The sequence below is a fragment of the Paenibacillus auburnensis genome, from assembly GCF_927798115.1.
Lineage (GTDB): Bacteria > Bacillota > Bacilli > Paenibacillales > Paenibacillaceae > Paenibacillus_AQ > Paenibacillus_AQ auburnensis.
On sequence record NZ_CAKMMG010000001.1, the window covers coordinates 1,499,461 to 1,614,803 of the forward strand.

Annotated in this window: 111 protein-coding genes (1 of these 111 running past the window's edge); 28 read left to right on the forward strand and 83 right to left on the reverse strand. The window is 50.3% G+C overall.

The features are described 5' to 3' along the window. Positions 1 to 137: 137 nt before the first annotated feature. The 4 genes from L6H70_RS06935 to L6H70_RS06950 form a co-directional block, all read right to left on the reverse strand. On the reverse strand, positions 138 to 497 hold the full coding sequence (locus tag L6H70_RS06935) for a GIY-YIG nuclease family protein (protein WP_236331289.1): 360 nt from the start codon (positions 495 to 497) through the stop codon (positions 138 to 140). A gap of 25 nt (positions 498 to 522) precedes the next feature. After that, positions 523 to 1,002, reverse strand: a complete 480-nt coding sequence (locus L6H70_RS06940; RefSeq protein ID WP_206100689.1) for a DUF6530 family protein — start codon at positions 1,000 to 1,002, stop codon at positions 523 to 525. Between the two features lie 180 nt (positions 1,003 to 1,182). Then, the gene (locus tag L6H70_RS06945; RefSeq protein ID WP_236331291.1) at positions 1,183 to 1,995 is read right to left on the reverse strand and encodes an ABC transporter permease; all 813 of its coding nucleotides are present in this window, start codon (positions 1,993 to 1,995) and stop codon (positions 1,183 to 1,185) included. After that, complete coding sequence (locus L6H70_RS06950; RefSeq protein ID WP_236331293.1) at positions 1,979 to 3,016, reverse strand: ATP-binding cassette domain-containing protein; 1,038 nt, start codon at positions 3,014 to 3,016, stop codon at positions 1,979 to 1,981. The genes L6H70_RS06945 and L6H70_RS06950 overlap by 17 nt, the downstream gene beginning before the upstream one ends. A 259-nt stretch (positions 3,017 to 3,275) precedes the next feature. Between L6H70_RS06950 and L6H70_RS06955 the strand changes: the two genes are divergently transcribed. Together L6H70_RS06955 and L6H70_RS06960 are read left to right on the forward strand one after the other, a co-directional pair. Beyond that, positions 3,276 to 3,740, forward strand: coding sequence for a MarR family transcriptional regulator (locus tag L6H70_RS06955; RefSeq protein WP_236331296.1), 465 nt, complete (start codon positions 3,276 to 3,278; stop codon positions 3,738 to 3,740). 7 nt (positions 3,741 to 3,747) lie between these two features. Then, positions 3,748 to 4,584, forward strand: coding sequence for a DUF6544 family protein (locus L6H70_RS06960; RefSeq protein WP_236331298.1), 837 nt, complete (start codon positions 3,748 to 3,750; stop codon positions 4,582 to 4,584). Positions 4,585 to 4,591: 7 nt separating this feature from the next. Here L6H70_RS06960 and L6H70_RS06965 read toward each other — a convergent pair whose 3' ends face one another. Continuing rightward, on the reverse strand, positions 4,592 to 5,149 hold the full coding sequence (locus L6H70_RS06965; RefSeq protein ID WP_236331300.1) for a GNAT family N-acetyltransferase: 558 nt from the start codon (positions 5,147 to 5,149) through the stop codon (positions 4,592 to 4,594). Positions 5,150 to 5,302: 153 nt separating this feature from the next. On the opposite strand from L6H70_RS06965, the gene L6H70_RS06970 reads away from it, so the two are divergent. Both L6H70_RS06970 and L6H70_RS06975 read left to right on the forward strand, forming a co-directional pair. Beyond that, positions 5,303 to 5,884: a LysE family translocator gene (locus L6H70_RS06970; protein ID WP_236331302.1), complete on the forward strand. Its 582-nt coding sequence runs from the start codon at positions 5,303 to 5,305 to the stop codon at positions 5,882 to 5,884. A gap of 18 nt (positions 5,885 to 5,902) precedes the next feature. After that, a complete protein-coding gene (locus L6H70_RS06975) occupies positions 5,903 to 6,676 on the forward strand; it encodes a helix-turn-helix transcriptional regulator (RefSeq protein WP_236331304.1) in 774 nt (257 codons plus the stop codon). Positions 6,677 to 6,749: 73 nt separating this feature from the next. Here the strand turns inward: L6H70_RS06975 and L6H70_RS06980 are convergent, their stop codons facing one another. Then, positions 6,750 to 7,625 (reverse strand): AraC family transcriptional regulator, encoded by an 876-nt coding sequence (locus tag L6H70_RS06980; RefSeq protein WP_236331306.1) that lies wholly within the window; start codon positions 7,623 to 7,625, stop codon positions 6,750 to 6,752. Between the two features lie 88 nt (positions 7,626 to 7,713). Then, a complete protein-coding gene (locus L6H70_RS06985) occupies positions 7,714 to 8,265 on the reverse strand; it encodes a hypothetical protein (RefSeq protein ID WP_236331308.1) in 552 nt (183 codons plus the stop codon). A 199-nt stretch (positions 8,266 to 8,464) separates the two neighbouring features. Between L6H70_RS06985 and L6H70_RS06990 the strand changes: the two genes are divergently transcribed. After that, positions 8,465 to 8,740: a DUF2087 domain-containing protein gene (locus L6H70_RS06990; RefSeq protein WP_236331310.1), complete on the forward strand. Its 276-nt coding sequence runs from the start codon at positions 8,465 to 8,467 to the stop codon at positions 8,738 to 8,740. Positions 8,741 to 8,834: 94 nt separating this feature from the next. Here the strand turns inward: L6H70_RS06990 and L6H70_RS06995 are convergent, their stop codons facing one another. Further along, positions 8,835 to 9,611, reverse strand: coding sequence for an SDR family NAD(P)-dependent oxidoreductase (locus tag L6H70_RS06995; RefSeq protein ID WP_236331312.1), 777 nt, complete (start codon positions 9,609 to 9,611; stop codon positions 8,835 to 8,837). A gap of 238 nt (positions 9,612 to 9,849) precedes the next feature. Here L6H70_RS06995 and L6H70_RS07000 point away from each other — a divergent pair, with 238 nt between their 5' ends. Further along, entirely contained in the window at positions 9,850 to 10,659 is an 810-nt protein-coding gene (locus L6H70_RS07000) for a lipase family protein (protein WP_236331314.1), read from the forward strand. Between the two features lie 7 nt (positions 10,660 to 10,666). Here L6H70_RS07000 and L6H70_RS07005 read toward each other — a convergent pair whose 3' ends face one another. From L6H70_RS07005 to L6H70_RS07015, 3 genes are all read right to left on the reverse strand, one after another. Next, a complete protein-coding gene (locus L6H70_RS07005; protein WP_236331316.1) occupies positions 10,667 to 11,275 on the reverse strand; it encodes a histidine phosphatase family protein in 609 nt (202 codons plus the stop codon). Positions 11,276 to 11,423: 148 nt separating this feature from the next. Continuing rightward, positions 11,424 to 13,364, reverse strand: a complete 1,941-nt coding sequence (locus L6H70_RS07010) for an ABC transporter permease (RefSeq protein WP_236331318.1) — start codon at positions 13,362 to 13,364, stop codon at positions 11,424 to 11,426. Continuing rightward, on the reverse strand, positions 13,361 to 14,116 hold the full coding sequence (locus L6H70_RS07015; protein ID WP_236331320.1) for an ABC transporter ATP-binding protein: 756 nt from the start codon (positions 14,114 to 14,116) through the stop codon (positions 13,361 to 13,363). Before L6H70_RS07015 ends, L6H70_RS07010 begins: the two co-directional genes overlap by 4 nt. A gap of 286 nt (positions 14,117 to 14,402) precedes the next feature. Here L6H70_RS07015 and L6H70_RS07020 point away from each other — a divergent pair, with 286 nt between their 5' ends. Further along, complete coding sequence (locus tag L6H70_RS07020; RefSeq protein WP_236331321.1) at positions 14,403 to 15,338, forward strand: amidohydrolase family protein; 936 nt, start codon at positions 14,403 to 14,405, stop codon at positions 15,336 to 15,338. A 9-nt stretch (positions 15,339 to 15,347) separates the two neighbouring features. On the opposite strand, the gene L6H70_RS07025 is transcribed toward L6H70_RS07020, so the two are convergent. From L6H70_RS07025 to L6H70_RS07040, 4 genes are all read right to left on the reverse strand, one after another. After that, positions 15,348 to 16,352, reverse strand: a complete 1,005-nt coding sequence (locus L6H70_RS07025) for a sensor histidine kinase (protein ID WP_236331323.1) — start codon at positions 16,350 to 16,352, stop codon at positions 15,348 to 15,350. Further along, the gene (locus tag L6H70_RS07030; protein ID WP_236331325.1) at positions 16,349 to 17,038 is read right to left on the reverse strand and encodes a response regulator transcription factor; all 690 of its coding nucleotides are present in this window, start codon (positions 17,036 to 17,038) and stop codon (positions 16,349 to 16,351) included. The genes L6H70_RS07025 and L6H70_RS07030 overlap by 4 nt, the downstream gene beginning before the upstream one ends. 119 nt (positions 17,039 to 17,157) lie before the next feature. Then, positions 17,158 to 17,829, reverse strand: coding sequence for an HAD family hydrolase (locus L6H70_RS07035; protein ID WP_236331327.1), 672 nt, complete (start codon positions 17,827 to 17,829; stop codon positions 17,158 to 17,160). 26 nt (positions 17,830 to 17,855) lie between these two features. After that, positions 17,856 to 18,236 (reverse strand): hypothetical protein, encoded by a 381-nt coding sequence (locus tag L6H70_RS07040; protein ID WP_236331330.1) that lies wholly within the window; start codon positions 18,234 to 18,236, stop codon positions 17,856 to 17,858. A gap of 232 nt (positions 18,237 to 18,468) precedes the next feature. Here L6H70_RS07040 and L6H70_RS07045 point away from each other — a divergent pair, with 232 nt between their 5' ends. Further along, a complete protein-coding gene (locus tag L6H70_RS07045; RefSeq protein ID WP_236331332.1) occupies positions 18,469 to 19,320 on the forward strand; it encodes an AraC family ligand binding domain-containing protein in 852 nt (283 codons plus the stop codon). Beyond that, on the forward strand, positions 19,317 to 20,243 hold the full coding sequence (locus L6H70_RS07050) for a DMT family transporter (protein ID WP_236331334.1): 927 nt from the start codon (positions 19,317 to 19,319) through the stop codon (positions 20,241 to 20,243). The genes L6H70_RS07045 and L6H70_RS07050 overlap by 4 nt, the downstream gene beginning before the upstream one ends. On the opposite strand, the gene L6H70_RS07055 is transcribed toward L6H70_RS07050, so the two are convergent. From L6H70_RS07055 to L6H70_RS07075, 5 genes are all read right to left on the reverse strand, one after another. Beyond that, positions 20,240 to 20,497, reverse strand: coding sequence for a hypothetical protein (locus tag L6H70_RS07055; RefSeq protein WP_236331336.1), 258 nt, complete (start codon positions 20,495 to 20,497; stop codon positions 20,240 to 20,242). The two genes, L6H70_RS07050 and L6H70_RS07055, sit on opposite strands and share 4 nt — an antisense overlap. Further along, positions 20,497 to 20,916 carry a YhfM domain-containing protein gene (locus L6H70_RS07060; protein ID WP_236331337.1) on the reverse strand — a complete coding sequence of 140 codons (420 nt, stop codon included), beginning with the start codon at positions 20,914 to 20,916 and terminating at the stop codon, positions 20,497 to 20,499. The genes L6H70_RS07055 and L6H70_RS07060 overlap by 1 nt, the downstream gene beginning before the upstream one ends. A gap of 146 nt (positions 20,917 to 21,062) precedes the next feature. Beyond that, complete coding sequence (locus L6H70_RS07065) at positions 21,063 to 21,626, reverse strand: polymer-forming cytoskeletal protein (protein ID WP_236331339.1); 564 nt, start codon at positions 21,624 to 21,626, stop codon at positions 21,063 to 21,065. Between the two features lie 176 nt (positions 21,627 to 21,802). Then, a complete protein-coding gene (locus L6H70_RS07070; RefSeq protein ID WP_236331341.1) occupies positions 21,803 to 22,426 on the reverse strand; it encodes a class I SAM-dependent methyltransferase in 624 nt (207 codons plus the stop codon). A gap of 139 nt (positions 22,427 to 22,565) precedes the next feature. Further along, the gene (locus tag L6H70_RS07075) at positions 22,566 to 23,273 is read right to left on the reverse strand and encodes a hypothetical protein (RefSeq protein WP_236331343.1); all 708 of its coding nucleotides are present in this window, start codon (positions 23,271 to 23,273) and stop codon (positions 22,566 to 22,568) included. Positions 23,274 to 23,414: 141 nt separating this feature from the next. On the opposite strand from L6H70_RS07075, the gene L6H70_RS07080 reads away from it, so the two are divergent. Continuing rightward, positions 23,415 to 24,368 carry a serine hydrolase domain-containing protein gene (locus tag L6H70_RS07080; protein ID WP_236331345.1) on the forward strand — a complete coding sequence of 318 codons (954 nt, stop codon included), beginning with the start codon at positions 23,415 to 23,417 and terminating at the stop codon, positions 24,366 to 24,368. A 685-nt stretch (positions 24,369 to 25,053) separates the two neighbouring features. On the opposite strand, the gene L6H70_RS07085 is transcribed toward L6H70_RS07080, so the two are convergent. The 3 genes from L6H70_RS07085 to L6H70_RS07095 are packed head-to-tail and all read right to left on the reverse strand — an operon-like array spanning position 25,054 to position 27,563. After that, entirely contained in the window at positions 25,054 to 25,830 is a 777-nt protein-coding gene (locus L6H70_RS07085) for a CPBP family intramembrane glutamic endopeptidase (protein WP_236331347.1), read from the reverse strand. Beyond that, positions 25,830 to 26,381 (reverse strand): hypothetical protein, encoded by a 552-nt coding sequence (locus L6H70_RS07090; protein WP_236331350.1) that lies wholly within the window; start codon positions 26,379 to 26,381, stop codon positions 25,830 to 25,832. Before L6H70_RS07090 ends, L6H70_RS07085 begins: the two co-directional genes overlap by 1 nt. 57 nt (positions 26,382 to 26,438) lie before the next feature. Further along, positions 26,439 to 27,563, reverse strand: coding sequence for a copper amine oxidase N-terminal domain-containing protein (locus tag L6H70_RS07095; protein ID WP_236331352.1), 1,125 nt, complete (start codon positions 27,561 to 27,563; stop codon positions 26,439 to 26,441). Between the two features lie 254 nt (positions 27,564 to 27,817). Here L6H70_RS07095 and L6H70_RS07100 point away from each other — a divergent pair, with 254 nt between their 5' ends. Further along, positions 27,818 to 28,150, forward strand: a complete 333-nt coding sequence (locus L6H70_RS07100; RefSeq protein WP_236331354.1) for a hypothetical protein — start codon at positions 27,818 to 27,820, stop codon at positions 28,148 to 28,150. 98 nt (positions 28,151 to 28,248) lie between these two features. Here the strand turns inward: L6H70_RS07100 and L6H70_RS07105 are convergent, their stop codons facing one another. From L6H70_RS07105 to L6H70_RS07130, 6 genes are all read right to left on the reverse strand, one after another. After that, complete coding sequence (locus L6H70_RS07105) at positions 28,249 to 28,431, reverse strand: hypothetical protein (RefSeq protein ID WP_236333272.1); 183 nt, start codon at positions 28,429 to 28,431, stop codon at positions 28,249 to 28,251. 52 nt (positions 28,432 to 28,483) lie between these two features. Continuing rightward, a complete protein-coding gene (locus L6H70_RS07110; RefSeq protein ID WP_236331357.1) occupies positions 28,484 to 29,290 on the reverse strand; it encodes an alpha/beta hydrolase in 807 nt (268 codons plus the stop codon). Further along, positions 29,287 to 29,529, reverse strand: coding sequence for an ABC transporter substrate-binding protein (locus L6H70_RS07115; RefSeq protein ID WP_236331359.1), 243 nt, complete (start codon positions 29,527 to 29,529; stop codon positions 29,287 to 29,289). The genes L6H70_RS07110 and L6H70_RS07115 overlap by 4 nt, the downstream gene beginning before the upstream one ends. 143 nt (positions 29,530 to 29,672) lie before the next feature. After that, on the reverse strand, positions 29,673 to 30,233 hold the full coding sequence (locus L6H70_RS07120; RefSeq protein WP_236331361.1) for a hypothetical protein: 561 nt from the start codon (positions 30,231 to 30,233) through the stop codon (positions 29,673 to 29,675). A gap of 24 nt (positions 30,234 to 30,257) precedes the next feature. Next, positions 30,258 to 31,127: a GNAT family N-acetyltransferase gene (locus L6H70_RS07125; RefSeq protein WP_236331362.1), complete on the reverse strand. Its 870-nt coding sequence runs from the start codon at positions 31,125 to 31,127 to the stop codon at positions 30,258 to 30,260. Further along, positions 31,093 to 32,046 carry an MBL fold metallo-hydrolase gene (locus L6H70_RS07130; RefSeq protein ID WP_236331364.1) on the reverse strand — a complete coding sequence of 318 codons (954 nt, stop codon included), beginning with the start codon at positions 32,044 to 32,046 and terminating at the stop codon, positions 31,093 to 31,095. The genes L6H70_RS07125 and L6H70_RS07130 overlap by 35 nt, the downstream gene beginning before the upstream one ends. Positions 32,047 to 32,295: 249 nt before the next feature. Here L6H70_RS07130 and L6H70_RS07135 point away from each other — a divergent pair, with 249 nt between their 5' ends. Next, positions 32,296 to 33,333 carry an asparaginase gene (locus tag L6H70_RS07135; protein WP_236331366.1) on the forward strand — a complete coding sequence of 346 codons (1,038 nt, stop codon included), beginning with the start codon at positions 32,296 to 32,298 and terminating at the stop codon, positions 33,331 to 33,333. Between the two features lie 114 nt (positions 33,334 to 33,447). Here the strand turns inward: L6H70_RS07135 and L6H70_RS07140 are convergent, their stop codons facing one another. From L6H70_RS07140 to L6H70_RS07185, 10 genes are all read right to left on the reverse strand, one after another. Beyond that, positions 33,448 to 34,557 (reverse strand): GerAB/ArcD/ProY family transporter, encoded by a 1,110-nt coding sequence (locus tag L6H70_RS07140; RefSeq protein ID WP_236331368.1) that lies wholly within the window; start codon positions 34,555 to 34,557, stop codon positions 33,448 to 33,450. A gap of 27 nt (positions 34,558 to 34,584) precedes the next feature. Next, a complete protein-coding gene (locus L6H70_RS07145; protein ID WP_236331370.1) occupies positions 34,585 to 35,763 on the reverse strand; it encodes a Ger(x)C family spore germination protein in 1,179 nt (392 codons plus the stop codon). Positions 35,764 to 35,772: 9 nt separating this feature from the next. Continuing rightward, positions 35,773 to 37,290 (reverse strand): spore germination protein, encoded by a 1,518-nt coding sequence (locus tag L6H70_RS07150; protein WP_236331372.1) that lies wholly within the window; start codon positions 37,288 to 37,290, stop codon positions 35,773 to 35,775. A gap of 305 nt (positions 37,291 to 37,595) precedes the next feature. After that, positions 37,596 to 39,302: a GMC family oxidoreductase N-terminal domain-containing protein gene (locus L6H70_RS07155; RefSeq protein ID WP_236333184.1), complete on the reverse strand. Its 1,707-nt coding sequence runs from the start codon at positions 39,300 to 39,302 to the stop codon at positions 37,596 to 37,598. Between the two features lie 10 nt (positions 39,303 to 39,312). Continuing rightward, positions 39,313 to 39,972: a hypothetical protein gene (locus L6H70_RS07160; protein ID WP_236331374.1), complete on the reverse strand. Its 660-nt coding sequence runs from the start codon at positions 39,970 to 39,972 to the stop codon at positions 39,313 to 39,315. Positions 39,973 to 40,132: 160 nt separating this feature from the next. Next, a complete protein-coding gene (locus L6H70_RS07165) occupies positions 40,133 to 41,563 on the reverse strand; it encodes an amino acid permease (RefSeq protein WP_236331375.1) in 1,431 nt (476 codons plus the stop codon). A 187-nt stretch (positions 41,564 to 41,750) separates the two neighbouring features. Then, positions 41,751 to 47,174, reverse strand: a complete 5,424-nt coding sequence (locus L6H70_RS07170; protein WP_236331378.1) for a diguanylate cyclase — start codon at positions 47,172 to 47,174, stop codon at positions 41,751 to 41,753. 13 nt (positions 47,175 to 47,187) lie between these two features. Further along, positions 47,188 to 48,354: a small-conductance mechanosensitive channel gene (locus L6H70_RS07175; protein ID WP_236331380.1), complete on the reverse strand. Its 1,167-nt coding sequence runs from the start codon at positions 48,352 to 48,354 to the stop codon at positions 47,188 to 47,190. 213 nt (positions 48,355 to 48,567) lie between these two features. Further along, a complete protein-coding gene (locus L6H70_RS07180) occupies positions 48,568 to 49,041 on the reverse strand; it encodes a heme-degrading domain-containing protein (RefSeq protein ID WP_236331382.1) in 474 nt (157 codons plus the stop codon). A gap of 31 nt (positions 49,042 to 49,072) precedes the next feature. Beyond that, positions 49,073 to 50,170, reverse strand: coding sequence for a winged helix DNA-binding domain-containing protein (locus tag L6H70_RS07185; RefSeq protein ID WP_236331384.1), 1,098 nt, complete (start codon positions 50,168 to 50,170; stop codon positions 49,073 to 49,075). 170 nt (positions 50,171 to 50,340) lie between these two features. On the opposite strand from L6H70_RS07185, the gene L6H70_RS07190 reads away from it, so the two are divergent. Continuing rightward, entirely contained in the window at positions 50,341 to 51,225 is an 885-nt protein-coding gene (locus tag L6H70_RS07190; RefSeq protein ID WP_236331386.1) for a sugar phosphate isomerase/epimerase, read from the forward strand. Between the two features lie 25 nt (positions 51,226 to 51,250). On the opposite strand, the gene L6H70_RS07195 is transcribed toward L6H70_RS07190, so the two are convergent. Next, positions 51,251 to 52,075: a hypothetical protein gene (locus L6H70_RS07195; RefSeq protein ID WP_236331387.1), complete on the reverse strand. Its 825-nt coding sequence runs from the start codon at positions 52,073 to 52,075 to the stop codon at positions 51,251 to 51,253. A gap of 136 nt (positions 52,076 to 52,211) precedes the next feature. Here L6H70_RS07195 and L6H70_RS07200 point away from each other — a divergent pair, with 136 nt between their 5' ends. After that, on the forward strand, positions 52,212 to 52,640 hold the full coding sequence (locus L6H70_RS07200) for a VOC family protein (protein WP_236331389.1): 429 nt from the start codon (positions 52,212 to 52,214) through the stop codon (positions 52,638 to 52,640). A gap of 193 nt (positions 52,641 to 52,833) precedes the next feature. Further along, positions 52,834 to 53,238 carry a CBS domain-containing protein gene (locus L6H70_RS07205; protein ID WP_236331391.1) on the forward strand — a complete coding sequence of 135 codons (405 nt, stop codon included), beginning with the start codon at positions 52,834 to 52,836 and terminating at the stop codon, positions 53,236 to 53,238. 65 nt (positions 53,239 to 53,303) lie between these two features. On the opposite strand, the gene map is transcribed toward L6H70_RS07205, so the two are convergent. Then, positions 53,304 to 54,050: a type I methionyl aminopeptidase gene (map, locus tag L6H70_RS07210; RefSeq protein ID WP_236331393.1), complete on the reverse strand. Its 747-nt coding sequence runs from the start codon at positions 54,048 to 54,050 to the stop codon at positions 53,304 to 53,306. A gap of 296 nt (positions 54,051 to 54,346) precedes the next feature. Here map and L6H70_RS07215 point away from each other — a divergent pair, with 296 nt between their 5' ends. Then, complete coding sequence (locus L6H70_RS07215) at positions 54,347 to 55,306, forward strand: glycosyltransferase family protein (RefSeq protein WP_236331395.1); 960 nt, start codon at positions 54,347 to 54,349, stop codon at positions 55,304 to 55,306. A gap of 58 nt (positions 55,307 to 55,364) precedes the next feature. Further along, positions 55,365 to 56,438 (forward strand): glycosyltransferase WbsX family protein, encoded by a 1,074-nt coding sequence (locus L6H70_RS07220; RefSeq protein WP_236331397.1) that lies wholly within the window; start codon positions 55,365 to 55,367, stop codon positions 56,436 to 56,438. 6 nt (positions 56,439 to 56,444) lie between these two features. Here L6H70_RS07220 and L6H70_RS07225 read toward each other — a convergent pair whose 3' ends face one another. The 4 genes from L6H70_RS07225 to lspA all read right to left on the reverse strand — a co-directional run bounded on the left by L6H70_RS07225 (position 56,445) and on the right by lspA (position 61,369). Beyond that, positions 56,445 to 56,852: a hypothetical protein gene (locus L6H70_RS07225; RefSeq protein ID WP_236333186.1), complete on the reverse strand. Its 408-nt coding sequence runs from the start codon at positions 56,850 to 56,852 to the stop codon at positions 56,445 to 56,447. 143 nt (positions 56,853 to 56,995) lie between these two features. After that, positions 56,996 to 58,720 (reverse strand): assimilatory sulfite reductase (NADPH) hemoprotein subunit, encoded by a 1,725-nt coding sequence (gene cysI, locus L6H70_RS07230; RefSeq protein WP_236331399.1) that lies wholly within the window; start codon positions 58,718 to 58,720, stop codon positions 56,996 to 56,998. Positions 58,721 to 58,755: 35 nt separating this feature from the next. Beyond that, positions 58,756 to 60,615, reverse strand: a complete 1,860-nt coding sequence (locus L6H70_RS07235) for an assimilatory sulfite reductase (NADPH) flavoprotein subunit (protein ID WP_236333188.1) — start codon at positions 60,613 to 60,615, stop codon at positions 58,756 to 58,758. 277 nt (positions 60,616 to 60,892) lie between these two features. After that, a complete protein-coding gene (gene lspA / locus L6H70_RS07240) occupies positions 60,893 to 61,369 on the reverse strand; it encodes a signal peptidase II (RefSeq protein ID WP_236331401.1) in 477 nt (158 codons plus the stop codon). Positions 61,370 to 61,570: 201 nt separating this feature from the next. Here lspA and L6H70_RS07245 point away from each other — a divergent pair, with 201 nt between their 5' ends. Beyond that, a complete protein-coding gene (locus L6H70_RS07245; protein ID WP_236331403.1) occupies positions 61,571 to 62,254 on the forward strand; it encodes a DUF421 domain-containing protein in 684 nt (227 codons plus the stop codon). A 102-nt stretch (positions 62,255 to 62,356) separates the two neighbouring features. Here L6H70_RS07245 and L6H70_RS07250 read toward each other — a convergent pair whose 3' ends face one another. From L6H70_RS07250 to L6H70_RS07270, 5 genes are all read right to left on the reverse strand, one after another. Then, positions 62,357 to 63,331, reverse strand: coding sequence for an aldo/keto reductase (locus L6H70_RS07250; RefSeq protein ID WP_236331405.1), 975 nt, complete (start codon positions 63,329 to 63,331; stop codon positions 62,357 to 62,359). A 203-nt stretch (positions 63,332 to 63,534) separates the two neighbouring features. Further along, on the reverse strand, positions 63,535 to 65,010 hold the full coding sequence (locus tag L6H70_RS07255) for a protein adenylyltransferase SelO (RefSeq protein WP_236331407.1): 1,476 nt from the start codon (positions 65,008 to 65,010) through the stop codon (positions 63,535 to 63,537). Positions 65,011 to 65,228: 218 nt separating this feature from the next. Next, positions 65,229 to 68,474 (reverse strand): ATP-binding protein, encoded by a 3,246-nt coding sequence (locus L6H70_RS07260; RefSeq protein ID WP_236331409.1) that lies wholly within the window; start codon positions 68,472 to 68,474, stop codon positions 65,229 to 65,231. 1 nt (position 68,475) lies between these two features. After that, entirely contained in the window at positions 68,476 to 68,856 is a 381-nt protein-coding gene (locus L6H70_RS07265; protein ID WP_236331412.1) for a response regulator, read from the reverse strand. A gap of 40 nt (positions 68,857 to 68,896) precedes the next feature. After that, a complete protein-coding gene (locus L6H70_RS07270; protein WP_236331414.1) occupies positions 68,897 to 70,531 on the reverse strand; it encodes a GGDEF domain-containing response regulator in 1,635 nt (544 codons plus the stop codon). Positions 70,532 to 70,751: 220 nt separating this feature from the next. Between L6H70_RS07270 and L6H70_RS07275 the strand changes: the two genes are divergently transcribed. Beyond that, complete coding sequence (locus tag L6H70_RS07275; protein ID WP_054941253.1) at positions 70,752 to 71,021, forward strand: ACT domain-containing protein; 270 nt, start codon at positions 70,752 to 70,754, stop codon at positions 71,019 to 71,021. A gap of 24 nt (positions 71,022 to 71,045) precedes the next feature. Beyond that, the gene (locus L6H70_RS07280; RefSeq protein WP_253074185.1) at positions 71,046 to 72,401 is read left to right on the forward strand and encodes a PFL family protein; all 1,356 of its coding nucleotides are present in this window, start codon (positions 71,046 to 71,048) and stop codon (positions 72,399 to 72,401) included. A gap of 65 nt (positions 72,402 to 72,466) precedes the next feature. Here L6H70_RS07280 and L6H70_RS07285 read toward each other — a convergent pair whose 3' ends face one another. The 3 genes from L6H70_RS07285 to L6H70_RS07295 form a co-directional block, all read right to left on the reverse strand. After that, complete coding sequence (locus L6H70_RS07285) at positions 72,467 to 73,405, reverse strand: sigma-70 family RNA polymerase sigma factor (protein WP_236331418.1); 939 nt, start codon at positions 73,403 to 73,405, stop codon at positions 72,467 to 72,469. A gap of 24 nt (positions 73,406 to 73,429) precedes the next feature. Further along, positions 73,430 to 73,876 (reverse strand): carboxymuconolactone decarboxylase family protein, encoded by a 447-nt coding sequence (locus L6H70_RS07290; protein ID WP_236331420.1) that lies wholly within the window; start codon positions 73,874 to 73,876, stop codon positions 73,430 to 73,432. Between the two features lie 92 nt (positions 73,877 to 73,968). Next, positions 73,969 to 75,423, reverse strand: a complete 1,455-nt coding sequence (locus tag L6H70_RS07295; protein WP_236331422.1) for an MFS transporter — start codon at positions 75,421 to 75,423, stop codon at positions 73,969 to 73,971. 158 nt (positions 75,424 to 75,581) lie between these two features. Between L6H70_RS07295 and L6H70_RS07300 the strand changes: the two genes are divergently transcribed. Further along, complete coding sequence (locus L6H70_RS07300) at positions 75,582 to 76,007, forward strand: MarR family winged helix-turn-helix transcriptional regulator (RefSeq protein ID WP_054941258.1); 426 nt, start codon at positions 75,582 to 75,584, stop codon at positions 76,005 to 76,007. Positions 76,008 to 76,118: 111 nt separating this feature from the next. On the opposite strand, the gene L6H70_RS07305 is transcribed toward L6H70_RS07300, so the two are convergent. Further along, positions 76,119 to 76,763 carry a DUF1796 family putative cysteine peptidase gene (locus L6H70_RS07305; RefSeq protein ID WP_236331424.1) on the reverse strand — a complete coding sequence of 215 codons (645 nt, stop codon included), beginning with the start codon at positions 76,761 to 76,763 and terminating at the stop codon, positions 76,119 to 76,121. A 177-nt stretch (positions 76,764 to 76,940) separates the two neighbouring features. Here L6H70_RS07305 and L6H70_RS07310 point away from each other — a divergent pair, with 177 nt between their 5' ends. Continuing rightward, a complete protein-coding gene (locus tag L6H70_RS07310) occupies positions 76,941 to 77,447 on the forward strand; it encodes a YbaK/EbsC family protein (protein WP_236331426.1) in 507 nt (168 codons plus the stop codon). Further along, positions 77,444 to 78,679: an MFS transporter gene (locus tag L6H70_RS07315; protein WP_236331428.1), complete on the forward strand. Its 1,236-nt coding sequence runs from the start codon at positions 77,444 to 77,446 to the stop codon at positions 78,677 to 78,679. Before L6H70_RS07310 ends, L6H70_RS07315 begins: the two co-directional genes overlap by 4 nt. 96 nt (positions 78,680 to 78,775) lie before the next feature. On the opposite strand, the gene L6H70_RS07320 is transcribed toward L6H70_RS07315, so the two are convergent. The 19 genes from L6H70_RS07320 to L6H70_RS07410 all read right to left on the reverse strand — a co-directional run bounded on the left by L6H70_RS07320 (position 78,776) and on the right by L6H70_RS07410 (position 100,716). Next, positions 78,776 to 80,449 (reverse strand): extracellular solute-binding protein, encoded by a 1,674-nt coding sequence (locus tag L6H70_RS07320; RefSeq protein ID WP_236331430.1) that lies wholly within the window; start codon positions 80,447 to 80,449, stop codon positions 78,776 to 78,778. Next, positions 80,449 to 81,852: a response regulator transcription factor gene (locus tag L6H70_RS07325; RefSeq protein WP_236331432.1), complete on the reverse strand. Its 1,404-nt coding sequence runs from the start codon at positions 81,850 to 81,852 to the stop codon at positions 80,449 to 80,451. The genes L6H70_RS07320 and L6H70_RS07325 overlap by 1 nt, the downstream gene beginning before the upstream one ends. Beyond that, complete coding sequence (locus L6H70_RS07330) at positions 81,845 to 83,593, reverse strand: sensor histidine kinase (protein ID WP_236331434.1); 1,749 nt, start codon at positions 83,591 to 83,593, stop codon at positions 81,845 to 81,847. Before L6H70_RS07330 ends, L6H70_RS07325 begins: the two co-directional genes overlap by 8 nt. Before the next feature lie 134 nt (positions 83,594 to 83,727). Continuing rightward, positions 83,728 to 85,563 carry a type 2 periplasmic-binding domain-containing protein gene (locus L6H70_RS07335; RefSeq protein WP_236331436.1) on the reverse strand — a complete coding sequence of 612 codons (1,836 nt, stop codon included), beginning with the start codon at positions 85,561 to 85,563 and terminating at the stop codon, positions 83,728 to 83,730. A gap of 163 nt (positions 85,564 to 85,726) precedes the next feature. Continuing rightward, entirely contained in the window at positions 85,727 to 86,620 is an 894-nt protein-coding gene (locus tag L6H70_RS07340) for a carbohydrate ABC transporter permease (protein ID WP_236331438.1), read from the reverse strand. A 13-nt stretch (positions 86,621 to 86,633) separates the two neighbouring features. Continuing rightward, the gene (locus L6H70_RS07345; protein WP_236331440.1) at positions 86,634 to 87,593 is read right to left on the reverse strand and encodes an ABC transporter permease; all 960 of its coding nucleotides are present in this window, start codon (positions 87,591 to 87,593) and stop codon (positions 86,634 to 86,636) included. Between the two features lie 198 nt (positions 87,594 to 87,791). Further along, complete coding sequence (locus tag L6H70_RS07350; RefSeq protein WP_236331442.1) at positions 87,792 to 88,676, reverse strand: SMP-30/gluconolactonase/LRE family protein; 885 nt, start codon at positions 88,674 to 88,676, stop codon at positions 87,792 to 87,794. A gap of 96 nt (positions 88,677 to 88,772) precedes the next feature. Next, positions 88,773 to 90,311: an MFS transporter gene (locus L6H70_RS07355; protein ID WP_236331444.1), complete on the reverse strand. Its 1,539-nt coding sequence runs from the start codon at positions 90,309 to 90,311 to the stop codon at positions 88,773 to 88,775. Between the two features lie 52 nt (positions 90,312 to 90,363). Then, complete coding sequence (locus tag L6H70_RS07360; protein ID WP_236331447.1) at positions 90,364 to 90,741, reverse strand: cupin domain-containing protein; 378 nt, start codon at positions 90,739 to 90,741, stop codon at positions 90,364 to 90,366. Positions 90,742 to 90,793: 52 nt separating this feature from the next. Continuing rightward, a complete protein-coding gene (locus L6H70_RS07365) occupies positions 90,794 to 91,468 on the reverse strand; it encodes a hypothetical protein (protein WP_236331449.1) in 675 nt (224 codons plus the stop codon). Continuing rightward, the gene (locus L6H70_RS07370; protein WP_236331450.1) at positions 91,461 to 92,147 is read right to left on the reverse strand and encodes a hypothetical protein; all 687 of its coding nucleotides are present in this window, start codon (positions 92,145 to 92,147) and stop codon (positions 91,461 to 91,463) included. The genes L6H70_RS07365 and L6H70_RS07370 overlap by 8 nt, the downstream gene beginning before the upstream one ends. Positions 92,148 to 92,181: 34 nt before the next feature. Beyond that, complete coding sequence (locus L6H70_RS07375; protein WP_236331452.1) at positions 92,182 to 92,817, reverse strand: YhbD family protein; 636 nt, start codon at positions 92,815 to 92,817, stop codon at positions 92,182 to 92,184. A 283-nt stretch (positions 92,818 to 93,100) separates the two neighbouring features. Next, a complete protein-coding gene (locus L6H70_RS07380) occupies positions 93,101 to 93,724 on the reverse strand; it encodes a 50S ribosomal protein L25 (RefSeq protein WP_236331454.1) in 624 nt (207 codons plus the stop codon). Between the two features lie 169 nt (positions 93,725 to 93,893). Then, a complete protein-coding gene (locus L6H70_RS07385) occupies positions 93,894 to 94,859 on the reverse strand; it encodes an ABC transporter ATP-binding protein (protein ID WP_236331456.1) in 966 nt (321 codons plus the stop codon). Next, positions 94,852 to 95,835 (reverse strand): ABC transporter ATP-binding protein, encoded by a 984-nt coding sequence (locus tag L6H70_RS07390; RefSeq protein WP_236331458.1) that lies wholly within the window; start codon positions 95,833 to 95,835, stop codon positions 94,852 to 94,854. Before L6H70_RS07390 ends, L6H70_RS07385 begins: the two co-directional genes overlap by 8 nt. A gap of 13 nt (positions 95,836 to 95,848) precedes the next feature. Further along, on the reverse strand, positions 95,849 to 96,772 hold the full coding sequence (gene opp4C, locus L6H70_RS07395; RefSeq protein ID WP_236331460.1) for an oligopeptide ABC transporter permease: 924 nt from the start codon (positions 96,770 to 96,772) through the stop codon (positions 95,849 to 95,851). Positions 96,773 to 96,788: 16 nt separating this feature from the next. Beyond that, positions 96,789 to 97,742, reverse strand: coding sequence for an ABC transporter permease (locus L6H70_RS07400; RefSeq protein WP_236331461.1), 954 nt, complete (start codon positions 97,740 to 97,742; stop codon positions 96,789 to 96,791). 61 nt (positions 97,743 to 97,803) lie between these two features. Next, the gene (locus L6H70_RS07405; protein ID WP_236331463.1) at positions 97,804 to 99,567 is read right to left on the reverse strand and encodes an ABC transporter substrate-binding protein; all 1,764 of its coding nucleotides are present in this window, start codon (positions 99,565 to 99,567) and stop codon (positions 97,804 to 97,806) included. Positions 99,568 to 99,813: 246 nt separating this feature from the next. Beyond that, the gene (locus L6H70_RS07410; protein ID WP_236331465.1) at positions 99,814 to 100,716 is read right to left on the reverse strand and encodes an ArsR/SmtB family transcription factor; all 903 of its coding nucleotides are present in this window, start codon (positions 100,714 to 100,716) and stop codon (positions 99,814 to 99,816) included. Between the two features lie 211 nt (positions 100,717 to 100,927). On the opposite strand from L6H70_RS07410, the gene L6H70_RS07415 reads away from it, so the two are divergent. From L6H70_RS07415 to L6H70_RS07425, 3 genes are all read left to right on the forward strand, one after another. Continuing rightward, the gene (locus L6H70_RS07415) at positions 100,928 to 101,221 is read left to right on the forward strand and encodes a GNAT family N-acetyltransferase (protein ID WP_236331467.1); all 294 of its coding nucleotides are present in this window, start codon (positions 100,928 to 100,930) and stop codon (positions 101,219 to 101,221) included. Positions 101,222 to 101,287: 66 nt separating this feature from the next. Then, positions 101,288 to 102,139 carry a GNAT family N-acetyltransferase gene (locus L6H70_RS07420; protein ID WP_236331469.1) on the forward strand — a complete coding sequence of 284 codons (852 nt, stop codon included), beginning with the start codon at positions 101,288 to 101,290 and terminating at the stop codon, positions 102,137 to 102,139. A gap of 225 nt (positions 102,140 to 102,364) precedes the next feature. Beyond that, on the forward strand, positions 102,365 to 103,435 hold the full coding sequence (locus L6H70_RS07425; RefSeq protein ID WP_236331471.1) for an SDR family oxidoreductase: 1,071 nt from the start codon (positions 102,365 to 102,367) through the stop codon (positions 103,433 to 103,435). Between the two features lie 48 nt (positions 103,436 to 103,483). Here L6H70_RS07425 and L6H70_RS07430 read toward each other — a convergent pair whose 3' ends face one another. The 5 genes from L6H70_RS07430 to L6H70_RS07450 all read right to left on the reverse strand — a co-directional run bounded on the left by L6H70_RS07430 (position 103,484) and on the right by L6H70_RS07450 (position 106,693). After that, positions 103,484 to 103,867: a winged helix-turn-helix transcriptional regulator gene (locus tag L6H70_RS07430; RefSeq protein ID WP_236331473.1), complete on the reverse strand. Its 384-nt coding sequence runs from the start codon at positions 103,865 to 103,867 to the stop codon at positions 103,484 to 103,486. Between the two features lie 67 nt (positions 103,868 to 103,934). Next, positions 103,935 to 104,693: a hypothetical protein gene (locus tag L6H70_RS07435; RefSeq protein WP_236331474.1), complete on the reverse strand. Its 759-nt coding sequence runs from the start codon at positions 104,691 to 104,693 to the stop codon at positions 103,935 to 103,937. 23 nt (positions 104,694 to 104,716) lie between these two features. Further along, the gene (locus tag L6H70_RS07440; RefSeq protein WP_236331476.1) at positions 104,717 to 105,169 is read right to left on the reverse strand and encodes a flavodoxin; all 453 of its coding nucleotides are present in this window, start codon (positions 105,167 to 105,169) and stop codon (positions 104,717 to 104,719) included. Between the two features lie 195 nt (positions 105,170 to 105,364). Beyond that, positions 105,365 to 105,730, reverse strand: a complete 366-nt coding sequence (locus L6H70_RS07445; RefSeq protein WP_236331478.1) for a VOC family protein — start codon at positions 105,728 to 105,730, stop codon at positions 105,365 to 105,367. Between the two features lie 99 nt (positions 105,731 to 105,829). Continuing rightward, complete coding sequence (locus L6H70_RS07450) at positions 105,830 to 106,693, reverse strand: helix-turn-helix domain-containing protein (RefSeq protein WP_236331479.1); 864 nt, start codon at positions 106,691 to 106,693, stop codon at positions 105,830 to 105,832. Between the two features lie 241 nt (positions 106,694 to 106,934). Between L6H70_RS07450 and L6H70_RS07455 the strand changes: the two genes are divergently transcribed. Both L6H70_RS07455 and L6H70_RS07460 read left to right on the forward strand, forming a co-directional pair. Continuing rightward, complete coding sequence (locus L6H70_RS07455; RefSeq protein WP_236331482.1) at positions 106,935 to 107,798, forward strand: class I SAM-dependent methyltransferase; 864 nt, start codon at positions 106,935 to 106,937, stop codon at positions 107,796 to 107,798. A gap of 3 nt (positions 107,799 to 107,801) precedes the next feature. Beyond that, positions 107,802 to 108,548, forward strand: a complete 747-nt coding sequence (locus L6H70_RS07460; RefSeq protein WP_236331484.1) for an RluA family pseudouridine synthase — start codon at positions 107,802 to 107,804, stop codon at positions 108,546 to 108,548. Between the two features lie 63 nt (positions 108,549 to 108,611). Here the strand turns inward: L6H70_RS07460 and L6H70_RS07465 are convergent, their stop codons facing one another. From L6H70_RS07465 to L6H70_RS07485, 5 genes are all read right to left on the reverse strand, one after another. Further along, a complete protein-coding gene (locus L6H70_RS07465; RefSeq protein WP_054941279.1) occupies positions 108,612 to 109,043 on the reverse strand; it encodes a MarR family winged helix-turn-helix transcriptional regulator in 432 nt (143 codons plus the stop codon). Between the two features lie 217 nt (positions 109,044 to 109,260). Continuing rightward, entirely contained in the window at positions 109,261 to 111,702 is a 2,442-nt protein-coding gene (gyrA, locus tag L6H70_RS07470) for a DNA gyrase subunit A (protein WP_236331486.1), read from the reverse strand. A gap of 381 nt (positions 111,703 to 112,083) precedes the next feature. Then, on the reverse strand, positions 112,084 to 114,066 hold the full coding sequence (gene parE, locus L6H70_RS07475) for a DNA topoisomerase IV subunit B (RefSeq protein WP_236331488.1): 1,983 nt from the start codon (positions 114,064 to 114,066) through the stop codon (positions 112,084 to 112,086). 69 nt (positions 114,067 to 114,135) lie between these two features. Further along, positions 114,136 to 115,125 carry an ABC transporter permease gene (locus L6H70_RS07480; RefSeq protein WP_054941281.1) on the reverse strand — a complete coding sequence of 330 codons (990 nt, stop codon included), beginning with the start codon at positions 115,123 to 115,125 and terminating at the stop codon, positions 114,136 to 114,138. Next, a protein-coding gene (locus L6H70_RS07485; protein WP_236331490.1) for an ABC transporter ATP-binding protein crosses the window boundary here: on the reverse strand, positions 115,118 to 115,343 show its 3' end. Its footprint extends 755 nt past the window's final position; only the last 226 of its 981 coding nucleotides appear in the window; its start codon lies beyond the right edge, outside the window; the stop codon is at positions 115,118 to 115,120. The genes L6H70_RS07480 and L6H70_RS07485 overlap by 8 nt, the downstream gene beginning before the upstream one ends.

Below are 115,343 nucleotides of genomic sequence, written 5' to 3' on the forward strand. Positions count from 1 at the left end.
ACACGTTTCCCTTTTATACGCATCCTAAATTTGGAAGTTTCAGTATATGCTGATCTATCTCATGTATAAGTGTTGGTGTACAGATAAAAAAACGGCCGTTAGTGTTCCCGGGGGAGCCTATACAGCCGTTTGTCCTATTATCTCTGCAGTGGTTTATTGTAGCCTTTGTCTTCATAGGGCTGTAATTCCTCAAGCCACCGTTTCAGCATTACCTTGCATTCCCATTTCACATCGGCAATTTCGTCAGTTTCCTTCTCCTCCAGCACTTCATAGCTGAAATTCTCTGCCCCAAGCGCTTTCCAGTCCTTTTGCAGCTCTGCATTTGCGAACCGGCCCATATCCAGCTGCATCTGGAGGGTAAACCATTTGTTCTTCAGATTGGAAAAGGTGTCGATGTAGATTTTACCACTGAGCTTATTAGTGATTTGGATGGCACCCATGTATGTTTTAATCTGCTTGTATTCCTCTTGAAGCTCCTTACGCTTGCTCTTGTCCACGTTATTCTCTCCTTCTGCGGAAGTCTTAATAGCCCATTTCCTTGAGTACCCGGGATAGTACACTTAGCCGCTCCCCGATCATTTCACCGTCTTCACCAAGCGCTTGGGCAAACAGCTTAATATCATTATCAATCATTGGATTGTCAGTACACACTGCCACATTCATGGCGTCTCCCTGCAGCCCGATACGATCAATCGTCGTGTTCTCCGGGTCATACATTTTGGGCATGCGGTAAGCATCCTGGAAGTATAAGCTGCTTCTGCAAATCAGGATCGCCAGATCCAGCACACGGTGCATCGGCAATTCTTCCGACTGTCTGGACCACTTCTCCCCTGTGTGTCTCCATACTTTAGCTGAGATATCGACCTTTCCCCGGTCATTCCACTGGGCTAAGCCGAGGGACAGCCCCTGGGCATCAGTGTTGCCGGCATAACGACCGTCTACCTGCTCATAATTTTCGGATACGATCACAGGTTTATGTTTTAGGGTGGTTGGAATTTTCATCTTTACACGCTCCAATTGTATTTACTAATTTACTAAATTACTAATTTACTAAGTCAAAAATCATAATACCCTTCATTCCATCATCTGTCAATCCCGCAAAAAAAAGCTTCCGCAGCAGATGCTGCAGAAGCTTTTTGGCGTACCTCTGAGTGTGGTCCGACTCTGGGTAGCCTTTGAAAATTAGGTGCGGCGCATGTAAGCGCGGACGGTGATGGGTGCGAAGATAGCCACAATCACAGCAGCGCCGACCAGCGAAAAGACGAGATCCGAACCTGCTGTTCCGTTATTCGCTAATTCACGGACTGCCGTGACCAGGTGGGAAATCGGGTTGATTTTGACGAACCACTGAAGCCAGTCAGGCATAGTATCGACCGGCACAAAGGCATTGGAGAGAAACGTAAGCGGGAATAGCACGATCATGGATATCCCCTGCACACTGGAAGCTGTACGGGCAATTACACCGAAGAACGCGAAGATCCAGCTGATGGCCCAGGAGCAGGCGATCACCAGCAGCGCTGCTATAGCTACAGAACCGATGCCGCCCTCAGGACGATAGCCCATGAGATATCCCATAACGAAAGTCAGTACCGTTGCGATGGTATAACGGACCGTATCTGCGAGCAGTGCTCCCGCCAGTGGCGCAATCCGCGAAATCGGCAGTGATTTGAAGCGGTCGAACACCCCTTTTTCCATATCCTCACGCAGTTGCACGCCAGTGACGATGGAGGTGGTAATGACCGTCTGCACCAGAATTCCTGGGATGATTACCGGCAAGTAGCTCACCACGTCACCAGAGATCGCTCCGCCGAAGATATAGGTAAACATTAGGGTGAAAATAATCGGCTGAAACGTTACATCAAACAGCTGCTCAGGGGTACGCTTGATTTTAAGCAGCCCCCGGTAAGCCATTGTCAGGGAATTGCGAACCGCCTGGCCGAAGCTGGAGTGATTCTTCAACTGGCGCTCAGCCCCCGGCTTAATTAATGTGCTCATATTGTTGTCCCCCTGCTTTATTATCTTTTTCGGATACCTGTGCTGCATTATCTTCTACACCATGACCAGTCAGGGACAGAAAAACTTCGTCCAGGGTCGGCTTCTGTACACTCATTTCGGACAAGGGAATTCCCGCAGCACGAAGCGCAATCAGCAGATCGGTTACCTGATCCGCATTGCCCATCGGCGCAGTAATCTTGGCAGCTTCTGCGGATACAGCGGCCTGAACCCGCAGCACCCGTTCAACAGTCTGCCGGGCAACCATAATTTGCTGCGGATTCTCCACTCTTAAGTGCAGCGATGAGCTGCCAACAGAGGATTTCAGATCATCAACGGTACCTTCGGCAACCACTCTTCCATGGTCAATAACCGCTATCCGGTCTGCCAGCTGATCAGCTTCCTCCAGATACTGTGTGGTCAAAAGAACCGTTGAACCCGAGCCCACCAGCCGGCGGATCGTATCCCACATCTGGTTGCGGGTGCGCGGGTCAAGCCCTGTAGTCGGCTCATCCAGGAAGATCAGCGGCGGCTGGGCGATCAGGCTTGCGGCCAGATCCAGCCGGCGGCGCATCCCGCCGGAGAAATGCTTGAGCGGACGTTTGGCAGCTTCGGTCAGCCCGAATTCCTCCAGCAGATCCGCTGCTTTACGCCGGGATTCCGCACGGCCCAGTCCAAGCAGCCGGGAGAAGATCACCAGATTCTCGGTAGCGCTAAGCGACTCATCGACGGATGCGTATTGTCCGGTTACCCCGATCAATTGCCGTACGATCTGCGGCTCCTTCACCACATCATGCCCGAAGATTCTGGCGGATCCGGCATCCGGGCGCAATAAGGTTGCCAGCATACGGATCGCTGTCGTTTTCCCGGCGCCGTTAGGCCCGAGCACCCCGTAGATGGAACCGGTGGCTACCTGAAGATCCACCCCATCTACCGCACGGTTGTCTCCGAACACCTTGACCAGCCCCTGCGCTTCAATGGCTAATGCTGCTTGCTGCGGCGCTTTTTTGGTTTGTTGACTCATTTGCTACTCCTCCTACACAACTAATATATAAGGATCATAAATCCCTTATTTAAACTGAATATAAACGTGTATGTATTTCTTCAGCCCTTCAGTCCTGTTCATTATAAGCCTGATTATGGAGCTGCCAAACGGTCTGCAAGACCATTTTGCCCTCCGTCCCCGGATGTAGAAACCGGAATAAATAATCGTAGACAAAAAGGTAACCTGTTACATATAATAAATGTGTAATAGGTTACCTTTATGAAAGGAGCAGAAACTAATGGACTTAAAAGAACAGCAGGCTTACATCCTCGGCGCCTTCCTTACGCTCGCCAACCGTCTTCAGGTGCTGGGTGACCAGCTGGATGAGAAGATCACAATGAAACAGTGGCTGCTGATTGCTGTTATTTTAAAGAGCGGCTCCCCTGCACCTGCCTTAAGCGATCTGGCTGCGATGATCGGCAGCTCCAGGCAAAATGTCAAGAAAATGGCCCTTCTGCTGGAGAAGCAGGGATTTGTGACGCTCTCTAAGGATGAAAAGGATGCACGGATTCTGCGTGTGAGGCTTACCGAAGAATGTATGGTTTATTTTGCGGGTAGAAACCGGGAGGAAGAACAGTTCATGGACGATTTATTCCAGGATTTCAATGCGGAGCTGACCAGCGGACTGTTCACGGGTCTGACCAAGCTCACTGCTAACATTACCCGGATGGAAGCTGGCTCCCCAGATGAAGAAAAGGAGTAGAACCCTTATGATTCTGCTGATCATTATTTTTGTTAGTCTCGTTACCGCTACAGTTGTCTTTTGGCAAATTCCATACTCCAAAACCAAGGCTGAATTCCAAAAATTAGCCTCCGGTTTGCTCAAGGGTGCACCAGGTGCGTCGAATAAAGTATTCACCAAGGAGGATTGGGCTGCGCTGCCGCCGCCTGTCCGGAAGTATTTTGAAAACGGCGGATTTACCGGAATTCCGCAGATGTCCTCCATGAAAGCCGTTTTCCGTAAGGTTGATTTCATCCTGAGTCCGGGCAAAACTGCCATAACTATTGATTACACTCAATACAACTTCATAGATCAGCCCGCCAGAATAGCCTTTATTGACACTTCGATGTATGGTGTCCCTTTTCAGGGACTGGATTCCTATGTAGGGGGTGAAGGCGGCATGAAGGGCGTTCTCGGCAAGACATTTACTCTATTTAACCAGCGTGGCGGAGAAATGGATCAGGCGAGTCTGGTCACCTTTCTGTCAGAGGTTATGCTGCTGCCAAGCGCTGCACTGCAAAGCTACATTACCTGGAAGAGGGTAGATGATCTGCATGCGGAAGCTACTATTTCCCGTTACGGCATTACAGCCAGCGGAATATTCAGTTTTCGCGAGAACGGGGAATGCAGCTCTTTCACGACAGAAGACCGCACGGCCATCGGGATGGATGGTTCAAAACAAAAGGTGAAATGGACCGCCTACATGGATAACTACAGAATAATCGGCGGCGTCCGGCAGCCCACTCACCTAAAAGCGGTATGGCATTATGAACAAGGAGATCTTGTGTACTTTGACAGTGACAATCTCCATTTAGAATACCGTTAATCCGCGGTTATTGGGCAGTCTCTATATAGTCTTTCACATCGCATAACCATATCATATGATCATTGCCAAGGCCCCAGTAGTCCTGAATCGTCTTATACGGCGCCCCGAACTTTCTGAGCCATCGCTGCTGCGCGCGCTTGTAGCCGCTGTCCAGGCAAAATTGCTGTATCCCCTGCCTCTTAAGCCACGCAGCCATGCTTTTAATCAGCGCTGAGCCCACCCCCTGGCCCTGAAACTGCGGCAATACGTATAAACTGCCCAGCTCACCTGTACCATCCAGCTCACCGCCTGTACATACCCGGATATCCTCTCCGCAGGGACCGAAGGAAATCGTTCCGGCTGCTGTACCGTCCAGCTTGGCAAGCATAAAAAAGGTATCCGGGTGGTCACCCGAGAGCGAGCTTAGCACAAGCTTACTTTTCCCCTCAATTTCATGTTGAATATCCTCGCGCAAATCTCCAAGTCCCTCTTGTTCAAAGGCATCCGTAATTGAAATTTCAAAAATCCGGGTTGCCGCCTCTTTATCCTCAGGTTTTAGCCTGCTTATAGTCAGCTTCGTATGCATTTCTTAGACACCTCTAAACCAGATTAAGCTACTGCTTAAGGTAAGTGTACACAAAATGATCTGGTGTGTGGAAGAGAAATTCTGCAATAATATACTATAAGCCTCCAAGCGGAAGGTGTACGATTCTTGTTGACAATGAATCAGGAGGTCAGCATGAATCTAACCACTTTTCTCGTTTACTGTGTTATTGTTACTTTTACCCCCGGACCCACCAATATCGTCATTCTTTCATCCGTCCAGCATTCCAGCATGAGGCAGGCGATGAATTATGTGCTCGGTGCGACGATGGCCTTCGGCCTGCTGCTTGGCGCTTCCGCCATCCTGAACCGGATGCTTGCCGGTATCCTGCCGAGTATACTTAGCACCATGCAGATCGTAGGCTGTCTGTACATGCTCTATCTGGCGTATCAGATCTTCCGGATGGGTTCGGCGGAATCCCTGGAGCAGCATCCGTCCGGTTTCGCTTCCGGCTTACTAATGCAGTTTGTCAATCCCAAGGTTATTTTATTTACCTTAACCGTGATCCCGAGTTATGTGCTGCCTTATTACAGTTCGCCGCTTATTTTGATGGTATTCGTTATTATTATAACTGTTATCGGATTTTTGGCTTTTGCAACCTGGCTTATTTTCGGCTCTGTATTCAGATCGTTTCTGCTGAATCACCAGCGGGCGGCGAATACGATTATGGCGCTGTTTCTGGTCTATTCGGCCGTAATGGTTTCGGGGCTTCTATAGAGAATGGAGGTGCACGCAGTGGAACAGTTTATTTATAAAAAATCGGAGGATATCCTGGCGCTGTCCGCTAGCATGAGCGACTTCACCTACAAAAAGCACTGCCACGAAGAATATGCTGTCGGTGTGACCCTGCGCGGCATCCAGCAGTACAATCTGAACGGCAGCTTTCAGTCTTCGCACCGGAATGGCGTTATGCTTTTCAACCGTGAACAGTATCATGACGGCAGTTCTTATGACCGGGCCGGCATTGATTATGTCATGCTCTATCTGAGACCCGAATTGGTGTCAGAGATACTGGGAAGTAAGGAGCTCCGCTTCAACATTCCTATTGTATATGACCGGTGGTTAGCGCGCTGCATCTGCTCACTCTCGGAAGCCGTTCAAACCGGCCAAGAGGAGTCCTTATGCAGTGAACTGCTGCTCTCCCTTATTGAGCGCCTAGCCCATACGTCAGCCGATACAGCCCACAGAATGGACAACCGGTTTGTCGAACGGGCTAAAGAGATGATGATGGGCAGCCTTAACCAGGTGCTGAAGCTTGAGGATCTCAGCAACGAATTCGGCATATCCAAATTCCAGTTCATCCGCGGGTTCAAGCAGCATGCCGGCATTTCGCCTTATCAATTTTTTCTGAATTGCAAAGTGGAATACGCTAAACGCTCCATCGAACAAACCAAAGATATCTATGCGGCTGTAGCGGAATGCGGGTTTTTCGATCTAACCCATTTGAACAGGCATTTTAAAAGCATGTTCGGTGTCACCGCTTATGAATATATGTCACAGCTTAACTAAACGGTATTCTTAACGGTAACCAGCAGAAGCTCCCGGGATCAGCGGATCATCCGGGAGCTTCTATTTGTGCTGCTCAGTTTTTTTTCACTACAGGAATCCAAATCTCGCTTCTATATGCGGGTGATGATGTATCTTTACTTTCGTTCCACAAAATCTCCGGCCCTTCCACCAGCTCATAATGCGAGGAAGGAAACCATTCAGAGTAGATTCTTCCCCAAACATTTTGCAGTGTATCTGGAAAAGGACCCACGGCTTCAAATACAGCCCAGGTAGCGGCAGGCACCTCAAGCTGCGAGAAGGGCTCCGGACAATCCAGTGTCGTAGCCACGCCTATATAATGATCCAATTCCCCCTTTTCCTCCATCCGGCCCTCCGAGAAATTCACAGAAGCGCTGATCATTCCTTGGGGTACTGTATTGGAGAGAGCTTTAAGCTGGCTGATCATCTCCAGATTCAAACTTCCCCACATCGCCGCAATTTCCGGATTCACTCCCTCAAAAACAATCGGTACTCTTTTATGAAGACCTACAATGCGGAATGCTTCCTTCTCTTCCATACGGTAATTCATTTCATTTCCTCCCTGGACTGTTAATTGAAACGTCTTCCGAGGAAAGGCCTTGAGCTGCTGACCGTTCACTCTGGCTTCAGAAGGCGTTACTCCATGAAACAGCTGAAAAGCCTTGGTAAAGGCATCGGGTGAACTGTAACCGTAATTGACAGCGATATCGATGATCCGTAAGGAACTATGCTGCAGTTCAAAGGCTGCCAGCGTCAAACGTCTGCGGCGCACATATTCAGACAGCGGGATTCCGGCCAGAAAAGAAAACATCCGCTTAAAATGATACTCCGAGCACACCGCCCGCCTTGCTGCTTCCTTGTAGTCAATTTCACCCGATAGCTGCTCCTCAATATAGGCGAGCGCCTTATTCATATCCTCCAGCGGATTCATGCAGCTTCCTCCTTTCCTCAAGTCCAGATTAACAAAATCACGCCGCTTGGCTCCGACAGTTCGTGCACCGTATTGACGGATTCTCTAACTAGCTGACCGGTTCCTTCAGCGAAATCTTCTTCAGGAGATCAATGAATTGCTGCTTGCTCTGCGGATCTTTATCCAGATTCGTAAACTCCAGAATATATATTACTTTATTCTTGATGGTTACAATCCCGTAGTATGTATTATGAGTTCCGGTCGCGCCGGATGCTGCTGGCCCGTTATCAGCATCAAGGGTAATTAATCTGCATACTCCCGCAGGCAGGTTTATCGTTTCATCGTTTATGACTGAGCTGTGATTAGGCAGTGCATGTTTAAATTCAAAATCAGCTACATATGGACTTGAAGAGATTCGTCCTACTCTTTCGCCCCGGTCATTTTTTAGCAAATAATTCATTGGATCCTCCGTATCCAGCTCCCAGTTAGCAGGCAGCTCCAAGGCAAGAGCAGATAAGTCATACTCCTCAGCAGCGGCAACCATAGAACTAACTTCCTGATGATCCGCCTGAACGTCCCCCTCCACTCCAAAATTAGAACACCCGGTCAGGCTTAACAGTAAAGCAATGGTTATAACCATTGTTTTATTGGCTATCCGCATTCCCTTCATCCTCCATTGCTTGTTCTACTTAGGATAATTATCCCATATGAACGTGTGTAGTGCAGCTAAACATTCATAAAGTCTATAAAAAATTTAAGTTTAAACGATGCCAAGAAAAATAGATTTGCTTTCTAATTAGATATGTATATAATTAGATTAAAATAAAATTAAATATTAGTTAAAATGGAGGATCACAATAATGAAGAGTAAATTGGATAATTTTTTGGACCGTGACCGTAAGCTGCGCAGCTGGCCCGCCAAACGTACCAATCAAAGAATCGTTGTAGAGTATTTGAGTACAAATTTTGCAGAAGGTGTGGAGTATACCGAGGCAGAGATCAATGAGATTATCAAAGACAATCACACCTTTAATGATCACTGCTTTTTACGAAGAGAGCTGGTTGACAACCGCCTATTGGGCAGAACCTCGGACGGCAGCAAGTACTGGAAAATCCCCCTGCCGGAAGAACTGTGACTAAGTTGAGGCATAGCCGAAAAAGCCTGCCGCTCGCCATTTCAGGCTGCTTGCAGGCTTAATGTGCTTAATACTATTCCAAACGTTATTTCACTTAACTTAGACAATAAATGGGTGCACCCATTGGAGCAGCTCCTGCTCCCCCGTCAGCAGTGATATCCGTACCTTGAATGAAGGAGGAATCATCCGAAGCCAGGAACAGTGCAACTTTCGCGATTTCTTCAGGTTCACCAAGACGGTTAAGCGGAATGGACAGCGACATGCCTGCTTCCAGTTTAGCCCAGTCTTCTGGTGTATTCTGGCCCCAGATAGGCGTACGGGTTGCTCCAGGCACTACATTGTTGACACGGATTCCTCTTGGCGACAGCTCGGAGGCCAGAACCTTGGTCATACTGCTGACTGCACCTTTACTTGCCGCATACGCCGAGCCGCCGGGTCTGCCAGCTTGGGCGAGTACTGATCCTGTGAGGATTACCGAAGCACCTTTCTGCAAATAAGGCAGTGCGGCTTGAACCGTGAAGAAGACGCCGGTCACATTCACTCTTAACACTTCATCGAAGGTAGACAGCTCTGTATCCCCGACTGGTGTTGGTGCGCTGATACCTGCATTTGCATATACAATATCCAGTTTGCCGAATCTTTCAATGGCAGCTTCTACAGCCTTGGCCGAGCTTTCCGGGTCCGTTGCGTCAGCTTGCACCGCAAGTGCAGATTCATTTCCAAGCTCCTCTACAGCTGCATTTAGTGTGGCAAGATTACGGCCGGTTAGAACAACCCTTGCTCCTTCCGTAACAAACAATCTGGCTGCCGCCAGACCGATACCGCTGTTCCCGCCAGTGATCAAAGCTACTTTACCATCCAATTTACCCATCGTTAACGCCCCTTTAAAATGTAGTAGCATTCGGGAACAATCGTTCTAGAACACTCATAAAATTGAACTGCTTAATTAAATTGAACATGTAATTATTGAACCCAGTGTAACATATCGGGAACGACCGGTAAAGAATTATTTTACCGGTCGTTCTCAAAATATCCGGTACAGATTCTTCCGGCTGACACGCACCTATCCGCCTATTCCATCATACATAGTTGATAGATAGAAGGGCGGGATGCAGGTGGGCAATAATACAACCTTTGAACAACGGGCAACCTTTCTGGCGGCTGTATGCAGTCAGACCTATGTGCAATTCAATAATCCCGACGGATCGTTCGTGGTGCCGTTTAATTACTCGCTGAAATATACAATTATGGCCAAGTCGGCCGGAAACATCTGGGAAAGGTTCGGCTTCATCCTGGAATCGCCAGAAGAAATTATTATTGCCTTTCGGGGAACCAGCTCGACCACCAACTGGATTTCCGACATCATCGCTTCGCAAAAGAGGTTCAAATATATCAATGAGTACTGCCTGACCCACCGCGGGTTCACCGACATCTATTCTTCAGCCAGGAGTGAGATCATCTCAGTGCTCGCCAGTCTGCCGCCCGGCAAAACCTTAATCATCACCGGCCACAGCCTCGGTGCAGCACTTGCTACCCTTTGTGCAGCCGATGTCGGAGCCAATACCGTCTTCACTTCACCCCTGCTGTACACATATGGTTCCCCCCGGGTCGGTGATCCGGCCTTCAAAAAAGCATTCACTACGTATGTACGCAGCAGCTACCGTATCGCCAATACCTTTGACGCCGTAACCTATGCTCCCCCGACGATCTATAAGCTGCCCAAACGGGAAAAACGATACTACTACAGTCATGTTCAGGCACTCAACACGCTTAACTTCCAGAATGGGGCTATCGGCCTCAATCACATCATCAGCAGCTATTTTGCAGAGCTCGCCAAGCTTGATCCGCAATTCACCCGGCAATTATGTCAATCCAGCCCCGGCTTCTGTCCGGTTGTGGAACTCACATTACAGAAGTAAGAGAAGATTATTCAGCTCCTTGATATGCTAATTGAATCTCCCATTTCCCGATGCTGTGCTCAATTTTATGTACGCTGGTGTACGAAGACGGGAATGCTTTGGACAGATTCGTCCACTCCAGCCCCCGCACCAGATGATAGACCACATTGATTACACCGCCATGGGTTACGACTAATACATTTTCACGATGAAGCTGCCCCTCCTGCTCCCGGCACCATTTAGCGAAAGTATTCTTAATCCGTGTATAAAATTCAAGCGGGCTCTCCCCACCTGGGTAAGGTTCATCCATCCGGAGGCCGGCGAAATATAATCCGGGATACCGCTCATCGACGATTTCATTCGGCATGCCTGCAATAACACCATTGTTGGTTTCTCTCCAGTCTCTGCTAGGCTCCACTGTAAGGCTGAGCTTCGCAGCAATTTCGCCTGCTGTATCCAGCGCCCTGGGTAGGTCACTGCTGACAACACGATGTATATTATAAAGCTGTTTATTTTCGTTTAAATAGATCCCCAGCCGTTCCGACTGCCTGTACCCTTCTGTATTCAATCCCCGCTGACTCCAGCCTCCCCGGTAACCTTCATCATCACTACCGTGTCTTACCAAATAAATGGACATCATTTATCCTCCAAATCCTGTATCCTTGTCTTCGTAAAGATATGTATTTTCTGGAAATATGTCTATGATATATGCCTCCCCCGTGACATAAAGAAGACAGTCCAAAAGCGCCTAAGCGTTTTGAACTGCCCTTATTCACCTCAAATATTTACAAGGATTCCCGGATTACCCGCTTGTAATAGAGTACGGATAAGAATCCAAAAATCGAATACAGAACCGTATACAGCAGCATTACCAGTATCATTGGTGTGAGCATCTCGGTTCCGAAGAAGAACCATCCCGATTTGACCGCAAAATAGCTGTGGCACAGCCCGATGACCAGCGGAATACCGAAGTTGAACAGCTGCTTATACTGGATACCGCGCAGGAGATCACTCTGGGTGAAGCCCAGCTTGCGCAGAATGGTATACCCGCCCTTTTCCTCTTCACCTTCGTCCATCTGTTTGAAGTACAGGATACAGCCGGAGGTGATCAGGAAGGTCAGGCCGAGAAAGCCGACAATGAACATTATCATCCCCATATTAGTCCGCTGGTTCAGCGCGTATTCATACTGGGAGAAGGCTGGTGATTGCGGTTTCTGGTCCATATAGATTTGATTTGCAGTATCGATCTGTGAGCGGTTGGTTAACTCAATACCGTAATAATCCGCGACCTCCTGCTTTTTCTGCAGCTTAGGATCCCGCAATTGCACCAGTTCCTTGAATACAGTCTCATCTACAATGAAGATTCCGCCGCCTTCCCCATAATAGAAGGGCAGCACCGGAGTTTCGGATATCCCGTTAAGCTGCTGCTTGATCGTGTCATTAACAGTCCGGAACCCCACCTCACCGGTTTTACTGAGTGACATGAATTTTTCCAGCGCACCGCCATAGCCTACAATCCGGGTTTCACCCGGTTTCAGATCCATACCTTCGACTTCACTATCACTCACTACAGAAGTCGTAAGTACATTATCCCCTGGAGCTGTAAATTCCGAATGTTCCATTATCTTTGAAGCATCGACTTCCATCCGAACCGGATGCATGTCTATCTCTTTGTATTCAATATGCTTCGCATCCAGGGCCTGGACAAACTTCTCCTTCACTGCTGCCCGGGCAAAACCGAAATCATGCGGTGAGCTTTGTTTGGCCGTTTCCTCCGCCGAATAATAGGAGATGTAGCTGAGGGACAGCAGGCCGATAGCCAGCGCCGATACCGTAGTAATTATCGTCAGCAACAGCGCGTTTGATTTCATCCGGAACATAATCGAGGAGAGTGACAACACCTCATTGATTGAGAGATACCCCTTTTTGCTCTTACGGATGGCATTGAACAGGAAGCTGACCGAACCTTTGTAGAACAGATACGTACCGATAATCACCAGAGCGAGGATTACAATCATCGCAGTCATGAGTTCGGACATTTCCTTGAATTTTCCGCTGAAGAGCTGAGTTGAAATATAATACCCTGCGGCAATAAAGGTGATGCCCAAGAGACCGAGAATGATTTCCCACAGCGGCATTTTGCGGACGCGTGTCTGGGTTGTTGCACCCGCTTTGAACAGGGATAAAATACTCTGCCCTTTGATGAACAGATAGTTCATAAGCATAATCAGCAGGTAGATGGCAGCAAAGACGACGATCGTCCGTACCAGCGCATCCGGTGAGAAGCGTAGCTTTGCCATTGCTTCAATCTCTAGTATTTTGAACAGGACCATCAGAATCAGCCGTGAAACAGCAAACCCTGCAGCAATACCGAGAATCATCGATCCGAAATAAAGCATCAGATTCTCAGCGCTAAGCAGCCTGAAAATCTTACCTTTGGTGAGTCCGATCAGCTGGAACAGTCCGATCTCCCGGCTGCGCCGCTTGATAAAGATCGTATTGGCATACAACAGGAAGATTGCGACGATCCCCACCAGCAGCACCGAGGACGTGCCGATGGCTGCCCCCCCTTTAACCGAACCTTCAATGTCATCCAGCGCAGGATCGAATTGCAGCGTAACGAAGGAGAAATACAGTGCCACACTGAAAATCAGGGCAAAGACATACAGGTAGTAGTTTTTAAGATTCTTTTTCAGATTACGAAAAACAATATAGTTCAGACTCATTGCTGAACACCGCCCAATACACCCTGGGTTTTGATAATATCATTGAAGAAGGACTGGCGGGATTCTTCGCCTTTGTTCAGCTGTGTGTAAATCTGTCCGTCGCGGATAAAAACCACCCGGCTGCAATAACTGGCCGCTACAGGATCATGGGTGACCATGATGATCGTAGCCTGGCGCTTGCTGTTCATATCAGCGAGTTTGTTCAGCAGATCCGAAGCGGATTTGGAATCCAGCGCTCCCGTAGGCTCATCTGCAAAAATAATGCTCGGCTCATGCACGAACGCCCGCGCTGCTGAGGTCCGCTGCTTCTGGCCCCCGGATATTTCCGCCGGATATTTGTTCTGAAGCTCTGAAATCCCCAGCTCCCCGGCCACCTGCTCAAACTTTCCATGAGCCTCCTTCTTGGAAATGCCGGTAATCGAGAGCGGCAGCAGCACATTTTCTTTGACCGTCAGTGTATCCAGCAGATTATATTCCTGAAAAATAAATCCGAGATGGTGCTTGCGGAACTCTGCCAGCTGCTTCTCCTTCATCCCGGTAAATTCCTTGCCTTCGATCTCGATCGTCCCCTGGCTGACCCGGTCGATAGAGGATAATACGTTCAGCAGTGTCGTTTTACCTGACCCGGAAGCTCCCATAATACCGACGAACTCACCTTTATCTACCTGCAGATCAATTCCCTTGAGCACTTCCTGCTTGTTAAATTTATTTCCGTAGGTTTTGTAGATTTTATTGGCTTGCAAAATGACCATGTTCACCCACTCCTTTTCTGTAATTTCATCATAAGCGGGATCAGCTTTCTTTTCCTGCGATTCGCCGAACAATATGAACAGGCATGTGACATTATTGTCACATGCCCGTTATCAGGGGAGGGCAGAGATGGGCTTAAGACGTAACTACGTCGAATGTTTGGACTTCCCATCCGTCACTTCTGCCCATTCAGGTAAGGTCAAGTTCCACTAATATAGTTGGTGTGCTATATTCAAAATATCACGCCCTAAATTTTCCTGTTAGCAAATCTATTATTAGGAGGGAACAATGAAACATCAATTCATTGAGGCTCTAGCAAATCATTCGCTCGATGCGCTCCGCAGAATTCCCAAAAGCGACTTGCATAACCACGCCGGGCGCGGAGGCAATATCAAGTATATCGGAGACTGGGTGAATACCACCATCCTGCCGCCTTCCTCCAAATTCGGATCTTTGGGTGAGATGCAGCAGTGGTTCGTCAGTCATGTAAAAAGCCTTTGTCCAGGTATCCAAGGCTATCTGAAACGGGTTGAGGCTTCCTTCGTCCAGGCCACTGATGACGGGATTGAACGCTTGGCCCTCAGCTACGGGATAGATGAAATTGATGCCCTCGGAGGTATGGAGGCATTCATACATACAATGGACGGGTTCAGTCATCAGTATGCTCCGCAGACACAATTCCTGCCGGAGCTGGCATTTGACAGCCGCAGCAATGTTGACGAAGCATTGGACAGGTTGGATGAAATCCTGTCTTATCACTGGTTCAAGTCCGTTGATATCTGCGGCCCCGAGCTGGCCCAGCCGATAAGAAACTTTCGCCCGCTCTACCGCCGCGCCAAGACCGCAGGGCTCGTGCTGAGAGCTCACTCCGGTGAATTCGGTACGGCTGACGATGTGATGGAAGCCGTCGAAGAGCTGGAGCTTCATGAGGTTCATCATGGAATTGCCGCAGCACACTCTCTTCAGGTAATGAACTGGCTTGCCGGGCATCGCATCACTCTGCATGTCTGCCCGACCAGCAATGTCATGCTCGGCCGGACAGAAGATTACTCCACACATCCAATCCGAGCACTGTATGATGCCGGAATCCCAGTTACTCTTAATACGGACGACCTGCTGATCTTTAATCAGAGTGTATCCGAAGAATATCTGAATCTGTACAGCTCCGGGCTAATGTCGGCAAATGAGCTGAATGATATCCGTGAAACCGGACTTCGAAAATAATGCCCGCAATCACTGGCCGGCAAGCCTCACGAAATCATTCTCCCGCGGAAAGGTCAGTGTAAATGTTGTGCCTTTCCCGGGTGCCGACTCCGCCCGGATGCCAATCAGCAGTGGCTCTGCAACCTGCTTCGTCAGATACAGTCCCATGCCGGTAGCCGCCCCTTCCTGCCTGCCCAGTGTGGAAGTAAAGCCCTTGTCAAAAATACGCGGGAGATCCTTGGGATCGATCCCTCTCCCCTGATCTTCAATGATAAGTACAACATGTCCATCCGTTTCCCTACTCATAATTACAATATCCGAAGCCTCACTGTATTTCACCGCATTAGTCAGCAACTGCCGGAGCATGAACCCGAGCCACTTCCCGTCAGTAAGCACCGTTTCCGCCTCGAGTGACACATCGAACCCGATTCCTTTGGGAATGCACCATGACTTCAGCGCCCGGATCTCTTGATTAAGAATCGGTTCAAGTCCGGTGTCCTCGATGAAAAGATCATTGCGCATAAACGGGATACGCTTCTGATGGAGCTGCTGGTCAAGCAGATGATGAATCCGCAGCCATTCGTACATGATCTGGCTCCGCAGTGTTTCGTCCGGAAGGCGTTCAATCATTAGCTTCATCGCAGTAAGCGGAGTCTTCACCTCATGAATCCATGACAGCAGGTCGTCCTTCTCCTGCTCCAGCAGCCGGAAGCTCACAGCGGATTCCCGGCGGTAGCGTTCTGTCTGGGAGGTTACCGCCTCCTGCACAATCCGTTCAAACGGACTGTCCGCTTCGTCAAACGCCTCAAGATCATACACCTGGTCCCAGGCTTTAACGGCCCTGTAGAACCGGGTCTCCTTTTGAAACCGGATGAACACAAACGCCGTACAAACCAGCACATTCAGCAGAACAATATAGAGAAGCGGAAGAAAGGGTATGGAAGCATCCACAAAAGCAACAAACAGGATCATCACTTGAATCCCGGCAAGCAGGCAGAGCCAGCTCCGCTTCTCCTTTATGTATTTGGTAATCATAACGCTGCCTCTTCGGTCGCCATATAGCCCTGCCCGACCCTGGTTTCGATAAAGGTGTCCAGCTCCAGCGGCTCCAGCTTTTTGCGTAACCGGTTCACATTCACAGTCAGCGTATTATCGCTCACGAAATGCTCATTATCCCAGAGGTTTTTGATCAGCTCCTCACGATCGACAATCTGATCCTTACGCTCCACCAGTATTTTTAGAATGAACATTTCATTTTTGGTAAGCAGCGCGGCACCGAGGCTGTTCGTAACGGTATTCTTCACGTATTCAATCGTTGCCCCCCGCCATGTCTTCAGCTCCGTCCGTTCGCTGCTGTAGTTGTACACCCGGCGCAGGGTAGCCTGGATTTTGGCGATCAGCACCTCGAAATGGAACGGCTTCTGCATGAAATCGTCCGCACCAAGCTGCATGGACATAACCATATCGCTCGGGTGATCGCGGGAGGAGAGAAAAATAATCGGCACATTAGAGTGCGCCCGGATCATCCGGCACCAATGGAAACCATCATAAAGCGGCAGCTGGATGTCAATGATGACAAGCTCCGGCTTAACCGCCGTAAACTCCTGCAGCACTTTTGAGAAATCCGAGATGCCGTAAACCTCATAGGACCATTGGGATAAGCGCTCCCTTATCTCGTTAAATAGTGTAACATCGTCTTCGACCAACATGATTTTGAACAAAAAAGGGCACCTCGTTTCGAATCTCTATATCTTTTTCTTATTTAGTTTGAACTCGTAATTCTTCCATTTGTGGATCGGCCGTGCATTCAGAGAATATTTGGACTTCCAGCTACTTTTCCCTATGAATTTATTTTCAAGTTCAATACATTAATCAATTGCTGCAGCCCCATGTCCAGCATGGAATTCATCCGCAGGCTGTAATCCGCGAAATGCAGGTCTTTAGTGAGTTCATTGGGAACGATCACAACGTGCATATCCGCACTTCTTGCAGCTTGAGCCCCGTTGGGCGAATCCTCAAAAGCAATGGCATTCCGGGGGCTTACTCCGAAATATTCCAATACATTCAAGTATAATTCAGGGTCCGGCTTGACGTTACTTACATCACCATTTGTCCGGATGCAATCGAAATAATGAACAAGCTCCAGTTCTTCCAGATTGGGCATCACCCAGTCATATGGAGCGCTGGATGCCAGACCGATCTTCAATCCGAGCCTGCGCGCAGTCTCGAAATAATTCAACACCCCTGGCAGGGTCTTTTCATTTTTGATCATAACATCGTATTTCTGCCTCCGAAGTATCCTCAGCTCCTCACGGATAAGCGATAGCCCGGTACATTCCTGTAAGTAGTTGTAAGGATCAAACGCCTGAGCATGTCCACCAATCCGCTTACAGTACAGCTCTAGAGGCAGTTCCACATCATACTCACGAAGAATCTCCTGAAAGGAATAGAACTCATAGGTCTCAGTATCCCGAATTAATCCGTCAAAATCAAAGACTACCGCTTCAATCATTCATTCACCGCCTTTATATTGCAAAATTAAAGCCAGCGCATAAACCGCTTATGGGAGACTTTGATTTGCTTCTGCTCCGCCCATTCAGACAGGTCTTTTATGTAATTATCATTTTCTAAACGGAAACAATTCTTATAAGGCACAAGAAAATTACCCTTAGGCCTAATACCGATGACAGGCATAAAATAACCTCTTACAAACACAGTCTTGATGTCACTGGCTTCAATTATCCGATCCTTAACTGTAATATTCTCTGGCCTCATTACAATTTCGAAAGGTGTTCTGGCTGTAAATGCCCGGTAAATCAAAATCCCTTCAATAACTAGAAAAACAGGAAGGCATGCAAAAGCTAAGTGAAAATCCCAACTGGCAGTAATGATAAAAAAGCTCCACAACCCCATATTCACACTTAATGCTATCAGCAGCGATATTTCAGCGGGGCCTCTGGCTTTGTATACTTTTGTATTCTCTATAAAATCCTCCGTTCTAAATATACGACCCCGATAACTCCCATCATTATACTATAATCTGGCAAAAAACGGACGATACCGGCTCCCCTTCAGCGCAACATCATTCAAGAACATCGATACTTTTCGTATTATAATAGCTATACATTACCGAAAAAGAAGGTGAACACAGTTGACTCGTGAAGTCCGGACAGTCGTTTTTGATACAGAGCTGAAGCTGGAGGCATACCGTTTCGAAGGAATTATGCAGAAATTCCCCAATCATTTTCATGATTATTATGTGATCGGGTTTATTGAACAAGGCAAACGGTACCTACAGTGTGGTAATGAGGAATATATCCTGAACAGCGGAGATGTAATCATCTTTAACCCGCAGGATCCCCACTCCTGTGAACAGGTGGATGGAAGAACCCTGGATTACCGCTGCATTAATGTCCAGCCGGAGGTTATGCGGCATTATGTGCATGAGATTACGGGCAAGCTCGATCTGCCGAGGTTCACACAGGCCGTACTATTCCAGAGTGAGCTGGCTTCGCCGCTGCATGATTTGCACCAGATGCTTCTGGACGAACAGGCGGATTTCCAGAAAGAAGAATTGTTCCTGTTCCTTCTTGAGCAGCTGCTGCGGGAATATTCAGACGCAGATGCACCGGTTCCCGCTCGGGAGCTTACGACGGAAATAAAAATGATCTGCCAATACATAGAGGATCATTATACTGAAAATATTACACTGAATCAGCTGACAGAATTGACAGGTCTGAGTAAATATCATCTGCTGCGGTTGTTTACTAAGCAAAAAGGGATCTCCCCTTACCGTTATCTGGAGACGATTCGAATTAACCAGGCCAAGCGGCTGCTGGAGCAAGGGGTATCGCCGATGGAGGTTGCCCTGCAGGCCGGGTTCAGCGACCAGAGCCATTTTACTAATTTCTTCAAAAAACTAATCGGCTTAACACCCAAGCAGTATCTGCGGATATTTAAACAGCAGGCGGAAAAGAAACCTTCGGAGGTCGCCTCATCATGAATCACGAACGCACTGCGGCCACCGGACATATGCTTGCCTTCCTTACAATCATGATCTGGGGAACCACCTTTATCTCGACCAAAACGTTGCTGGCAGACTTTACTCCGCTTGAAATCCTGTTCTTCCGCTTTATTCTGGGGTATTTGGTCTTGTCCCTGCTCCATCCGCGCCGGATCCGGACGAATTCCTTCAAAGAGGAAGCGCTGTTTATCGCCGCCGGACTTTGCGGAGTCACTTTGTATTTTCTGATTGAGAATATTGCCCTTGTCTACACGCTGGCCTCTAACGTCGGTGTAATTGTGTCGATTGCTCCGTTTTTAACCGCGGTGATCGTCCACTTCTGCTTACAGGAAGAACGTTTAACCCCCTCATTCATCACCGGCTTTCTGATTGCGCTGAGCGGCATTATCTGCATCTTCCTGAACGGAAGTTTCCGTGTAGAGCTAAATCCGCTCGGCGATCTGCTTGCCTTACTGGCCCCTGTGGTCTGGGCTATATATTCAGTCTTGATGCGCAAAATCAGTGCTCTGCAACATAACACTATCGGCGTTACCCGCAGAGTGTTTCTGTATAGCTTGCTCGGGATGCTGCCCGCTCTGCCGCTGATGGATTTTCAGTTCAGTCTGGACAGATTAAGCGAGTCTGCGAATCTTATGAATCTTCTGTACTTGGGTCTGGGAGCTTCAGCGTTATGCTTCGTGACCTGGAACCGTGCGGTCGGTATTTTGGGAGCGATCAGAACAAGCGTATATATCTATCTTGTTCCGGTCATCACCGTGGCTGCCGCTGCGCTGTTTCTGCATGAAAAGCTCACTTGGGCCATCCTGCTCGGCACTGTGCTTACGTTAAGCGGCTCCTATATCTCTGAACGCAAACCAAAAACAACCCCCGCCAAGGGGATCGCTGTACACGAACAACATTAATTTAACCGGCGTACCAACTCATACTGATTACCGCAGGGATCGGCGAAATACACCGCATAATATGTCAGGCTAATCGGAAATAGCCGGGGGCCGGGCTCCCGGTCTTCCGTAATGGCAAAATAATTCGCGCTAGGAAGCTCCCCCTCCTCCGCAAATACATACCAGTCCGTGCTATGAAAATCCGGGTGAACCCGAGCTCCGGCAAGAGCTTTTCCGCCGTTAAACTCAAAGTTCAGCCTGCCTTTCTCAGGCATTATTTCCGGTATATCAGCTCTCTTAGCTCCTCATGAATCGCTGCAGGGATCTCATAGCCTTGACCGCTATCTTCAGTATCGACCAGCAGGCCTCTAATCCCCTTTTGAGCGGAATCAGAAATATTCAAAACATAAGTCTTCTGACTGTCATCTTTATAGTACACGTACATCAGAAAATAAGTCCCGTAATCCAATTCCCCGCTCATTTTGACCGACTTATCGATGGCACTTACGAAGGTTCTAATTTCATCTGCACCGGTAAACGTCTTCTCTGTGAAGGGTACGGTTGATTGCTGATCACTGGTGCATAAATCCACACATTGGAGCCGTACCTTTTCCACCTCTGTCACTTTAGGTTCACTGCAGCCCACAATTCCAAATAACAGCATACAGGAGAGCAGAAACATCCATATTCGCATCATAGTTCCTCCTTATCTTGGGCTCTTTTGGATAACCTTTCCATATAATTCTGCAGAAACAAGAAAAAAGCCTGCTAACTCAACCTCCCAGTACAGGGATTAAGTCTGCAGGCTCTATTTATTCATCCATACGGAACGTGAAGTAATTATTTAACTTCAGTTGCTCCAGTCACTTTACCTTCCATAACAGCGGATGCTTGTACATCTGCATTTGCAAAGTACAGGTTTCCGTCGATTGTAGCATCTTTATACAGGTTGAAGCCGTTAGCTTCTACGTAAACGTCACCTTTAATCGTTCCGCCTTGCACTCTGAAGTTTTCACTTTGTACAGTCACTTTAGGTGCAGTAAGGGTGTAGCTGGCTGTAACTTTGTGGTCAGCATCCTGAGCATACAGGGCAAGCTTACGGTAAATTGCATTTTCGGCAACGCCTTTATCATGGAATTCACCGGCTACAACAACATCCTGATCTACTGTCAGGTCATTAAGGATCGCTACGATCCAGTTACCTTCTGCGCTTACTGCTTTAAGGAATGGATCTTGTTCTTTAACAATGGATGCTGTAGATACTGCATCTGTCTGTGCAGCAGATGTAGGAGCAGTTGTAGCTGTAGCAGCCGCTTCATTTCCTTCATTGTTATTATTCGAACCGCAACCCGACAACAATGCAGCAGAAACACCGGCAACCAGCAAAACTTTAACAAATTTCATTTTTAAATCCCCCTATTTCTTTTTAATAACCATATTATATATTAAAATTTGAAAAATATCACGTGATGTTTTTCACAAATTTGTGTCGATGCCAGAATGCCTAATACAACGTCTTCTAACAAAGTAAATATATACAAAATAAGACACTGACAGAATGCCAGCGTCCTTATGGTTCGCTATTTCTTTGCTGTTACCAGAATAGCAACAATTTTATGGTCATTACCGTGCATATCTGTGAATTCATATACTTTGTCCGCTAACTCAACTTCGCTGAACTCAGCAAACAGGTTCTCCAGTTCTTCACGCGTAGTGTAATAATGCGGAATATCTTCCTCGCCGGGTCTTCCACCAACAAATGTATTCCTGTCGATCTCCTCACCAATACCATATGTAGGATCTTCAGTCGTCACAAAATCAGTTACTACCGTTCCGCCTTTCCTGAGTACACGATGTATCTCGTGGATTCCTTGCCGGATGTCATCCCTGACTCCGTGCCCTTGAACCCAAATACATAACACACCGTCAAACCTCTGATCCTCCAAAGTCATCGCGTACATATTCTGCACACTGTATTCCACATCATAGGTTCCACATTGATCCACAAGCTGTCTGGTTAGCTCCACACCTGTAGGGGAGAGATCGCTTGCATGTATATGAAAGCCCTGATCAGCCAAAAAAAGCGTATGCCGGCCTGTGCCGCAGCCCAAATCCAGAATAGATGTACAGCCGTTGTCTGTAAATCGCTTCGCAGCCTCCACTACTGTATCCAATACTTCAATTTGCGTTTTTCCCTGCTCCAAATAAATTGCTTCCCAGCTGCCATTTTTAATAAGCTCTGATCTCCTTTCCACACAGTGTAAAATATCCATCCAGAGCTAAATATACCATTTACCCGTTCGGACTGACGCCTGATTAAGTCACATGTGAGAAATGCTACTTTTAGACATGCAGTACGGCATTCTTTTCAGACAGAATAATGTAATCCCCTATAACTCCCTGTTGAAAAGCTTGTTTTCTTGCCTCTCCATTTCCTAAAGGCGGCAAAGCCTCATTGTATTGATAAAAGATAAGCTCATGAATACTATTATCTGCCGATAGTTCCAGGTGCAGTTCAGCATCACATAGTGTAATACCAGTAATCACACTCCCTTTTATAACCCCGGAGAGTTGATCCCACTGCTCTTCTGCCGACTCACCGGCCCATTCGGATACCCACGGTTTATAGGTCCTGTTATATTTCAAATGGCATGTTATAACTCTGCCCTCCATCATTATGTATTGTCCTGAATGCCACACTGCGTAGACTAAATATTGTTGACTGCCTTCTTGGTCCAGTAATACACCGAAAAATCCAGGTCCGCCCATACCGTAACTGCCCAATTGAGAGGTGAAATCCACAACCCGGCTATTCAGCAGCGAACCGATTTCTATTTCCTTTAAGGACCTCGGTCTGCTTAAGATCATCGCTTCACCTTTACCTGGTGCATAATGGAAGTCCATGAATGTTCTATCCTCGATCCATCCTTTGCCGGTCCACTTTCCCAGTTCAGCCTTAGGAACAATCATTGAATACTCTTTAATTAGCCCCAAATTCAGGTCATGATAGGGGTGTTTCACCTTGTTATTTCGCTTTAGCCATCCGAACATTGTCCGCCTTCTCCTTTCAAAAGACTCTGAATTCCGGGCACATTTTCGCTTTTTCAGATGCAGGCTGGTACACTATTTATCAGATATGTACAATGAAACGAAATATACAGCAATAGAACGGCATAGGAAAGGAATTCCGCTATGAATAAATCTCAACTGTCCGCAGCACTTGCGCCGCAGAACTTGCGCAGCTGTCTGATCAGCCGGGAAGGCCGGCTTATATATGAACATTATAGAGAGCCTCACATAGTAACCCAGATTGCCAAGATCAACTCCTGTACCAAAAGCATTCTATCCGCGCTGATCTGCATTGCTATCGGGCAAGGCTTGCTTCCGCAGCCATCTGCTCCCCTATCGCAATTCTATCCCCAGCTTCAGCTGGACGCAGATAAGCGTAAGGCAGCAATCACCCTGGAGCAATTGTTAACGATGTCCGCAGGGTTCAATTGGACGGAATTTGGCGGGCAGAACTCTTTTCCCCGGATGACCCGGTCAGAGAACTGGACGGATTTCGTGCTGCAGCAGAAGCTGTCGCATAAGCCAGGGGAGCATATGGAATACAACTCCGGTGTCTCCCAGCTGCTGTCAGCTATACTGGTACAAGGAACAGGGATGCCCACTGCCCGGTTTGCTGAGTTGCACCTGTTCGAGCCGCTTGGAATTGAGCAGTATGAGTGGGAGCAGGATCCGCAAGGGATCCATACCGGAGGATTCGGGCTTCGCCTGCGGCCATCCGATCTGCTGAAGTTTGGGCAGCTCTACTTACAGCAAGGGAATTGGGCGGACTGGCAGCTGATTCCAGCAGAACTTATCACTCGCTCCACGCAAACTGCCATGCAGGCGGAAGCTCCCCGGCGCGGCGGCTACGGCTGGCATTGGTGGACTGACAGTTTTGCTATGACAGCAGGCGGTACAACAGAATCTGTATTGCACTATTATTACGCCAGAGGGTATGGAGGGCAATTTGTTTATGTACTTCCTGCGCTTGAGATCGTTGTTGTTCTAACACAAGATCACCAAGGCAAGCAGAAGAAACCTCCAGTAGATGTGTTCCGCGAATGGATCGCTCCGCTGCTCGTTGAAGAAGTCCTCTGAGAAAGATCTTGACCTCTAATACTCACCTGTAAAATGCATAAATCCCCGTCTACCTTATCAACCTAGGTAACGGGGACTTATGTGTCCAATCCAATATTCAATTCAATCATTTCCTCCAGCAACAATCCATATCCCTGACATGGTAATTGTTAATTCATATTCGGTATTTCCCGTTCGCTCCGTAATCGGAGTATTGCTCCATGTCCTGCATATGGGATGAGTTCCCCGCGTACACGATTACACGAAAAACGTTTTCACGGACGTTTTCCCTACTGTGTCAACCGTAGTTGTACGCTTCGCTAACCTGCTTCAACGGAATCACGCTCCTTCGACTGCAAGATGTGTCTTGCCTGAAAAGCTTGTTCCTTGTTCATGGTTTCTTTGGGAATCTCTCCTTCCTTCAATTAATCACCGGTAAGTAAGCTTCTAAAAACTTGTGTTGCAGCTACTTGCTGGTGATGACACTATCTTAGCGCATAACCGCTGAATTTTAAACTTTCATAATTTTTCATATTTTGTCGTATTACCTGGAAATGCCTATTCCCAGAGATATGGCCGCCTAAGCCTAAGAATTGCTCGTTTTTTTGTGGTTTTACGTACAGTTTACAATGTTAATAAAATATTAAGCTGGAATTGATGCTTCAACTTTTTTTTCAGCATTAACACGGTTATGTCAGCTGTAATTTTATGTTGCATGTATCCCATTCCCCGGAGCTGCATTCAGCTTCTTACGCCGCCGCAAATTGTAAACCAGGTAAATGCCATACACCAGATATAAGAGGTTTAAGATAACAACGGCCAGGAGTTCTTTGTCCGGATTCTCCTTCGTCATAAACGCTAAGGCATCATACACAAAATGAAAAGCAATCAGCGGAATAATATTACCCGTTGTTTCAATCAGCAGGGCGAGAATACAGCCGAGCAGCAGCGCATTGATAACCTGCATAAGAACATGTGCAAGATCATTTCCGTTTAATGCGTTAGACATATGTAAGATTCCAAAGAAGATCGACGAAAACACGATGTAGAATACGGAGCCTTTGAACTTTAGCTTGTCTCTGATAATGCCTCTGAAGACCGATTCCTCCGTAAAACCAACCAGCAGAGTGAACACCAGGTAGAACAATACCTCAGCTGTGGTCAGCTTCACGTTTAAACCGCCTATAACCGGCTGAACCAAAGCAATGATCAGTAAGGGTATGTAGTAGAGTGCATCTTTGGAGGAGGCACCCCCGAGCGGCTTGAACCCGAACTGGGCTAAGCTCCTGCTGCCTCTGGTCATGTACACGGTAACGATCACAGCCATGACGAGAAAGGCTCCGGCCTGGGCAACCAATATCCCGTTGTCACTTAATTCCATAATGGTTGCGGCTGCCGAAGCTATGGAAATCAATAACGTCAGCAGGATACCGAGCATAAGCGAGAAAATAACGGGATGACTCTTTTTACGGGTGTTTGTCATTATTTCTCTCCTTTAATTCTACTTATTTGCAGAGGTTCATCGTCCCAGACCTGCACTTCAATATACCTTTCCGGACCCTTTGTACCCCCTTTGTTCCAGACCTGAGGCAGACCATATTTATGTATAAGCTGTACCATTTCTTTATATGTATAAATATTTCCCCGATACTCCTTGCCGTCGTCTACCTTCGGGCTAAAGGTCGGAAATAAATCTCCGTACGAGAAGGATAGAGTATCGGTGTTAAAACTGGAGATGTGGATTTTCACTGCTGCGCCTTCTTCATACCAGCTATTCAGCCATTCACATTCGCCGACTACCATGTAATGCGGGACTTTTCTGACCGGCTTTCCTCCTTTGGAAATAAACATCGTTCTGGCCAGCTGCTCCAGCTCGTATCTTCTTTTCATATACCCTGCCGCTCTGCGCCCCGCCATAACATCCTTATTGTGTTTAACCGAGTCTAGAACCTCTGCTGCCTCATCCGCTGGCAGATCTGACAGATTTCGAAAAGGTCCGATTGCTTGCTCATAGTAATGATATAAATAATCCATTGGAATGCCACCCTTCTATAAAGGTTCTCTCTCTACCCTGCCCGTAAAAAACTCAGCCTAAGGCTGAGTTTTGGAAAGATCATATTCGTAGATCCGGCCATCACGGACTGCCTGATTCTTGAACAGCAGCAGATTCCCTTTGCGTTCAACAAATTCAAGCTGATCCCCATAGAAAGGAATATCATTTGTTTCAGCGTAAAGCTGCTGGTCTGCATCCAGTAATGCTTTGTACAACAATGTTTTGGCGCCGGTCTTGCGGTCGATCAGGGTAAGCATGCCCTTTTGATTCGGACGGATCAGCAGGAAGTCCTCATCCATTCCTTCAATCAGATACTTATCATCTACACCGCCAAGCTTGGTTAAATCCATCGTCTCAACTACTTTGCCTGTCCCGTCTTCGATTACCCGCAGAGTCTTGCCATCTGTCAGAATAAGTTTGTTTCCATACATGTTCACATTATCTCCGTACCGGATCCAGTAACCCACGCTTGCCTGCCGGATCACCATACCGTCTTTAATAATCAGCGTATACCATTTATTGTTGATATGCGGCTCTCCGTAAATATCCGATATGGTCAGATATAATAAGCCTCCGGCTGTCTTTTGAAAATCGAAAGTAACCATGTCATACAGCTCTGAGCCCAGATTGGCAATCAGCCGGGGCTGGCCCGCCGGAGTAGAAGCGTATAACTTCCCTGTTTGTTTATTAACCGTATAGTTCACCCCCGCATAAGAAGCATTGGTACTGGCGAAAGTCTGAATACCTTTAGCAGTATAAACTGCACTCTTGGCATTCCAGCTTACCGATTCGCCTCCCAAAGCCTCGACCATAAACCGGGCAGGAAGATATAATTCATCCTTGTATACAAAAGGTGTTCCGCCCAGATATACCGTTTTCCCGTCCAGCTTCCCCGTCTTGCTGCCTACTGTAATCACTACCGACTTCTCCCATCCGATATACGTCGCCTGGCGGTGGGACTTATTCCAGGTAACCTGCAGGCCAGCTGATTCCAAAAAATTAGCCCGGGCATAAACAGTGCCATCCTTGAGCAGTGCTGGTCCGGTACCTTGTCCCCCCTTGTCCATTATAAAGGTGAAATAAGCGCTTGAAGCAGCCGACGAGACCGAAGAAAAAATCAGTGAAAAGGCCAGCAAAGGCATAACAAGCCATATTTTTCGCATAAACGATCTACCCTTTCCTCTTATTTCCTGTTTCCATACATTTATTGGACTCAAAAAATAGAAAAAAGTTGCAGTCCCATTAATTTACATTAAGGGTAATAAGACTTAGTCCGATTGAACTATTTTACCTTAACTTCCAGTGGGAATAGCTTGACTGGCATGATATAATCGCTAATGGCTTTACCACGAAATTAAACCCATTAATATTATGGGTTTGTAGGAGGATTATCACCATAGACAGTCACATTAGAATTGTGAAAGTATCCGCGGCTATTGAAAGAGATGAATTTGACATCAAGGTAAGTCATTGGAGACTTCTGCTGGAGACGAACCGCTATTACGAGATTAAAGGCGAGGAAGGCCCGGTAAAGCGAATTTATAAAGAGAAGCTTAATACCGTTGTGGAAGAATCCAAGTCATATACGGCTGGTCAGCTATCCTGTTCAGCCTTTTGTATTGAAGACCGGGTCAATGAGATGCAGATCGAGATTCTACACAAGCTGCAGCTAAAAATCAACGATTATATGAACCAGCTTCATTTAAATCAAAAAGCGATCGAACGCCAAACGATAGTCCAAAAATCGTGACTGTCCGGAATACCTATTCACGAATTTGATTGACAGTACAAAGAGCCGAGAACTGCAGAAATTCTGCAGGTTCCCGGCTCTTTGTATTAGTGTGCTGCTTATAGCTGTCCCGCGTTCTTCACAGCATGTTCCCAGCTTGGAAAATAATACAGTGCGCTCCGCATTAATTCCGGATCCTGCTGCTTGACCTGCTTCTTATTAACCGTTCCCCCACCCGATTGGAGCTGCTTGATCCGGCTAATGACCTCATCTGATCCCATTGTAATATCCAGCTTTGCCACTCCCTTCTTTTTAATTCTTCCATATTTTTCACCATGCCTCCAATTTATATACTTAGGTAAGTGCAAATTTCAGCAGGCGGCTGAGCGCAGCCGGCAGGACACTAACATGTCTTTCCTCCGCAAACTTGGCCAGGTTCACCTGCAGTCCCCACTCCGCTAGCGGCTCCAGCAGCAACGGCAGCTTCTCTGCATCCTCAACCATATGATCCAGCTCTTTAGCACCGATGGTAATAAGCAGCTTCCGCTGCAGTTGCCGCAGAGGGTAGTCTGCGGAGAAACGTTCCTGCTCAGCCAATACGGAGTAATCCCCCCACCAGACCGAAGGGCTGCCTGCTGCATAGTGCGTAAACAGCTCAGGTCTGGTAAATAACGCATGCAGAACGAACAGCCCTCCTAAGGAATGGCCGAACAAGGCCTGACGGCTGCCGTCTACCGGGAACAGACTTGAGATCAGCGGCATGATCTCATCCTGCAGAACATCCAGGAAGCTGTCCGCCCCGCCATGCTCAGGCCAGTTACTGCCATCCGGACGTTTCGGCAGGGTCTGCTCGAGCACAGGTATAGTGAAATCATAACAGCGTCTTGTCATATCAAAGGCCTCACCTGACGGGTAGCCGATGGCGACAATGACTACCGGATCAAAGCCATGCGGCTTACGAGTCTGCAGCCGGGCAGCTTCTGCCAGGGTATGAAAGACGGCGTTGCCATCCAGGGCATAGATAACCGGGTACCCTTCCGGCGGGGCTTCACCGGAAGGGTGCGAGAGCAGAATCCGGTACTCCAGCTTACGCTCACCGGCAGTTATTACATATTCTTCACAGCCCTGATGCGGGTAGCTTAATTCCTTGATACTGCTCATGGCACTATAGTCTCCAGGACATCATCAATAACATTACTGTACGCGACCAAACCGCCGCCCAGCCAGTAACGGTCATCCACATTATATACATGCCCGGCCTTCACGGCAGGAATGCTCTTCCAGAGCGCACTATCTGTCAGCTCTTTATAGAATGTCTCTCCGCTGTTTGCAGTGTCATTCGCCAGGAAAATATAATCGGCCTCAAACCCGCCAATATCCAGCGGTTCTATCCGCTCCATTGAAGTCTCCTCCCTTTCCGCAAACTACTCTTGAGTTATTGATAATGATAATCATTGTCTTTAATTTTTTCAATAAAAAAAGAACGCCCGGCAGCGTCCTTGTACTTATATATAAGCTGATTCGTCCTTCTTCAACTTTACATCTACAGGTTCTGGCTGACTGACCCAGCATCCGTTCTGAGCACAAAATAATATTCCCGCTTCTCACCGTCGTCACCCTGCTCCGTCAGCTTGAATCCGCGGATGATGGCACCGGGCTCATAGTCCTTGGTATTTGAGCTTAGAAAAGCTGATAGATTCTCTTTAAGCACAAAAGATCCTGATCCGCTCATAAATTCCATGACTATCGGATTGTCATCCGGCAATTTGTATTTATAGCCGCCGTCTTCCCTCAGCAGCACATCTCTCAGTTCATATATGGCTGGCCCCTCCTTCTCCAGCTGAATCTGAACAGACTCACCTAATTTCACATAAGGGATGCTGACTTTTAAATCCTCAAGAAGAGCTCTGAAAGGAACTTCTCCGGATGTATTTGCGGTATGCTCATCGTTTTTAGTTTGGAGAAATACCGGGATATTACTGCCGCCTGCAGTTACCGTGATCGAAGAGGAATCTGGCTTATCCTTACGGTTCGGGAAGCTGCAGGCAGTTAATGCACAAAGTATCAGCACACTCAACAGCCGCAGCAGTGGCATCCTCGGCATACCCTAGCCCTCCTCCCTGCATTATTAGTAGGCTAACCGATAATACGGAAGATTCAGTACCGGCACAAAGCCCAGCTTCTGAGCGAGATTATACGATCCTTCATTCTCCAGACGGCAGGCCCAGACCGGTTCCAGTCCGCGTTCCAGGCAGTAATCAATCAAGGCCGAGCTGACTGAGAGTGCGTAACCTTTTCCCCGGTATTTGTGCGCCGTCTCAATGCCAATCTCCAGCTGATTCTGTGCGCAGCAGGCTGAGAACGCGGTCGCGGCTATTTCGCCGTCCCGCAGCAAAGTGTATCCTATCCCCTCCGATTCAAAATGTGCCGCATCCCGCCAGAAAAAACGGGGCACCACACCTTCTGCCAGCGCATCAAACTGCTCTTTGGTGGTCTGCACGATCAATTCATCCTGCTTAAAATACTGCTCCCTGGCAGTAAGGTAAGCCTGCCGGTCGAAGCGGAAGTTAACCCTTGTATTCAGCTGAATGGCCCGGGGGTTATTGGTCTCTGATATTTCAGCTCCGTTATCAAGCATACCATTATGCATAGTCCGGATAGAATCGATTAGGCTGGTCCAGTCTCCTGCCGGGTCCGCCTGCAGCCACTCCGCCGTCCGTCTGGTTTCGGCTTTATTGGTCAAGTAGTCAAAGAGCGAGCGTTCAAAGACTTCATCGCCTCTATGTCCAAATAAAAGTGACATGCCATAGGAATGAACCACATAAAAAGCGCGAGGACTGTCAGCACAATCCGCAAACACCTTCCCACCAATGTTCTGCTCCAGGACACTTCTGGCGAACAACGTGTTTATTTTCACTTGATCCAGCACCGCTAAGGCCAGGTAATAGTCCTTGCTCTCCAGTTCAATCATCGCTTTCTCCTCGCTTTTCGTTAACATATTGTTTAAAAAGCCAACGGAAGTTCCATTCAAAGACATGGGACATCTGCCACTCAGCAAAAGGTACAGGTATACCCCGTGCCATCCAGGAATCAGCTGATTCTCCGCTTGCTGCGGCTTGTTCTGCATAGATTTGAATTTCAGTAAGATAACTTATCATCTCGCCAATGCTGCTGCGGTCTGTAACTTCCCCGTGGCCGGGAATCACCAGGCTGAATTCTAGCTCTTGTCCGATCCGCTGCAGAATCTCAATCCATGCGGCCGGGAATCCGCTAAGCATAGCCGGATGGGATTTACTTAGTACCAGATCTCCGGCGATCAGCACCTTAGCATCTTCAATGTACACAAAGGCATCACTATCCGTATGCCCGCCGCCAAAGGTTAGGAGAGTCAACGAACGCACAGTCCCGTGAATCATCAGCTTATCTGAAAAGGTTAGTGCCGCTGTCCTTCTACGGATGGCGGGTACTGCCGCCAGCAGCGCTGCTTTATCCGCAATTTCATTGGCAAATGCTGTTTGCAGCCGGATGTCTTGCGCCGCATGCATACCTTTGCTTAATACCGCAATTTGTTTCTGCAGTCCATTCTGCCACACTTCCACCTCTGGAGGGCCCTCTTTCGTCAGAATCTCACGGGTAAGGTCAGTAGTGATGATCTGACTGTCTTCAAACACCTGATTCCCATAATGATGATCACCATGAAAATGTGTATTTACTATGTACTTCACCGGTTTCCCGGTCAGCTGCCCGGCCGTTTCACGCAATATCTGCGCCGCCTCGGGAAGACTGAACGTATCTACCACAACTGTGAAATCGCCTAGATCAACTATAGCCGCATTCCCCAACGCCCCGCTGCCCGGAATCACAATTGCCGCCCACACGCCTGTAGCTACTGAATGCAAGGTGAAGAATTTGTTCAACCTCAGTCCCCCTATGTAACAATAAAATTAACTGCCATTATACTATAAAATGGAAACTACTGAGCAGTAAATTCTTCACACTTTTTCGATGAACGGTTAAGGATAACCTGCATCATCAAGGCGTCCAAAGTACGCCATATGCACAAGGGTTCCGCTGTAATATTTCCCTTTTAGAGAATTCTATTGACTTCTCACTTGATTTACGTTAGCTTTCTCACATATATAGTTTAGATTGAAAGGAAACTGCAGATGATTATTCCAACACCGGAAGTGAATTTCGAAGCTTCTCCCTTTTATAATCCCAGCCTGAAAAATGTGGTCATTCTCGCCACCGGCGGAACGATTGCCGGCAGCGGAGAAGCACATAAAACCTTAAATTACGAACCCGGCGCTCTGCCGATACAAGATCTGCTGGACAGTGTCCCCCACCTGGAGCGGTTAGCTAATTGTGCAGGAATACAGGTGAGCAATCTGTGCAGTGCTGACATTACCAGTGAGCACTGGCTGACACTTGCTTCAATCATTAATACCTTGGCCCTACGGGAGGATATCCACGGGTTTGTGATTACGCACGGAACAGATACGCTGGACGAGACCTCTTATTTTCTAAACCTGGTCATCAAGACCGACAAGCCGGTTATTATCACAGGCTCCATGCGCCCGGCCACGGCAATAAGCGCAGACGGACCGCTGAACCTCTTCCAGTCCGTTGCGCTCGCTGCCAATCCGGACGCATCCGGACAGGGCGTAATGGTCGTGTTTGCAGAGGGGATCTACAGCGGCAGGGATGTTCAGAAGGTTAACACGTTTAAGGCGAATGCTTTTGATGAACGGGATTTCGGCTGTCTCGGATATATGCGGGATGCCCAAGCCTTCTTTTACACCCGTTCTTTGAAAAAGCACACCATAGATGCCCAGTTTGACGTCTCGTCCCTGACCGGGCTGCCTGAGGTATCCGTCGCCTATTTCCATGTAGACGCCAACCCTGGTATTCTGGATTACTTGTCCACAGTTTCCAAAGGAATTGTTATCGCCGGAGCTGGCGGAGGGATATACAGCAAACCGTGGATAGATAAGGTCGGCGAGCTCAAAAACAACAATATCCCGGTGGTCCGCTGCTCGCGGATTTCCAGCGGGATAACGCTTAAAGATTCTTACATTGACCTTTCTGCCAATTCCATTCCCTGCAACAGTCTGGTGCCGCAAAAAGCGCGGATTCTGCTCTCGCTGGCGCTCACGCAAACGACACATTACGATGAAATTGCTGCAATGTTTAATGTGTACTAATTTATAACGCTATGCAATCAGCTAACAGCCCCGTGAATGCTCTGCTCACGGGGCTGTTTCTTATCTATAGCATTCGCACCGACATCCTTATCACACTGTTAGTATTGCTGCTTCTTAAGTCTGATTTGCAGCAGCCGGCCGTTTCCTTTGTCTCCATTTACCTACAACAAGCAGGAGCAAGGGCAGGCCGAGCATATTCACAGGCATCGCGAATGGCACCCAGTAACGCTGCAAATAATTGGTTGACGCCTCCGTTACATCTTGGGGAACTAACGCAAATATAAAGATCACTGGGGCTATGAACCAAATCAGGTTTCTCCAGTTGCGGACCTGCAAAAATTGGGCGGTACCATAGCTCATCAAGAAGAGCATTACAGCAAATTTGACGAATACACTGGCGAGCCATATCACTACCGGAATCGCATCGAAGTTATCGATAAAACCGAATAGTGATATTTTTTTGGTCATTTCGAAAAAAGGATACCACGTGTTAGAGGAAAGATTAACCCCTAAAGTGAGGATCACCATCAGCGTTGTTATCAGTACAAAGAACACAGAGGTCAGGACCGCCCCGAACGCGTAAATCGCCCCCTTACGCGGCTGGGTCAAAAATGCGGCAAACATAAGGTATTCAACAGAATGACCGAGATAGGAGGCTGGCGCTAGCGCACCACCCAGTATTCCCGTCATTCCGCTATCCGCATAGACTGGAAGGACGTTCTTCCAGTGGATATTGTTAGTGCTAGCAATTAGGACAAGGCTGATCATAAGCAGGATGATCGGCCCCAGAACCTCGCCGCAGCGGGCAATGCCTTCGATTCCGCCTGCATAGGTTGCATAGACTATGACGAAAATCATCAGGAGCATGACCGCTTCTTTCGGTGTCCCGTGAAGCAGCATGACTTGAACCAAATCAGAGAATTGACGGAGAATAATCGGAGTGATCGTATACCATTGAACCAAATAAATTACGATTACACCTTTACCTATCCATTTTCCAAGAATCGAATGACTGTATTCGAAAAAAGTCTGTCCAGGGTATAGCTTCGCGGCTTGCGTCGCCAAGAGTGCGATCAGCAATGCGATGCCTCCGGCAACGACAACGGAAATCCAGGCATCCTGTTTTGCCAGCAAGCTTGGGGTGACCGTCATGACCAATGTCATCCCGAGATCCATGATAAGGATGATCCAGAAAACCTGTATACCTGTCAATCTCATCTTCATCGCATAGAGCCCTCTTCCGGTTGATAGTCAGTCCGTCTTTTCTTTATGTGCGGGGGAGTGCGTTTTGCCTGTTCGTTCGATCTTGATGCGGGCATCGACAGTCACGGGAACCTCAGGAAAAATATCAAGCCATTTTCCTTTCATTTTTTTCCAGGCATACGGATGCTCGATGTGGACTTCCTCTCCGATGCCGAGGATATCCGACTGGAGCTCTTTTTGCACATGCGTTAACATGCTCTCGGCCTCGCTTTGAATTTGCGTCGACAACAAGCTTTCGACACGTTTCATATCATCCACTTTGCTCAGGTCCAGCTTCGAATCATTATCGATTGCCCGGACGGAGGCATGTAGCGAGACCCGAACTTCAGGAAGCTCATTCTTAATCACGGTGTGCATTTTCATACTGCTATTTAACAGTTCGACGCCTACTATCCCTCCGTATTGTTCATTCTCCGGTTCCACTTGTACAGTAAATCTCAAATGATGTGTCTCCCCTGTCCACCAGCGTAATAGTTTTAATTCATTGGATGACAGGTATCCGGATAATTGATTCTTATGATAAACCGCAGCCCGGTCAATTGTGAATGTTTCCTTATCAGTGCCTTTATGAATGACCCTTATGGCAGCGGTAACCGGTGATCTGTCCTCTGAGGACAGGGCATTTAAGAATTCGTCGATTTTGACTGGAAAGCTTAATTTGCTGGATTGAATTTTGTTGATGCCGATACTTGGAATGAGCTCAAGCTGATAAGAAGTGTTCAAAATTTCTTTGGCTGTCCCTCCGTAAGTTGTTAGCACATAGCTATTAGCGCGGGTCTCTGGGAACCTGGTGAATGTATCCACCACCCGATTGATACCATGCCTGGCGAATTGTTCTCCGAAAATGATGACGCCTCTATGTCCAAAATAAATGGCACGAGATAATTGCTGCTGCAGTTTCCCCGTCACTTCCGATGAGTTCTTCCCGCTGGCCGAGATTACAATGACTGATTTCTTGCCTTTCCCCCCGGATTGTACCGCACTGGGTATTCCCGTGGGAAGGGCGATCTGCAGGGTTATTTCGAGCTGTCCGTCATCCGTAAGATCAATTCCGCTTGCCATGACCAAAGCGAGATCGTCCATTTCATTGCGGTCCCAGCAGCCCGTTGTTAATCCGAGAATAACGAAAATAACCAGGAACCTGAATGTCCGAAGTATTCTGGTCATTTGCTCCTTTCACTCCATTCTTCGCTGTGTTTGCTGTTTACGCCTCCGCATTACTCGCCATGGGGCACGGATCAAAGTATCCGATAGTCCTGTAGGGTTAAACGGTGCAATGGGTGTCATATAGGGAACACCGAAGGATTTCAGGGTTACCAGATGGATCAAGACACAAATTAAGCCAATCCCAACTCCATACAGGCCGAAGCTTGCAGCGAGAAGCATAAGCGGAAACCGTATAATACTGATTGCCTGGCTCATGCCCGGGTTCGGGATGAGAAAGGAAGCAATACCTGTAACGGATACGACGATAATCTGGGGAGCAGAAATAATACCTGCCTGAACAGCAGCCTGTCCAATGACAAGTGCGCCCACAATGCTGATCGTCTGGCCTACTGGACGTGGAAGGCGGATTCCTGCTTCGCGCAGCGCTTCAAAGGTAATTTCCATGATCAATCCTTCCACTATTGCCGGAAATGGGACAACCTCCCGGGCCGCTGCAAGACTAAGGGCCAAGCTGGTAGGGATCATTTCCTGGTGAAAGGTCGTAACCGCAATAAATAGGGCAGGGAGCGACATCGCTAAAAAAGCGAATAGATACCTGAGCCAGCGCAGCATCGTAACGTATATGAAATTGGTATAATAGTCTTCGGCAGTCTGAAACCCAAACCAGAATGTGATCGGGAGAACGAGCACCATCGGTGAACCGTTAATCAGGACCGCAATTTTACCCTCGATCAGGGAACCTGAAACCAAATCGGGCCGCTGCGTCGCCTGCATCAGGGGAAAGGGTGAATAGGGATGGTCGTTAATCAATTCCTCGATATAACCGGATTCCAGCACACTGTCCATATCGATGCCGGATATCCGTTTTTTCACTTCTTCAACTACACTTTGTTCTGCTAGATTTTCAATATATACAATCATCACGTCAGTTTGAGAAAGCCTTCCTACACAGAGCCTCTCCGTCTTTAGCCGGGGCGTGCGGAGCCGATGACGAATGAGAGCCAGGTTGATATCAACCTTCTCGATAAAACCGTACCGCGGACCGCGAATGACTGCCTCCGTTGCCGGCTCCTCCAACTGGCGATGCAGCTTGTCTTTGAGCCCAAAGGTGAATGCCTCTGAGGAGGATTGGGCGAATAAAACGACTTCTCCCCTAACGATGCTTTGAACGATTTCATTCATATTCGTGGCGATACGGGGTTGTACGATGGAAGCCAATTTGAAATTCAGTATTTCATAGAGCTGACGGGGGTTGTCAATTGATACGGCCTCCGGCTGCATCAAAGGCCCCAAGAAACCGTCATCCCAAAGTTGAGCGTCAACTAAGACATTCAGATAAACCACCATACCCGGAATGGAGCCTAGCATATGAAGTTTGCGCACGACCAGATCGGAGCAATTGGCAAACAATTGAGTGAGGGCTGTTTCATTGTCATCCAGCTCACTGGAAATCTTCATATCAATTGTTTTATCTAATTCTTTCAGTTTGTTTCCGAAAGGATCAGCTACTCTTTTTTTCGTTCTCATATGCCCCTCCTATCAAAACTTAACCTTCCCCATCCATAATTGGATTATTCGGAATGATATACCATGAGTAAGCGGCGAAAAAAAGGGCTATTCCCTTAAGCTTTTTCCAAAGCTTTCAGAAATAGTCCCTTGCCGGGAGCTCCATTAAGGTATATTTTGCCTGTAGCTGTGCATATTACAATGCATAAAAAAATTCATACGGAGGGGAGATGAAAAAGAGTGAAAATCCTCGGAAAAGCAGCCGCCTTTTTGCTGATTATCGCTTTATCAGGAGTTGTCCTGTATTATGCCACCGCCATGGGTGGTTAGCTGAAATACTTAGTGACGATCTTCTCTGCTGTCCGGGTAGCAAGCGCCTGTGTCGTGAGTGTCGGATTCGGACCACCAATTCCGTTAAAGTGCACACTGTTGTCGGCAATGAATAATCGCCCCACCTGATAAGCTTCACAGTTCGTATCGGTGACATATCCCATCCGCATCGTGCTTTCGAGATGGAGCATGAAGCCAAAAGGTGTATCTGAACGGATAATCTTTCTGGCACCGGCCTGCTTCAGCGTTTCTGAAGCGTATCTCGCCAGTTGATCACGCTTTTTGAGCGTCTTTGCACTAGGTGTATAATGAATGACCGGTATGGGTCCGTTCTCGTCTTTGAGCAGCGGGTCGACTTCAACTCTGTTGCGGTAGAGCGTTTCATCATCCGTTAGGAGCAGCATGCTCATAGTCCGGCTATAGTTCATCATCAGTTCTTTGAGCTGAGGACCGACGACACGGCCATGAATATCCCATGGTGCTCCCGGCTCCGGCGGATTCAGAGCGTCATATCCCGCTTCACTGAACCCATAGGTCAAGAAGGACATTAGACCTGGGCTTAGACAAGAGACTTGAAATATTCCGGTTCCCGGAATATCGACCCGGGCTCCTGAAGTATGACCGACGTACGGATAGACAGCCGGCAGGCCCATAATGCTCATTAGATCCTTTTCATCAAAAACACCTGCAACCCAGTCAAAGCAGTGATTGGTTAGTCCTCTACCCACCCATTCGTTATAGGGCAGCCCTGAATTCAGCCAGAGACGCGGTGATTCGATGCAGCCGGCAGCCATGATCACCGTTCTGGCCGTTAACTCACCGGTTTCTCCCGTCCACGTATCCCGAAACTGAACGCCGACCGCCCGCAGTCCCTCTTTAGGGTCATGAGCCGTTAAGATTTTTGTCACGAAGGAGTTAGGCCGGACCGCGACATTTCCGGTTTTTAGGGCGAGTGGGATGTAGCTCACTAGGGTACTTCGTTTGGCGATTTTGTCTACCGAGGGACCGGCCGTACATCCGTTGACACAGTTTCCCTTCAGAGTGCAGCCTTCCATGTCGGATAATTGCTCGAGCCGGTAATTGGGATCCATCAGATGTTCGTTGGTCGGCAGAATGGCGTTCGGATTCGGGCGATATCCCGGAGTCGTAACATTCAGTGTCGGATTTAGCGACCAGCCTGCTTTTTTGGCACCATAGTAAAAAAGCTCTTCTTTCGGCGTGGTAGGCGCAAACTGGACGGGAAGTGTGGCTTCCGCTTTCTCATAATAGGGCATCAGCTCCCGGTAGCTAATCGGCCAAATATTATCCACTGCAGCTGGAAAAGCGCGAGGCGACTGACTCCAATAATGTTGGGTCGTCCCCCCTACACCGGACAGCTGCCAGATATCCCCTTTTTGGCGCATGACCCGGTGCCAGGGCGTACGGCGGCGGTCGGCAGGCCCAAAACGGAATACGCCAGATACTACATCGTTCATATTGTTTTCATAGGCATTAAACATCTTCTTGTATATCCCTACATCCAAATCCCTATAATCGGAGCTCCACTCTCCGCCCCGCTCGTTGTTCGGATTCGCCCATTGTTTATTTCCGTACCAGGGGCCGGCTTCCAGTACTAGTACTTTCAGGCCTGCTTCGCCAAGCTCCTTCGCTGCAACGGCGCCTCCGCCGCCGGACCCGATAACGATTACGTCGGCATCGAACATTGCATCAGTATCATACAATAGTAGATTCTCCTCCCTTACGCACGATGGTCAACAAATTGCCACGGAGTGCACGATAGCCTGGTACAACCCCTGGATAACCTACCTGCCTCCAGCTGACCGGAAAAGATTCCAGCCTGCGTTCAGTTGGTGTTTGAAGCCGGGTCGTCCCGTAGGCTGACCATTCCGAGTAATTTCCAAACATCGTTTGCCTGTTGAGAAAATCAATCATAAAGCGTAAAAAACCTCCATCGTCCCGGTAGGGAGGCGGTAAGGTTCCAAGATCGACATTCAATTGTTCCAGCATCGCAAGCACTCGAATCCGGTCATCCGGACAAAGCGAAGCGAAGGGGCTACTTCCCCATAGCAGGTGATTTGGTGCATACCTCATCTGTCCCGAGGCGGCGAACTGAACCGCTCCGGCATCGAGCAGTCTTGCGGTAGAACAGGACAGAGGTACGTTTGTTAAATAAAATCCCAGCATAAGCGACAGACTATGGTCCAGCTCCCAGATCATATACTCATGAATACACAAATCAGCGGCTCCTGCCGCTTGCACTGCCCCGCCAACGCAAAACACCGGTGAACCGGGGATGATCGCTTCAACAAGCGCCCTAAAGGTCATGAAGGTGTGGGGATCGGCAGTTGCAGAATAAATTGTAGCGGGATGCATAGTAGCTCCCCCTTTAACTCTGGTTTGGAACTCTGCAGAATAACGCATTACCTATATCTATTCGGCAGGCATTTCTTTCAGACTAATGAGGCAGTGAACGCAAAAAAAGAGGAATTCCTGTAAGCAGAAATATCTGCTTACAGGAATTCCTCTTCCCTTATCATTCACGGTTTTTCTTCCCTTCCAGCTCTTCCGAGGCTTCCATCTGCGCTCTCATTGCAGGCAATCGTAGCGGTGACTTTCGAAGACCTCCTGATTTCCTTGCCTTCCTCAGCGAACCTACGGCATATATTCCCGAAAAAAGTAGAACAAACATTACTCCGGCAGCCAGTCCGCCGCCCTGTCCAGGAATCAGCGGCATGCTTGCCAGAATAGCGAGCAGACTGACCATGGCAATCCATGAAGTATATGGATAACCGCGTAAGCCTTGCCTCTGGGTAAGCGAGCTGCCCTTCCGCTTTCGCAGCCGGTAATGGCTCGCCATAATAATGAGATAGGAGAACAGCAGCGAAAAGCCGCCGGAGCTGACCAGAAACAGGTATACCCCTTGCGGCAGCAGCATGCCAAGACCAAGACCGGCTAACATGGCTCCGCCGGAAATGAGGATCCCCCGGTAAGGGATATCGGTGCGGTCCCGCATCCAAGCCGGAGTGTGCCCTTCCTCCGCGAGTGAGCGGAGCATCCGGCCGAGGCCAAAGACGGAGGCAAGCATCGTCGAAAGAATCGCCGACACCAGAACAATGTTCATCACCGTACCCGTCCAGCCCAGGCCGTAGCGGCTCAGCGCGGTCACAAACGGGCTGATTTGTTCAGATACGGCTGCAGTAGGCAGCAAGAGGAACAAAGCCGTCATGGCCGCGATATATAGCCCTACCAGTAGCAAGAGGGTATAACGGATCGCTTTGGGGATGGTCACATCCGGGTTACCTGCTTCTGAAGCAGCGAGTCCGAGCACTTCGAAGCCGGCATAGGTGAACATGACCATCAGCATGCTTCCGGCAATACCGGCCATCCCTCCCGGCATCCAGCTTTGGCTGCGCAGAACCTGTGTGCCGACTGCCCCCGCTCCCCTTGCCCCTATCCCGATTGCGATACAGACTGCAATGAGGATAAAGGCGGCGATGGCCAGCAGCTTAAAGGCAGCCAGACCGCTCTCCAGCTTGCTGAGCCGCTCTGCCCCCAATAGATTCAGTAAAGTTACGCCGATAATGATTCCCGATCCTAACAGCCCCAAAGGCAGAAGCGGGAACCAGCTGCGCAGCAGAATAGACACCGCTGTAGCTTCACTGGACATTGCCAGCACAAGTCCTGTCCAGTATACCCAGCCTACGGTGAAGCCCGCTCCCTTACCAAAAGCTTGCTCAGTGTAGGTGCGGAATGATCCGGCAACCGGATTGGCAACCGTCATCTCCGATAATGCCGACAGAATAAAATAGACCAGAATGCCTCCGATCACATAAGACAGCAGGACAGAAGGTCCGGCTGCACGAATGGCTACCGAGGACCCGAGAAAAAATGAGCCGCCCACTACCGTTCCAAGCGCCAGCATTGTAAGCTGCCATACCGATAAACCCTTTTCCCCCTGCTTCATTAACACAGCCTCCCGGTCTTTTTAGCAAAGTATCTGCAAAACCGGGGGATTTTACCCATGAAGAGATCCATCCGGAGCTTGCAGTATTGGGGCCAGCATGGTTTATCCCGCTAAAGTTCTATGGTTGTGTCTCAATACAGCAAAACCCTCCGGATGGAGGAACACCGGAGGGTTACAATTAATATAGTTATTCAAACAGCGTTACACGGTTTCTGCCTTCCGCCTTAGATTGATAGAGCGCATTATCGCCGAGCTTGTAAATATCTTCTTCCCGAACATGCTCGACCCGGACTGCTGCAACACCAACAGATACGGTAATGATTCCAAACTGCGGGCTCATGGCATGCGGTATCTGCAAATCTTCGATGCTTCTGCGGATGCCCTCTGCATAATCACGCGACTGCTTGGGGGTGAAGCCGGAGACTATAATGCCGAATTCTTCTCCACCGAGCCGAATGGCGAAGCCATCGGCCCGTTCAGCCAGCTCATGCAGCAGTTTCCCTACTCTCCGCAGCACCGAATCACCTTCATAATGTCCATAAGTGTCATTATATTTTTTGAAATAGTCGATGTCGAGCATCAGATAGGTCAGATACTTTTGGCCTGCGGCGGCCTTTTCAACTTCCTCCACAAATACTTTATTGAAATATCTCCGGTTATAAAGTCCTGTTAATTCGTCGGTAATGGAAATCTGCTCGATTAAGCCAATATATTTGTTAAGCTCCTCGTTATTCAGCTCCAGTTCCTTCGTACGCTCTGCGACGAGCTCTTCCAGATGCTCTTTATGCCGTAATAGCTCTTCTTCCGCCTGCTTACGCAACGTGATATCTTTTACAGTCCCTTGAATTGCCGGCTTATTCATATAGTTGATCAGCGTCACTTTGTGAATCACAATAATCTCGTGCACCTGGTCTTTGTGCAGTAAGCGGGTTTCATACTCAAAGGGTGCTGACTTACTTTCCATTCTGCGGTCATAATAATGCATAACCTTTTCGCGCTCCGCCGGACTGAGGAAATTCTCAAACGGCTGCTCCAGCATCTCTTTTGCCTCATAACCCAGCATCTTGGCCAATGCTTCATTTGCATATTTACAGATATAATCTTGGGTAATAAAGATACCGTCCTGCAAATTGTTGACCAGCTCACGGTACTTTTCTTCCGAACGTTCAAGCTCCGAATACAGGCTGGCATTTTCCAGCGAGAACACCATTTCCCGCGACAGCAGATTTATGATTTTCATCCGTTCCTTGGTGAATACGCCGGTTACCAGATTATTCTCCAGATAAATGACGGCAACTGTCTTATTCTGATTAATTAGCGGCATGCAGACCACGGACTTAGGGCGGTGCCTCACAATGTAGGGATCATTCACAAACTGCGTTTCAGAGAAAGCGTCATTGTAGATCAGTGTTTCTCCGCTCTCCTCTACCTGTCTCAAAATAGCATCCGGCAGATTGTCGTAACGCCCCTGACTATACACGGAGATGGATATTTTACTTTCCCCGGGCTGATATTCACCTTCGACCAGCAATCCCGAGCCTACAGACATCCGGATGCAGCCTCGCTGCGCCCCGGCATTCTTGATGACAATCTCCATGAGTGCCTCCAGGAGGTTATCCAGCTCAATTTCCTTGGAAATCGCCTGGGAAGCCATAATCATCGAGTCCAGATCAATACTCTCGGAGTACTCCGACACGCTACGCCCGTACAGGAACTCTTTCGAATTGATCTTGCGGACGAGGTCCGGATAACGTTCATTAATGAACTCAATTTTCGCCTTTGCGCCCCAGACTGAGTAATAATAAACGGATTGTCTGAGCAGATAAGCGGCAAATTCGTTGAACTGCTTACCGTTATAAAATTTAGAAGCCAGTTCATTGGTAAGAGCCTTATATCTGACGAATTTTCCATGCTCGCTGGCCTGAATTGCCAGGTCATAATAGTATCCCGCCTCATCCTCCGTGCCGAAAATCCGTGCCCACTCGGCCTTCATCAGCATTTCATGCTGCCTGAAGGTATCTGGAGCGTGCTTGACCCATTTGCGGACCCGACCGAGCTCCTTACGCATTCTGGCCTTTGCCTTTCTCCGTTCACTGGCATGGAGCTGCGGATAACTGTAGGCCAGATTAAGGAAGGTATAAAGTGCGAATTCCTCCATAAAGGCCGAACCGGAAAGTGCGCCAATAATTGGATAAGCTTTGTCAATATACACTAAAGCTTCTTTGTAGCTTTCATAGGTAAACAGCAGCTTCATTTTATAAATATAGTAAATTGCTATTCCGGAATTATATTTCGCCAGCTCCAAATCATGCAGCATGTTCTCTTCATTAAATGACTCGTCACTGAAAGAGCTGCGGTCTTCCATTTCCCCCAGAAGATTGCGGTAATATTGCCGTACCAGCAGAGCCGTCGCCAGCGACTCTTTGTATTTGGTGTTCTCGATCATCGCAATCATCCTGCTGCTCTCCTGCAGATGCGTGACCAGATCCATCTCCGGATTCCATAAATTTACATAGAAGCAGGAATGGGCAAGATAAAGCAGATTGCCGGTCCGAAGACTGGCTTCAATCGAAGTCGTAAACCAGTCATGCAAAGTGTCCCACGGCTCTGTCCAGGCATGACTGAACAGGGTATATAAGACATGTACCGCACCTCTCCACTGCAGATCGTTGAACTTGTCATTGATCCGGATGCCCAGCCTTCCGAATTCAAAAGCCCCCTTCACATCGCCGAACCCGGACAACAGCATGGAATATCCAATAAAGGCAAGTGCCGATTCAGGAGAATTGCCGTATTTCAGGGTCAGCCCCACTTTTTTCAGCACGACTAAGCCGAACAGCGAAGTCTCCCCTGAGATAAAGGCCGGCGGGATAAAGTTGATTAGCAGCCGCATGATCAGCAGCATATCTGGATCTTCCATTTGCCGGGCCGTATAAATATCCTCAGGCGTCTTTCCCCGGAGTGCGGCTTTAATCTTCACAAGCTCGCCCAGCACGGACACCATCCCAACCCTACGAGGAATTTGGATACCCATGACCTGCAGACCCTTCCTGCCGGAAGTAATCGATTCATTCATCATTCCAAGATACATATAGTGATTGGCCTGCATCTCAAATATCTGAGCCCGGGCCCGTTTATCGGTTGTGTACTGGAGAAGTACCGCACATGCGGCATCTGCCTCCGCGATATGATGTGTTAAGTAGCCGCATTGTGCCAGCAGCCCGTAAAGCTCCGCCGCCGGAACGTCATTATTTTGCCAGACGTTGTCCGGCAGCTGCGGCAGCACCGTTTCCAGCAGCGTATAAGCTGAATCATAACCGAAGGCCGCTTTGGCTTTGTGGGCTGCCTTCAGGTTAAGTCTTATCATCTCGTTCATCTCTGCCCGGTCACTGATTAATTCCAAGCCTTTATTCATATGAGCCGCAATATCAACGATAAACTCTTCCGCTTCCGAAGGTGCCAGATTCTTCAGCATCAGCCGGCCGATGCTAAGATGCAGTTCTTTCATTGTATCTGCGTCAATCATCTGGTAGAACGCTTGCTGGATCCGGTCATGCGCAAACCGGAAAGAGACCGCCGCCTGCAGCTGAGGCTCATTATCCTTCTCGTCCAAATAACCGGAGAACAGGGCATAGCCCGAATCTGCTGGAACGATGAGTTCTTCTTCAACCGCAGCAGCAATAGCCCGGCTGACAAAGCTCTGCGGCTCTTCGCTGATCAGTTTCAGCATTCCGAAATTAAACTCATTCCCGATGGCAGCGCTCAGCATCAGAATCGAACGGACCTCTTCAGGCAAACTGTTCAGCTTCATCATCAGGAACCCGACCACATTGTCATTGACCGGCAATTTTTGAATCTGGTCCAGCTGCCAGCTCCAGATCCCCTGTCTTTCGTCAAAATGTAAAAGCCCGTTACGATATAGCTCTTTGAGCAGCTCGCTTACAAAAAACGAGTTGCCCTTTGTTCTTTTGCAGATTACTTCCGCAAGCATGTTCACCCGCTCCGGCGGACTGTAAAGAGTATCGGCAATCAGGTCCTGCACATCATGGACAGTCAGCGGTTCTAGAGCGATGATGCCTACATCCCGGCTTTTCTCAATTTTGGCAATGGAGGCAAACAGCGGGTGTCCCTCATGAATCTCATTTGCCCGATAAGAACAGACAATGAACAGTCTGCACAGGTGAGGATCAAGCATTAAGCGTTCAACAAGCTGCACACTCGAGAAGTCAGCCCACTGCAAATCATCCAGAAACAGGACCAGCGGCCGTTCATTCAAGGTTATCCCTTCAATAAATTTGGCAAAGGTCATAAAGAACCGGTTAGTTTCCTCTGCAGGATTAAGCGGCTCCATCTCACGCTGTTTACCAATCCATCCGTCCAGCTCTGGAATCAGTTTAGCAATCAGCCTTCCGTTCCCGTCCAGGGATTGCGCTAAAGATTGCCTAATCTGCTGCTTGTATTCCTTGTCCGGCGTTTCCAGCAATTGGCTGATCAAACGGCGGAAGGCCTGTATAATTGCACTGTAAGGAGTATTGCGGTTATACTGGTCAAATTTCCCTTCGGCAAATAAGCCTTTTTCCTCACTGATTGACTTATGGAGCTCATGCACCAGAGCCGTTTTGCCCATCCCGGCCTCACCGGTAACCAGCGTGAGCTGCGACTGGCCCCGGACACTATGCCGGAAAGCATGCACGAGCCTTGTCAGTTCCTGATCACGGCCGTAGATTTTTTGCGGGATCCGGAAAATATTGAGCCGGTCCTCCGCCCCGATCACAAAATCCGTATTTCCTTCCAGCACCTTCTTCAAATCGGCCTTGATCCCATAAGCGCTGCGGTATCTTTCTTCGGACGATTTTGCCATCAGCTTCATGATGATACCTGACAACCCGTCAGAAACCTTGCCGCCGGTTAACTCATGGGGCGGAATAGCCTCCTTGGCAATAATGGAATAGATCTGCTCCAGCATTTCTTGCTTTACAAAGGGTCTGCTACCGGTCATAAGCTCGTAGAGAACGACACCCAGCGAATAATAATCACTCCGGTAATCAATATTGCGGTTCATCCGGCCGGTCTGCTCGGGCGATATGTACTGAATGCTCCCCTCCAGCACCCCGCTATTCTGAAATTCCCGCTTCTCTTTGGGCAGCTTCACAGCCAGATCGAAATCGATCAGCCGCACGATGTCCTGCTCCCTGTTCCAGATGATATTAGAAGGCTTAATGTCCTTGTGAATAACATTCTGTTCATGCACCGCACCGAGTATATCCACTATCCGGATTGCCAGCTTCACAAGAGCTGCCTGATCCGGCGGATCCTCTTCCATAATCTGCTTGAGTGACCGCCCGTGGATATCCTCCATCACCATAATGTAATAGCCGTTTTTTTCTTCAAGCTTACGGGGTTTGATTACGCCTTCGATATGTTCACTGAGCTCCTTCAGCAGCCTGTATTCCTGCTTAAACCGCATAACCGCCTCAGGCCCGGTAAATTCGGATTTCAGTACTTTTAAAATTACCGTTTCCTCTGATATCGTATCTCCGCATCTGTATACCGATTTCGTATAATTGTCGGAAATGGTCTCCAGAATTAGATAGTTATCTAACGTAATCATACCCATTCCACCTTTAGCGATTGTCTCCCGTTAATTCAAAATCAGCATCAAATTTAAACACATAAGCGGCAATGAGCCAGACAATCCAGCAGTTCACGCCAAAAAAGAGATATCCGTAATAGCCCAAAATCGGCATCTCCGAGAAAATATGAATTTTATCCAGATAGGGTACAGAATATTTCCAGTAATTCGGGTTGGTGGGCAAGGAGTCATGGAACCACTCACTGCCAAAGTTCCAAAACTCCCAGAAAAATCCGTTACACAAGGTAGCCAGTGCGACCAGTATAATCCGGGACCAGTCACCGTTCCTGATCGGCGTAAAAGGAGTCCAATATCCGCAAAGCGCCATTGCAGCCGAGAGCATAGGCACAAGGGCCACCCATAGCACCCAGAACAGCAGATAAGGATAATAGCCCATACCGAAAGCCAGAAACATCCCAATGATAAAGTAAATAATCAGCAGCGTTCTGCTGACGTTTATTTTAGGACCGTTCCTGTACCGCTCTCTAAGCGTTTTGAATGTCTTCAGCAGCAGATACCACTCAACGATCGCCGGAAGAACAGTAGTATATGACAAGGAAAACCAGAACACATTGCCAAAGTTAGAGAAGACATCTTCATTCGGATAATACCAGTTCTCCATCACAAAAAAGTTAAGGTATTCAAAGGCAAACCAGCTGAAGCAGGACACAACGGCGAGCAGCTGCATTAAATGTGGTTTACGGGAAATGATGGAGTCCCCGCCTGTCCGCTTGTAGACCAGTCCGTCCAATATCAGTATAAAGGACCACCATAGCGGGACAAAGGTATAATTCTCCAGCGGGACAAATAATCTGATCCGTGCCCACATCAAAAACCAGCTAACCGCTAGAACAGGCAGGCTCCACCAGAACCACACAGGAAAAGCTGCTGTGCCCGGCTGCGGCTGCGGCTCCTGCGGAAGCTTCCTAAAACCGAATATACGCGGAATTACGAGCACCAGCGTGATGAACACGGCGACTATACAAGCAAGTGAAAAATAAAGCAGACTGAATCCGGGATCCGCTTCAACTTTTTGCGCAGGGAAAACACCATAACCGGGTGGAAGGCCGCCCCATTTAGTCAAACTGCCGAATAAAGGCAGCAGGAAAATCAAAACAAACGTTACGATTAAGAATGCTGGCTTATGTCCTGTTTTCATGAAATCCCCTTTGATAAGTAAATTAAAAGTCGAATTTTGTTGATTCCGCTATCTATTCGATACGGCTCCAGAATATTCCTGCTTATATTTTCCGGTGTTTCTGCAAAAAAGCCCCCGCTTAGGCAAATGAAATAAGCAAAATGTCCCGGAAGCCAAAAAGAGGGCTACCGGGACACATTAAAACTTCGAGCAGGGCGATCCTGTACGGGAAAATTATTCAGATTTCAAAAATTGCTCCAGCACTGCCACAATCATCTCATGGTCTTCTTCACCGGATAATCCGGAGACAGAGATCGTCCCGACCGGCCCGACATTCCGGATCAGCACCGGAAAGCATCCGCCCTCTGCCGCATATTCCATCGGATCAACGAACGCGTTGTCCTGAATAGTGGTGTTCCACGATTTATACAACACATTCATATAATAAGAGCAGTGTCCGAAATGGTTGACGACATTGATCTTGCGGGCGATCCAGCGGTCATTGTTCAGTCCTGTTTCATCCATTTTGGCATGGAACAGTATTTGCCCGTTTTTACGGATATCCACTACAATCAGTTTCCCCAGCTTGTGTGCTCTTTCCAAAATGGCATTGCCCAGCTCTATGGCCGTCTGATTTGTAAATTTTGTGAACTGGTAATCCTGCTCCTGCCGGAGAATCTGTTCCAATAACGAGCTGTAATCTTCCAAATTGCAGCACTCCCTTTGGTTATATTATGATTCATAACAAATGAATCTCCTGATACTCCAGCTTGATTAACGGCAGCCCCAGAAATGCAGCGTATGCTTCAGCAGCGGAGACGAGCTGTGCCCTGCTGTAGTCTTGCAAGGGTTCAAAAGGAATAAGCAGCAGCTCAGCGCCCTTCTTCTTAATCGTCCGTTTCCAGGTGCCGACCACTTGTCCTTCTGATACAATTACCGGCAAAAACATTCCGTTGTTGCCCGGAACGATCCGCGGTGCGAGCTCCGGCTCAAGCACGGCGCTGCGGTCTTTATAGCCAAGGATATATTCATCGAAGCCGGGAAGCAGATGGACACCGGCAGGATGTCTCCCGGCAGCGGACGGCATATCAGGCATCCAATATTCGCTGCCTCCGATCACCTCGGATGCCAGCCCAGCCCTTACCGCTTCCAGCCCCGCTCTGGCCTCCGTAACCGTTAGTCCGGCCCACCAGGCAAAATCATGCACAGTAGCAGGCCCCCGGGTGGTGAAGTAGCGCCGCGCCAGCTCCGCCAGCGATTCCTCATAGGACAATTCCCGGGATTGCGGCACCCATTCGTCCAACAGTACAAAGGTCTGCTGCTTGCCCGCTATTGGGCCAAAACAGATTAGTCCATTAAAGGCGCTATGCCAGAGAATATGATAACCGCGCTGGCCTGCAGTGCTGATTCCCTGTTCCTCAAGCAGGTTTAGCAGTTCAAGCCTGGTGAGGCATTTACCGCCCTTTAATGCATGATAGATTAGTTTCCTGCAGCGGCCTAGTATTTTGTCATCCAGTTCCAGCTGTTCCAGCCGGCGTCCGGCCTGTCTGAGCAGCCGCGGTGCACTCAGCTGAATCATCCATTTCACATCTTCCGGCGGTGCAAAATGAAGGGTTCCGCGCAGGCTCCAGGTCAGCAGAAGATGCCTGCCGGCAATTGCCTGCTCCACACCGACCAGCCCTGCGGCAGGCGTGCGCAGCCCGATGGCCCAAGCGGCCTGCATATAATCCTGCGCCTGCAACGCGCCAAGCGTCCGGACAACCTGCCCAGGCTCCAAAATTGCAGCGCTGCTAATATGCTGGTTCCTCAGCCGGAGTCCGGCAATTTCCCTGTTCATTTCGGCTCACTCCTCTGCTGATCCCTTTAGGCTGCAATAGTTACGCCAGCTATGATCTATGGTACTTTCCTCCAGTATATTGAACAAGCCTGCTGATTGTCTATCAGGAATCCGCATAGTATGATTTACAATATCTTACTTTAAGCGAGGTGCTTCACCTGCAGCAGTTTATGATCGGGCAATATGGAGGCTTTGATGAGAAGAAATATCTTAACGATTTTCGAAACGGATTTTATGGTATTGAAGCATGTTTATTTGCCTCCCGGGAGGATGCCGAGCGGTTAATCGAAGCAGCCCAGAGCAGGGGCTTTCAGATTGGCGTTCATTTTCCGTTTCGGGCCAATGCTGCAAAACTGCGCGATCCGCTGGTTCTCGCCGGTGATGACAAGGTGCGCTATGACGCTTTTCAGCATATCCGGGAGGAGCTTGAATATCTTACCGCAGTTCAGCCGGAGTACGTGCTGTTCCATTACCCGAAACCTGTAATTCTGGATGAGCGGGTGAACTGGGCGGGTTGGCGGTTCGGGGACAGCCGGGAATTTATTCATGAACTTGAAATTACAGTTGAGGAGTTGATCATACGCACGGCCCAGCTGTTCGAATGGCTTGACCGGCAGAGCCACAAGTATCAATTCATGCCGGTCCTGGAGTTCGACGCCATTAGCAGATTGATCTACGAGCATGTTTTTTTGGAGCAGCTGTTGAATCAATATCCCCGAATCAGGCTATGCCTGGATACCGCCAGACTGTTTCTGCAGGACAAGCTGGACCCCTTTTTTGACGCCAAAAAAATACTCGGCACCTACACGAAATATGCAACTTTGATCCACTTATCCAATGTCCAGATTACGGACACCGTACAGAACAGCCATTATCCGGTGCTGCCTGAATTAAGTGTTAACCATGGCTGGGCGCCGATCGAAGAGTACTTGCGGATCATCCGTACAGAGAATCCTAATATCAGAATCATGTTTGAGCACCGCTCAGATCTGATTTCCCAGGAGCAGCTGCAGCGCTGTTATACATGGGTTGACGGAATTCTGAATGGCCCCTGATCAGCCTGGTGCATTTTCCCGGTTCTCACATTCGCACAACCAGTCCTTCAAGTGAACGCAGCTTCCATTCCTGTGCTGTGGCAAATTCCGGCTGAGTATGCTCACTATTCTCCAGCTTGTATGTACGGATGCAGTAGGCCATCTCGATGCAGGCCATCACAGCGTCCCTGGCATGAAGATTGGCTTTTCCCTGGTGATCCAGCGTGGCTTTTGCTGCTTCTGCGGTAATACGAACTTCAAACCCGCTGTCTATGAGCGTCTTGAAGCTGGTATGGAGCTTGTCAAAGGCCTCCGGATCGCTGCTCTTCAATTTCAGCGCCTTCCAGCCGTAACCAGGATATACCTCGTATAGGCGCGAAGAATTCTCTTTGTAGGGCTCGAAGGGATAGACCGATGCAATCCCCTGCAAATTGTACAGCAGCTTACGCCCGCCGTAGAGCATCGCATGCATGGCTATGGGAGTCGAGGATACCGGGCTTTTGGCATCTACCGCGGTGTCCGTCTCCCGGAGATCCCGGCTGCTTTTACCGCTATGTATTTGACCAAACCGCTGTTTAAATTGTTCTCTTGTATCCTCATATGCCCCTTGAATGAACCTGTCCCAGGAAGAAGCATATTGGCTCTCTAAATAATATTTTGGAATAGAGAAGGGAAAATCCATCCCCCACGGGGCTCTGCTCGTTTGGATATAATGGTATAAATCGAGCCTGTCCTCACAGCTGTACACTTGATTAACCGTGAAGCTGCTGCCGGCCAGACTGCCGGAGGCAATGAATATCTTTCCTTCCGGGTTCTTCGCCCCGCTGAAATCGCAGCCGTAAACCGTTTGTGACTGCCCCTGCTCATTCATATAATCCCTCCTGTTTAAGAACGTTACATAATTGAATATTCTATCAAAGGAAAGAATATTTATCTTTGGACAAGGCCATGATACAATATGGAAAATCAAGTGCCTTCCTTAATTTAGCATATGAGGAGTGAAGCGTGTGTCAGTTGATGTTTATATGAATTTCAATGGGAACTGCCGCGAAGCTGTTGAGTTTTATGCAAAGGTATTTGAAACTGGAGCTCCCCAAATCATGACCTTTGGCGAAGCGCCGCCGAATCCCGATTATCCGCTGCCTGAGGAAGCCAAATCTTTGGTGATGCATTCCAGATTGAATATCGACGGCAGCAATGTGATGTTCTCTGATGTTTTTCCAGGAATGCCATTTACAGTAGGAAACAATATTAACCTTACTTTAGTCACCCGTGATGAAGCGAAGGTTAAAACCTGGTTCGATCAGCTGAAAGAAGGCGGTTCAGTTACCATGGAGCTGCAGGAGACGTTCTGGAGCAAAAGCTACGGCAGCCTGAAAGACAAATTCGGTATTGAATGGCAGATCAGCCTGGATAACGGAGAAGCCGGAATGTAAGCAGCTTAGCTTGAAAATATAATTTCGTCAAATACAGAGGATATAGCAAACTTGGCAGGGATTTGATCACTGTCCAATGAATCTATATCCTTTTTTGTGCATGGTGGTACAGATTATGTAATGCGCTTTCAGTGCGAATTGTGGTTTAATAAGTGTACACTGCTAACCAATTCCACTGTAAAGGAGACTAGTCATGGAAATATCAGCTTTCCTGCTGCCTAAAGACCAGGTCGCATTCATCACTTCCTCGATCTCTATGCTTGAGGCGATGCAGCAATTGGAAGAGCATTATTATTCGGCCATTCCAATTATTGATGATAACAATAAATATGTTGGAACCTTGGCTGAGGGAGACCTGCTATGGAAACTCAAGAATACAGAGGGGCTCAGCTTTGAGAATATGGGTGAGGTTAAAGTAAGTGACATTCAGCGCCATGTGCATAATGAGAGCGTAGAAATCAACGCCCAAATGGAGGATATGCTGACGCTCGCCGCGGACCAGAATTTCGTACCGGTCGTTGATAGCACGGGTGTCTTTCTGGGAATTATCCGCCGCAAAGATATTATTGAATATTACACACGGAATATAATGGACTAACCGCCACGATAAGAACAAGGCCCTCCCTGCAGTCAGCAGAAGGAGGGCCTTATTTGTAACTCAGCTTACAGCTCAGTCAGGATAATCGTTCCCTGAGGTGTAATTGCCAGAGTGTGCTCATACTGAGCGGAAAGACCGCCGTCAATGGTCCGGGCTGTCCACCCGTCTGCATCCACCTTTGTCCGGTAGCTTCCGGTATTCAGCATCGGCTCGATGGTGAACACCATGCCTTCTTTCAGGCGCGGACCTTTGCCTGCGGGTCCATAATGCGGCACCTCAGGCCCTTCATGCATCTCTGAACCAATGCCATGGCCGATAAAATCGCGGACCACGGAGAAGCCGTTCGATTCGGCATACACCTGAATGGCATGGGCAACATCACCAATCCGGTTACCGGCAACCGCCTGCTCAATGCCTTTGAATAAGGACTCCTTGGTGGTATCCAGCAATTTACTGGCCTGCTCGCTGATCGTCCCGACAGCATAGGACCAGGCGGAATCCGCCAGCCAGCCGTTCAGGTTGACGACCATATCGATCGTTACAATATCTCCGTCTTTCAGCGGCTCTTTTTTGGGGAAGCCATGGCAAATTACATCATTCACAGAAGCACAGGTAGCATAGGGATACCCGTGGTATCCTTTTTGCTCCGGCGTCGCCCCTTGAGACAGGATGAACTTTTCAGCGAACTCGTCAATTTCCCACGTTGTGATTCCGGGCTGTATCATTCCGGCAATCTGCCGGTGGCATTCGGCAAGAATTTTACCGGCCGCGCGCATCTTTTCAATCTCTTCCATCGTTTTCATGATGATCATTTCATTCGCCTCTTCTGTACAGAACACATTACACACTATAATGGCTCTTGAATATGTTTTTTGGTACTCCTCTATATTATGTAAGAAAACTGCCGGAAATCCAAATTCATTCTGTGTTTATTATCAATTTTCCCGGTTTTGCATAAAATAAGACAGTGCAGGGATGTAAGGAGGGATTTCAGAATTTCATGACCAGGAAGAAGAAACACCGCCCCAGAAACTCCGGAATAACCGTTCGGCTGCATCCTAAAACCCGAATACTTCTCGCTAAAACGGTAGTACGAGCGCTCCGAAAGATGAATATCCCGCAGCCTGAAGCCCGCAGGGAACTTCCGTCGATTTCAGGATTCGTTGATCATAAACAAATACGGATTCTGATGGTATCCTCCCTGACCGGAGAATCCATGTGGCAGGTGGAACAAATGATTGCCGAGCAGTTCCGGCTGCTGGCGAAAGAACTGGTTTCCATCAAAGCTTTTCAGAGCTTCTCTTCAGCGCTTGTCCAGCTTAACCCCGATCTGCTGCTGGTTGTAGGGAATGAAGAGTCTTTCTCCGGTACGGATCTGGAGATCATCCGCAAGGCTCCTTTGAAGAAAGCGATCTGGCTCTCCGATGGATCGTTTACCAGTGAATCCACAGCCCGGCTGGCTGCATTATTCGATTACGTCTTTACCCAGAACACCCTTCATATTCCCTTTTATCAGCATTCCGGCTGCAAAAATGTCCGCTACCTCCCTTTTGCCGCCGACCGCAGCCTGTTCTCTCCGAGATCCGTGAATGCGGAGTACAAATCCTATTTACTTCTGCTTGGTGACGCCAGGGGAGCTGGTAAAGAATACGCGGAGAAGATAAAGCACTTGTTCACTATAAAAAAAGTAGCCGCAGCCGGTATAGGCTGGGAGGAGTATCCGGGACTAAAGGTGCTGGCACCTGATACTGAGCTGCAGGATTACTATAACGGTGCGGAACTTGTCATCCATTGGGGCGGTCCGGCCGCTAAGTTCTTTGATATCGCTGCCTGCGGGGTTTTTCAGCTGGCTGAAGGCCATCCTAATATTTATGAATATATGAACCCCGGTGAGGATATTGTCATCTTTCATACTGCCGATGAACTGCTGGAGAAACTGCACTATTATTCCAGTCATGCGGACGCCAAAAGAGCGATAGCCAGCCGTGCCTTATGGAAGAGCACGTATGATTACTCTTTTCTGCAAATGGCTTCCAAGCTCCTTCATACCATATTTAACTATTCATAATGCATTCCTGGGCAAGATTATCTGGCCTAAGAACTTCGCCGTGCAGGAGGTATGTAAGTTGAAGCTCATCGCTTTTTTATTGCCGCAATTTCACCGCATTCCCGAGAATGACCAGTGGTGGGGTGAAGGCTTTACGGAATGGACGAATACTAAAAAGGCGGTCCCGCTTTATCCCGGCCACCTGCAGCCCAAGGAGCCGTTTGAGCAGTATTACTATGATTTGACGGATAGGGCAGCGAGGAACTGGCAGGCAGAGGTAGCGAAAGCCTTTGGTATTTACGGGTTCTGTTACTATCACTACTGGTTCAAGGGTAAACCTCTGCTCGAACGTCCATTCAATCAGGTCTTAACCTCGGGTGAGCCGCAGTTTCCGTTCTGCCTGTCCTGGGCCAACGAATCCTGGACGCGTAAATGGGATGGCGGAGACAACGAACTTCTGATCAGACAGGAATACGGCGACGAAGAGGACTGGGAACTTCATTTTTACGAGCTATTAAAGGCATTTCGTGATGAGCGGTATATCAGGATCGATAACAAGCCTGTGTTTATCATCTATAGACCGGGGAAAATCCCCCGGTGTGATGAAATGCTTAACCTGTGGAACCGGCTGGCAGTCAAGAATGGCCTGGACGGCATTTTTTTTGTCAGAACATTGGGAGGATTCGAAATTCCCAGCCAAAACGGGTTTGATGCGAGCGTTGAGTTTGAACCGCATTATACCTTTGCCCACGGTGACACACAGCGTCTCTGGCATTACATGGATCTCGGCGGTAAAGAACATCTTGTATTTGATTATGATCAGGCATGGCTGTCGATCCTCAACCGCTCCCACCACAGAAACGGTGAAAAAATATTCCCAGGAGCCTACGTCAACTGGGATAATACACCTCGTCTCGGTGAACGGGGACAGAGCGCTATAGGAGCCTCTCCGCGCAAGTTCGGCTGGTACCTCACCAAGCAGATTGGGCGGGCGAAATCCCTCTATCAAAGCGATTTTCTGTTTATCAACGCCTGGAACGAATGGGCAGAAGGCGCCTTTCTTGAGCCTGACCGCCGGTATCAGTTCCGCTATCTGGAGGAGGTCAAGAAGGCACTGGAGCAGGCAGGAGCTTTCCCTGCCGTGGATTCTTAAACTTAGTCAAGCCAGCTGAATGGCAAGACTGGGTGTGCCGCTGCTGACATCTATGAACAGCACATAATCAAGTCCATCTGTGCCTTTTAACATAAGCCCCGGCTGGGACACTGCACCAGTAGCATAGAATCTTACCTGCTGCAGGCTTGCGCCTCCGGCCGGCAGAACCGGCTGATTGCTGGACCCTACACGATAGTTGGACCAGAGACTGCCTCCGGCATCTACATCGGCCCCTGTTACAAGACTATTAACGATAGTCTGATTGCCGTTAACCTGTAAATCGCCCTGTATCGTTTCACTGCCGTTTACGTTCAGGTGCTGTTGTACCGTCTCGTTTCCGTTAACTTGAAGGTCCTGCTGTATCGTTTGGTTGCCAGTAACCAGTACATTGTCAAAGGTTGGCAAGGCTATCATCCCTTTCAATTGTGTTGCTATATTATATGTATCTTCTGGAAGATGGCTATAGTACAACCATCCAAGTTTACATTTATGGGATAGGAAAAGACATACCAAAGAACCCGTCCTCGTGGGAGAACAGGTTCTTTGTGGTTGCATGATTAATTGTGGAAATTCAGGCCTGAGGTAACAGCTTCTACGTATCCGCTGCGGATTACAAAATCCCCAAAATGCTCCCCGGTTCTGCGTTCCTTGGCATATCGTTGAATGATCGGCTCCAGCGTCTCCAGTATTTCCTGTTCACCGATATTCTCCTTATACAGCTTATTCAGCCGGTCGCCGGAAAAGCCGGCACCCAGATACATATTGTATTTGCCCGGGGCTTTGCCGATGAAGGAGATTTCACCGAGGGCCGGTCGTGCACAGCCATTCGGGCAGCCGGTCATCCGGATGACAATCTCCTCATCCCGCAGGCCTGCCTTGTCGATGATCAGCTCCAGCTTATCCAGCAGGACTGGAAGATACCGCTCTGCCTCTGCCATCGCAAGGCCGCAGGTCGGCAGGGCCACACAGGACATCGCACTGCGCCGCAGAGCAGAATGATGCGCTCCGTCCGTTAGGCCATATTGCTGAGCAAGCTCAGCAATCCTGCGTTTCTTGGCACTGCTCACGCCACCGATGATCAGGTTCTGGTTCGGCGTAAGCCGGAAATCTCCGGTGTGAATCTTCGCAATCTCACGGAGCCCGGTCATCAGCGGATAACCTTCCTGATCCTGAATCCGGCCGCTCTGGATATAGAGTGTCAGATTCCATTTGCCGTCGTACCCTTTCACCCAGCCGTAACGGTCTCCGTTATGGTCGAAATGATACGCGCGTGCTGCTTCAAGCTCCCAGCCCAGCCGGTGATGCAGCTCGCCTCTGAACCAGTCCAGCCCGTGACGGTCAATTGTATATTTGAAGCGGGCATTCTTGCGGACCGAGCGGTTGCCGTAGTCTCTCTGGATGGTTACGGTCTTCTCAGCTACATCAATCATCTGCTCCGGACGTACAAAGCCGATTACCCGTCCAAGCTGCGGATAAGTACTCGTATCGCCATGTGTCATGCCCATGCCTCCACCTACGGAGACGTTGAAGCCGGCCAGCTTGCCGTCTTCCAGAATGGCGATGAAGCCCAGGTCCTGGGAGAATACATCGACATCGTTAGATGGCGGCACCGCCAGAGCAATCTTGAACTTGCGGGGCAGGTAGACCGGTCCATAGATTGGCTCGACCTCTACGTCTGCCTTGCTGTCCACAACCTTCTCTCCATCCAGCCAGATTTCGTGGTAAGCCGGCGTCCGCGGGGCCAGGTGATCGCTAATTTTGCGGGCCCACTCATAGACCTCCGCATGAACCTCCGACTGATACGGATTAGGTCCGCTCATTACGTTACGGTTGACATCCCCGCAAGCTGCGAGTGTAGTCATGAGTGTATCGTTAATGGTCTTGATCGTTTTTTTAAGATTCCATTTCAGTACCCCGTGCATCTGAAAAGCCTGTCTTGTCGTCAGGCGAAGCGTGCCGTTTCCGTATTTATGGGCAAGCTCATCCATTACCAGCCATTGTGCAGCCGTCGCCACTCCGCCAGGAGCTACTACACGAAGCATAAACTGATATGCCGGCTCCAGCTTGGAACGTTCGCGTTCGCTGCGCAGATCCCGGTCATCCTGCATGTAGCTGCCATGGAATTTCAGCAGACGGTTGTCATCCTCCGGCAGTCCGCCTGTAATCGGATTGCGCAGAGTCGCTTCCAGCGCACCGCGCAGGTAGTTGCTCTCCAGCTTAATATGTTCAACATCGCTTGGCGGCCCGCCGATCGGCTTCACCGCTGATTCATTATTTGCCACGATTGATCGTCTCCTTCCGCTTCCATCCGCTGCCCTTAATATACATCGCGCTGATAGCGCTGTTCTTGTTGCATGTTATCCAGATATGCTGCAGCGTCACTTGGGCTCAATCCGCCTTCTTCCTGAATAACGGTAACCAGTGCCGCATGGACATCATGGGCCATATGCTTCTCATCGCCGCACACATATACATGTGCGCCTTCCTTCAGCCAGGCATATAGCTCCTTGCTGTGCTCAAGGATACGGTGCTGTACATATACCTTCTCTTCCGTATCGCGGGAGAACGCCACATCCAGCTTGCTCAGCACACCGTCCTTCAGCATCCGCTGCCAATCTGTCTGGTAGAGGAAGTCGGTCACGAAATGGCGGTCGCCATAGAACAGCCAAGTCTTGCCGCCTGCCCCCTGCTCTTCCCGTTCCTCCAGGAAGGAGCGGAATGGTGCAACCCCTGTTCCCGGCCCGATCATAATCACCGGAACATCGGGATTTGCCGGAAGCTTGAAATTCGGATTACTCTGGATGTATACCGGCAGTGTATCGCCAGGCTGTACCCGTTCTGCACAGTGCACCGAGCAGACACCGTATCGTTCACGGCCATGGGATTCATAACGTACCGCCCGGACCGCAAAATGAACCTCATCCGGATTGGCGTTAAAGCTGCTGGCAATCGAATATAGTCTTGCAGGCAGCTTGCGCAAAATGGTTACAAAGCTGCGGGCGGGAACCTCCCAGGGTGCAAAATCAACAACCAGATCAAGCAGGTCACGGCCATGGATATAGGCCTTCAGTTCTGCCGTTGCCTCCGGAACGAGCAAAGCATGAAGTCCTGCAGCAGCGGTCAGCTTCGCCGCCTGTTCCAGCAGTGGTTTTGTCAGTACGGTGATTTCATAGTGGCGCAGCAGGGCTTCACGCAGCGTCCCCTCTTCACCTTTTTTATTTAATGGAACGGATTCGTCAGGATTCCACCCCATGGCGGCTATAATATCTGCCACCACCTGCGGGTGGTTCTCAGGGTAGACCCCAAGAGAATCGCCTGGTTCAAAGCTCAGATTGGAGCCGGCAAGCGACAGCTCCAGATGCCTTGTCTCGCGGTCGGAGCCGCGTCCGTTCAGATTCAGATTCTCCAGTACTTCTGCGTGGAAGGGATGATTGCGGGAGTATGGTGAAGCTGGTGCATCTGCTGTCTCCGCTGCCTCTACTGCTGCATCAGCGATGGCTGTCACATTCTGCGGGCCGTTTAGTGCGCTGATGACCTGTTCGAACCAATCTGCAACCGGCTCATCATAATCCAGATCGCAATCGACGCGCGGACATAGGCGCTGGCCGCCCAGCTCTTCCAGCCGCTGATCGAAGTCTTTACCGGTCTGGCAGAAGAATTCATAGGAGGTGTCGCCCAGAGCAAGTACCGAGTAACGCAGCGATTCCAGCTGAGGCGCTCTTTTGCTGTATAGGAATTCATGGAAGGCCCGGGCATTATCCGGCGGTTCACCTTCCCCATGGGTACTGGCCAGGATAAGCAGATTCTCGACTTTCTTGAGTGTATTTGTTTTGAAGGCGTTCATCGCCGCCACGGTCACCTGGAAACCTTGCTCCTCGAGCTTGCGGGACAGGCTGTTCGCCAACCGCTGGCAGTTTCCGGTCTGGGAGCCGAACAGAATGGTCACCTCACGGGATAATTGCGGTGCTGCCGCTGTAGAAGCAGCTGCATTCGAGGCTGCAGCAAGCACCGGCTGCTCACCGGCTGCCCGGACCAGGTCTGTAGTTCCCCGCAGGGACATTGCTGATAAATATCCGCCAAGCCAAATCTGCTGCGATTCCGTTAGTGTAGGCAGCAGCCGGTTCAGAAGTTCAACCTGGCTCTCGCTAAACGGGCTATTCGTAACTTGTAGTTGCACCAATATCGACCTCTCCTTAGCAAAAAAATCTTCTACTCTATTAACATCATGAACTCAGGCTAACATAATTATTAGAAACCTTCAACGAGTCGTCGGTTCACTAATATATCCCATTTGAGGTACATAATTCAATAAAACGCAAAAAAGCCGCTTAAATCATAGTAAATAACTCCGATTTAAGCAGCTTCATTACATTTAATGATAACTTGCATTAGATAAAATGATATAAAAATTTTGTTGCTGGCCCCTTTTTCAGAGGCACTTGCCTGGAAGGGGTTCAGTTTTGCTTGATTTGCTTTCTTTTGATCATGCTGCTCTTCACTTGCCCGAGAATCAGATGAATGACAAACAGGATCCCACCGGCATTAATCGCCAGATCGGCCAAATTGAGAATGCCCCCGCCCTTCCCGAATACGAGAAAGTCAGTAACCTGATGAAACAATACACGGTCAATCCCGTTGCCTACAGCCCCGCCTACCAGAAAACCGCTGGCCGCTTCCAGGAGCGGACCCCGCAGCTCTCCTTTATGCCGGTAATAGAAGACTGCTGCGACAAATCCTGCTGCGACAATGGCAAAATATTGCCCGTACCCCTGAAAGGAGCTGAAGGCTGCCCCGCTGTTCTCATAATACGAAAATACCAGATGCCCTTCCCAGAAAGGAACAATCTCCCCAAGCTGCATATTCGACCGCACAATCCACTTGGCAGCCTGGTCCGCCGCAACGACCAATACGGATATCAGATAAAATAGCAAAACCAGCGCCTCCCTGTATTCAGTGCATTTAATCCTGCTCCAGACTCCTGCTTCCTCCAGCTTATCACAGACCGGTGCCCGTTAGCATCATAGTCCTATTTCAGTGCTTCTGTATTTCCGCATAACAGGCGCTATGTTACATCCAAAAGCTTAGTGGTTAAACATTCTTAGATTACAAAGACCGACTGGAGGGGCTGCCGCATGGATTACGGACTTATAACAATCAAATTAATTGCAGGCTTTATCGGGCTGTGGGCGATGACACGTCTGCTCGGCAAAAAGGAAATATCCGCCCTGACGCCCTTTGACTTCATTTCGGCGGTAATTCTGGGTGATCTTGTTGGGGATACTATATATGAAAAAAAGTACTCCGTGCTCATGTTGGTTTTTACGCTGGCTGTCTGGACGTTATTGTCTGTTACTTTTGAAAAAATCACCCTCCATCTTCCCAAGCTCCGTAAACCGCTGGAGGGTGAACCTGAAGTCTTAATCCGTGACGGGAAGATCGATCTGGGTAAGCTGCGCAAAAACAATCTGGATTTCGAACAGCTGCGGATGATGCTGCGGTCCAAGGATACATTCTCTGTCAGCGAGGTTGCTTACGCGATTTATGAGACGAACGGCTCACTCAGCATTCTCAAAAAAGCGCAGTATGAACCGGCGACCCGCGAGGATCTGCTTGTGCCGGTTCCGGAATCCACCCTGCCGCTGAGCATTATCGAAGACGGTATTATACAGCGCCAGACCCTCAGCAAGCTGGGACAGGATGATGCCTGGCTGGACGGGGAGCTGCGCAAGCAGGGCTATAACGGACCGCAGTCCGTAGCCTACGCCGAAATCACTGAAGAAGGTGAACTAGCCATAATCTCTTCCGTCTCGCACTAAGATCCAGTGATGAATGGCAAAAAACAGAGCAGCGCCTCCCGAAAAGGGGGAGCGCTGCTCTGCTGTTTACATACTTTATTCTATCATCGCTTGCCGGGCTAATTACCAGGCGTAGGCTTCAGGAGCCGGACGGCCCGGTCCCGGGAAAATCTCGCCGAGCTTCTTTTGCGTCTCTTCGTCCAGAACAATCTCCGTCACCCGCAGCGAATCCTCGAACTGCTGCATCGTTCTCGGCCCGATAATCGGGGCCGTAACCGCCGGATTGGCCAGTACCCAGGCCAAAGCTACCTGATCCTCATGCTCGCCCAGCTCCTTGCAGAGGGCAGAGAACTGCTCCAGCTGGCTGCGGTGCTGCTCCAGCTTAGCCGAGCGGGCGCTGCGCACGCCAGTCTTGGCCAGCGCGTTACGGCCCAGCAGCCCACCGGCCAGCGGACTCCACGGAATTACGCCGAGGCCCAGCTCCTGCGAAGCAGGCAGTACTTCAAGCTCCGGCGTCCGTTCAAGCAGGTTGTATAAATGCTGCTCAGAGACCAGGCCAAGGAAATGGCGTGCTTTCGCCTGTGCCTGGGCGGCAGCAATATGCCAGCCGGCAAAGTTGCTGGAACCTATATAACCCGCTTTGCCCTGGGCCACAGCAATCTCAAAAGCGCCCCACAGCTCATCCCAAGATACATTACGGTCTACATGGTGCATTTGATAGAGCTCAACATGATCGGTCTGCAGGCGCTTTAGCGAGCCCTCAAGATGCCGTCTGATTTTGTAAGCAGATAAGCCGGAACCGGAATTAGGCCCGTCATGCTCATCGAACATATCGCCGTATACTTTGGTCGCAAGCACAACCTTCTCGCGCCGTCCGCCACCCTGCTTAAACCAGCGGCCGATGATTTCTTCTGTCCAGCCGCGGCGCTCCTGGCCTCCGTAGACATTAGCTGTATCAAAAAAGTTAATTCCCGCATCCAGCGCGGCATCCATAATCCGGAAAGCTTCCTTCTCTTCGGTTTCCGGGCCAAAATTCATCGTGCCGAGACAGAGCTGGCTGACCTTGAGGCCTGATTTACCCAAATAACTGTACTTCACACTGGTTTCCTCCCTTTAATCCCTGAATGGTTGTCCGCAATTCATTTTCACTATACCCCTTAGAGTCCACTATAAGGCAAGATTTTTTTCAGACTCACAAATGCCCGATATACGATAATCCCAAAAGAAAAGCCGCCTCAATCGGTAATCAAGATCACCTGAGGAACGGCTGTTTGTAGGTTTAGTCTCATCTGTTATCCTAATCAGGTACCGCAAAAAGTCCGGTAAGGGCTCGAGCAGCTCTCAGGCAGTAGCGTGTACTCCTCCTGTTCTGGAGTGTACGCATAAGGGTTCGAAAGAACACCAAGAAGCCGCTCCATTACACTGTAGTCTTCCCGTTCTACCGCAGCCTCCAGGGCCTCTTCTACCCGGTGGTTCCGCGGGATCAGCGCTGGATTGCTGCTGCGCATCAGCAGACGGGAGGACGCTTGAGATTCTTCCTGTCTGCCCAGCCTCGCCTCCCATAACTCCTTCCACTTCGAAAAATCCTCATTCCCGAACAGAACCGTATCTTCCGGTCTGCCCAAAGTTAAGGCACGGAAGGTATTGGTGTAGTCTGCCCGGTTCTTCTGCATCATCCCGAGAAGTCCGTCAATAAGTGATTCGTCCTGCTGTTCTTCGTTAAAGATACCCAGCTTCGCCCTCATTCCAGTGAGCCAATTCCGGTGAACCCTCTCAGAGAAATCTGAAATGGCATCCTCGGCCAGTTTGACAGCCTGCTGCTCATTGTCATGAAGCAGCGGCAGAAGCGTCTCGGCAAATCTTGCGAGATTCCAAGCGGCAATACGTGGCTGATTGCCATAAGCATAGCGGCCCTGAAGGTCAATGGAACTAAATACCGTCTCCGGATCATAGGTGTCCAAAAAGGCGCATGGGCCATAATCAATGGTTTCTCCGCTGAGGGCCATGTTGTCGGTATTCATCACCCCGTGCACAAAGCCGACGAGCTGCCATTTGGCAATCAGCTCAGCCTGACGGTTAATCACTTCCTGAAGCAGGGTGAGATAACGGTTCACTCCACCCTCAGCTTCCGGGTAATGCCGTTGTAATGTGTAATCAGCCAGGGCTTGGAGATCTTGAGTATTCCCTCTTGCGGCAGCGTATTGAAAGGTACCGACACGCAGATGACTGGCAGCCACACGGGTAAGAACCGCTCCTGGCTGCTCGTTTTCCCGGATTATTGACTCACCGGTTGTGACTACCGCCAAACTGCGGGTCGTTGGAATGCCAAGCGCATGCATGGCTTCGCTGATGATGTATTCGCGGAGCATCGGCCCCAGCGCCGCCCGGCCATCCCCCCTCCGGCTGAAGGGAGTCCTGCCTGAGCCTTTGAGCTGAATGTCAACGCGTATGCCCGGTGGAGTGATCTGTTCCCCGATCAATACTGCCCGTCCGTCTCCTAACATGGTAAAATGCCCGAATTGATGCCCTGCATAAGCCTGGGCAAGAGGCACCGCTCCTTCAGGTACCTCATTGCCTGCAAGAACTGCAACACCGTCATTGCTTCGCAGCGCTGGATGGTTCAATCCTAAAGTTGCCGCTAACGGATCATTGAGAATAATCAGCTTTGGCAAGCGGACTGGGGTTGGCTTGAGCTTTGAATAGAATGATTCCGGCAGGCTGGCATAGCTAATTTCTAAGTTCCACCCTGCATCCCTTATTTCTATTTTCTCCGTCATAAGGTCTCCTTTATTTTTGAAACATGTTTTTCCTTTTAGTGTATACTTCTGCTCATTTATTATCCTCTTACCGCTTAATGCCACGGGTTTGATACTTGAATACGCACCTTTAACATCTTTAACCAATAATTAACTTGTTCCAATCTATCATTTGGATATATTCCTATCCCATAAAAAAACAAGCCCTGAAAACAGGACTTGTTGGTATAAGGCCATCGTTATTCTCCGTTATCCCAAGGACTGCTATCCGGGAAAAGCACTTCTCCGCTTCGCTGTCTAATTCCCACTATTTCCTGCAGAGTTCCCGTCAGCTCTCCGGGAGGATAAGGCTTGGTTAAATATTTCTGGACATTGTCCAGCATATTCTTGTCCGTCTTGTCGAGAGCAGAGGAAATAATAATCGGGACATGCTCTGTACGAGCGTCATCCTTCAGCATACGGATCAGATCCCAACCGTCCAGCTCTTCCCCCAGCATCAGGTCTACAACGATTGCCACAAAGGGTGTCTTCAGCGCCTGTTCAAAGGCCTCCTGCGGATGGTAATGATGAGTTACACGGAAGCCCTTGCCCTTCAGCTCCTCAGACAGCAGCAGTGACAGGCTGTAATCATCCTCTACAATCATTACGTTCGGTTTCTGCTCCTTGTCGGCACTCAATTTAATGGGCTCATCCTCATGCCGGTTGCCTGAAGCATTGCGAAGTGGAAGACTGAACCAGACCGTTGAGCCTTCGCCTTCTTCCGACTCAATGCCAATTGAGCCTTTCTGCTTCTCAATAATCTCTTTACAGATAGCAAGTCCGAGTCCTGTTCCGCCGATCCGTTTGGAGGCGCTGTTGTCGACTCTTCTGAATTTCTGGAACAGCTGGCCGATCTGATTGTTGGGAATGCCCAGCCCGTGATCCTGAATCTCCACAACAATCCGCTCGGGTTCATTATGCAGCATTACCTTGATCTCGCTGGCGCCCGGCGAGAATTTGATGGCATTACTGAGCAGATTCGTCAGTACCTGGACGATCTTATCTCTATCCACCTCAACCTCGGCATTCTGCGCTTCATCTTCCAGCAGAATATGATGCGTACCGCTAAGCTTGTATTGGTCTATCACTCCGAGGACAAGCTCACTAAGGTTCAGCGGCTCCGGATTATACTGCTGGGTTCCTGATTCCATACGCTGCAGATCAAGGAAATCATTGATCAGTTCGGTCAGACGCTGAGCTTCCCGGTGGATGGTCTCCAGATATTTCAGCTGCTTCTCCGGCTTCATCGTTTTGGACAGCAGCAGCTCTGTGAAGCCGAGGACGCTCGACAACGGCGTGCGCAGCTCATGGCTGACCGTGCTGACCAGATCCGACTTCATCAGATCCAGCTCATATTCGCGGGTGATGTCGCGGTGGACGAACAACGTCCCAAAGCGGGTCTCCCGCCGGTATACCGGTATAGCGTACATGTCGATATGCTTCAGCGATTCTTTGCCTAGCGAATACTTCATGGAGCTGGATTCAATGAAATGCTCGGACATTGCCTTCTGGTAGAACAGCTCCAGCTCATCCGATTCATTGGCTGTATGGATAAAATGCCCGCTCCAGCGTTCTTTTGGAATAAGATCACCTGCGGACCACTCATTATAGCCGAACATCTGGGCTAAGACCTGATTCATATGCAGCATGCTGCCGTCCATTTGCACAAATTGGATGCCTTCATTGACGTTGTTGACAATATCCTGGTTCAGTCTGCGGCCGTATTCAATTTCCTCGTACATGAACAGTCTTTCTATGGCCAGCGCCACACGGTTCATCATACCTTGGATTTCATTAATCTCGTCTTCACTGAAGGAATGCCCGATCCGGGTGCCGCAGAATACAGCGAGGACATCATCTTGCGCATTCACAACTGTCGAGTAAAAGTCATACGAATCGGTACCTTCAGGTGCAATTCCCTGCTCTCTTAACGTAGAAGGCCGCTTGGTGATATAGGATTTCTCCGTCCGCATGCGGTGCAGCATATTGCCGCTTTCACTGCCCAGATAACGCTCAACATTCTCCTGCGGCACACCTTTGACCACGGTGATGTTGTCTTTGACAAGCAGAAAGAGACTGGAGTCAAAGGCATACTGCTTATTCATGAATTCGATGAATTTTTCGGCAAAATCCTGTTTGTCCAGCGTATAAGTGATGTCATGATTCAGCTGGTTGCTGCGTTCCAGCATGATTTTGGTCTGCTCTGTATTTTTGAGTGTCTCCGCCAGCTCCTGCTGTACATTCTTCATAGAGGTAATATTGTTGGCAATCAGGATATACTGGTAAATCTCCCCGTCATCATTCAGATAAGGCATAATGGTCATGTGCAGCCAGACCGGAGTACCGTTCTTCATGTTCATCCGGACTTCATTGCTCCACACCCCGCCGGTGCTCAGCTTGCGGATGATCTGCTGTTTCTGAGCGTCCGCGAGATTCTCTACGTCAAGCAATCGGAAGGTTGAGCCGGTCAGCTCTGCATTCTTATAGCCTGTATATTCACTCAGGTTCTCGTTGGCGTAGGTGAAGATCCCCTTCTGCGAGAGGATGGCAACTGCTGAAGACTGGTCCAGCGCCTTCATCATGTTCTCTATTTCACTTAGTGAACGTTCAAGCTTGAACTGCTGATCCTGAAGCTCGTCCTGCTGGGCAAGCAGCTCTTCATTCTGCATCATCAGTTCTTCTTCTTTATCCTGTATACTGTGGGCCATGTTGAGGAAGGCCTCGTAGAGACGGCCGATTTCATCCTGCTTATGCAGCTTGCTCAGCAGCACAGCTTCCCCTGCGGCCAGCGAGTTCGTAGCTTGTTCAAGCTGAACGATCGGATCAATCACAATTTTGAGAATCCGCCAGATCATCAGCGTGAAAAGCAGCAGCAACGCCGTACTAAGGAGAAAAGCCAGAATCGTAAAATCATTCGCCTGTTTCAGGGATTGGTCGACCATATCGCTCAATTGCTGATTAGAGCGTGTCTCATAATTCTTCGTATACGCCAGAAAATCATTAACGGCCTGCGTGTTTCCGTCTTTGGCCAGTGCACGCAGCCCGGTGTAATTATCCTGCTTGACAAAGGCGATGGCTTTGGGAAGTGTCACCTTCTGATACTGATCCAAATACACTTCAAGAGCTTCTTCGAAATCCGCTTCTTCCGGTGAAAGTTTCAGTTTGGAGTAGGCCTGGAGAACAGTTCCCAGCTTATCCAGCGCCTCATAGGCCAGCTGCAGTTCATGGTCGCTTTTGAGCAGAGAATATCCTCTGACACGGAAGAATACCTCATTCAGCGTAGCAGCCATTTCATTGATGGTTCCGGCCTTATGCTGCAGCACTTCCTGATTATGGTTCAGCCGCTCTTGCTCTGAATTGATGTAGAGATACAAGCCGGCCCCCGTCAATATCACCAGTATGATTAAGCCTGCAATAATACGGGAATATTTTTTTTTGATGCTCATGTTACTGAGGCTTCTTCTTATCACTGAGAATGCCCTCCACAATCTGCAGAAGCTCCATGGGGCTAAACGGCTTCGGCATAAAATAACGGGCTCCGGCTTCTCTTGCTCTGTTCCGGTCGGCATCCTGCGCTTTGGCAGTAAGCATTAAAATAGGTGTTGCAGCCTTCATCTCTTCATCCATTAAGCCCAGTACTTCAATTCCCGTCAATTCCGGCATCATGTAATCCAGTATCACCAGATCGAACCTGTTACGGGACAGCTTCATCATCGCCTCACGCCCGTTCTCAGCGGTATGTAGCTCGACTTCCTCCAGATCCTCCAGTGTATCTTCAATCAGCATACGTAAAACATCTTCATCATCGACAATCAATACTTTTTGCATCTTTCTCACCTTTCAAAATGCACCGCGGTTGCTGTACCTTTTAGAATAAAAATCTGTGTGCCAGCCGTTCAACCCTTGTCAGCATTTCCGGCAAATGAAACGGCTTTACTATATAATCATCGGCACCAAGCTGCAGTGCGTGAATAATATCCTGCTGATTATTTCGGCCGGTAAGCATAATTACGAGTATATTCACTTCCGGATACCTGCTGCGGAGCTGCTTCAGCACTTCCAGTCCATCCAGCTCAGGCATGATTCCGTCCAGGAGAATGATAAATTTATCTTCGGGTGAATACCATTCCGATTGCAAGAACTGTGCTCCGTTTTCGAAGCTGCTTACCTCCATCTTGAGATTATTCGCCGGCTCCCATTCCCTGAACTGCTGGACGACAATCCTGCGGATCAGCGCATCGTCATCGACAACGATCACCTTAAGCACCTGCTCCACTTTACCAGCCGGGAGATACTCGTTATAGAGTGTTGTCTGGTTTCTTCCGGCATGCTTGCTGGCATACAGGGCCTGGTCCGCATCCTCAATCAGCTCCTCCGGATCATCCCGCCGGGCCCTGATCTCCGTGATTCCCCCTGAGAAGGTCACACGGAACTGCTGTTGCTTAGCCCAGAAATCCATGGCTGCGAACTGACTCTGGATACGTTCAATAACAAGGAGCGCGGAAGCCGCATCCGTATTAGGCATGAACAGGGCAAACTCTTCCCCGCCGTAGCGGCAGAAGGTATCTTCGACACGGATGGAGCTGCGCACCAGCTCAGAAAAAGCCTGCAGCACCTCATCCCCGACCAGATGGCCGTAAGTATCATTTATTTGTTTGAAATAATCCAGGTCGAGCAGCGCCAGTGAAAAAATCCGTTCGGTTCTTCTAAAATCAGATACCAGCTGCTTCATCGTCTGATTAAAATATCTGCGGTTATAGGCGCCGGTCAGCTCATCGATTATAATCGATTTCTGCCACTCCTTCTTCAGCTCAAAGCGGTTCTTGATCAGAACCAGAAACAGGTCGATGTCCACCGGCTTCGGCATGTAATCCATCACACCCAATGAATACGCGTACAATTGGAGATCCTTGGAATGCTCCCCGCTCATGATAATAATCGGGATACGCTCTTTTTTGGCTTTTCCGATAATCTGGTGAAGGACATCAATTCCGCTCTGATCAGGCAGCAGAATATCCAGCAGAATCATATCTGGCCTGCTCTCATAAAACAGCTTCAGCCCGCGCTCCGCCGACATCGCGATATTTACATAATAAGATTGCTGCTCCAGGGATTCCCGCAAAAAAGCCACTAGCTCCACATCGTCATCCACAAGCAGAATTTCATACTTCTGCTGCTTGGAGCCGGTAGAGAGGCTGATTTCCAGCACAGGGTCGGGCACGCTTCCGGAGGTTTCCTCTCCGCTAAACAGGTCCAGTACAGGGTGTAAAACCTCGCGCCATTCCGCCTCCATCCAGACTTTATCACTATGATCCGAGAAATAGAGCAGCGTACTGCTGGCAAACCTCTCTACCCGGTCCAGACCAACGGTTCCCGCAGTTCCTTTTAGATTATGCAGAAAACGGTAGATCTCCCGTTCCCCGACATACTGCTGCCCCGACCATTTATCCAAAGTCTCTCTAGTCCGCTGCTCGACTAGCGCTTTATATTTTCTAGTTGTCATGTTTACTCCTTAAACAAATATATCAATCTATAAGTTCATCCTATTTTTCACATTCAGTCAACTTATTCTAATGAATATGGGCTTCAAGATCAAATATATAATCAGACTGACAAAAAACCTTTGGTTGCCGCCTGTGTCATCATTTGCAATAATGATTGAAACGGTTCATTCCGTTAATGCGGCGGATGAACAAAGAATAGACAAATAGGAGGCTTTTTCATTGAAGGGGATTATAACTGTACTGGGAAAAGACAAAGTAGGAATTATTGCCAAAGTCTGTACATACCTTGCCGAACACAATCTGAACATTCTTGATATCTCTCAGACGATTGTGCAGGACTATTTTAACATGATGATGATTGTAGATATTTCAGCGCCAAGCAAGTCCTTTGAGGAAATTGTCCTTGATCTGCAGCATGTAGGCGAAGATATCGGCGTAGAAATCAAACTTCAGCATGAAGATATCTTCAATATTATGCACCGCATTTAGCAGCGAAAGGATGAGCGAACAATGATTTCACGTGGTGAAGTACAGGAAACCAATCAAATGATCTCTGAAATGAATCTGGATGTCCGCACGATAACGATGGGTATTAGTCTGATGGACTGCGCCCATACCGATCTGCGGGTGTTTAACCAGAATGTATATGATAAAATTACCCGTTCCGCCGAGAAGCTGGTGAAGACCGGAGAAGAGCTGGAGCGTCAATTCGGTGTACCGATTGTCAACAAACGGATTTCCGTCACCCCGATCTCGATTGCGGCCGGTGCTGTTCATACGGATTCTTATGTGCCTGTTGCGCAAATTCTGGACAAGGCAGCGAAAGAGGTTGGTGTTAACTTTATCGGCGGATTCTCCGCTCTTGTGCAGAAAGGCTGCACCAAAGGCGACCGGATTCTGATAGACAGCATCCCTGAAGCCCTGGCTGTGACCGAGCGTGTCTGCTCCTCTGTGAATGTCGGCTCTTCGCGCAGCGGAATTAACATGGATGCCGTGAAGCTGATGGGCGACATCATTATCCAGACTGCGGAGCGCACCAAAGACCGCGATTCCATCGGCTGCGCCAAGCTGGTTGTCTTCTGTAACGCGGTGGAGGACAATCCCTTCATGGCCGGAGCCTTCCACGGTGTAGGCGAGCGTGAACTCGTCATTAACGTTGGCGTCAGCGGTCCGGGTGTCATCAAGCGTGCGCTCGAGGAAGTGAAAGGCCAGGACTTCGAGACACTCTGCGAGACGATCAAACGGACCGCCTTCAAAGTTACCCGTGTCGGCCAGCTGGTTGCCCAGGAAGCCTCCAAGCGGCTGGGTGTGCCGTTCGGCATCATTGATCTGTCCCTCGCCCCGACTCCGCTGATCGGAGACTCGATCGCCGAGATTTTCCAGGTCATGGGCCTGGAGGAAGCCGGAGCTCCCGGAACTACGGCAGCACTGGCCATTCTCAACGACAATGTTAAAAAAGGCGGCGTCATGGCCTCCTCCTATGTCGGCGGACTCAGCGGTGCCTTCATTCCAGTCAGCGAAGACCACGGGATGATTCAGGCGGTACAGCGCGGCGCGCTGACCTTAGAGAAGCTGGAAGCAATGACCTGTGTCTGCTCGGTCGGACTCGACATGATCGCCATTCCGGGCAGCACCAGCAAAGAGACCATCTCCGGCATTATCGCAGATGAAGCTGCGATTGGTATGGTCAACAACAAAACGACTGCTGTCCGCGTCATTCCGGTAATCGGCAAGGAAGTCGGCGAGATGGTCGAATTCGGCGGCCTGCTCGGCTATGCGCCTGTGATGGCCGTGAATCCGTTCAACTGTGCCGGGTTCGTGAACCGCGGCGGACGGATTCCCGCACCGATCCACAGCTTTAAGAATTAAGTTTACACAAAAGCGCCGCCCACCTGATCTCAGGTGGGCGGCGCTTTTGCGTACGTCTTAATCGGCTACTGGTCGGCAGAAGGCCCAACATGGCTCAGCTTCTCCGGTCCCATGATCAGGTAAACGCTCTGAATCTGCTCCCCGCTGCGGCTCAAGGCCAGGCATAGTACCGCCTTAACCTCGCCTTGATCTCTGTAGACCAGATTTGCTTCGCCGTTAATAAGTTCGATGGAGGAAGTCCAGCTGCGCATCCGGGCCAGCACTCTGCGCGAGGTGAGCAGTGCCAGTACGCCCTTGCGGCCCACCATCGGCCGGAGGATCGTATGTACTTCCCGTCCTCCTCCATCAGCAACGAGTACAGCTTGCTCTGTCAGGAGAGCCAGCATCCCGTTCACATCATGCGCGGCAAAGGCGGCGGTGAACTGCTGAAGCATTCCCGTACGAACCTGCTCCGGTGCAGGAGACATCGCTTCACCAGCCGGATCAGCCTGAAGCGTCCGCTTCACACGGCTGAAAATTTGCCGGCAGTTGCTCTCCGTTTTGCCGACCATCCCGGCAATCGCTTCATATTCGTATTGGTAAGCCTCCCGGAGCACAAACACCGCCCGTTCGACAGGTGACAGCTTCTCCATCAGTACGAGGAATGCCATGGAAAGGGTGTCCTTGCGCTCAGCCACCGCTTCGGGTCCGTCATACAGCTCGCTCACCGGCTCGGGCAGCCATTCGCCGATATAGGTCTCCCTGCGGCTGTATGCGGAATTCAGCAGATTCAGGCAGCGGTTGGTAATGCTTTTGGCCACATAAGCCTTGATGTTATCAATACTAGTGAGGTCACGCCGCTGCAAGTCGGCAAAGCAGTCCTGAACCACATCCTCCGCGTCCGCCACTGTACCTAGCATCCGGTAAGCAATGGAAAAGGCGTACCTTCTGTAGTTAAGGTATAATTCCGCAAGCTCCGCCGACTGCGCGGTTTCCGCTTTACTGTTCCGAGCATTCAACACCATGCTGCCCCTCCCTTGTACCGTTTGTTACATCGATACCCCCGGATACATGCCTGTGGAGATCGCGATCCGGTTCCAGTTGTTAATTGTATTGATACTCAGGATCCAGTCGACGAATTCCTCTTCGCTAACATATTCGCGGACATTATCATAGACTGCCTGCGGCACCCCGCCCTGGCTGATAAGGGTTACAGACTCAGCAAGCTCAAGAAGCGCTCTTTCCTTGCCACTGAATACCGGAGCTTCCCGCCATACGCTGACCAGCACCAGCTTTTCCTGGTAATCCCCAAGCTTCAGCAGATCCTTGGCATGCATATCCAGACAAAAAGCGCAGCCGTTGATCTGCGATACCCGTATTTTAACCAGCTCGGCGAGTACCTTGTCCAGTCCCCTGCCTGCATTATGCTGCTCTGCTGCCATCATTGCCCGGAACGCGGGAGCGTTTACCTGTCTGTAATTCAATCTCAAACTCATTATTGATCGCCTCCATGATTTAGGTTCAATAGTAGAGACAATACAGGGATTGCTTTTGTGACAATTACCTTTAACAAACGTTACAGCCAGTCTTAAGCCTCTGCCCGCTTGCTCTTTCTGATCGTGATCAGACGCCAGCCCGTCAGCAGTGCGGAGACCAGACAAATGACCGAAGAAGTCATAAAGACGACATGCATACCCGAGAGGAAAATATCTGGACGCCCCGGAACGAGACCGGTTACCCGGTGTCCTGCCTTGCTGCTCATCACGTTGAACAGAATAGATGTGGCAATCGTGATTCCGACGACCATCCCCACATTACGGACAAGTGAATTGACACTGCCGGCGGAACCGAGCTGTGTGCGCGGCACCTTGCTCATAATCAAGGAATTGTTCGGAGACTGGAACAGCCCGCTGCCGACCCCGAGCATCGCGATCCACAGTCCGACGAGAATAACGGAGCTTCCATCATGCAGCCGGGCCAGCCCGAACTGGGCAATAACCATCACTAGGAGCCCGGCGAAGGTTAACAACTCGGAGCCGATCTTATCCGACAAAGCCCCGCTGAGCGGTGCGATGACAACCATCGAAATCGGAAAGAGCATCAGCAGAAATCCGGCATAGAACGGCGACAGGCCCAGCATATTCTGCGCATAGAAGGGCGAGATAATATTGAAGCAGAAGTTGGCCACAAATACGAGAAAGGCACAGAGAATGCTGAGTGAAAATAAGGAGTTCTTAAACAAGGACAGCTGCAGCAGCGGTGCCTCACTGCGGAGTTCCACGACAATAAAAGCAATGAACGAGGCGGCGGCAGCGATAAGCGCAGTGACGATCTTGCTGTCACCATACCCAAGCTGCTGTCCCAGCAGCAGTCCGGCAAACAGTGTAATGATAAAGAACGCAAACAGCAGACTGCCCGGCAGATCAATCCGTGATTTCACCCGGACCAGATCCTTCGGCAGAACCTTCATTCCGAGTGCGAAGGCAATCAGGCCAATCGGCACATTCACCCAGAAAATATATTCCCAGCCCAGGGTGGATACAATAATTCCGCCAAGGCTAGGTCCGGCTATACTGCCCAGAGACACAAAGGTCCCGATCAGGCCAAGCGCCTTACCGCGTTCGGTAGCCGGAAAAATATCCGTCACAATTCCCTGGCTGTTCGCCATGGTCATCGAAGCACCAATGGCCTGAACGACACGTGAGGCAATAAGAAACGGAAGACTTGTGCTCCATCCGCAGAGCAGAGAGCCGAGGATGAAAATCACTGTCCCGATTCTAAACACACGGATCTTGCCGACCATATCCCCCAGCTTACCAAAAAACAGAATAACCGAACAAATCGCCATCAGATATCCTGTAGTGACCCATTCGACCTGAGCAACCGGCAGATTCAGCTGCTTCACTAGCACCGGCAGGGCAATATTGACAATACTTCCGTCCAGGGTAGACATAAAAGTAAACAAATTTAGAACAATCAGAATTATCCAGCGCTTCTTCTGAACCGCTGCATCCTCCTGATAGGTTGCACTTATTGCACTCATGAAAGGACACCTTCTTGAATCGAATTTCAGAACTAGTTGCGTGCGCAACAATCTGCATTTCCCAGTGTACAGCAAATTAGTTGCGTGCGCAACAACTTTACGGTAAGCTTTTAAAGAGAGTACTAACAGCAGTGCATGAATCTAAAGAGGTGTCTGTATTGAGAAAAGAACCGATCGGCAAGCTGGTTGCCTATCTTCACCGCCAGAATACAAAAATATTGAGCAAAGAACTTGCACCTTACGGGCTTGGCAGCGGCGGACAACACAGTTTTCTGAAGCTGATTCTCGGCCATCCGGGCATTACCCAGGACCAAATGACCAATGAAATGAAATTCGATAAGGCGACAACAGCCCGTTCCGTGAAGCATCTGGAGCAACTGGGATATATTGAACGGCGGACCGATCCGAAAGACCGGCGTTCTTCTCTTTTGTATCCTACAGCCAAAGCCGTGGACTTTGCTCCCGTCTTTCAATCCATTCTTGATGAGCATAACCGCAAGCTGACTGCCAATCTGACGGAGGAGGAAGCTGACACACTGGTGGCTTTGCTTCATAAGGTTACCCGTACTTCCGAAAGCTTATGATAGGCACTGTCTAATGAGCCACCTTACTGTATCCACATAAAAAAGGCCCTTACCTGTAAATAACCTGTAAGAGGCCTTTTGCTGCAGATATGGGTCTGTACGGAGAGCGGTTCAAGCCAGACTGATACCATCCAGAATATAATCCCAAGTCTCAGAATCTCCCGCGCGGTTCGGAATACTCAGCGAACTGATTCCCGGCAGGCCCCAGGCATTGTCGATGACAGATTCCAGCCCGTCAACCCCGTTGACGATCAGAATCAGATATTCCCCGCCGGTTAATGGTCTCAGCACCTGCTGTAGAGCAACCGCTTCATCGTAAGTACTGCCCCAGCGGATAAATAACGCCCTGCGGCTGGCAATCAGCTGATCCAGTAAGCGCTGGCTGCGCATTTCGATTTTGTTCTTAAAGCCGGGATAGACAGAACTCCACTCCTGCCCTTCCAGTACCGGGAAATCGTGGACCGAGATCACGTTATAATAATAATCCTTCACAAAATAAGATTTGACCGGCATCACAACCTCATTCTCGACAAACACATCATTTCCTTCGATCGGCGACATATTCCGGAGATCCATATACCCGGAAAAGCGGCTGCTGAGCAGCCGGTTCACATCGGTAAGCGATAATGAAACGACCCAATCGAGCGGAGAAGAAAAGGTCCTGAGACCCTTTCTGCGCAAATGGGCTGCCGGTTCACAGGAGCTTCCCAGACTGACAATACAGTCATACGCCCCTCTTAGTTCTGCCAATTCCATTCGACTCACCCCACAGCTGATATTTCAATATTAAATGCGTCCGAGAGACAAAATGCTTGGATGATAGTTAAAGTTAACTTTGCCCAAACCACAAAAAGAGGTTAAAATATGATCCAATATGAAAACTGATTGAAACACAGCTGTAAAAAAATGAATGTGCAGAAAGGAGCACCGGTCATGTCTATTAGCAGAGTAAAGGAACATTTCCGCGCCTTCGGCAAGGAGCAAGACATTCTGGAGTTTGCGGTATCTAGCGCAACAGTGGATTTGGCTGCCGCCGCGATCGGTGTCATACCGGCACGGATCGCCAAGACCCTGTCCTTCCGCGGTTCCGGGGAGAATGCCCTCCTGATCGTTGCCGCCGGAGACGCCAGAATCGACAATAAGAAATTCAGGGAAGCCTTCGGGCTCAAGCCCCGGATGCTAAGTCCGGATGAAGTGCAGGTGCAGACCGGCCATGAAATCGGCGGGGTCTGCCCGTTTGGACTGGCCCGTGAGCTGGATGTTTACCTGGATGTATCCATGAAGCGGTTCAGTACCTTGTTCCCTGCCTGCGGCAGCACTAATTCCGCTATCGAGCTAACCTGTGAGGAGCTGTCTCTGTATTCAGGCAGCAAAGACTGGGTAGATGTATGTAAAGACTGGGCAGAAGTGATAGGAAACGGGGATGATCAAGCCTCATGAGGAACAAACCGGCCAAGGGCCGCTCCGTGCCGCCGCAGTCCAAGGAACGTTTCCCGCTGTCCCTTCTATGCCTTACCCTTGGCGCATTTGCAATCGGCATGACCGAGTTTATCATCATGGGCCTGCTTCCCAATGTGGCCCATGATCTTGGCGTAAGCATCCCGCAGGCCGGCCAGCTGATTACCAGCTATGCGCTTGGTGTTGCCATCGGTGCACCCGTATTGACCATATTTACCCATAAGCTGCCGCAGAAAAAGCTGCTGATTATTCTCATGTGCATCTTTATTTTCGGCAACGCTATATCTGTCATTGCCCCGACCTATGTACTTCTGATTATCGCCCGTGTGCTTACTGCATTCGCTCACGGCACCTTCCTCGGGGTGGGAACGATCATCGCCGCGAGACTCGTTAAGCCGGAGAAGCGCGCCGGAGCGGTCTCGGTTGTGCTTGCCGGTCTGACCGTGGCCAATATAATCGGCGTACCGTTCGGAACCTTTATCGGCCAGCAGCTCGGCTGGCGGGCCTCCTTCGGGGCAATTACACTGCTCGGCATCGTGTCCCTATTCGGCATCATCCGGTTTATCCCCGTAATCGTCCAGCAGGAGACGGCCAATCTCCGTGAACAGGTACGGGGGCTGGTGAATCCGCAGGTGCTGCTGATTCTTCTTACCGGTGCACTTGGCTGTGGAAGCCTGTTCTCTTTGTTCACTTACATCACACCGATGCTGGAGAATATCAGCGGTTTTGCTGAACATCAGGTCACCTGGATTCTCGTATTATTCGGAGTGGGTGTCACGCTCGGCAACATTGTCGGCGGCAGGCTGGCCGACTGGAAGCTGATGCCTTCGCTCATGGTCAACTTCGCTGTTCTTGCATTGATCATTGCCATGCTCACCTTGACTCTGCACCATCCTGTGCTGACAATCATCAATATCTTCCTCTGGGGAATCGCAGCGTTCGGCATTATGCCAGGCATCCAGCTGCGGATTATGAACCTGGCGCATAAAGCACCGCTGCTTGCCACGACCTCAAGCCATTCGGCGCTCAATCTGGGCAATGCGGCAGGAGCTTATCTTGGCGGGCTTGCCATCACTTCCTTTGGCTTATCGTCTATTCCCTGGCTATCCGCTGTCCTTGCCGTTCTGGCTTTGGCCGGTGCCTGGCTCAGCTACGCCTCGACCAGCAGCAGCGCTTCTGTCACCGCTGCGGCCGATGTTACTGCAGCTCCGTAACGGTGGTTGTCCTGCGGGACTGGCCGGAACATAATAAGCAGGCCGGAGTCTCCTTGATGAGACTCCGGCCTGCTTTTGTGTTAGCATCACTGATATTTATTCTACGCCTTTGCTGTTGACGATCTCCGTTACCTCTTGCGTAATAAGATCTCCACCCATACGCTTCCAGTCCTTCACGAAATCATCGAATTCGCTCACCGGAGTTTCTCCGACGATAATATTGAGAAAGGTCTCGCTTTCCAGTGTCTGCAGCTTCGGCCACACGCCTGCCATACCGGGTGTACTGCCGTAAAAGACGCTGCGCACCTGCTCGATTGCCGTCGTGGTTAATACAGCGACACCATATTTGTAAGCATTGGTTGCCTTCCAGCCCTCCAGATTCTTCTTGGGCTGCTCTTCCTCAGCGAGCCAGCGGTCATAGAGCAGCCGGGTGTCCGGATCCAGCAGATCCGGATCGATTTTGCCGTGCAGCGCCTGCTGCACATCGGCATAATGCTGCTCAATGGCACCGCTGTAGTCAATCAGCAGGTCGAACGGGTAGTAGGCACGCAACTGGATTCCAGTCTCGGCCGAGAAATCGTCCAGCTTATTGACCTCTGCCGTATTAGGGTCCCGTCTTCTCTCCAGCCGGGTGAACATATTCAGCAGCTTCACAACAGCTTCCGGATGCTCATAGCCCTTGCGGACCACCAGGTAACGGTCCGTCACTGGGGCCATGTGGGCAATGAATTTGCCGCTGCTGTCCAGCGGAGCCGCGTACGCCCGCCACTCTGCCTTGGTATCGGCGGCCACCGCCTCCGATAAAGGGTAATACGGCATCCACCAGGGACCGAAGAACATGCCGGACTGGCCGGAAATAATCGGCTCCTGGGTCTCTTTATATAGAGCAAAGCCGGGATCGATCAGCCCGCGCTTGTACCATTCGGCCAGTTTGGCCAATGCCGCTTTGGTCTCGGGAGTAATCGAACCGTATACAATAGCGCCGCTGCTGTCCTTTATCCAGTTGGTCGGAAAAGCATGGAAGGCGCTGAAGACCGCATCGAGGCCGTTAATATGCGGCTTCGTCCCATACACGATATTTTTGTAGGCGCTGAGGCCGAAGGTGTCGCGTTTGCCGTTGCCGTCAGGGTCTTGTTCGATGAATGCCTTGGCGATTCTTTCAATATCCTCGAAAGTGCGGGGGGCCGGCAGCTCCAGCCGGTCCAGCCAATCCTGGCGGACCCACAGCAGCATCGGAGAATCCGCATTGATCGCCACATTCGGCAGGCCGTACAGCCGGCCGCTGCGGGAGGCATCATCCAGCGCCTCGCCTCCGGTCGAGCTGTACATGTCCTTGATCAACGTAGAGCCGTATTGCTGGAAAGTGCCGGTCAGATCAGCAATCATATCGCTGTCGATCAGCTTCTTTAATTGATCCCTGTCGACAACCATCGCATCCGGCAGATCGTTGCTGTCAATCGCCAGCTGGGCTTTTTGCGTGTACAGCTCTTCACCTTTGGCCTCCCAGGAATGAACCACCTTGATATTCGACAGGCTCTCCAAGTAACGGGAAACCGGATTATTGTCATTACTGTCTCCGTTATTCAGCCGGGAATCCGGGACCTTGAAGCCAATCCGCATCGTAACCGGCTGCTCATATTTACTGTAGGCGGAAGTCTCGGCAGTATTGCCTTGCTGTGCCCCGTTTGACTCTCCAGCAGAATCTTTGCCGCCGCAGGCCGGTAGACTGAGCAGCGCCAGCACGGAGAGGATAACACGCCGGGTCTTCATTATAGATTCATCCTCTCTGCACGGTAATCGCTTGGCAGCCGACCGACCCGTTCCCGGAAGAGCCTGCTGAAATACCGGTCATCCTCAAAGCCAGATCTGCAGGCGATCTCATGCACCGGATAGTTTGTCTCCAGCAGCAGCGATTTGGCCAGCTCAAGCCGCATTCCGCGCAGGACTTCGCCGAAGCTCTCGCCGGCAAAGCGGGCGAAGCACTGGCTGAAATAGCCCCGGCTCATATTGATATACGCGGCGACATCCCCCTGATTGATTTTGTCCCCGGCATGCTGCTTCATATACCGGACGGCGCGGATGAGGCAGAACATCAACTCCTTGCTCAGTCCCAGCTCAACCATCCGCCGCTGAATATGAGCGGCGAACTGCCGCAGCCATTGCTTCCAGCGGCACCAGTTCACGTTACTGCCAGCCGCAGCCGCTAGTTCAGCAGCTTCGTCCGGAGTAAGCAGCAGCGGACTCCAGCTCTGAAGCATCGCGTGGCCGAAGGCGGCTATCGCCTCAGGGGAAGGCTGCTGGCACAGGACACCGGCGGTGAACTCCTCCCAGTCGGCCCGTTCAATCGTCCACCTGAGATTCTGCGCACCTTGGAGCACCGGTTCCTTCCCGCTTGCATTCCTGTTACTGGACCAGGCCAGCTTTAGCTCCGGATAATTCAGTCTTGCCGGTTCTTCCTCACCAGTGTAATAGAACAGCGCCATCCGCGCTGTCTTAGCCAAGACCTCCTCCAGCTCTTGGAGGCTCTGGTCGCGCAGGCCGCTCACCAGCGCCGTCTGCCAGCGTCCGTCCAGAACAGAGCTGAGCTCCCGCTGCAGCTCCTGCTCACTAAACCGCTGAGGGAGCGGCGACATCCACTGCTCCCTCAGGGCAATCAGCGGCTGGTTCTTCACCAGCGAGAGCTGAAACAGCTCCTCTTCATTGATTGGAGCCTTTAAAGGCAGATAGAGCACAGCCCTGTCCGCACTCATCACCATACCCGCCCCGCGGCTAAGCGACTCTCTTGTGCTGTCCTCCCATTTGATACGTTCCACCAGCCGCGAGATCGTTTCATCGGCATTTTCTACTTCAAGCAGCGTTTTGACAATATAATCGACGGCCCCGAGACGAAGGGCTTCCTGCACATAGTCAAATTCATGATGACAGGTCAGCACCACGCAGCGGATGGCGGGAAACCGCTGACGCACCTGCCGGATCAGGTCAAAGCCGGACATGCCAGGCATGGTAATATCCACAAACAGCAGATCGGCCTCCTGCTCCCGCAGCAGGGCCAGCGCAGCATTACCGTCTCCGGCTTCACCGACGATGACGACACCGAAGGACGGCCAGTCAATCAGCGAGATGAAGCCTTTGCGCACCAGGCGCTCATCATCGACAACAACAGCTTTAATCATCGAAGTCCTCCTTGCTCTTACGCGGGATAATGATGGATATAGTTGTTCCTTCGCCCTCTCCGCCTTTGATCTGCAGTTCCATTTGCCCGTCGTAGTAGGTCCTCAGCATCCGCATCACGTACGCGAACCCGATGCCGAGCCCCCGCTTTTTGGCGCTGTCATCCGAGAGCAGCTCTTCAATCTGAGCGTCAGTCATACCTGCCCCGTTATCCTTTACACACAGCTGTACTTCAGTACTGCCGTGCGCCTTAATAATGACATCCACTCTGCCGTTGTCGCTGAGTCCGTGATAAATCGAATTTTCCACCAGCGGCTGGAGCAGGAACCGCGGCACTGCCGCCGTAAGTACATTATCCTCGGCCTGCACATTGAATTCGAATTCATAATCATAACGGATACGCTGCAGCTCCATATAATTGCGGATCGCTTCAATTTCTTCACCAATCGTCACAATGATGCTCTGTTTGCCAAGATTATAATGCAGCACCTTCACCAGCAGGGTTACCAGCTTGTCAATTTCCTTCTGCCCGTTCAACCGGGCAAGCCACTGGACCGTGTTAAGTGTATTGTGCAGAAAATGCGGGTTGATCTGGCTGAGCAGCTTCTCGATTTCAAACTGGCTTTTCTGCTTCTCATTGCGGGCAACGGCCTGAATCAGCTCATTCACCTGATCCTTCATCTGCTGGAAATTGCTCAGCACGAAATCGAACTCCTCCACATTCGTAAACGCAACCGGTGCGGTGACATTTTCGGCCATCCGGATAATCTCCACGTTGACCTTGCGCAGCGGGCCATAGATCTTCTTCCAGATTAGCCAGGCCAGAACTCCTGCGAACAGCAGCGTCAAAAGAGCCAGCAGAATCATTTTGTAGAACCAGGTGTAAATCTCGCTGTTGAACACTGATTTTTTAACGACAGCCACCAGCTTCCAGCCCTGCGGGCTTTCATAACGGAACAGATGATAGCCATCCAGCACTTCATGGCCCTCACCTCCGCTTGTTCCGGCGGCTTTGACGATTTTGCCTGGCACCTCGCCGTCGATCTTATGGGTCAGCGTCCCGCTTTGGTTCACCAGCAGATGGTTTACTTTCATGCCATAAGCTTCCTGATTGAAAATTTTGCGCAGCAGGCTGTAATTCGTCTCCAGGTAAATATACAATTCATTCCGGCCGTTCACCCGCACAATCCGCTGCTCGGAGAAGACGACATTGTCACCGACAGCATACATTGTGCTATGCGGCCCGAAATAGTCTGCTCCGTTATAGCGCATGAAAGAGGGGAGCGTGCTAACATCGAAGCTCTGCCGGGTGCTCATGTTCGTGAACAGCACAGGGTCCTTGCTGCCGGGCATGATATAAGCTGTCAATCCGATATAGGGATTGGTGAAATTGACGAGATTAATCTTCTGGTTGATCGAATTCATAATCTGCGATTTGCGGTAAATCTGTTTCTCCTGCAGAAAAGAATTCATCTCTTCCACAATCTGCCCGTCGAGCGCGAACTGCTTAGAGGCGAAATCCAGATTGTCGATCGCATTTTCCAGGCTGAGCGCTTCCTGGCGCAGACTCGCGCTGATGCCGCTGCCGATTTTGCCGGACAGAATCGAATAAATTGAGGTATAGGATACAATTCCGACGATCAGAAGCGGCAGCAGCGTGCCGATCAGCAAATAAATGACCAGTGTAGTCCGCAAAGATTTAACTGCCGGAGCACGGCTCCTCCCTAGCTTCGTTCTGCGCATTCCGCTTGCTCTCCTCTTTTAATGAAAGCGTTTTATCATACGATATCAGAATACCAGATTTTTCCGGGGCTGAATATAATAAGGCAGCGCAGCCTTTTTTGCCGCCCTGCCTTATGCCTATGATTAGAGCCGCATTATTTTACACTTTTACGGGCTTCGAACAACTCTTCTGCCTTTTTAACCGAGAAATCCATCACGTCGGCATAGCCGAGGCCGTTCACCTTGTCGTGCATCTCTTTGTTCAGCTTATCAAATTCCGCCTGATTCTTCGCAAACACCATCTTCCAGGAAATCTGCTGGATCACGGTGCCGATCTGTTTGTTTTTCTGTTCCAGCGTTTTATCCATCGTCAGCGGCTCTTTGCCGGTGAAGCCCTGAGGAGCAACGGCGAGCAGATTATTTTTCTCAAAATATTCCTTAGCTGTCAGCACGCCCATCTTCGCTCTCCAGTCACTGTCCAGCTTCGACGGATTACGTTCCAGCGTTGTCTTCCACAGGTTGTGGTCATACGGCTCGTTTGTCTCTGGGTTCACCATCGCCGGAACCACAAATGAGAAGTTCATCTGATTAGAGCCGTAGTAGTAGTCGCCGCCGCCGTATTCTTCCGGCACTTGTGTATTCTGCTGGTCCGTATAGGCTTTCCATCCAAAGTCAGTAACGACCGGCTGGCCGCTTGCGTCAATATCCCAGGTCAGACCCTTCGGACCATTCGGTACAGCCGTTCCGCTCCCTGCGGAGAGCATCGCGCCTTCCGGTGTATACATCCAGTTAATGAACTCCATAATCCGCGCCGGGTCCTTCGCCTTCGCACCGATCGAAATAATACCGTTGCCTCCGTACACATTGAATCCGGTGGAATACATCAGCTCATCCTTAAACGGTACCAGTGCGAACCCTTTGCCTTCGGCTGTTCTTTCCGCTGTATTGTAGTTAGCTGCGCCAAGCCACGGGAACCAAGAGAACAGCAGGCGGCCGTCCTTGTATTTCGCTACAACATCATCGAATTTCTGGGTCAGGGAATCCGGATCAAGCAATCCCATCTGATTGGCTTCGTAATACAGCTTCAGCGATTTCATGTACCAGCTGTCTTCGGAGAGGAAATCATAATATTTCTCTTCATCGGCTTTGACATAAAGCGCTGTATCCGGAATTTCATCATAACCCAGCATGTTGGCGAATTGCTTCGCCAGCGTCATTTTGTAGTTACCGTCCCAGTCCGACCAGAGCGAGAAAGCATAGGTTTTCTTGCCCTGCTCATTCTTCGGTTCAAGCTCCTGCATCTTTTTCAGCACAGGCAGATAGTCTTCGATCGAGTTAATCTCAGGGGCTCCGATTTGCTGGTACAGATCCCAACGCAGATCCGGTCCCCAGGTCATATCCTTGCCTTCGGACGGGCCGGAAGGGTTAGTTGCCACGCTGTTGCCGATGCCGTAGACCGCGCTGCCGCCGCCAAAAGCAACTTTAGCCTTTTCTACAGCTTTCGGGAACTGCTTCGTGATATCTGTACCGTATTTGTCGAGCAGGCCGTCCTGTGTCCAGTCCAGCAGGAGTTTGCCTTTGATCGCATTCGGGTAGTGGTTCTTGTCATCCCCGAAGATGATGATGTCGCCTAGATCACCGGAAGCCATCATTGCGGAGATTTTGGTATCCCCGCCGGTCAGATTGGAAGCAACAATATCCAGCTCAATATTGAATTTGTCCTTGATCACTTTCGCGAACCAGCCGGTTTGCGGTCCGGCATAGTTGGCGGTCGTTGAGAAGACAGTGAGCTTAAGCGGCTTGGAATGATCCAGAGTGCCGTCATCCGGCGCCGCTGTGGCTTCCGTAGTATCTGTAGCTTCAGCCGCAGGCTTATCCGTGCTCTCCGCCTGGCCGGTATTCCCGCTGTTATTGTTCCCCCCGCCGCAGGCTGCCAGCGCGAACACCATTACCGCGCACAGCAGCATCAGCGACAACCTTTTAAATCTCATCTTCATTCCCCCTAAACGTTTTGTGGGCATCAACTACATTTGAAACCGCTTCGTACAAAACTTGCTTTGTGATGATGAACTCTATAAAGTACAAGCTCTGCCTGCCGGCGGAGCAGCACTCCAAATCCTCAGGATTTCAGGCGTTCAGGCGGCCTATACAAGATTAGCCTTTGACCGCACCGATCATGATGCCTTTGACAAAAAACCGCTGGAAAAACGGATACACAATCAGAATCGGCAGCACCACTATCATCGTCACCGTCATCCGCACGGAGGTTGGCGTCTGCATGTTCTGGACACTCGCCGCCATATCCGGGGAATTACGGATCAAGGCCGCCAGCGAGCTCGACTCGTTCAAATACCGCCAGAGCAGGAACTGCAGTGTAAAGTATTTGGTATCTGTCATCAGGAATGCGGTGTCGATGAAGGAGTTCCACTGATTGACCGCTGAGAAAATGGTAATCGTCGCCAGAATCGGCGTGGTCAGCGGCACAATAATACTCCAGAACACCCGCAGATAACCTGCCCCGTCGATGCTTGCGGATTCCTCAAGGGAAGGCGGGATCGCCTCCACAAAGGTTTTGACCAGAATGATGTTAAAGGGGGTAATGATTGTCGGCAGAATATAAGCCAGATAATTGTTAGTCAGATGCAGATTGTGCATCGTGATATACCAGGGAATCAGTCCGGCGCTGAAATACATCGTCACCACAACGCTGCGGTACCAGATCTGGCGGCCCCACATTTCCTTTTTGGTGAACAGGTAGCCGAGGAAGGCTGACGCGCCAACGGTCAGAAGGGTTCCGATAACCGTCCGGTAGACCGATACAAGCGCCGCATGGCTCAGCCCGCTGATCCGCAGTACCTTGGAGTAGTTGTCAAAATGGATTTCCCGCGGATAAAACTTGATGTACCCTGCTGCACTGAGATCATTGGAGCTGATCGTGTTGATGAACAGATAATAAAACGGGTAAATGCAGCTCAGTGTGAACAAGCCGAAGAGCACGTAGATGATTCCCTGGAACAGGGCATCGCCTGGCTTCAGTTTCTTGCGCAATGGAATCACCCCTTTAAATAATGGATTCATCCCGTACAGCCTTCGACAGCGTGTTGGCTGCGAACAGCAGCGCTACACTGACGATCGACTTCAGCATACTGACCGCTGTAGCGAACGGGAAATTGTTGGCAAAGGCGATATTGTACACATATAAATCCAGCACCTCTATCGCATCCTTGTTCATCGCATTCTGGAAGGCAAAATACTGCTCCATCCCGTTGTTGACGAAATTGCCGATGGAGAGCAGCAGCAGCACGAAAAAGGTTGGAATGATACCGGGAACGGTAATATGCCAGATTTTGCGGAAACGGCTGGCACCGTCCACTTCTGCCGCCTCATACAGCTCCTGGTCAATCCCGGCTATTGCGGCCAGATACAGTATGGCTCCCCAGCCGAGCGACTTCCACCAGTACCAGGCAATCATAGTCACCCAAATATGCGAGCTGGAAGCGAGAAAATTAAACCCTTCGTCCACTACACCGAGCTGTACCAGAATATTGTTCACGACTCCGTTATCCACAGAGAATAGCGAGAATGCCAGTGCATACACGAGAATCCAGCTGATGAAATTCGGAATGGTCGTCAGCGTCTGCACGAACTTGCGGTACCAGCCTGCCTTAACCTCCGTGAGCAGAATCGCGAAGATGACCGGAAATACCGAGGTGACCAGTCCAAGCGAGCTCATCGCTACCGTATTCTTCAGCACACGCAGCACTTCCCCAGTCTGCGTAGGGTTCTCCACCATCGTGCGGAACCATTTTAGCCCGACATATGGCGTGTCCGACAGCGGAATGCCCGGGATGAAGTCATAAAAGGCATAAATCCAACCGCTGATCGGCAAATAATAGAAAATAAAAGTAATCAGAAGAAACGGTAACGCCATCAGGAACAGTTTGTGTTTGTTCTGTATCCTCCTGCCGGTCGGGTGGACAGGCTTCACACTGCGCAGCAGCTTGCCAGAAGGTACTCCCATGCCTTTATCTCCTATATCCAGATTTTGTTTACGCTTTCATCCTAACAGAAAGGAAATCCGAGCCGGGAGAGAGGACAGCAATCCGTTAGCGGAGAACGGTCACAGGGTTTCGGACCATTTTCACGGTGCATTGAACCGTTTTCCCGGCGTATTGCAGAAAAAAAGCCCCCCGTCTGGACGAGAGGCTTGCTGCTGATTTTATTTAGATACTCCTTTGAAAATATTAGCTTTCACACCCTGCACTCCGGCTTTGAACTTGAACAGCCCGCCCGCATGCGGCCAGCGCTGCAGCTCTTCTTCGCTCATCCCGTCCCGTGCCGTTGTAATATACAGCTCATCGAACGCATCGCCGCCGAAGGTGCAGGAGGTGACATTTTTGGCCGGAACTTCAACCTTGGCGAGCTGTTCCCCGGTGTGGGGATTCCAGCGCGACACACAGCCGCCGCCCCAGTGTGCAACCCAGAGCATGCCTTCACGGTCAATCGTCATCCCATCCGGGTCACCGACTCCCTCCGGAAACATAAAAACACTCCGGCGGTTGTCAACGGTGCCGGACTGCACATCATAATCCATGACGTCTACACCCCGGGTCGCAGTATCAATATAATACATCCGTCCGCGCTGGTCATCCCAGGCCAGACCATTGGAGATACTAATGCCGGTTAAGACCCGGCGCACCTGGCCATCAAGCTCCATGACATACAGGCTGCCCGCCGCCTTTGTGAAATCCATACTCATCGTGCCGAACCACAGCCTGCCGCTGCTGTCACATTTGGCATCATTCAGCCGGTTGCGCGGAAGCTCAGGTTCTACCGCAGCAATCCGCTGTTCCTGCTGATCCTCGCTGAACCGGTATAACCCGTCCTGCAGGGCAAGTATCCAGCCGCCGGCAGCTGCCGGGACTACGGCACTGATCTTTTTATCGAAGGTATAGATCTTCTCGTTCTTTGTCTTCGGGTCATAGCTCCGCAGCTGTTTACCCTCTATATTCACCCAATACAGCCTGGCGGCCGCATGATCCCAGTGGGGGCCTTCCCCCAGCAAAGCCTGTGCGTCTACAACCAATTCTGCTTGACCAGCCACTTTGAAATCCTCCTAACTTCACTCCATCAAATTTCACTCCCGTCTATTCTACCTGCGATTTCAGGGATATTCCACCTCCGGCCAGCCGTTTACCGACTAATGCCCCGAGGCAGCAGGCTCTTCAGCGGAAGCATCCACTTTCTGACGGCCCATGAAGCTGGCGGCAAGCAGGGCAAGCACAGCCGGAATTACGGCCCAGGCGAAGGTTCTCACAATCGAGGAAGACAGCCCGGATGTGATAACTGACAGAATGTCAGGCGGAATTAGTGCACGGGTATCCTGGGACAACAAAGCATGCGGATCCTTAATATCAAGCGCCGGTGCGGAGGCCGATCCTCCGCTGCCTGTGATCATCCCGGCCATCTTCGACGAAAAATAATGACTCTGGATGATGCCGAAAGTAGTGATTCCGATCGTCATGCCCAGGGAACGCAGGAAATTGAGCGTCGCACTGGCGGATCCACGCTGCTGCGCGGCCAGCCCATGAATAGCCGCCGTGCTGAGCACCGAGAACGAAGCCCCCACACCCAGGCCGATCATGATCATATACAGCGTTACCAGCAGCCTCGTTGAATCCGGAGTCAATGTAGTGACAAGTGCAATGCCCAGCACCAGCAATGCGAGTGTAGGTAGCATCAGGCTACGGTAGCTGAATTTAACCATCAGGAACCCGCCCATTGAAGCTGTTATAACAGAACCTACCATCATCGGCAGCAGCACCAGGCCTGAATTCGTAGCCGAACCACCAAGAACCCCCTGGATAAAGATCGGAATGTACACAGAGGCTACGATAAACGCAGCTCCGCTGAACAAGGCACACAGGATGCTGAAGGCGTAGAGCCTTTTCCGGAACAGGGCAAAAGATATAATCGGTTCCTTTGCTGATCTCTCCGCAAGCAGGAACAGCCCCGTAAGAACCACAAAGGCCGCGAACAGGCCCAGAATGACCGGAGAATCCCATGCATATTCTTTACCGCCAAGCTCCAGTGCAAACATCAGGCTGATTACCGCTCCCAGCAGGGTTCCGGCACCCAGCCAGTCGATCGGCTGCTTCGAATGCTCCACTGACTCGCGGTAAAAGCCCACTACCATAATCAAGGCGAGCAGCCCCAGCGGCATATTGATATAAAACACCCACTGCCAGGCGATGTGATCGGTAATATAAGCACCTAGCAGGGGGCCAAAAATGCTGGATAAGCCAAAGACCGCGCCGAAGGCCCCGCCCAGCTTGCCGCGCATCTCCAGCGGCACGGCATCATACATAATCGCAAAAGCGATCGGCACGAGCGCACCCCCACCGATTCCCTGAACAGCCCGGTAAGCGGCTAACTGGGTAATCGTATCTGCCGTACCACAAAGCGCCGAACCGGCCATAAACACAATAGCGCCAAAAATGAAAAACTTCTTCCGGCCGTACATATCCGAAAGCTTACCGAAGATCGGCATCCCCGCCATTTCTGCAACAAGATAAGCCGAGGTTACCCACACAAATTTATCCATTCCGCCAAGTTCTCCGACAATGTTACCCATCGCTGTGGACACAATCGTATTGTCCATAGAGGCCATTAGAATCCCCAGCAGCAGACCTGCTATAACGATGCCCAGATTAGGCGTTTTTGCTTTGGCTGAGTTCATATGACCCGCTCCTTTTTTCGAGTTTAGTTCACTTTGAATTTAAACAACCGGCTTAGTTGCAACTGCGGGGAATTTTCAGACTTCCGGTCATTAAGAAGGAAGGCTTCATATCTTCACTTTCTATTACAATTCCTGTTAATCCGTTTGTCGTTTTGGTTTCGTGCCATTCGTCCTTCTGCCAGAACACAGCATCTCCAGCCTCGACCTTAAAATATTCATTTGCTTCTCCTCTAACCTCTCCCTCCCCGGCTATAATTAAGAGGATTTGAGGTGAAACAGCTTGATGATAGCCAATAAGACCATCCGCTTCTAAATACATACACCCGATATGAGCACCCTGTGCAGTTTGAATAATTGGGGACATCAAAAAATCGGAATCAAATTTAGTAATCCTTCTGCCTCTCTCTTTATCAAATCTGTAAAACTCCATAGCATGCCTCCTTAGATAATAAAACTAACCGTTAGAGAGCCTTATTTATTATCTACTTCACATATTTCCTCTGCTCTATCACGGTTGCGCTCTTATGAATCTCCAGAAAGTCGCTGTACTCCACCTGTTGAATCACACAGCCCGGGCCAATAATAACCTTCTCTCCGCGTACAGTCCCGGCATGGGTATTCTGAAGCTCTACGTCATCCCCTTCAATCAGCCCTGAGGTGAACACCATGTCCTGCCCCTGCCCCAGATGAAGCAGCGTTTTGGTCTTGCTGCGTTTGACCGAAATAGTGCTTCCGCCTACCTCTGCCGCACTGCACGGTCCGTACAATGTCAGCTGCAGCGTCTCTGCACTCAGCATACCTTTAACCTGCAGCGTACCGCTCACCTGAAGCTCCTCCGCTTCACAATCCCCGCCCACCTCCAGACTCCCGCTGAATTTCAGCAGTTCGACACTGACGTTGCCAGCCTGAATCTCTCCATGGCCGCGCAGCATTCCCCCCTCAATCCGGTCCTTTACCGAAAGCTCACCGGTCATCTTCAATTTCTCCATCCTCAGGCTGCCGGAAACTGCGGTTTGCCCGGTCAAGCTGAGACTTTGGCAATCCACATCTCCGGCAAATTTGCATTCTCCTGTTACCTTTACCTCCAGAAAATATCCGCCAAGCGAAGAGGAGGTACCCAGCACCTTCAGATTACTCCGGTTTATCATCTCATTCACCGCCCTTCTCCACCTTTCCTACGCTGGCGTCAGGATGAACTGACAGCTCGGTGAGATATTCCACACGGCCGATCCTGCAGCCTTGACCAATCTTCACAATACCTCCCCGGACAACATCTGCAGTCGTAAACTCCAGATCAAGGACATCGCCTTCAATTGACCTCGTGATTAGCTCTGTTCTGAGCTTTGGGATCAATCCCGAAGCCAGCTTGTTCCAGAGGCTTCCGCCTGCCTTACGGATCACCAGCGTCTCAACACCAATTTCACCCGCTTTGGCCTGACCCTGCAGCCGATAATCCACATGTCCTGCACTGAGTAGGCCGCTAACCGTAAAGACGCCTTCACCGGACAGATTCTCCAGCTCACCGTCACCTTTTATGGTAAGCATTCCATTTAGAATGCAGTTCTCCCCCCGCAGGTCTCTGTCAATTGTCATCATGCCATCAAATTCCATGCTGCCGAACTGGAGTGTACCGCTCACTTTCAGCTTACCGTTTGCTTGCATCTCCTCTGCCGTAGCGTCACCATTAAATGTTATGACTCCATTTGCTTTAATTACCTGGGCGCGGACCGCCCCGTTCACTTTGCATACCCCTTCCAAAATCACATTGTCATAGATGCCTCCGGCTCCTCCGGTGATCCCCGTGAGCTGTAAATCCGGCAGCGGCTGTTTATTCATCACTCATGCCTCCTAAAATAGATTTGTAGCATTATTAATTCAGCTTGCCATTCAGCTGTTCCACCAGATCCGTAAGGCTCAGCCGGCTGACCAGCCGTGTGCCATCATCAAATATCAAATCCGCCGGTGTGGCCGCCAGAAGAAAGAAGCTGGCACCCATTTTGCGGATAAAAAATAGCTCCCAGTTCTTTCCCGCAAACTTTGCCGTATTCTTGGTAAGTGTGCGGAACAACCCATCCGCTTCGTCCAGATTCATTTCCCCTTTGCTTAACAGTCCGTCAACCGCGACTAGATGCACTACCTGCTCGAAGGTGTACTTCTTTCCGCCAGCCGTTGCATCGCCGAATCTGTTCAGTGTTGTCAGCGAAACAATGTTACGTTCCAACAGCTGGGCAGCACTCAGGGATAGATGGGGATGGGCATAGGATGTCGTATCCGCCAGCTTTTCGGCCAATTCATCAAGGGAGAGATCGCCCTTCATGTTGATTATGTTGTGGACACGCCTAAGTATTCGTTCCTTCGGAAAAAAGGTTTCCTGGCCGGTAAACGCCGATTTCCGGATAAACCATTCCTCCGGGATAAGCTGCTTCCGCTTCCAGCGGTACAGCTGCCCGTAAGAAATCCCCGTTAATTCAAGCAATTCCTTCTTGGAAATCAAATCTTCTTCCATGTTGACCACTCCTTGGTGCAATCGTAACATAACATTGTTACGTTGTGAACTCCTGACTATCCCATCCTGACTGCTTTCGTTTACCGTGTTCCGCTTCATGGTATTTAAGATTGTACAGCATGCCAAAAAAGCAGACCTCCGCCCCGGGGTGGATTTCCGCTCATCCGCTAAACCTAATTTTATTACTGTTGCTGCTCCGGTGCCGAAATGCAAAAAGGAGCAGACCGCTCCCGGCTGGGAATGGTCTGCTCCTGTCTATACTAATTTAACAAGATGATGATGCTTACTCTTCAGTCTTGCCTTCATCCGTGTCTGCAACGGCTGCCGGTTCGGCAGTTTCAGCAGTTTCGGCCTCCGCAGGTTCTTCCAGAGCTGCCGGTGGCGCAATGCGCAGAATCAGCGTATCCTCAGGTGTCAGCACTTCCCAGCCTTCATGCTTAGGCAGATCCGAAACCAGCAATTGATCACCGATATTAAGGCTGCTGATATCCACATCGAAGGTGGCTGTCAGCTTGTCCGGCAATGTGCGGATATCCAATTCATACAGCTCTACCTGCTGGATGCCGCCGTCCTTCACACCGGCAGGGTCGCCAGTGAAGTGGAATGCAACCTTTGTAACCAGCTCCGCCTTCATGTCAATCTGATGCAGATCCACATGCAGCAGCTTGCGTGATAGTGGCTGGCGCTGTACTTCAGCAATTACCGCGTTTTTGATACCAGAGCCGGGGAGTTCTACTTTGAGAATCGCCCGGGGATTCTTGCCGATAATTTCAGTAAGGGCCTTAGCATCTGCAGTAAAGGATTGCGTATCTGAACCTGCACCGTAGACGACAACCGGTACAAAGCCTTTTCTCCGCTGTGAAGAAGTCGAGCCGGATCTTTCAGTCAAACGAACTGTAGTATTCATGATATTCCTCCTAAAGGTTGTGGGTATTAAAAAAACAAGACCAATTAGATGTAAAGGTCTAATCAGTCTCTTATTAACCATATTTGCCTGTTGTGGAATCAGTATAGCACTGCCGTAACAGCAAGTCAAAATAGGGTAATCTTCAATTATCATACATATTTATAATAAATTATGCTAAATGACAGGCTACAAAGTGGCCGCCGCCCGCATCGCGGAAGACCGGAATTTCCGCTGCACATACATCCACAGCAAAGGGACAGCGGGTGTGAAATTTGCAGCCGGAAGGCGGATTCGCCGGGCTTGGAATATCCCCCTTCAGGACAATCCGTTCCCGCTTCAGCTTCGGTATCGGCACCGGAACCGCGGAGAGCAGCGCCTTCGTATAGGGATGCAGCGGCTGCCGGAACAGTTCGTCTCTGGCTGCTGTCTCCACCATCGAACCGAGATACATCACGCCAATCCTGGTGCATAAATGCTCCACTACACTGAGATCATGGGATATGAATAAATAAGTCAGCCCTTTGCTCTGCTGCAGCCTGCTGAACAGATTAATAATCTGGGCCTGAATCGATACATCCAGCGCGGATACCGGCTCATCGGCAATAATCAGGTCCGGATTCAGTATAAGTGCTCGGGCGATTCCGATCCGCTGGCGTTGTCCGCCGGAGAACTCATGCGGAAAGCGGTCGATATGATAGGACGATAGCCCGCAGGCTTCCAGCGCTTCCAGCACCAGTCCGCGGACCTCTGATTTCGGGCACAGCCCATGATCAAGCAGTGCTTCACCGATGGCGTCACCCACCCGGACCCGCGGATTAAGCGCACTGTAGGGATCCTGAAAGATCAGCTGCATCCGGGGACGCAGGAGCCGCATTTCGGAAGGCGACAGGCTATGAATATCCACGCCCTTGAATTTCACTTCCCCATCCGTTTTCTCGGTCAGCCGCAGGATCGTACGTCCGACTGTGCTCTTGCCGCTGCCGGATTCACCGACCAGGCCGAAGGTTTCGCCCGGCTCGAGCCGGATGCTGATATCGTCCACCGCTTTGACATGTCCGACTGTCCGGCCCAGCAGGCCCTGGGTAACCGGAAAATACTTTTTCAGATGATTGACTTCAAGCAGCGCCTCAGACATGCACTTCCGCCTCCTCATACAGCCAGCAGGCTGCTTTTTGTCCGCCGCCGACTTCTTTCAGCCCGGGATGGCGGGTACGGCAGACGGGCATGCAATGTTCACAGCGGTCATGGAAATAGCAGGAAGATGCAAGCTCCAGTGGATTCGGTACCTGCCCCGGAATAGAGTACAGCTCATCCTGGCGCTGTCCCATCACCGGCTTGGACTTCAGCAGGCCCCGTGTGTATGGATGCTTTGGGTTCTGGAACAGCTGGACCACTTCGCCTTCCTCTACGATTTTGCCGGAATACATCACGATAACGTAATCGGCCATCTCTGCTACCACCCCCAGATCATGGGTGATCAGCATCATGGACATCCCTGAGCTCTCCTTGAACTCACGCAGCATATCGAGAATTTGCGCCTGAATCGTCACATCCAGGGCTGTAGTCGGCTCATCGGCAATCAACAGCTTGGGGCTGCAAGAGATCGCGATAGCGATCATGATCCGCTGCAGCATCCCGCCGCTCAGCTCATGCGGATAACTGTCAGCAATCTGTTCAGCGCGGGAAATCCCCACCTGCGAGATCAGCTCGACAGCCCGCTGCCGGGCTGCTTTTTTCTTCATTTTCTGATGAACAATCAGCGGCTCCATAATCTGCTCCCCGATCTTAATAACCGGATTCAACGAAGACATCGGCTCTTGGAAGATCATTGCGATTTCATGGCCACGGATAGCCCGCAGCGAGTTTTTGTCCAGGCGCAATAAATCCTCACCGAGAAAATCGATGCTCCCCCCGCTAACCTTCCCGCCCGGTTCTTCCACCAGCCCCATGATCGACATGGCGGTTACACTTTTGCCGCAGCCGGATTCCCCGACAATACAGACAGTTTCCCCTTCGCGTACCCGGAAGCTGATATCATCGACAGCTCTCACTTTTCCTTCATCGGTGAAGAACACGGTACTGAGACCGTCTATTTTCATGATCTCCTTCATGTGATGATGGCACCTACCTCTTCTGTTTAGGATCCAGCACGTCTCTGAGGCCGTCACCAAATATATTAATTGCAATTACTGTAGCGAAGATCGACAGCCCCGGCGGAATCCATAGCCAGGGATGGTCCTGGAAATCGATCATATTGTTCGCCGCATCAATCATGTTCCCCCAGGTTGGCGTCGGCGGCATAACACCCAGGCCGAAGAAGCTGAGTACCGATTCACTGAGAATCGCCCCGCCGATATTGAGTGTAGCCATTACAATCAGGAGCGGCACAATGTTCGGCAGCAGGTGGCCAAACAGCTTCCGCCGGTCGCGGAGTCCAAGGACTACAGCGGCCTGCATGAATTCGCGTTCCCGCAGGCTGAGCATCTGCCCTCTGACCATACGGGCCAGTCCCGGCCAGTTCACGATACTGAGCATGAGCATCACAATATACATCCGGTAATCCGTCGGTATCTTCCATTCGGACAGCAGGGCACCGAAGATGAACAGCAGCGGCAGTCCCGGAATCGTCATCAGCAGATCGGCGACCCGCATGATAATCTGGTCCGCCAAACCGCGGTAATATCCGGCAATCGCGCCTAGGAGTGCTCCTAATAAGACCGAGAGCACCATGGAGGCCAGCCCGACCGTCAGCGAGATGCGTCCAGCCTGCATCACACGGGTCAGAATATCCCGGCCCAGCGCATCCGTTCCCAGCCAGTGTGTAAGGTTCGGCGCCTTATTCATCATCGCCATATTGATCTTGTTATCCGTATAGGGCGAAAAGAACGGTCCGATAAAACAAAGCACGAACATAAATACGACTACCCCAAAACCCGAAACCGCCAGCTTGTTGTGCATCAGCTTTCTCAGCGATTGCCGGAACAATGAGGATTTCTGCAACTTAGCCTGCGGCCTTTGAAGCTTGGTTAATTTGCTGTCAGCTGCCAAAGCGGTATCCTCCTCACTATAACCGGACCCGCGGATCGGCTACCCGGTACAGAATATCCGAGAGCAGCGTTCCGATGACGGTCAAAATGGCAATAAACATCGTAAAACCCATCAGCAAAGGATAATCCCTAAGCCCGAAGGATTTCATATACAATTGGCCGATGCCCGGCCAGTTGAAGATTTGCTCGATAATCAGCGATCCGCCGAACAGTGCGGGCAGCTCAAAGCCCACCAGCGTGATCGCCGGCAGCAGTGCATTACGCAGCGCATGGGTGAACAGCACCTTCCGCTCTTTCAGCCCCTTTGCCCGGGCCGTGCGGATATAATCCTGCTGAAGCACATCAATCATATTGCTGCGGAAATAACGCGTCAGCGAGCCCAAACCGAGCAGAACCATGACAACTACGGGAAGCGTCATATGGCGTACAACTTCCTTGAGATAGGCAAGTCCCGTTGCATTACTTCCGGTAGTAATCATCCCTCCCGGCGGGAGCCATTTAAGGTCCACAGCCAGTATCTTGATCAGGAACAGGCCGATAAAAAACGACGGGAGCGACATCGCGGCAAAGATCGCCACCATTACCAGCGTGTCAAACCAGGAATATTGCTTATACGCCGAAATGACGCCGACAATCACCGCGATCACCCAGGTCAGAAAGGTTGAAACGGCAGCCAGCAAAAAAGAATTCCAGATATAATCACTAAACAGCTGAAGCACCGGCTTCTGCTGGGCGAGGGAGTATCCGAAATTCCCGTGGAACGCATCCTTCATCCATAGACCGTAACGCTCCAATACCGGTTTGTTAAGCCCGTAAATTTCCCGCAGCTCTGCTTTGCGTTCCGCCGTCAGCTTGATGTTCCCGGTAATGAAGTCCCCGGGAGTCAGCGCATACAGGCAGAAAATCAGCAGCGACGCCGCAAACAGAATAACAAGCATATACAGCAGTCTTTTAGTCAGATAAGTGCTCATAATCCGCTCCTTAAGGATTCGTCCCCTCCCCTTAAGTACCGGGCAGGGGACGAAGTAGTCATTATTTCAGCGTCCATTCCGGCAGGCTGCCGGCAAGTCCGATGAACGGGCTGACCGAAAGGTTCTGAATGCGGCCGTTGTAGGCGTAAACTGTTTTCTTATAGCTGGTGAAGAGAATCGGCAGTTCATCATTGAAGAGCTGGTAGAGCTCCTTATAGACCGCCTTCCGCTCTTCTATATCACTTGTTGCCAGCGCTTTGTTGTACAGCTCCAGGAATTTCGGGTTCTCGTAGTCGGTAATTTCACCGTCGAAGAACTGCATGAAGCCGTCTGCCGGATCAGTCAGCATGCTGGTAGAGAAGGATACCAGATCATAATCTCCGCCTTCCACTTTGGAGACCAGCGAGTTGAAGTCAGCGAACACTTCAGGCTGGAAGTCGATACCTAGTGCCGCAAAGTTCTCCTTGGCTACAGCGATGAAAATATCGGTGTTTTTGCTCTTCGAGCCGAGATAATGAATTGAAAACGGCTTGCCGTCTTTTTCGCGGATACCGTTTGCTCCTACCGCCCAGCCCGCCTCATCGAGCAGCTGTTTGGCTTTTTCCGGATCGTATTTATACGGGTTGATGCCTTCTTCCGTGTAAGCCCAAGAGATAGGTGAAGCCGGAATGTTGGCTATTGCACCGGCGCCCTGCGTGGCATCCACATAGATACTTTGACGGTCCAGACCATACATAAGCGCCTGTCTTACCAGCTTATCCTTGAGCTGCTCATGCTTCAGGTTGACCTGCATATAGCCGTAAGTGCTTGGGGTATAGGGGAGGATGTTGACATAGCCGAGCGCCTTCAGCTTCTCGATATTCTCATCTGTTGCACTGAAGGAAGCATAATCGACCTCTCCGGTCTCAAGGAACTGCCACACATCGCCTTCAGAGGTTTTGTAGATGAAATGCTCTGTCTTTGGCTTACCTTTGAAATAATTCTCATTGGCTACCAGCCGGACTTCCTGTCCCGGGATGAATTTCTCCAGCTTGTAAGGACCGTCGCCGAGCGGTTTCTCATGCAGCTTCTTGATGTACTCCAGCTGGCCGAACTTATAGTCCTTGCCGTAGTAAGCCTTAGACAGCACGTTGGAGCCGAGGACTACGAGTGCAGTCGCATTAGGCTTTTCCAGTGTGACCGAGATGGTCTGCGGATCAATCACCTTAATCCCTTCGATGGTTGTGGCTTTCCCCTCTTTATAAGCCTGGCCGCCCTTAACATTCAGCGTAGGCAGCGAGGAACCGCCGTCATAGGCTTTGTCGTACTGAATCGTCCAGGTAAAAGCTACATCGTCCGCCGTAAGCGGTGAACCGTCGCTGAATTTCAGGTCCTTATGCAGATGGAAAGTGTATGTAAGCTGATCTTCTGAAACATCCCAGCTCTCCGCAAGCTCAGGTGCAGGCACGCCCTTCTCATCTACCGTCACCAGTGAAGCATACAGCAGTGAGGATACGTTGCCATCATAGCCGCTTTCCTGGAAATAAGGGGTGAACGCCCCGCTTGGATCGGTAAGCCCGACGATAATCGTGTCTGTCCGGTTCTGGGCAACTGCCGGAAGCTTCGACAAGTCGGTTGCCGTATAAGGCTCACTTAGCGCCCCTGCCGGAACCGGAGCCGGTGATGACGAAGCCGCAGAGCCCGTTGCACCATCCGCAGCAGCTGTAACCGTAGCTGAATTGTCCGTTGCCGCAGCGTTATTCGTATTGCTGTTGTTAGAGCAGGCCGTAAGCAGCAGGGAACCTACAAGTAATAACGAGGACAATAAAATCGTGCTTTTTCTCATACATCATCTCTCTTCTCTCCGTATAATAAATACCATAATTCCTACCCACTAAGTGTGAATAAAGACCGATAGTTCACATTATAGAAAGTAAAACCTGTTCTGTAAAGAGAGAACAACAAAAAATTTCTTTTTGTACAGAAGTTATAATTATCTTTTATAGCAAAAAAAAGCCAGGATATTCTCCGGGTTCAGAGAAAATCTTAGCTTTAACGTTCATTATTTTGTATCGTTTTGTAATTTTGGAGTTTATTTCAAATAGTCAAAAAGCAGCTCATTCATCCGGTGTATTCCTTCAAGACGCAGGCTGTAGGCAGTAACGTTCTCCCCTTCGATATAGGCATTCAGCAAACCGGCGCAGCGGAGACTAAAAATATGGTCATGAACAATCCCTTTGGAGATTCCGGCCATTTTGGCGATTTCCGTGAAGGATCTGCGTTCACCGCCGAGTGACTGGAGAATTTTCAGCCGGCTTTTTTCACCCAGACTGCGGATCGCCCTGTACATAAACGGAGAAAGCTCTTCGTCTGTAACAGATATTCTGGCCGCATAATGGCAAATGGTCAGGGAGCCGTAGCTATAAATAATATTCGCGGGCTGAAAATGAAACTGCGGAATCAGCACCAGCCTGCGCAGCCCGTCTACCGGCAGAAAATAGAAACCGTTAGTAGTCGTATTTACAAAATTAGAGGTCTGATTTCCCTGCAGCTCCAAATTCCGCTCTTCTGCATGATGCTTGAGACGGCTCAGAATCTCGGGGTCGCTGCTGCTGAAATACTGCCGGTTCCATTCGGTTAACAGAAACAGTGACCGGCTGCGGAATTGTTCCATCTGAACAGGAAACACGCTGACATATGCGGCAAGCGTCTCATACATATCCCCTACAGACAGGTTCTCCAGCCAGTCCAGTACACTCTCTACACTCTCTTTGGCCGGACAACAATATATCAGCAGATTAAGCAGCTTCCAGTCATTCCCTAGCTCCGTCTCTTCCAGGGCGGACAACAGTTCACCGCTGAGGCCCTTGGCAACTTCACTGGCCCAGGCCGTTCCCAGATCGATTTTTTTATTGGATTTCTTACAGATAAACGTATGTATGCTGCTCACTAATTCATATACCGGCTTGAACTGCACTTCAACCTCATATTCCACAGACATTCCTCCTGATGCAACTTCTTTTCGCTACAGCGTTAGTGTCTTAATCTTAGGACAAAAAGCGGAAGATGCGCAAGTTATTCCATTTTCACAGGCCTTGAAGGCTAATTTATTGTAACTTATTGGCGGTCGTCTTTGTGCGTTTTCTCGCTTTTTCCAATTCAGGGTAGTAAAATAAAGGAACTACAAGAAGGCAGGAGTGAAGAATATGGATCAAATTGAACAGGGAGAAAACCGTTTGTATATTGCTGGTGACGGAAAAGACCTTGCTGAAATTACATACAGGCTGGAAGAGGCGACAGGAAATTGGATCGTTGACCATACCTTTGTCTCTGAAGACCTGCGCGGGCAAGGTACAGGCGAGAAGCTGGTTCGGGCAGTCGTGGACAAGGCCCGTGAAGCCGGCGTCAAAATCATCCCGGAATGCCCTTATGCTGCCAAGCAGTTCCAGCGGCACAAAGAGTATGCGGATGTACTCAGCGGAGACGGAAGCTCGTCTTAGGACCGCGCCCGTTTCCTTGAGGAATATGAATTTATAAGAGTCTCAAGGCTCAAGGAGGAAACGGATTTGACTACTGCTGATACTTTACAAGATATTGAGGAATTGCAGCAACGCTGCGAACAATACGAAGGCATATCGCTGAAGCTGAATTGGGATATGCTACGCCACTCCCCGGAAGCCGGTGGAGCAGAGTGGCTCGTGACTTACGAAGAAGATGTGCTGGTCGGCTTCATCGGATTATACGGCTTCGCCGGCGAGATGGAAGTATGTGGAATGGTCCGCCCGGGCTACCGCCGCAGAGGTATCTTCACCTCGCTCTGGGAGCGGGCACAGACGATTATCAAGCGGAACAATATCACGACGCTGCTCTTGAATGCCCCGGCCGCCTCGTTGTCTGCTCCCGGTTTTCTGAAGACCTTGCCGCTTGTATTCAATCATGCCGAATACCAGATGAAATGGGATGCGGCAGCTGTGCCACAGGGTTCAGCTGAAGCAAGCTCTGCCGCCGGAGCTGTAATCCTGCGCCCTGCCCGTGAAGACGAGGCTCCTATTCTCATCGAGCTGGACCGTGAGGGTTTTGACATGACTCAGGAGGATGCTGCGGAAATGTTTGAACAGCAGCAGCACGAAGCACTGCAGGAGCATATTATGATCGAAATGAACGGACAGCCTGCCGGCAAAATGCGGCTGTGGACCGAGAACAACGAGACCTGGATTTACGGCTTCACCGTCGATAAGAAGCTGCGCGGGCTCGGAATTGGCCGCAGTGCACTGCAGCAGACCATTGAACGGGAGCGCCGCAATTACAATGGCGTGAACCTGGAGGTGGCGCTCGATAACCCCAATGCGCTGAAGCTGTATGAAAGCTGCGGCTTCGTGATTCTGAACAAGCAGGATTACTACCGGTATACCGGCTGATCCCAAGGTTTTTTCTAATTTTGAGAATTAGTTATAAAAGTTACGGCCCCTTTTCTTGGCAGTTTCCTGCTGAGCATAGGGGCTTTTTTGCTGCCTTATCCATGTAATGAGCTTTCCCTTTGTTACTTCAAAGTTCCTATATGACCTCAAAGTGCGTACTGTTCATCCTGTGTACAGAGACTCATAATGCAGAGGAAGCCAGCACACAAAGGGAGGAACAATAGTATGAATCAGCAGGAAACAGCAATGCGCAAAACAGCCCTCGTGATCGGGGCCGGCGGGGTCATTGGCAGCAATCTGATCGAGCATCTGGTTACTCTGCCGGAATGGGACATTATCGGTGTGTCACGCAGGGGCGGTGATAATACGGAACGTATCCGTTATATCTCTGCCGATCTGCTGGATGCCTTGGATACACGGCAGAAGCTTGGGAGCCTTAAAGAGGTGACGCATATCTTCTACGCAGCCTATCAGGACCGTCCAACATGGGCAGAGCTAGTCCCCCCGAACCTTGCCATGCTGGTCAATGTAGTTGAAGCCGTTGAGCCGGTAGCGCGCGGACTCCAGCACATCAGTCTGATGCAAGGCTATAAAGTATACGGCGCGCATCTGGGACCTTTCAAAACTCCGGCCCGGGAAACAGACGCCAATCATATGCCGCCTGAATTCAATATAGATCAGCAGAACTTCCTGGAGCAGCGGCAGGCGGGAAAACAATGGACTTGGTCTGCGCTGCGCCCTTCTGTCGTATGCGGAGTCGCATTGGGTAATCCCATGAACCTAGCCATGGTCATTGCTGTTTATGCTTCTATGTCGAAGGAACTTGGCATTCCTCTGCGCTTTCCCGGCAAACCCGGGGCTTACCACAGCCTGCTGGAGATGACCGACGCCGGGCTGCTGGCCAAAGCAACCGTGTGGGCCGCCACCGATGAGCGCTGTGCCAATCAGGCTTTCAATATTACGAACGGCGACCTGTTCCGCTGGGACGAGCTGTGGCCCAAAATAGCTGCCTACTTTGGGCTGGAAACAGCACCGCCGCTTCAGATGTCATTGTCTGTTGTCATGGGGGATAAAGAGCCGTTGTGGAACGCAATGCTCAAAAAATACAATTTGATCCCAAATAGCTACCAGAGTGTTTCTTCCTGGGCCTTCGGAGATTTTGTCTTCTCCTGGGATTACGATCTTTTTGCGGACAGCAGCAAGGCGCGCCGTGCCGGCTTCCATGAGTTCATAGATACAGAGCTTATGTTCCAGGAAATCTTCGATCTCCTGCGCGAACGCAAAATCATCCCATGATCCCCTCCAGACCTCCTTAGATTGCAGAAAGACGGCCGGTCTCAATATTTAGAGATCGGCCGTCTTATCTATCCATTCGCGTTCAGACAACACAATAGCCTTGTCGCCATAAGTCCGTTCAATGTGAGAATCTCCCCATCTGCACAGCAGGTGAAGAATGTCCCGCAGACTCCATCCGTATTCGGTCAATTCGTACTCCACTCTCGGAGGAACTACATTGTAAGAAATCCGGTGGATAACACCATCGGCCTCCAATTCGCGCAGCTGCTGTGTCAGCACTTTCTGTGTAACGGCCGGCATCAGGGCCATAAGCTCCCCGTTGCGCTTCTTGCCAAAGGTAAGGAAGAAAAGAATAACCGGCTTCCACTTGCCGCCGATAACTTCAAGCGTTGCTTCTACCGCGGTATTAAAGGTTTTAATCGGTTCAGGCATCGGTTCAGGCACCTCCTGCCACTACCTTATCTCTCCTCCGCCCTATTGGCAAGCACAAAACTTAGGATTACATCAGGCCGAATCCGCCAAAGGAAGCTTCGCTCTTCTCATTCCTGCGGTCCCCGACATTTACCTTCTGATCCGCCGAATCCTCCTGGGTTAAGAACACGGACAGCAGACGCACGTAATCCAGGGATTCCGCAAGTGACACACCGGCACCATCGAATATATGCCTCCGTCCATCCATCAGCGAATAGATTTCAATTGTTTCTGCCGGTTCTCCATAAGCCTTGTGGCAAAATACGTTGGCCATATGCAGAAATCCGGTGATCACATCCTCGTTGCCGGACACCATGAATTTCTGTATGTTCAGGCAGCGTCCGCTAACCTCAGAATTCCAGACCAGCTGAAAGATCATCGCCAGCTCAATAGCCAGCTCCGGAACCGGAATATGCCACTGCTCGTAAAGCATTACCGGTATTTCCCGGATGTGATTACATGGTGCGATCCGCATCAGTTCATCGCCCACCGCGGTCTTCACATCCCAATAATGCATCAGTGACGGAAAAGCATTCCCCTTAGGCGGCCAGCGCCGTTCAAGCAGAAATTGAATAGGCGTTTCCCGGCGCACCTCAGGCTGCAGACTGTAGAAATCGTTAAGTGTGTGGCCAATAGCATACTGCACCTGCTGCCTCCAGCGCGGGAGTCCGGTAGCGGCAGTTCCGCTGTCTCGTACTGCCGCCCCGCCCAGCATGATGTGCTCCATCCGAAAATCATTCAGCCGGGCATATTGTATAACCGGTGCAGATGTTCTTCCCTCCGCCATGCTTCCTGCCGCGCCGCCCATCTTTAGGAAACCGCCGCGCAGGTCTCAATAAATTGGCGCCCGAAATTCCGGCAGGCTTCTTTTTCCGCAGCATTCGGTCCATATTCAATCTTCAGGCTGGCCTGAACAATCTCAGCTCCGCGCTCCTTCAGCTTCTCTTCAATCTGGTCCACCGCCCCGCAATAGATCGAATATCCGGTGTCCCCGCTTCCGAAGGCAGCCGCCTTGTAGGTAGACAGATCCAGCTCATCCAACTCTTCGTAGAAGTCGAGGAATTCATCTGGCAGCTCACCGTCACCCCAAGTATATGCACCAAGCAATACAGCCTCATAGTCCTTTATCTCAACCGCGTTGCAGTCGGTCACCGATTTCAAAACAGCTTCTCCGCCCGCCTCGCGTATCCCTTCAGCAATCAGTTCAGCGATCTCTTCCGTATTACCGGTCAAGCTGGCGTATGCCACAAGCACCTTAGCCATTTATTCCGTCCTCCCCAAGATAAACATGAAGTATAGTCATGGTTCCACTTCGTAACGGAAACCAAGTTTTGCTATCCCCATTCTATTTGATAATGATTCTCATTGTCAATATTAAAAAAAAGCGGATAGCAGCCTGTCCTTCCGGCTATTCTCCGCTTTTCTCCCCTCAGCCCTTTATCAGGCTGATTAACAAATTCAGTAGGCGCCTTCCAGTAAGGTGATCCCATTGCCGTCCGGATCACGGAAATTCATTTCCTTGCCTCCATACTCCATCGTAACCGGCGGCTCGCAATCCAGCCCTCTGGCTTTAAGCTGTGCATAAGTTTCATCAAGGCTACTGCAGGAGAACACCAGATTAACGACGCCAGTCGTATGCTTGCCCCATTTGTTCTCATCCCAGATGATCAGGCCGGGCAAACCGCGTTCAAAGCCGATCTTCGCCCCATCACTATTACCGAATCCTTCAAACGGAACCGGAATCCCCAAAATCTCTGCATAAAATGCCGCAAGTGCCGCCGTATCCTTAGTGTACAGATTGATGCCTTCAAAAGCAGATATCATAAAGATCCCCTCTTTCTTCTCCAGTAATGTAAGCCGGACACCGGCTATTGTATATAGTTTACCTGCTGCCAGATTCTTTGTATTGCAAAAAAACGACATTCACTGCCGTGCATACGCCAATGCTTCCAGCGGAGTCCGGCCTGCATATCTCTTGAAGCTGTTGTTTAAATGTGACTGGTGGCTGTAACCAAACGCATAAACCAAATCCTGAACATTCCGGATGTGCGGTGATGGACGGCATAAATTCAGCCATACATTCTGAAACCGGACGAGATCAGCTGTTTTTTTGGGCGAGATACCGATATACTCCCGGAACAGCCGTTCAAGCTGCCGGCTGCTCAGGCCTGTACTGCTCTCCAGTCCGCTTGCCGCCACGACTCCTTTATGGTGTAGAATGGTATGTATTGCATTCATCAGCCCATTATTGCTCATTCGCGACTGGTCCAGCCGGCGTAGCAGATAGTGCTCAGCTGCAGCAATGCGTTCCCCCAGCGTCCGGGTCTCAGGCAGCCTGTCGCCTAACTCCCTGCGGAACGACCGGAAGTATTGCTCCACTTCACCACTAAAGTTCAGCACATCCTTCAGATGATCATCCGCAAACAGATGCACCGCCCAGAAATGAAAACGGATGGCAAAGCGTATCTTGGTTTCCGGCGTCCCCGATGCTCCCACTTCAAACGGCGTATCATTAATCCCGCAAAAAAAACCTCCGGCAGCGCCTGAAGCTGCTTCCCACTCCCAAATAATGTCCATGCAGGTATCAGGTATGATCATCTCCAGCCTTGTCAGCGCACTGGGCGGCTGGTCCGGCTGCGCCTCAGGTCCCACATTCAGGCCGTCCATTTCTCCCGTAGTACCCCAGAAACAGCGGATGTACGGCTGCAGCGCCTTGCATGGAATGAACTCCCCGGCTCCATCCGGTCTTGCCGTTATCGGGTAATATAGCTTTGCAAGGTTATACATCACGATTCCGCCTCCGCTTTCCCCGTTATCCAACTACTCCTGATCATACACAATCCATGAAGCCAGCGCCAGATGACGGGCGTTCTAAGAAATCTTCCCGGTATATTTGGAAATATTATGTACCAGACTTAGTATGGACAGACTGAGAATAGTCGCAGCTTTGCAACCTTTTTGTTTGTAGCCTCCGGGTTAAATGTTGTACAATAAAGGCTAAATGAATTTTTTGAAGGATGGATAAAAGATGTATATAGCAGGCGATTGGAAAGACTACGAAGTTATCGATACCGGAGGCGGAGAAAAGCTGGAACGCTGGGGCGATATTATCCTGCGCCGCCCGGACCCGCAGATTATCTGGCCCCTGGCAAATGAGACAGCCAAGTGGCGCGATGTGCACGGACATTATCACCGCAGTTCCGCCGGCGGCGGACAATGGGAAATGAAAAAAACGATTCCCGACGACTGGAAGATCAGCTATGGTAAGCTGAAGTTCCACCTGCGTCCAACCAACTTTAAGCATACGGGCTTATTCCCCGAACAAGCGGCTAACTGGAGCTGGATGATGGACAAGATTGCCGGCGCGAACCGTCCGATCTCTGTACTCAACCTATTCGCTTATACCGGTGGAGCAACTGTGGCAGCAGCCAGTGCGGGAGCTTCGGTCGTACATGTGGATGCAGCCAAAGGCATGGTGCAATGGGCGAAGGAAAATATCCAGCTGTCCGGTCTTAGCGAGCGTCCGGTCCGCTTCATCACGGACGATGTATTCAAATTTGTGCAGCGCGAGCAGCGCCGGGGAAGCAAATATGATGCCATCATTATGGACCCGCCCTCTTATGGCCGCGGCCCGGGAGGCGAAATGTGGAAGCTGGAATCCAGCCTCTATCCGTTCCTCGAAAGCTGTATGGAAATCATGAGTGACAGACCACTCTTCATGCTGATCAATTCCTATACAACAGGCATCTCGCCGACCGTTCTGAGGAATATGCTCTCCATGACCATGGGCAAACGCTACGGCGGCAAGCTGACTTCCGGTGAAATCGGCCTGCCGATCACTTCCTCCGGCATGAACCTGCCTTGCGGAATTTTGGGCCGCTGGGAGGCGTAAGCCATGAATATGCAGCATGGCGGCGCTGGTGAAGAGCAGCACAGCGGACAATCCCGCTTTGAGGTATTGTTCGAAGACAATCACCTGTTAGGCATTGTAAAGCCCGTTAATATTCCCGTGCAGGAAGATGCAACCGGTGACCCCGATCTGCTGACCCTGCTCAAAGAAGATGTGAAGGAACGTTATAATAAGCCTGGCAATGTATATATGGGCCTCGTTCACAGGCTGGACCGTCCTGTAGGCGGCGCGATGATCTTTGCCAAAACCTCCAAGGCGGCCTCCCGGCTCTCCGAGAGCGTACGTACCCATGCCTTCCGTAAGGTTTATCTGACCGTTGTCCACGGCAAGCCTTCGGCTTCCCAAGGACGCCTGGTCAATACGCTGCTGAAGGACGCCAAGAGCAATACCGTCACCATTGTCCGCAAAGGTACACCGGGCGGCAAGGAAGCCATTCTTGACTATACGGTTCTTGGTAGTGCAGAGGGCTTCAGCCTGCTGAAGATCGATCTGCTGACCGGACGCTCGCATCAGATCCGGGTGCAGCTGAGCGGCATCGGCTGCCCGCTGTTCGGCGACCAGAAATACGGCGCCGCCGTGAACAGACCAGGCCAGCAAATCGCTCTCTGGTCATCACTCGTCGGCTTTCCGCATCCGGTAACCAAAGACGATATCGAACTGATTTCATTACCGCCCCAGACCCATCCCTGGAGTCTGTGGCCCCAGCAATTGCAAAAGCAGGCCATCCGCTGACGGATGACCTGCTTTTTTTATAATTAGTGTTCCATTTTCAATTCGTTCTTGTGGGCTCTATATTTACGGTGTAGAACCTTCGGGTGCCGGAGCAACCGCCATCTTGCCCATTAGATAAAGCAGCAGCTGCTGGTTATGAGACGAAATCGGGTCAAGCGCTTCGGCAAAAAAATCGCTGCGAATCTTCAGACCCCGTTCAGTCTCCCGCTTCCCAACCTCTGTAATACTCACCCAAACGATCCGCCGGTCAGCAGCATCACGTTCACGGACAATCAGTCCGTTTTTCTCCATCCGGTCTAGAAGCATAGTTACCGCTGCCGGGCTAGTCGCCAGATGCGGAGCCAGATCAGAAGGTTTCATTGCGTCACGTTCCTGAAGCAGTTCCAGTACGGTGAGCTGGGCATCCGTCAGTGTAGGGGCAAGCTTGCTGTCCATATGTAGTTTATAGTCTTTCAATATTTTATGCCAGATTTTACTGAATTCAGAGGAGTGCACACTTATTCCTTCCTTTCCCTGCGGATCTCTATCCGGTATACCTACATTTTCGAGATAAAAATTCCATTTCCTGCAAAAGAAAAAAATAAAATGTGTTACCGTCCGCCGTTACCAAGGATCCGTTAGTTCAGAGTCATTTAAAACGGCGCGGCAGCCAGCTCTTAAAGAGCGGCCGCACACGCCGTTTGGGGTTTACATCTATGTGTATTGAACCGGATTATTTAATGGCCGGGTAAAGCGTAAGGATCTCATCCTTCTTCTCCACTGGAACCAGCTGTTTGCCTGTAGAACGCCGCTCACTCAGCGGTGCAGTTTCTGAAGAGAGGGTGTGTACAAGTCCATCGCGGGTAATTGCGATCAGTTCCAGCGGCTCCTTGCAGTGGAATGCGCCTGCGATCCGGCTGCCGTTCGGCCGGACACGCTTGCCTTCCTTGAACTCGAAGGTCGGCATGCCCTTGCCGCCGCGGCTCTGTGAAGGATAATCCACCAGCAGGGTACGCTTGGCATAACCGATGTCCGTGACGGCGAGAATCTCTCCCTCATCCTCACTGACCCAGAAGCAGGATACCACTTCATCGCCCTCGCGCAGCTGAATGCCTCTTACCCCGCTGGCCACACGGCCCATCGGGTTCACTTCATTTTCTTTGAAACGGATGCTCATCCCTTCGCGGGTCACAAGTACAATGTCCTTGTCTCCGCTGCTGAGCGCCACTGTAATGACCTCGTCACCTTCAGCGACCTTGCAGGCCGCAACGGCTCCGGAACGGCTGGTAGAGTACTCCTTGAGCTCCGTACGCTTCACCTGGCCCTTCCGGGTGATGAATACAAGACTGGCATTTGTATCTTCCAGATTCGGGGCCGGAAGTACACTGACGATGCTGTCGCCTTTTGCCAGACCGATGACGTTGACGACCGCAGTCCCCGGCTCTTTCCACTTGAATTCCGGTATCTGGTGAACCGGCAGCAGGAAGTACTGGCCCTTGCGGGTAAAGATAAGCAGGCTGTCCCGGGTATTCAGATCGAGCAGCTTGACGATATGATCGCCTTCCTTGACGCCGGAAGCATGCCGTTCGCCGCCTGATCGTGTAAAGGATAACATGCCGGTGCGCTTGATATAACCGTCGGCTGACAGCGCCACCAGCACATCCTCAGCGTTAACCAGCACTTCGAGGCTGACTTTCAGCTCTTCGACCTCGCCCTGAATTAACGAGCGGCGGTCGATGCCGTATTTGTCGCGAATCTCCAGCAATTCCTTGCGGATAACAGCAACCAGCTTCTTGTCACTTTCGAGAATGCCGCGCAGCGTGGCAATCCGGGCCATCATTTCGTCCAATTCCTTCTGCAGCGAGTGAATCTCCAGGTTCGTCAGACGATAGAGCTGCAGGGTAAGGATGGAATCGGCCTGGCGTTCACTGAAGCCAAACATCCAGACCAGGTTATTCTGGGCATCCTGGCGGTTCTTGGAAGCCTTAATCGCTGCAATAACTTCATCCAGAATGTTGAGCGCCTTGACCAGCCCTTCGAGGACATGAGCACGGTCTTCTGCACGTTCCAGGTCAAACTGGGTGCGGCGGGTAACGACTTCTCGCTGGTGAGCGATATACGCCTCCAGGATCGCTTTGAGCCCCAGCTGCTGCGGCGCCTTGTTGACGATCGCCACCATGTTGAAGTTATAAGTAACCTGCAGATCGGTTTTCTTGAGCAGGTAAGCCAGAACACCTTGCGCATCTGCTTCCTTCTTCAGTTCCACCACAATTCGCAGGCCATCCCGGCCGCTCTCGTCCCGGACTTCTGCGATACCGTCGATCTTCTTCTCCAGACGGATATTCTCCATCGAGGTAACAAGACGTGATTTCACGATCTGGAACGGCACTTCGGTAATGACAATCTGTTGTTTGCCGCCGCGCAGATTCTCGATCTCGGTCTTGGAGCGCAGGTAGATCCGCCCTTTGCCGGTGCGGTAGGCATCAATGATTCCGTCACCGCCCATAATTGTCCCGCCAGTCGGGAAATCAGGGCCTTTGATAAATGTCATGATGTCTTCCAGTGCGATGTCCGGCTTCTGCATCACGGCGATGCAGGCGTCGATAACCTCACGCAGATTATGCGGCGGAATCTCCGTGGCGAAGCCGGCAGAAATTCCGCTCGTGCCGTTAACCAGAAGATTGGGATAACGTGAAGGTACAACTACCGGCTCCTTCGCGGTGTTGTCAAAGTTATCTTTGAACAGCACGGTCCGCTTCTCAATGTCACGCATCATCTCCAGGGCGATCGGTGACAGGCGGGCTTCCGTATACCGCATCGCTGCCGCCGGGTCATCGTCCATGGATCCCCAGTTGCCATGCCCGTCTACAAGCACATGCCCCATCTTCCAGGGCTGCGCCATACGGACCATACCGTCATAGATCGATGAGTCCCCATGGGGATGATAATTCCCCATAACGTCCCCTACGGTTTTGGCCGATTTGCGGTACGGCTTGTCCGGGGTATTGCCGGAGTCGTACATGGCGTACAGAATCCGGCGCTGCACGGGCTTCAGCCCGTCCCGCACATCGGGGATTGCCCGGTCTTGAATGATATATTTAGAATACCGGCCAAAGCGGTCACCGACGACCTCTTCCAAAAAAGCCGGCGAAAATTGTTCTGATAAACTGCTCACTTGGCTCACCTTCTGTTCCTCAATCTATCTGATTCAAAAGCGTGTGGTGATCTGACCGTCACTCCGGAGAATGTTTGGACTTCCGGCCGCTGTTGTCTGCAGATTTCTTGATTGTATACCGCTGTTCGCGGTGGAAATCCGCAGACTGCTTATGCTTCCGAAGCGAGCTTTCCAAGGAAAGCTTTTAGGCGGTCCCTAACGCTCCTACAGTTCAAAAATTCCCCTCTGTTCCTCTAATCACCAAGCTTTTTAGAAACGGAAGTATTCGTCACTTCCGCTAAAAGCTGCATGCCGCATAGAATCAGCGGCATGCATTTGGCCCGCTGGGCTGTAATTAAGCCGCCATAAGCTCAGCCAAGAGATCTAAATCCCTGGCCTGCCTTACTCCACAAATTCCGTAAAATCGACGTTCTCGACAATCCAGCGCTTGCGCGGGTCAACTTTGTCACCCATCAGGGTCGAGACACGGCGCTCCGCTTTGGCGGCATCCTCAATCTGTACCTGGAGCAGCGTGCGGGTATCGGTATTCATCGTCGTTTCCCACAGCTGATCCGGGTTCATTTCCCCTAGTCCTTTATAACGCTGCAGCTCAAAGTTTTTGCCGAATTCCTTCAGGTAATTCTGCAGCTCCTCGTCGCTCCAGGCATAACGCACAGTTTCGAGTTTGCCTGATTTACGCGTCAGCTTATACAGCGGCGGCTGGGCGATAAAGACCTTCCCGGCATCGATCAGCGGCTTCATGTAGCGGTAGAAGAAGGTCAGCAGCAGCACTTGAATATGCGCTCCGTCCGTATCGGCATCGGTCATAATAATAATCTTGGAATAATTGCTGTCTTCCACGGCAAAATCCGGGCCGATCCCTGCACCAATTGCTGAAATAATTGCTTTGTATTCATCGTTCTTTAAGATATCAAGCAGCTTGGCCTTTTCCGGATTCATCGGCTTGCCCTTTAGCGGCAGAATAGCCTGAATCTTGGAGTCGCGGCCCTGCTTGGCCGATCCTCCGGCAGAATCCCCTTCGACGATGAACAGCTCGGTACGTGTAACGTCCTTAGACTGTGCTGGTGACAGCTTGCCGCCGAGATTAGAACTTTCACTGCGCTTCTTGCCGCTGCGGATTTCATCGCGGGCCTTACGGGCCGCTTCCCGCGCCTTGGAAGCCTGAATGGACTTCTTCAGCAGACTCTGCGCCACCTGGGGATTCTCCTCCAGGAACCGGGCCATATTCTCGGACACGATATAATCGACGGCGCTGCGGGCAGAAGCGCTGCCGAGCTGATCCTTCGTCTGGCCGACAAATTCCACCTCGGACATCTTCACGCTGATTACTGCCATCATGCCTTCGCGCAGATCATTGCCTTCCAGATTCTTGTCCTTTTCCTTCAGCAGCTGCGTCCGGCGTGCGTAGTCGTTCAGCACACGTGTATAAGCCGTCTTGAAGCCTGTCTCATGTGTTCCTCCGCTGCGGGTAGGAATAGAGTTCACGAAGGAAGCCAGCGTTTCTGTGTATCCGGCGTTATACTGCAAGGCCACTTCAACCTCGATGTCATCCTTCTCCGAACTAAAGTGGATCACATCATGCAGCGTATCCTTGCCTTCATTCAGGAACTGCACGAATTGGCTGGCTCCGCCTTCATAGAAATATTCATCCTGACGGCCGCTGCGCTCATCGCTAATGTTAATGCGAAGGCCCGAGTTCAGGAAGGCAATTTCCTGTACCCGCTCTGCTAAGGTGTCATAGTTCAGGGCAATGCCATTTGCAAAGACGCGAATATCCGGCTTGAAGGTAATCTTCGAACCGGTCTTATTCGTATTCCCGAGAATCTCAAGGCCGGTTACTGGCTCGCCGACATGCTCCTTGCCGGTTTTATCCACCCAGTATTCGAAGCGCTGGCGGTGGATTTTGCCGTCACGGTAAATTTCAACTTCCAGCCACTCGGACAATGCATTGGTTACAGAAGCACCAACGCCATGCAGACCGCCCGATTTTTTGTAGCCGGAACCGCCGAATTTGCCGCCCGCATGCAGGATTGTAAAGACTACCTGAGGGGTTGGCACCCCTGTCTTATGCATTCCGGTCGGGATGCCCCGCCCGTTATCAATTACTGTAACTGAACCATCCTTACGCAAGGTAATATCAATTTTGGAACAAAATTTGGCTAAATGCTCATCAACGGCGTTATCCACGATTTCCCATACTAGATGGTGCAGTCCCGAGGAACTCGTACTTCCGATATACATGCCGGGCCGTTTGCGGACCGCAACCAGACCTTCGAGCACCTGAATGTCGTCAGCATCGTATCCAGTCCGGCCTGCTTCGCCGTTCTTAGAGACTTTTGCAAACATATCGATCTGTTCGAGCATTCATGCTCCTCCTTCTTTGTCTCACTTACTCTGAAATGCAAACAAACGTTTTCGTTCACTTTGTACATTCTAATTCAAAATATCCCGTTTCGTAAAGACGGCGAATGAAATGATTATGGCTGCAATCCCCCAAACGCCCAAAACAGCCATGGAAAAAGACAGCGTCATTCCTTCAATTGGCGCCGGCGTCCCGGCCAAATATCCCGTCAGCCCCAGATTAACCATAAACAAATACTTCGCTGTCGTCCAAGCCGCGGCCATATTAGTGAGTATGGTTCCGGCAATCAGCGCTGCCATCATCACGACAATACTCGCCGCCGTGCTGCGCACCAGAACCGATACCATAAAGGCCAAGACAGCAACAACTACACTGACGAACCAGATCAGCCCGCCCTGCATCAATAGATATTTCCACTGCGGCACCGAGTGGACGGTCGTCATGTCCACCGTATCTCCGCTGAGCTGGAATCCGGTAAAGACAGGGATACTAAAGCCCTTATATCCGAAGGCGAGCCCTGAAATCAGGTAGCTGATCACAAACACCGAAAGCACAATCAGAGAAACAAACATGAGCAGCGCCACCAGCTTGCTGAACAGGACCTTCCAGCGTTTGACTGGCCGGGTGAGCAGCATTTTGATTGTGCCTGTAGTCCGTTCCCCGGACACAAGATCTGAGGCGACAGCCATAATCAGCAGCGGAATGAATAAAGAGACGGAATTATCCAGAAATTCGCGGGTAAACGTCACTCCGCTCGGCTCATTCGGATTCACATCATGATCCAGATAAAACTGCAGCTGCTGGACAAAAATCCGCCGATACGACTTCCACTCCTCCGGAATACGGTCACTGCCGAGCGAGTTCTGATTATCGGTGATCTGCTGCTGAACCTCCAGCCTCCAGTCCGAATTAAACTTGTCCCGGCTGCGTTCAGCTATCCGCATTTGCGCATATGTAAACATTGGCACGAGTACAAGCAGAATCAGCAGTATAACATAGAATCGTTTCTTTTTTATAATTTTCGTACACTCATTACGGATGAGCGGAAGCAGATTAGTCAATAGATTCACCTTCCGTTAGCTTCAAGAATAGCTGTTCCAGTGTCGGGTTAATTTTATGCACGGCTCTAACTTCCACCTGAGCTGTAACCATGACAGCCACAATCTCCGGTATCAAGTCATCCTCCATCGCTGTGATCAAAGAGCCCTCGCCCATTCCGGCAATAATGGAGTCGTCCAGTGTAACCTCGTCCAGCCGGAGCAGCCGGATATCAGAGCGT

Bases quoted from the DNA above. Each gene is read 5' to 3' on its own strand.
- L6H70_RS07315 (WP_236331428.1), top strand. From the start codon at position 77,444: ATGAGGAACAAACCGGCCAAGGGCCGCTCCGTGCCGCCGCAGTCCAAG.
- L6H70_RS07415 (WP_236331467.1), top strand. From the start codon at position 100,928: ATGGATCAAATTGAACAGGGAGAAAACCGTTTGTATATTGCTGGTGAC.
- L6H70_RS07060 (WP_236331337.1), bottom strand. From the start codon at position 20,916: ATGCGAATATGGATGTTTCTGCTCTCCTGTATGCTGTTATTTGGAATT.
- L6H70_RS07270 (WP_236331414.1), bottom strand. From the start codon at position 70,531: ATGACAACTAGAAAATATAAAGCGCTAGTCGAGCAGCGGACTAGAGAG.
- L6H70_RS07165 (WP_236331375.1), bottom strand. From the start codon at position 41,563: ATGAAGCAGGGGGAAAAGGGTTTATCGGTATGGCAGCTTACAATGCTG.
- L6H70_RS07400 (WP_236331461.1), bottom strand. From the start codon at position 97,742: ATGAGCACTTATCTGACTAAAAGACTGCTGTATATGCTTGTTATTCTG.
- L6H70_RS06980 (WP_236331306.1), bottom strand. From the start codon at position 7,625: ATGAATCCGCTGGAGGATATGAATAAGGCGCTCGCCTATATTGAGGAG.
- L6H70_RS07215 (WP_236331395.1), top strand. From the start codon at position 54,347: ATGAATATCCCGCAGCCTGAAGCCCGCAGGGAACTTCCGTCGATTTCA.
- L6H70_RS07355 (WP_236331444.1), bottom strand. From the start codon at position 90,311: ATGAACTCAGCCAAAGCAAAAACGCCTAATCTGGGCATCGTTATAGCA.
- L6H70_RS07150 (WP_236331372.1), bottom strand. From the start codon at position 37,290: ATGAGAACGAAAAAAAGAGTAGCTGATCCTTTCGGAAACAAACTGAAA.
- L6H70_RS07120 (WP_236331361.1), bottom strand. From the start codon at position 30,233: ATGCCGAGGATGCCACTGCTGCGGCTGTTGAGTGTGCTGATACTTTGT.
- L6H70_RS06990 (WP_236331310.1), top strand. From the start codon at position 8,465: ATGAAGAGTAAATTGGATAATTTTTTGGACCGTGACCGTAAGCTGCGC.
- L6H70_RS07155 (WP_236333184.1), bottom strand. From the start codon at position 39,302: ATGTTCGATGCCGACGTAATCGTTATCGGGTCCGGCGGCGGAGGCGCC.
- L6H70_RS07460 (WP_236331484.1), top strand. From the start codon at position 107,802: ATGAATATGCAGCATGGCGGCGCTGGTGAAGAGCAGCACAGCGGACAA.
- L6H70_RS07430 (WP_236331473.1), bottom strand. From the start codon at position 103,867: ATGCCTGAACCGATTAAAACCTTTAATACCGCGGTAGAAGCAACGCTT.
- L6H70_RS07020 (WP_236331321.1), top strand. From the start codon at position 14,403: ATGAAACATCAATTCATTGAGGCTCTAGCAAATCATTCGCTCGATGCG.
- L6H70_RS07125 (WP_236331362.1), bottom strand. From the start codon at position 31,127: ATGTTAACGAAAAGCGAGGAGAAAGCGATGATTGAACTGGAGAGCAAG.
- L6H70_RS07450 (WP_236331479.1), bottom strand. From the start codon at position 106,693: ATGTATAACCTTGCAAAGCTATATTACCCGATAACGGCAAGACCGGAT.
- L6H70_RS07085 (WP_236331347.1), bottom strand. From the start codon at position 25,830: ATGACAAACACCCGTAAAAAGAGTCATCCCGTTATTTTCTCGCTTATG.
- L6H70_RS06940 (WP_206100689.1), bottom strand. From the start codon at position 1,002: ATGAAAATTCCAACCACCCTAAAACATAAACCTGTGATCGTATCCGAA.
- L6H70_RS06995 (WP_236331312.1), bottom strand. From the start codon at position 9,611: ATGGGTAAATTGGATGGTAAAGTAGCTTTGATCACTGGCGGGAACAGC.
- L6H70_RS07310 (WP_236331426.1), top strand. From the start codon at position 76,941: ATGTCTATTAGCAGAGTAAAGGAACATTTCCGCGCCTTCGGCAAGGAG.
- L6H70_RS07255 (WP_236331407.1), bottom strand. From the start codon at position 65,010: ATGACGGAGAAAATAGAAATAAGGGATGCAGGGTGGAACTTAGAAATT.
- L6H70_RS07425 (WP_236331471.1), top strand. From the start codon at position 102,365: ATGAATCAGCAGGAAACAGCAATGCGCAAAACAGCCCTCGTGATCGGG.
- L6H70_RS06970 (WP_236331302.1), top strand. From the start codon at position 5,303: ATGAATCTAACCACTTTTCTCGTTTACTGTGTTATTGTTACTTTTACC.
- L6H70_RS07320 (WP_236331430.1), bottom strand. From the start codon at position 80,449: ATGAAGACCCGGCGTGTTATCCTCTCCGTGCTGGCGCTGCTCAGTCTA.
- L6H70_RS07065 (WP_236331339.1), bottom strand. From the start codon at position 21,626: ATGAAATTTGTTAAAGTTTTGCTGGTTGCCGGTGTTTCTGCTGCATTG.
- L6H70_RS07185 (WP_236331384.1), bottom strand. From the start codon at position 50,170: ATGAACAGGGAAATTGCCGGACTCCGGCTGAGGAACCAGCATATTAGC.
- L6H70_RS07095 (WP_236331352.1), bottom strand. From the start codon at position 27,563: ATGCGAAAAATATGGCTTGTTATGCCTTTGCTGGCCTTTTCACTGATT.
- L6H70_RS07265 (WP_236331412.1), bottom strand. From the start codon at position 68,856: ATGCAAAAAGTATTGATTGTCGATGATGAAGATGTTTTACGTATGCTG.
- L6H70_RS07440 (WP_236331476.1), bottom strand. From the start codon at position 105,169: ATGGCTAAGGTGCTTGTGGCATACGCCAGCTTGACCGGTAATACGGAA.
- L6H70_RS07035 (WP_236331327.1), bottom strand. From the start codon at position 17,829: ATGATTGAAGCGGTAGTCTTTGATTTTGACGGATTAATTCGGGATACT.
- L6H70_RS07175 (WP_236331380.1), bottom strand. From the start codon at position 48,354: ATGAAAACAGGACATAAGCCAGCATTCTTAATCGTAACGTTTGTTTTG.
- L6H70_RS07285 (WP_236331418.1), bottom strand. From the start codon at position 73,405: ATGGTGTTGAATGCTCGGAACAGTAAAGCGGAAACCGCGCAGTCGGCG.
- L6H70_RS07390 (WP_236331458.1), bottom strand. From the start codon at position 95,835: ATGAAGGAGATCATGAAAATAGACGGTCTCAGTACCGTGTTCTTCACC.
- L6H70_RS07445 (WP_236331478.1), bottom strand. From the start codon at position 105,730: ATGATATCTGCTTTTGAAGGCATCAATCTGTACACTAAGGATACGGCG.
- L6H70_RS06945 (WP_236331291.1), bottom strand. From the start codon at position 1,995: ATGAGCACATTAATTAAGCCGGGGGCTGAGCGCCAGTTGAAGAATCAC.
- L6H70_RS07005 (WP_236331316.1), bottom strand. From the start codon at position 11,275: ATGTCCATTTATTTGGTAAGACACGGTAGTGATGATGAAGGTTACCGG.
- L6H70_RS07245 (WP_236331403.1), top strand. From the start codon at position 61,571: ATGGATTACGGACTTATAACAATCAAATTAATTGCAGGCTTTATCGGG.
- L6H70_RS07190 (WP_236331386.1), top strand. From the start codon at position 50,341: ATGATCGGGCAATATGGAGGCTTTGATGAGAAGAAATATCTTAACGAT.
- L6H70_RS06955 (WP_236331296.1), top strand. From the start codon at position 3,276: ATGGACTTAAAAGAACAGCAGGCTTACATCCTCGGCGCCTTCCTTACG.
- L6H70_RS07335 (WP_236331436.1), bottom strand. From the start codon at position 85,563: ATGAGATTTAAAAGGTTGTCGCTGATGCTGCTGTGCGCGGTAATGGTG.
- L6H70_RS07435 (WP_236331474.1), bottom strand. From the start codon at position 104,693: ATGGCGGAGGGAAGAACATCTGCACCGGTTATACAATATGCCCGGCTG.
- L6H70_RS07405 (WP_236331463.1), bottom strand. From the start codon at position 99,567: ATGAGAAAAAGCACGATTTTATTGTCCTCGTTATTACTTGTAGGTTCC.
- L6H70_RS07195 (WP_236331387.1), bottom strand. From the start codon at position 52,075: ATGAATGAGCAGGGGCAGTCACAAACGGTTTACGGCTGCGATTTCAGC.
- L6H70_RS07370 (WP_236331450.1), bottom strand. From the start codon at position 92,147: ATGAATAAACAGCCGCTGCCGGATTTACAGCTCACGGGGATCACCGGA.
- L6H70_RS07380 (WP_236331454.1), bottom strand. From the start codon at position 93,724: ATGAATACTACAGTTCGTTTGACTGAAAGATCCGGCTCGACTTCTTCA.
- L6H70_RS07345 (WP_236331440.1), bottom strand. From the start codon at position 87,593: ATGGGAGTACCTTCTGGCAAGCTGCTGCGCAGTGTGAAGCCTGTCCAC.
- L6H70_RS07075 (WP_236331343.1), bottom strand. From the start codon at position 23,273: ATGTTCGGATGGCTAAAGCGAAATAACAAGGTGAAACACCCCTATCAT.
- L6H70_RS07170 (WP_236331378.1), bottom strand. From the start codon at position 47,174: ATGATTACGTTAGATAACTATCTAATTCTGGAGACCATTTCCGACAAT.
- L6H70_RS06965 (WP_236331300.1), bottom strand. From the start codon at position 5,149: ATGCATACGAAGCTGACTATAAGCAGGCTAAAACCTGAGGATAAAGAG.
- L6H70_RS07135 (WP_236331366.1), top strand. From the start codon at position 32,296: ATGATTATTCCAACACCGGAAGTGAATTTCGAAGCTTCTCCCTTTTAT.
- L6H70_RS07050 (WP_236331334.1), top strand. From the start codon at position 19,317: ATGAATCACGAACGCACTGCGGCCACCGGACATATGCTTGCCTTCCTT.
- L6H70_RS07010 (WP_236331318.1), bottom strand. From the start codon at position 13,364: ATGAGTCTGAACTATATTGTTTTTCGTAATCTGAAAAAGAATCTTAAA.
- L6H70_RS07330 (WP_236331434.1), bottom strand. From the start codon at position 83,593: ATGCGCAGAACGAAGCTAGGGAGGAGCCGTGCTCCGGCAGTTAAATCT.
- L6H70_RS07260 (WP_236331409.1), bottom strand. From the start codon at position 68,474: ATGAGCATCAAAAAAAAATATTCCCGTATTATTGCAGGCTTAATCATA.
- L6H70_RS07015 (WP_236331320.1), bottom strand. From the start codon at position 14,116: ATGGTCATTTTGCAAGCCAATAAAATCTACAAAACCTACGGAAATAAA.
- L6H70_RS06960 (WP_236331298.1), top strand. From the start codon at position 3,748: ATGATTCTGCTGATCATTATTTTTGTTAGTCTCGTTACCGCTACAGTT.
- L6H70_RS07080 (WP_236331345.1), top strand. From the start codon at position 23,415: ATGAATAAATCTCAACTGTCCGCAGCACTTGCGCCGCAGAACTTGCGC.
- L6H70_RS07290 (WP_236331420.1), bottom strand. From the start codon at position 73,876: ATGAGTTTGAGATTGAATTACAGACAGGTAAACGCTCCCGCGTTCCGG.
- L6H70_RS07385 (WP_236331456.1), bottom strand. From the start codon at position 94,859: ATGTCTGAGGCGCTGCTTGAAGTCAATCATCTGAAAAAGTATTTTCCG.
- L6H70_RS07160 (WP_236331374.1), bottom strand. From the start codon at position 39,972: ATGCATCCCGCTACAATTTATTCTGCAACTGCCGATCCCCACACCTTC.
- L6H70_RS07025 (WP_236331323.1), bottom strand. From the start codon at position 16,352: ATGATTACCAAATACATAAAGGAGAAGCGGAGCTGGCTCTGCCTGCTT.
- L6H70_RS07090 (WP_236331350.1), bottom strand. From the start codon at position 26,381: ATGGATTATTTATATCATTACTATGAGCAAGCAATCGGACCTTTTCGA.
- L6H70_RS07360 (WP_236331447.1), bottom strand. From the start codon at position 90,741: ATGGAGTTTTACAGATTTGATAAAGAGAGAGGCAGAAGGATTACTAAA.
- L6H70_RS07145 (WP_236331370.1), bottom strand. From the start codon at position 35,763: ATGACCAGAATACTTCGGACATTCAGGTTCCTGGTTATTTTCGTTATT.
- L6H70_RS07140 (WP_236331368.1), bottom strand. From the start codon at position 34,557: ATGAAGATGAGATTGACAGGTATACAGGTTTTCTGGATCATCCTTATC.
- L6H70_RS07115 (WP_236331359.1), bottom strand. From the start codon at position 29,529: ATGGAGCGGATAGAACCGCTGGATATTGGCGGGTTTGAGGCCGATTAT.
- L6H70_RS06985 (WP_236331308.1), bottom strand. From the start codon at position 8,265: ATGCGGATAGCCAATAAAACAATGGTTATAACCATTGCTTTACTGTTA.
- parE (WP_236331488.1), bottom strand. From the start codon at position 114,066: ATGCTCGAACAGATCGATATGTTTGCAAAAGTCTCTAAGAACGGCGAA.
- L6H70_RS07325 (WP_236331432.1), bottom strand. From the start codon at position 81,852: ATGATTAAAGCTGTTGTTGTCGATGATGAGCGCCTGGTGCGCAAAGGC.
- L6H70_RS07305 (WP_236331424.1), bottom strand. From the start codon at position 76,763: ATGGAATTGGCAGAACTAAGAGGGGCGTATGACTGTATTGTCAGTCTG.
- L6H70_RS06950 (WP_236331293.1), bottom strand. From the start codon at position 3,016: ATGAGTCAACAAACCAAAAAAGCGCCGCAGCAAGCAGCATTAGCCATT.
- L6H70_RS07055 (WP_236331336.1), bottom strand. From the start codon at position 20,497: ATGCCTGAGAAAGGCAGGCTGAACTTTGAGTTTAACGGCGGAAAAGCT.
- L6H70_RS07205 (WP_236331391.1), top strand. From the start codon at position 52,834: ATGGAAATATCAGCTTTCCTGCTGCCTAAAGACCAGGTCGCATTCATC.
- map (WP_236331393.1), bottom strand. From the start codon at position 54,050: ATGATCATCATGAAAACGATGGAAGAGATTGAAAAGATGCGCGCGGCC.
- L6H70_RS07000 (WP_236331314.1), top strand. From the start codon at position 9,850: ATGCAGGTGGGCAATAATACAACCTTTGAACAACGGGCAACCTTTCTG.
- L6H70_RS07295 (WP_236331422.1), bottom strand. From the start codon at position 75,423: ATGAGTGCAATAAGTGCAACCTATCAGGAGGATGCAGCGGTTCAGAAG.
- L6H70_RS07455 (WP_236331482.1), top strand. From the start codon at position 106,935: ATGTATATAGCAGGCGATTGGAAAGACTACGAAGTTATCGATACCGGA.
- L6H70_RS07225 (WP_236333186.1), bottom strand. From the start codon at position 56,852: ATGATAGCCTTGCCAACCTTTGACAATGTACTGGTTACTGGCAACCAA.
- L6H70_RS07375 (WP_236331452.1), bottom strand. From the start codon at position 92,817: ATGGAAGAAGATTTGATTTCCAAGAAGGAATTGCTTGAATTAACGGGG.
- L6H70_RS07110 (WP_236331357.1), bottom strand. From the start codon at position 29,290: ATGAGCAGTATCAAGGAATTAAGCTACCCGCATCAGGGCTGTGAAGAA.